Origin of the sequence: Pseudooceanicola aquaeponti (assembly GCF_050897975.1) — a bacterium.
In the GTDB taxonomy this organism is placed as follows: Bacteria; Pseudomonadota; Alphaproteobacteria; order Rhodobacterales; family Rhodobacteraceae; genus Pseudooceanicola.
In genome coordinates, this window is the sequence record NZ_JBPAXY010000005.1 from 278,373 (window position 1) to 390,572 (window position 112,200).

At 67.8% G+C, this 112,200-nt stretch carries 109 protein-coding genes (1 of these 109 cut by a window edge); 47 read left to right on the forward strand and 62 right to left on the reverse strand.

All coding sequences use genetic code 11. The features are described 5' to 3' along the window. The first annotated feature begins 411 nt into the window (after window positions 1-411). From tgt to tpiA, 7 genes are all read left to right on the forward strand, one after another. On the forward strand, window positions 412-1,542 hold the full coding sequence (tgt, locus tag ACRARE_RS13830) for a tRNA guanosine(34) transglycosylase Tgt (protein ID WP_432657032.1): 1,131 nt from the start codon (window positions 412-414) through the stop codon (window positions 1,540-1,542). A 72-nt stretch (window positions 1,543-1,614) separates the two neighbouring features. Next, on the forward strand, window positions 1,615-1,977 hold the full coding sequence (locus ACRARE_RS13835; protein WP_432657033.1) for an SUF system Fe-S cluster assembly protein: 363 nt from the start codon (window positions 1,615-1,617) through the stop codon (window positions 1,975-1,977). 331 nt (window positions 1,978-2,308) lie between these two features. Beyond that, window positions 2,309-2,950, forward strand: a complete 642-nt coding sequence (locus ACRARE_RS13840; RefSeq protein ID WP_432657034.1) for a hypothetical protein — start codon at window positions 2,309-2,311, stop codon at window positions 2,948-2,950. A gap of 281 nt (window positions 2,951-3,231) precedes the next feature. After that, window positions 3,232-4,101 (forward strand): LysR family transcriptional regulator, encoded by an 870-nt coding sequence (locus ACRARE_RS13845; protein ID WP_432657035.1) that lies wholly within the window; start codon window positions 3,232-3,234, stop codon window positions 4,099-4,101. A 103-nt stretch (window positions 4,102-4,204) separates the two neighbouring features. Further along, window positions 4,205-4,555 carry a HesB/IscA family protein gene (locus tag ACRARE_RS13850; RefSeq protein ID WP_432657036.1) on the forward strand — a complete coding sequence of 117 codons (351 nt, stop codon included), beginning with the start codon at window positions 4,205-4,207 and terminating at the stop codon, window positions 4,553-4,555. 85 nt (window positions 4,556-4,640) lie between these two features. After that, window positions 4,641-5,027, forward strand: coding sequence for a TfoX/Sxy family protein (locus tag ACRARE_RS13855; RefSeq protein ID WP_432657037.1), 387 nt, complete (start codon window positions 4,641-4,643; stop codon window positions 5,025-5,027). 193 nt (window positions 5,028-5,220) lie between these two features. Next, window positions 5,221-5,970: a triose-phosphate isomerase gene (gene tpiA / locus ACRARE_RS13860; RefSeq protein WP_432657038.1), complete on the forward strand. Its 750-nt coding sequence runs from the start codon at window positions 5,221-5,223 to the stop codon at window positions 5,968-5,970. 295 nt (window positions 5,971-6,265) lie between these two features. Here the strand turns inward: tpiA and ACRARE_RS13865 are convergent, their stop codons facing one another. From ACRARE_RS13865 to ACRARE_RS13895, 7 genes are all read right to left on the reverse strand, one after another. Beyond that, window positions 6,266-7,660 (reverse strand): TRAP transporter large permease, encoded by a 1,395-nt coding sequence (locus ACRARE_RS13865; RefSeq protein ID WP_432657039.1) that lies wholly within the window; start codon window positions 7,658-7,660, stop codon window positions 6,266-6,268. A gap of 3 nt (window positions 7,661-7,663) precedes the next feature. After that, on the reverse strand, window positions 7,664-8,332 hold the full coding sequence (locus ACRARE_RS13870) for a TRAP transporter small permease (protein ID WP_432657040.1): 669 nt from the start codon (window positions 8,330-8,332) through the stop codon (window positions 7,664-7,666). A 157-nt stretch (window positions 8,333-8,489) separates the two neighbouring features. Beyond that, on the reverse strand, window positions 8,490-9,500 hold the full coding sequence (locus ACRARE_RS13875) for a DctP family TRAP transporter solute-binding subunit (protein WP_432657041.1): 1,011 nt from the start codon (window positions 9,498-9,500) through the stop codon (window positions 8,490-8,492). A 254-nt stretch (window positions 9,501-9,754) separates the two neighbouring features. After that, the gene (locus ACRARE_RS13880; protein ID WP_432657042.1) at window positions 9,755-10,276 is read right to left on the reverse strand and encodes a nucleoside/nucleotide kinase family protein; all 522 of its coding nucleotides are present in this window, start codon (window positions 10,274-10,276) and stop codon (window positions 9,755-9,757) included. A 69-nt stretch (window positions 10,277-10,345) separates the two neighbouring features. Continuing rightward, complete coding sequence (locus ACRARE_RS13885; RefSeq protein ID WP_432657043.1) at window positions 10,346-11,524, reverse strand: MFS transporter; 1,179 nt, start codon at window positions 11,522-11,524, stop codon at window positions 10,346-10,348. 99 nt (window positions 11,525-11,623) lie between these two features. Further along, complete coding sequence (locus tag ACRARE_RS13890; protein ID WP_432657246.1) at window positions 11,624-12,853, reverse strand: sigma-54-dependent transcriptional regulator; 1,230 nt, start codon at window positions 12,851-12,853, stop codon at window positions 11,624-11,626. A 190-nt stretch (window positions 12,854-13,043) separates the two neighbouring features. Continuing rightward, entirely contained in the window at window positions 13,044-14,714 is a 1,671-nt protein-coding gene (locus tag ACRARE_RS13895; RefSeq protein ID WP_432657044.1) for a sensor histidine kinase, read from the reverse strand. Between the two features lie 58 nt (window positions 14,715-14,772). Here ACRARE_RS13895 and ACRARE_RS13900 point away from each other — a divergent pair, with 58 nt between their 5' ends. Continuing rightward, window positions 14,773-15,957, forward strand: a complete 1,185-nt coding sequence (locus ACRARE_RS13900; RefSeq protein WP_432657045.1) for a cytochrome P450 — start codon at window positions 14,773-14,775, stop codon at window positions 15,955-15,957. Window positions 15,958-16,175: 218 nt separating this feature from the next. Here ACRARE_RS13900 and ACRARE_RS13905 read toward each other — a convergent pair whose 3' ends face one another. Further along, complete coding sequence (locus tag ACRARE_RS13905; RefSeq protein WP_432657046.1) at window positions 16,176-16,637, reverse strand: Lrp/AsnC family transcriptional regulator; 462 nt, start codon at window positions 16,635-16,637, stop codon at window positions 16,176-16,178. A 144-nt stretch (window positions 16,638-16,781) separates the two neighbouring features. On the opposite strand from ACRARE_RS13905, the gene ACRARE_RS13910 reads away from it, so the two are divergent. The 7 genes from ACRARE_RS13910 to infC all read left to right on the forward strand — a co-directional run bounded on the left by ACRARE_RS13910 (window position 16,782) and on the right by infC (window position 22,517). Further along, window positions 16,782-17,777, forward strand: a complete 996-nt coding sequence (locus ACRARE_RS13910; protein WP_432657047.1) for a siroheme synthase domain-containing protein — start codon at window positions 16,782-16,784, stop codon at window positions 17,775-17,777. Window position 17,778: 1 nt separating this feature from the next. Then, on the forward strand, window positions 17,779-18,078 hold the full coding sequence (locus ACRARE_RS13915) for a DUF2849 domain-containing protein (protein WP_432657048.1): 300 nt from the start codon (window positions 17,779-17,781) through the stop codon (window positions 18,076-18,078). A 1-nt stretch (window position 18,079) separates the two neighbouring features. Then, on the forward strand, window positions 18,080-19,747 hold the full coding sequence (locus tag ACRARE_RS13920) for a nitrite/sulfite reductase (protein WP_432657049.1): 1,668 nt from the start codon (window positions 18,080-18,082) through the stop codon (window positions 19,745-19,747). Continuing rightward, window positions 19,737-20,501 (forward strand): phosphoadenylyl-sulfate reductase, encoded by a 765-nt coding sequence (locus ACRARE_RS13925; RefSeq protein WP_432657050.1) that lies wholly within the window; start codon window positions 19,737-19,739, stop codon window positions 20,499-20,501. Before ACRARE_RS13920 ends, ACRARE_RS13925 begins: the two co-directional genes overlap by 11 nt. Continuing rightward, complete coding sequence (locus tag ACRARE_RS13930; protein ID WP_432657051.1) at window positions 20,498-20,881, forward strand: DUF934 domain-containing protein; 384 nt, start codon at window positions 20,498-20,500, stop codon at window positions 20,879-20,881. The genes ACRARE_RS13925 and ACRARE_RS13930 overlap by 4 nt, the downstream gene beginning before the upstream one ends. A gap of 61 nt (window positions 20,882-20,942) precedes the next feature. After that, on the forward strand, window positions 20,943-21,791 hold the full coding sequence (locus ACRARE_RS13935) for a ferredoxin--NADP reductase (protein ID WP_432657052.1): 849 nt from the start codon (window positions 20,943-20,945) through the stop codon (window positions 21,789-21,791). Between the two features lie 231 nt (window positions 21,792-22,022). Continuing rightward, window positions 22,023-22,517, forward strand: coding sequence for a translation initiation factor IF-3 (gene infC / locus ACRARE_RS13940; protein ID WP_432657053.1), 495 nt, complete (start codon window positions 22,023-22,025; stop codon window positions 22,515-22,517). Window positions 22,518-22,904: 387 nt separating this feature from the next. On the opposite strand, the gene ACRARE_RS13945 is transcribed toward infC, so the two are convergent. From ACRARE_RS13945 to ACRARE_RS13965, 5 genes are all read right to left on the reverse strand, one after another. After that, the gene (locus tag ACRARE_RS13945) at window positions 22,905-23,369 is read right to left on the reverse strand and encodes a (2Fe-2S)-binding protein (protein WP_432657054.1); all 465 of its coding nucleotides are present in this window, start codon (window positions 23,367-23,369) and stop codon (window positions 22,905-22,907) included. Window positions 23,370-23,461: 92 nt separating this feature from the next. Continuing rightward, window positions 23,462-24,463, reverse strand: a complete 1,002-nt coding sequence (locus ACRARE_RS13950; protein ID WP_432657055.1) for a molybdopterin-binding protein — start codon at window positions 24,461-24,463, stop codon at window positions 23,462-23,464. After that, window positions 24,460-25,431 (reverse strand): XdhC family protein, encoded by a 972-nt coding sequence (locus ACRARE_RS13955; protein WP_432657056.1) that lies wholly within the window; start codon window positions 25,429-25,431, stop codon window positions 24,460-24,462. Before ACRARE_RS13955 ends, ACRARE_RS13950 begins: the two co-directional genes overlap by 4 nt. Before the next feature lie 196 nt (window positions 25,432-25,627). Continuing rightward, on the reverse strand, window positions 25,628-27,370 hold the full coding sequence (locus tag ACRARE_RS13960; protein ID WP_432657057.1) for an OmpA family protein: 1,743 nt from the start codon (window positions 27,368-27,370) through the stop codon (window positions 25,628-25,630). A gap of 110 nt (window positions 27,371-27,480) precedes the next feature. Beyond that, a complete protein-coding gene (locus tag ACRARE_RS13965; protein WP_432657058.1) occupies window positions 27,481-28,749 on the reverse strand; it encodes a vWA domain-containing protein in 1,269 nt (422 codons plus the stop codon). 372 nt (window positions 28,750-29,121) lie between these two features. Here ACRARE_RS13965 and ACRARE_RS13970 point away from each other — a divergent pair, with 372 nt between their 5' ends. Beyond that, window positions 29,122-30,543 (forward strand): hypothetical protein, encoded by a 1,422-nt coding sequence (locus ACRARE_RS13970; protein ID WP_432657059.1) that lies wholly within the window; start codon window positions 29,122-29,124, stop codon window positions 30,541-30,543. 86 nt (window positions 30,544-30,629) lie between these two features. Here the strand turns inward: ACRARE_RS13970 and ACRARE_RS13975 are convergent, their stop codons facing one another. Beyond that, on the reverse strand, window positions 30,630-31,571 hold the full coding sequence (locus ACRARE_RS13975) for an AAA family ATPase (RefSeq protein WP_432657060.1): 942 nt from the start codon (window positions 31,569-31,571) through the stop codon (window positions 30,630-30,632). A gap of 269 nt (window positions 31,572-31,840) precedes the next feature. Here ACRARE_RS13975 and ACRARE_RS13980 point away from each other — a divergent pair, with 269 nt between their 5' ends. The 9 genes from ACRARE_RS13980 to ACRARE_RS14020 all read left to right on the forward strand — a co-directional run bounded on the left by ACRARE_RS13980 (window position 31,841) and on the right by ACRARE_RS14020 (window position 43,022). Next, window positions 31,841-32,869, forward strand: coding sequence for a glycosyltransferase family 2 protein (locus tag ACRARE_RS13980; protein WP_432657061.1), 1,029 nt, complete (start codon window positions 31,841-31,843; stop codon window positions 32,867-32,869). Continuing rightward, window positions 32,869-33,513, forward strand: a complete 645-nt coding sequence (locus tag ACRARE_RS13985) for a sulfotransferase family protein (RefSeq protein ID WP_432657062.1) — start codon at window positions 32,869-32,871, stop codon at window positions 33,511-33,513. Before ACRARE_RS13980 ends, ACRARE_RS13985 begins: the two co-directional genes overlap by 1 nt. Further along, window positions 33,510-35,882 carry a glycosyltransferase family 2 protein gene (locus ACRARE_RS13990; RefSeq protein ID WP_432657063.1) on the forward strand — a complete coding sequence of 791 codons (2,373 nt, stop codon included), beginning with the start codon at window positions 33,510-33,512 and terminating at the stop codon, window positions 35,880-35,882. Before ACRARE_RS13985 ends, ACRARE_RS13990 begins: the two co-directional genes overlap by 4 nt. A gap of 27 nt (window positions 35,883-35,909) precedes the next feature. Continuing rightward, on the forward strand, window positions 35,910-36,998 hold the full coding sequence (locus tag ACRARE_RS13995; protein WP_432657064.1) for a glycosyltransferase family 2 protein: 1,089 nt from the start codon (window positions 35,910-35,912) through the stop codon (window positions 36,996-36,998). Between the two features lie 112 nt (window positions 36,999-37,110). After that, a complete protein-coding gene (locus ACRARE_RS14000) occupies window positions 37,111-38,085 on the forward strand; it encodes a phosphoadenosine phosphosulfate reductase (RefSeq protein WP_432657065.1) in 975 nt (324 codons plus the stop codon). Between the two features lie 40 nt (window positions 38,086-38,125). Next, window positions 38,126-39,178 carry a dihydroorotase gene (pyrC, locus tag ACRARE_RS14005; protein ID WP_432657066.1) on the forward strand — a complete coding sequence of 351 codons (1,053 nt, stop codon included), beginning with the start codon at window positions 38,126-38,128 and terminating at the stop codon, window positions 39,176-39,178. 111 nt (window positions 39,179-39,289) lie between these two features. Continuing rightward, entirely contained in the window at window positions 39,290-39,967 is a 678-nt protein-coding gene (locus tag ACRARE_RS14010; RefSeq protein WP_432657067.1) for an orotate phosphoribosyltransferase, read from the forward strand. A 375-nt stretch (window positions 39,968-40,342) separates the two neighbouring features. Continuing rightward, on the forward strand, window positions 40,343-41,827 hold the full coding sequence (locus ACRARE_RS14015) for a replicative DNA helicase (protein ID WP_432657068.1): 1,485 nt from the start codon (window positions 40,343-40,345) through the stop codon (window positions 41,825-41,827). Between the two features lie 355 nt (window positions 41,828-42,182). Next, window positions 42,183-43,022, forward strand: a complete 840-nt coding sequence (locus tag ACRARE_RS14020) for a DUF1194 domain-containing protein (RefSeq protein ID WP_432657069.1) — start codon at window positions 42,183-42,185, stop codon at window positions 43,020-43,022. Window positions 43,023-43,172: 150 nt separating this feature from the next. Here ACRARE_RS14020 and ACRARE_RS14025 read toward each other — a convergent pair whose 3' ends face one another. From ACRARE_RS14025 to ACRARE_RS14080, 12 genes are all read right to left on the reverse strand, one after another. Further along, window positions 43,173-43,382: a YgaP family membrane protein gene (locus tag ACRARE_RS14025; protein ID WP_432657070.1), complete on the reverse strand. Its 210-nt coding sequence runs from the start codon at window positions 43,380-43,382 to the stop codon at window positions 43,173-43,175. A 97-nt stretch (window positions 43,383-43,479) separates the two neighbouring features. Beyond that, window positions 43,480-44,190, reverse strand: a complete 711-nt coding sequence (locus ACRARE_RS14030; protein ID WP_432657071.1) for a Crp/Fnr family transcriptional regulator — start codon at window positions 44,188-44,190, stop codon at window positions 43,480-43,482. Window positions 44,191-44,197: 7 nt separating this feature from the next. Continuing rightward, the gene (locus tag ACRARE_RS14035; RefSeq protein WP_432657072.1) at window positions 44,198-45,166 is read right to left on the reverse strand and encodes an SLAC1 anion channel family protein; all 969 of its coding nucleotides are present in this window, start codon (window positions 45,164-45,166) and stop codon (window positions 44,198-44,200) included. Further along, window positions 45,163-45,519: a DUF5368 domain-containing protein gene (locus ACRARE_RS14040; RefSeq protein WP_432657073.1), complete on the reverse strand. Its 357-nt coding sequence runs from the start codon at window positions 45,517-45,519 to the stop codon at window positions 45,163-45,165. Before ACRARE_RS14040 ends, ACRARE_RS14035 begins: the two co-directional genes overlap by 4 nt. Window positions 45,520-45,531: 12 nt before the next feature. Continuing rightward, window positions 45,532-46,833: an NAD(P)/FAD-dependent oxidoreductase gene (locus ACRARE_RS14045; RefSeq protein WP_432657074.1), complete on the reverse strand. Its 1,302-nt coding sequence runs from the start codon at window positions 46,831-46,833 to the stop codon at window positions 45,532-45,534. Between the two features lie 117 nt (window positions 46,834-46,950). Next, the gene (gene cydX / locus ACRARE_RS14050) at window positions 46,951-47,079 is read right to left on the reverse strand and encodes a cytochrome bd-I oxidase subunit CydX (protein WP_432657075.1); all 129 of its coding nucleotides are present in this window, start codon (window positions 47,077-47,079) and stop codon (window positions 46,951-46,953) included. Between the two features lie 19 nt (window positions 47,080-47,098). Beyond that, on the reverse strand, window positions 47,099-48,259 hold the full coding sequence (gene cydB, locus ACRARE_RS14055) for a cytochrome d ubiquinol oxidase subunit II (RefSeq protein ID WP_432657076.1): 1,161 nt from the start codon (window positions 48,257-48,259) through the stop codon (window positions 47,099-47,101). Between the two features lie 5 nt (window positions 48,260-48,264). Beyond that, on the reverse strand, window positions 48,265-49,863 hold the full coding sequence (locus ACRARE_RS14060; RefSeq protein WP_432657077.1) for a cytochrome ubiquinol oxidase subunit I: 1,599 nt from the start codon (window positions 49,861-49,863) through the stop codon (window positions 48,265-48,267). Window positions 49,864-50,051: 188 nt separating this feature from the next. Then, window positions 50,052-51,662, reverse strand: coding sequence for an amino acid ABC transporter ATP-binding/permease protein (locus tag ACRARE_RS14065; protein ID WP_432657078.1), 1,611 nt, complete (start codon window positions 51,660-51,662; stop codon window positions 50,052-50,054). Further along, window positions 51,659-53,443, reverse strand: coding sequence for an ABC transporter ATP-binding protein/permease (locus tag ACRARE_RS14070; RefSeq protein ID WP_432657079.1), 1,785 nt, complete (start codon window positions 53,441-53,443; stop codon window positions 51,659-51,661). Before ACRARE_RS14070 ends, ACRARE_RS14065 begins: the two co-directional genes overlap by 4 nt. Before the next feature lie 78 nt (window positions 53,444-53,521). Beyond that, complete coding sequence (locus tag ACRARE_RS14075; protein ID WP_432657080.1) at window positions 53,522-54,298, reverse strand: Crp/Fnr family transcriptional regulator; 777 nt, start codon at window positions 54,296-54,298, stop codon at window positions 53,522-53,524. A gap of 98 nt (window positions 54,299-54,396) precedes the next feature. After that, window positions 54,397-55,608: a TsoY family (seleno)protein gene (locus ACRARE_RS14080; protein ID WP_432657081.1), complete on the reverse strand. Its 1,212-nt coding sequence runs from the start codon at window positions 55,606-55,608 to the stop codon at window positions 54,397-54,399. Between the two features lie 292 nt (window positions 55,609-55,900). On the opposite strand from ACRARE_RS14080, the gene pepT reads away from it, so the two are divergent. Continuing rightward, a complete protein-coding gene (gene pepT / locus ACRARE_RS14085; RefSeq protein ID WP_432657082.1) occupies window positions 55,901-57,139 on the forward strand; it encodes a peptidase T in 1,239 nt (412 codons plus the stop codon). Between the two features lie 107 nt (window positions 57,140-57,246). Here pepT and ACRARE_RS14090 read toward each other — a convergent pair whose 3' ends face one another. Further along, window positions 57,247-58,440, reverse strand: a complete 1,194-nt coding sequence (locus ACRARE_RS14090) for a PQQ-dependent sugar dehydrogenase (RefSeq protein ID WP_432657083.1) — start codon at window positions 58,438-58,440, stop codon at window positions 57,247-57,249. A 241-nt stretch (window positions 58,441-58,681) separates the two neighbouring features. Beyond that, a complete protein-coding gene (locus tag ACRARE_RS14095) occupies window positions 58,682-59,323 on the reverse strand; it encodes a redoxin domain-containing protein (RefSeq protein WP_432657084.1) in 642 nt (213 codons plus the stop codon). Between the two features lie 247 nt (window positions 59,324-59,570). On the opposite strand from ACRARE_RS14095, the gene alr reads away from it, so the two are divergent. The 15 genes from alr (at window position 59,571) to dgt (ending at window position 74,109) form a co-directional block, all read left to right on the forward strand. Next, window positions 59,571-60,620, forward strand: a complete 1,050-nt coding sequence (gene alr, locus ACRARE_RS14100) for an alanine racemase (RefSeq protein WP_432657085.1) — start codon at window positions 59,571-59,573, stop codon at window positions 60,618-60,620. Window positions 60,621-60,693: 73 nt separating this feature from the next. Then, entirely contained in the window at window positions 60,694-61,419 is a 726-nt protein-coding gene (locus ACRARE_RS14105) for an MlaE family ABC transporter permease (RefSeq protein WP_432657247.1), read from the forward strand. Beyond that, complete coding sequence (locus ACRARE_RS14110) at window positions 61,416-62,162, forward strand: ABC transporter ATP-binding protein (RefSeq protein ID WP_432657086.1); 747 nt, start codon at window positions 61,416-61,418, stop codon at window positions 62,160-62,162. Before ACRARE_RS14105 ends, ACRARE_RS14110 begins: the two co-directional genes overlap by 4 nt. Before the next feature lie 92 nt (window positions 62,163-62,254). Further along, complete coding sequence (locus ACRARE_RS14115; protein WP_432657087.1) at window positions 62,255-62,656, forward strand: hypothetical protein; 402 nt, start codon at window positions 62,255-62,257, stop codon at window positions 62,654-62,656. After that, on the forward strand, window positions 62,653-63,135 hold the full coding sequence (locus tag ACRARE_RS14120; RefSeq protein WP_432657088.1) for a paraquat-inducible protein A: 483 nt from the start codon (window positions 62,653-62,655) through the stop codon (window positions 63,133-63,135). Before ACRARE_RS14115 ends, ACRARE_RS14120 begins: the two co-directional genes overlap by 4 nt. A 216-nt stretch (window positions 63,136-63,351) precedes the next feature. Next, window positions 63,352-64,719 carry a DNA repair protein RadA gene (gene radA, locus ACRARE_RS14125; RefSeq protein WP_432657089.1) on the forward strand — a complete coding sequence of 456 codons (1,368 nt, stop codon included), beginning with the start codon at window positions 63,352-63,354 and terminating at the stop codon, window positions 64,717-64,719. Between the two features lie 71 nt (window positions 64,720-64,790). Beyond that, window positions 64,791-65,351 (forward strand): CvpA family protein, encoded by a 561-nt coding sequence (locus ACRARE_RS14130; protein WP_432657090.1) that lies wholly within the window; start codon window positions 64,791-64,793, stop codon window positions 65,349-65,351. Between the two features lie 188 nt (window positions 65,352-65,539). Beyond that, window positions 65,540-67,042, forward strand: coding sequence for an amidophosphoribosyltransferase (gene purF, locus ACRARE_RS14135; protein WP_432657091.1), 1,503 nt, complete (start codon window positions 65,540-65,542; stop codon window positions 67,040-67,042). 602 nt (window positions 67,043-67,644) lie between these two features. Beyond that, on the forward strand, window positions 67,645-68,178 hold the full coding sequence (locus ACRARE_RS14140) for a DUF2199 domain-containing protein (RefSeq protein WP_432657092.1): 534 nt from the start codon (window positions 67,645-67,647) through the stop codon (window positions 68,176-68,178). A 152-nt stretch (window positions 68,179-68,330) separates the two neighbouring features. Then, complete coding sequence (locus tag ACRARE_RS14145; protein ID WP_432657093.1) at window positions 68,331-68,585, forward strand: hypothetical protein; 255 nt, start codon at window positions 68,331-68,333, stop codon at window positions 68,583-68,585. A 90-nt stretch (window positions 68,586-68,675) separates the two neighbouring features. Then, the gene (locus ACRARE_RS14150; RefSeq protein ID WP_432657094.1) at window positions 68,676-69,332 is read left to right on the forward strand and encodes an SDR family NAD(P)-dependent oxidoreductase; all 657 of its coding nucleotides are present in this window, start codon (window positions 68,676-68,678) and stop codon (window positions 69,330-69,332) included. A 421-nt stretch (window positions 69,333-69,753) separates the two neighbouring features. After that, window positions 69,754-70,536 (forward strand): 5'/3'-nucleotidase SurE, encoded by a 783-nt coding sequence (surE, locus tag ACRARE_RS14155; protein ID WP_432657095.1) that lies wholly within the window; start codon window positions 69,754-69,756, stop codon window positions 70,534-70,536. Between the two features lie 100 nt (window positions 70,537-70,636). Beyond that, on the forward strand, window positions 70,637-71,290 hold the full coding sequence (locus ACRARE_RS14160) for a protein-L-isoaspartate(D-aspartate) O-methyltransferase (RefSeq protein WP_432657096.1): 654 nt from the start codon (window positions 70,637-70,639) through the stop codon (window positions 71,288-71,290). Between the two features lie 156 nt (window positions 71,291-71,446). After that, complete coding sequence (locus ACRARE_RS14165; protein WP_432657097.1) at window positions 71,447-72,655, forward strand: peptidoglycan DD-metalloendopeptidase family protein; 1,209 nt, start codon at window positions 71,447-71,449, stop codon at window positions 72,653-72,655. A 101-nt stretch (window positions 72,656-72,756) separates the two neighbouring features. Beyond that, window positions 72,757-74,109, forward strand: a complete 1,353-nt coding sequence (gene dgt, locus ACRARE_RS14170; RefSeq protein WP_432657098.1) for a dGTP triphosphohydrolase — start codon at window positions 72,757-72,759, stop codon at window positions 74,107-74,109. A gap of 4 nt (window positions 74,110-74,113) precedes the next feature. On the opposite strand, the gene ACRARE_RS14175 is transcribed toward dgt, so the two are convergent. The 7 genes from ACRARE_RS14175 to ACRARE_RS14205 form a co-directional block, all read right to left on the reverse strand. Beyond that, window positions 74,114-75,748 carry a caspase family protein gene (locus ACRARE_RS14175; protein WP_432657099.1) on the reverse strand — a complete coding sequence of 545 codons (1,635 nt, stop codon included), beginning with the start codon at window positions 75,746-75,748 and terminating at the stop codon, window positions 74,114-74,116. A gap of 84 nt (window positions 75,749-75,832) precedes the next feature. Beyond that, a complete protein-coding gene (locus ACRARE_RS14180) occupies window positions 75,833-76,672 on the reverse strand; it encodes an ATP-binding protein (RefSeq protein ID WP_432657100.1) in 840 nt (279 codons plus the stop codon). A 21-nt stretch (window positions 76,673-76,693) separates the two neighbouring features. Then, window positions 76,694-77,608 carry a twin-arginine translocase subunit TatC gene (tatC, locus tag ACRARE_RS14185; RefSeq protein ID WP_432657101.1) on the reverse strand — a complete coding sequence of 305 codons (915 nt, stop codon included), beginning with the start codon at window positions 77,606-77,608 and terminating at the stop codon, window positions 76,694-76,696. A 45-nt stretch (window positions 77,609-77,653) separates the two neighbouring features. Next, window positions 77,654-78,331, reverse strand: coding sequence for a Sec-independent protein translocase protein TatB (tatB, locus tag ACRARE_RS14190; protein WP_432657102.1), 678 nt, complete (start codon window positions 78,329-78,331; stop codon window positions 77,654-77,656). Between the two features lie 7 nt (window positions 78,332-78,338). Beyond that, window positions 78,339-78,554 (reverse strand): twin-arginine translocase TatA/TatE family subunit, encoded by a 216-nt coding sequence (gene tatA / locus ACRARE_RS14195; protein WP_432657103.1) that lies wholly within the window; start codon window positions 78,552-78,554, stop codon window positions 78,339-78,341. A 166-nt stretch (window positions 78,555-78,720) separates the two neighbouring features. Further along, a complete protein-coding gene (locus ACRARE_RS14200; RefSeq protein ID WP_432657104.1) occupies window positions 78,721-79,812 on the reverse strand; it encodes an ABC transporter ATP-binding protein in 1,092 nt (363 codons plus the stop codon). Between the two features lie 115 nt (window positions 79,813-79,927). Next, window positions 79,928-80,707, reverse strand: a complete 780-nt coding sequence (locus ACRARE_RS14205) for an SDR family oxidoreductase (protein WP_432657105.1) — start codon at window positions 80,705-80,707, stop codon at window positions 79,928-79,930. Between the two features lie 150 nt (window positions 80,708-80,857). Here ACRARE_RS14205 and ACRARE_RS14210 point away from each other — a divergent pair, with 150 nt between their 5' ends. The 6 genes from ACRARE_RS14210 to ACRARE_RS14235 all read left to right on the forward strand — a co-directional run bounded on the left by ACRARE_RS14210 (window position 80,858) and on the right by ACRARE_RS14235 (window position 88,913). Continuing rightward, window positions 80,858-81,910, forward strand: a complete 1,053-nt coding sequence (locus tag ACRARE_RS14210) for a Hint domain-containing protein (protein WP_432657106.1) — start codon at window positions 80,858-80,860, stop codon at window positions 81,908-81,910. 181 nt (window positions 81,911-82,091) lie between these two features. Beyond that, window positions 82,092-83,699 carry a peptide chain release factor 3 gene (locus ACRARE_RS14215; RefSeq protein WP_432657107.1) on the forward strand — a complete coding sequence of 536 codons (1,608 nt, stop codon included), beginning with the start codon at window positions 82,092-82,094 and terminating at the stop codon, window positions 83,697-83,699. Window positions 83,700-83,735: 36 nt separating this feature from the next. Further along, a complete protein-coding gene (locus ACRARE_RS14220) occupies window positions 83,736-85,487 on the forward strand; it encodes a glycosyltransferase family 2 protein (protein WP_432657108.1) in 1,752 nt (583 codons plus the stop codon). Next, entirely contained in the window at window positions 85,484-86,446 is a 963-nt protein-coding gene (locus tag ACRARE_RS14225; RefSeq protein WP_432657109.1) for a glycosyltransferase family 2 protein, read from the forward strand. The genes ACRARE_RS14220 and ACRARE_RS14225 overlap by 4 nt, the downstream gene beginning before the upstream one ends. A 193-nt stretch (window positions 86,447-86,639) precedes the next feature. Further along, window positions 86,640-88,232, forward strand: a complete 1,593-nt coding sequence (locus tag ACRARE_RS14230; protein WP_432657110.1) for a DEAD/DEAH box helicase — start codon at window positions 86,640-86,642, stop codon at window positions 88,230-88,232. A gap of 186 nt (window positions 88,233-88,418) precedes the next feature. Beyond that, on the forward strand, window positions 88,419-88,913 hold the full coding sequence (locus ACRARE_RS14235; protein ID WP_432657111.1) for a PilZ domain-containing protein: 495 nt from the start codon (window positions 88,419-88,421) through the stop codon (window positions 88,911-88,913). Window positions 88,914-88,964: 51 nt separating this feature from the next. On the opposite strand, the gene ACRARE_RS14240 is transcribed toward ACRARE_RS14235, so the two are convergent. The 27 genes from ACRARE_RS14240 to ACRARE_RS14370 all read right to left on the reverse strand — a co-directional run. Then, entirely contained in the window at window positions 88,965-90,638 is a 1,674-nt protein-coding gene (locus tag ACRARE_RS14240) for a ribonuclease J (RefSeq protein ID WP_432657112.1), read from the reverse strand. After that, window positions 90,635-91,414 carry a type III pantothenate kinase gene (locus ACRARE_RS14245; protein WP_432657113.1) on the reverse strand — a complete coding sequence of 260 codons (780 nt, stop codon included), beginning with the start codon at window positions 91,412-91,414 and terminating at the stop codon, window positions 90,635-90,637. Before ACRARE_RS14245 ends, ACRARE_RS14240 begins: the two co-directional genes overlap by 4 nt. A gap of 15 nt (window positions 91,415-91,429) precedes the next feature. Further along, the gene (locus tag ACRARE_RS14250; RefSeq protein WP_432657114.1) at window positions 91,430-92,209 is read right to left on the reverse strand and encodes a biotin--[acetyl-CoA-carboxylase] ligase; all 780 of its coding nucleotides are present in this window, start codon (window positions 92,207-92,209) and stop codon (window positions 91,430-91,432) included. 7 nt (window positions 92,210-92,216) lie between these two features. Continuing rightward, the gene (gene nuoN / locus ACRARE_RS14255; protein WP_432657115.1) at window positions 92,217-93,653 is read right to left on the reverse strand and encodes an NADH-quinone oxidoreductase subunit NuoN; all 1,437 of its coding nucleotides are present in this window, start codon (window positions 93,651-93,653) and stop codon (window positions 92,217-92,219) included. 17 nt (window positions 93,654-93,670) lie between these two features. Further along, complete coding sequence (locus tag ACRARE_RS14260; RefSeq protein WP_432657116.1) at window positions 93,671-95,227, reverse strand: NADH-quinone oxidoreductase subunit M; 1,557 nt, start codon at window positions 95,225-95,227, stop codon at window positions 93,671-93,673. Then, window positions 95,227-97,335, reverse strand: coding sequence for an NADH-quinone oxidoreductase subunit L (gene nuoL, locus ACRARE_RS14265; RefSeq protein ID WP_432657117.1), 2,109 nt, complete (start codon window positions 97,333-97,335; stop codon window positions 95,227-95,229). The genes ACRARE_RS14260 and nuoL overlap by 1 nt, the downstream gene beginning before the upstream one ends. Window positions 97,336-97,339: 4 nt before the next feature. Continuing rightward, window positions 97,340-97,645 carry an NADH-quinone oxidoreductase subunit NuoK gene (nuoK, locus tag ACRARE_RS14270; protein WP_010141392.1) on the reverse strand — a complete coding sequence of 102 codons (306 nt, stop codon included), beginning with the start codon at window positions 97,643-97,645 and terminating at the stop codon, window positions 97,340-97,342. Between the two features lie 241 nt (window positions 97,646-97,886). Continuing rightward, a complete protein-coding gene (locus ACRARE_RS14275; RefSeq protein ID WP_432657118.1) occupies window positions 97,887-98,495 on the reverse strand; it encodes an NADH-quinone oxidoreductase subunit J in 609 nt (202 codons plus the stop codon). Beyond that, window positions 98,492-98,899, reverse strand: a complete 408-nt coding sequence (locus ACRARE_RS14280; protein WP_432657119.1) for a carboxymuconolactone decarboxylase family protein — start codon at window positions 98,897-98,899, stop codon at window positions 98,492-98,494. The genes ACRARE_RS14275 and ACRARE_RS14280 overlap by 4 nt, the downstream gene beginning before the upstream one ends. Window positions 98,900-98,938: 39 nt before the next feature. After that, complete coding sequence (nuoI, locus tag ACRARE_RS14285) at window positions 98,939-99,433, reverse strand: NADH-quinone oxidoreductase subunit NuoI (RefSeq protein WP_432657120.1); 495 nt, start codon at window positions 99,431-99,433, stop codon at window positions 98,939-98,941. Between the two features lie 2 nt (window positions 99,434-99,435). After that, window positions 99,436-100,476, reverse strand: coding sequence for an NADH-quinone oxidoreductase subunit NuoH (gene nuoH, locus ACRARE_RS14290; protein ID WP_432657121.1), 1,041 nt, complete (start codon window positions 100,474-100,476; stop codon window positions 99,436-99,438). Between the two features lie 6 nt (window positions 100,477-100,482). After that, window positions 100,483-100,803: a YNQ4 family lipoprotein gene (locus ACRARE_RS14295; protein WP_432657248.1), complete on the reverse strand. Its 321-nt coding sequence runs from the start codon at window positions 100,801-100,803 to the stop codon at window positions 100,483-100,485. A 113-nt stretch (window positions 100,804-100,916) separates the two neighbouring features. Beyond that, complete coding sequence (nuoG, locus tag ACRARE_RS14300) at window positions 100,917-102,902, reverse strand: NADH-quinone oxidoreductase subunit NuoG (protein WP_432657122.1); 1,986 nt, start codon at window positions 102,900-102,902, stop codon at window positions 100,917-100,919. A 6-nt stretch (window positions 102,903-102,908) separates the two neighbouring features. After that, window positions 102,909-103,355: a DUF5333 domain-containing protein gene (locus ACRARE_RS14305; protein ID WP_432657123.1), complete on the reverse strand. Its 447-nt coding sequence runs from the start codon at window positions 103,353-103,355 to the stop codon at window positions 102,909-102,911. Between the two features lie 206 nt (window positions 103,356-103,561). Further along, window positions 103,562-103,936 carry a hypothetical protein gene (locus ACRARE_RS14310; RefSeq protein ID WP_432657124.1) on the reverse strand — a complete coding sequence of 125 codons (375 nt, stop codon included), beginning with the start codon at window positions 103,934-103,936 and terminating at the stop codon, window positions 103,562-103,564. A 4-nt stretch (window positions 103,937-103,940) separates the two neighbouring features. Continuing rightward, complete coding sequence (nuoF, locus tag ACRARE_RS14315) at window positions 103,941-105,242, reverse strand: NADH-quinone oxidoreductase subunit NuoF (RefSeq protein ID WP_432657125.1); 1,302 nt, start codon at window positions 105,240-105,242, stop codon at window positions 103,941-103,943. A gap of 3 nt (window positions 105,243-105,245) precedes the next feature. Next, the gene (locus ACRARE_RS14320) at window positions 105,246-105,482 is read right to left on the reverse strand and encodes a DUF5337 domain-containing protein (RefSeq protein WP_432657126.1); all 237 of its coding nucleotides are present in this window, start codon (window positions 105,480-105,482) and stop codon (window positions 105,246-105,248) included. A 3-nt stretch (window positions 105,483-105,485) separates the two neighbouring features. After that, a complete protein-coding gene (locus ACRARE_RS14325) occupies window positions 105,486-106,103 on the reverse strand; it encodes a helix-hairpin-helix domain-containing protein (RefSeq protein ID WP_432657127.1) in 618 nt (205 codons plus the stop codon). Between the two features lie 8 nt (window positions 106,104-106,111). Further along, window positions 106,112-107,281 (reverse strand): NADH-quinone oxidoreductase subunit E, encoded by a 1,170-nt coding sequence (locus ACRARE_RS14330; protein ID WP_432657128.1) that lies wholly within the window; start codon window positions 107,279-107,281, stop codon window positions 106,112-106,114. A gap of 143 nt (window positions 107,282-107,424) precedes the next feature. Next, window positions 107,425-107,715 carry a hypothetical protein gene (locus tag ACRARE_RS14335; protein ID WP_432657129.1) on the reverse strand — a complete coding sequence of 97 codons (291 nt, stop codon included), beginning with the start codon at window positions 107,713-107,715 and terminating at the stop codon, window positions 107,425-107,427. Beyond that, on the reverse strand, window positions 107,715-107,876 hold the full coding sequence (locus ACRARE_RS14340) for a hypothetical protein (protein WP_432657130.1): 162 nt from the start codon (window positions 107,874-107,876) through the stop codon (window positions 107,715-107,717). Before ACRARE_RS14340 ends, ACRARE_RS14335 begins: the two co-directional genes overlap by 1 nt. Beyond that, on the reverse strand, window positions 107,876-109,090 hold the full coding sequence (locus ACRARE_RS14345) for an NADH-quinone oxidoreductase subunit D (RefSeq protein WP_432657131.1): 1,215 nt from the start codon (window positions 109,088-109,090) through the stop codon (window positions 107,876-107,878). Before ACRARE_RS14345 ends, ACRARE_RS14340 begins: the two co-directional genes overlap by 1 nt. Next, on the reverse strand, window positions 109,090-109,701 hold the full coding sequence (locus ACRARE_RS14350) for an NADH-quinone oxidoreductase subunit C (RefSeq protein WP_432657132.1): 612 nt from the start codon (window positions 109,699-109,701) through the stop codon (window positions 109,090-109,092). Before ACRARE_RS14350 ends, ACRARE_RS14345 begins: the two co-directional genes overlap by 1 nt. Before the next feature lie 12 nt (window positions 109,702-109,713). Continuing rightward, window positions 109,714-110,238 (reverse strand): NuoB/complex I 20 kDa subunit family protein, encoded by a 525-nt coding sequence (locus ACRARE_RS14355; RefSeq protein ID WP_432657249.1) that lies wholly within the window; start codon window positions 110,236-110,238, stop codon window positions 109,714-109,716. Beyond that, a complete protein-coding gene (locus ACRARE_RS14360) occupies window positions 110,238-110,603 on the reverse strand; it encodes an NADH-quinone oxidoreductase subunit A (protein WP_432657133.1) in 366 nt (121 codons plus the stop codon). Before ACRARE_RS14360 ends, ACRARE_RS14355 begins: the two co-directional genes overlap by 1 nt. 425 nt (window positions 110,604-111,028) lie before the next feature. Continuing rightward, window positions 111,029-111,814 carry a crotonase/enoyl-CoA hydratase family protein gene (locus ACRARE_RS14365; RefSeq protein WP_432657134.1) on the reverse strand — a complete coding sequence of 262 codons (786 nt, stop codon included), beginning with the start codon at window positions 111,812-111,814 and terminating at the stop codon, window positions 111,029-111,031. Further along, window positions 111,811-112,200: the 3' end of a hydroxymethylglutaryl-CoA lyase gene (locus tag ACRARE_RS14370; RefSeq protein WP_432657135.1), read on the reverse strand. It continues 474 nt past the right edge of the window; only the last 390 of its 864 coding nucleotides appear in the window; the start codon falls outside the window, past its right edge — the gene reads right to left on this strand; it ends in the stop codon at window positions 111,811-111,813. The genes ACRARE_RS14365 and ACRARE_RS14370 overlap by 4 nt, the downstream gene beginning before the upstream one ends.

The window sequence follows — 112,200 nt, forward strand, 5'->3', positions numbered from 1 at the left end:
CGCAGGCCCCGCTTGGCGGCAACCATGGCCTTCTCCGGTTTGCAGTCTGTTAATCTGGGCTGCCTGTGCCCGATCTTCAACCGTTTGCCCCATATCCTGCCCGTGCGGCGAGGGCGCAGCAAGCGCGATATAAGGGGGGTGCGGTGAAAAACGGCCTAAGATCGACCCAATGCCGAGTTGTCCACAGGGCAATGCGCAAAGGGGCGGATCAAGGGGGGCTCTGCCCCCGTCGCGGCAGGCCGCGACTCCCCCGGAGTATTTTCAGCCATCGAATGGGGAAAAGCCGCCCTGCTTCCATTCGACGGCCATAAATACTCACGGCGCGCGGGTGGCCACGGGCAGGAGGCCGGGACGGGGCGCGCCGCCGCGCCCTCTGGTCAAGTCGCGCGGCGCAGGCTATTTGGCCTTGCCATGACCCAGCGATTTTCCTTTTCCCTGACCGCCACCGATGGCCGCGCCCGCACCGGCGTCATCTCGACCCCCCGGGGCGAGATCCGCACCCCTGCCTTCATGCCGGTCGGCACCGCCGCCACGGTAAAGGCGATGATGCCCGAAAGCGTGGCCGCCACCGGGGCCGACATCCTGCTGGGCAATACCTATCACCTGATGCTGCGGCCCACGGCGGAACGCATCGCGCGCCTGGGCGGGCTGCACCAGTTCATGAACTGGCAAAAGCCGATCCTGACGGACTCGGGCGGCTTTCAGGTGATGTCGCTGGCCGAGCTGCGCAAGCTGACCGAAGAGGGGGTGACATTCCGCAGCCATGTGGACGGCTCGAAGCACAAGCTGACCCCGGAACGCTCGATGGAGATCCAGAAACTGCTGGGCTCGGACATCGTCATGTGTTTCGACGAATGCCCCGCCCTGCCGGCCGATCATGACCGCATCGCCGAGAGTATGCGCCTGTCGATGAGATGGGCGCAACGGAGCCGCGATGCCTTCGGCGACCGGCCCGGCCATGCCCTCTTCGGCATCCAGCAGGGCGGCGACGTGGAAGAGCTGCGCGCCGAAAGCGCCGAGGCGCTGAAGGCAATCGAGTTCGACGGCTACGCCATCGGCGGCCTGGCCGTGGGCGAAGGCCAGGAGATCATGTTCCAGGTGCTGGACTATGCGCCGGGGATGCTGCCGGTGGACAAGCCGCGCTATCTGATGGGGGTGGGCAAGCCCGACGACATCGTGGGCGCGGTGAAACGCGGCGTCGACATGATGGACTGCGTGCTGCCCTCGCGATCCGGCCGCACCGGCCAGGCCTGGACCCGGCGCGGACAGGTCAACATCAAGAACGCCCGCCATGCCGACGACCCGCGCCCGCTGGACGCAGACTGCACCTGCCCCGCCTGCCGCAGCTATTCGCGCGCCTACCTGCACCATGTCTTCCGCTCGCATGAGATGATCTCGGGGATGCTGCTGACCTGGCACAACCTGCACTACTTCCAGGAGTTGATGCAGGGGATGCGCGAAGCCATCGCCGCGGGTACCTTCGACGCCTGGGAGGCCGCGTTCCACGCCACCCGCGCCCAGGGCGATATCGAGGCGCTGTAACGCCCCCTGCCCCCACTGGACCTCGCGCCGCGCAATCCTTATATGAGCGGTCAGGATTAGGACGGAGACATCATGACCGAGCCATCAGAGCCCCTTGAAGGCGCCCCGCTGATCGCGCCCTCCTCGACCGACCACCCGCTTTACGACAAGGTGGCCGAGGCCTGCCGCACGGTCTATGACCCGGAAATCCCGGTGAACATCTTCGACCTGGGGCTGATCTACACGATCGACATCAACGACGAGAACGAGGTCAAGGTCATCATGACCCTGACCGCACCGGGCTGCCCGGTGGCCGGCGACATGCCCGGCTGGGTCGCCGATGCGGTCGAGCCGCTGGACGGGGTCAAGCAGGTCGATGTGGATCTCACCTGGGAACCGCCCTGGGGCATGGACATGATGAGCGATGAGGCCCGGCTGGAACTGGGTTTCATGTAAGACCTGAATTATTTGCAGGAATGGGCCCCGGGAAACCGGGGCCTTTTCTTTGCCCGGCGCCCCCTGGCGTCTGGCCCGGGCGGTGCCAAGGGGCGCCCTGCCCGGCGGCATCTGACGCAGTTTGACGTCCCGCAGGCCCGGTTTCCCCCGAAAAATGCCCCATCTGACGCCCATCCATTGCGGCACCCTACCTGGCAAACGCCAAATGTAGCGGACGGGCCACAGATCCTGAGAGGAAGCTTTCGGGCTTCCCAGATCCTGCGAAAGGGGTTAACCTTTCCCCAAAAAATCAAACAGGCAACCAAGATAAAAAAGGGCAAGGTAGAGCAGTATGTCACAGAAAATTACCGTCCTCTCCGGCGCGATCCAGGCCGGGGCGAAGATGGACGAGTCCGCCCTGGCGGAGTGCTATGAGGGTCTGGGCCAGGCGGCCCGGATGATCCGCGGCTGGCAGGACATGCCGGTATGTTTCACCCGCATCGGCCAGACCGGCTGGCAGATGGTGCTGAGCCCGTCGCGCCCGGCGCTGCGCGAGGCGCTGGCGCTGCGCGCGGGCATCCGCCAGAAGGGCCGCCAGTTTGACACTTCCATCGCCATGGTCACCGGCCCCGGCGAGATCCCGGCCAGCCGCGACCTGAGCCAGGCCGAGGGGCTGGCCTTCCTGACCTCGCTGGGCATCCTGGACGGGCTGCGCGGCGCGCGTTTCGGCCATGGCGACGGCTCGGAACTGGCCGCCGTGGCGCGGCTGCTCGACCATGTCTCGGCCCGCTGGACCGCGGCCCAGGCCAAGGCGGTGCTGCCGATGCTGGCCCAGGACGCGCCGACCCATTCCACCGTGGCCGAAAGCCTTGGCATCACCCGCCAGGCGGTGCGTCAGGCCCTGATGGGCGCGGGCTATCCCGCCCTGTCCGAGGCCCTGGCCGAGGTCGAGGGGATCCCGCTGGCGCCGCAGCGCATCGGCGCCGTGGCCTGAACCGAGGGCCCGGGCAGAGATTCAAAGGGGCGGCGCGCAGGCGTCGCCCTTTTTGCTGCGTGGCCCTGGCTGTGGCGCAACCAGAGCCGGAACCATCGCCCCAGGGCCCGCAGGCGGTTGCGCGGACTGGCAGCCCCCAGGGCCCAGATTTCCTCTTCAGTGAAAGCGCGCCCGGGGCGGGGTGGCAGGATCGGGAGCATGGCCTTTCCTTTCCGTTTTCGTAAAAGTACCCTGACCCCACACGCACTTCTGCGCCCAAGACGGCAAAGGGCTTTTCACCTATGAAAGACCTGAACTGGGACGACTTGCATATCTTCTTTCACGTGGCCGAGGCCGGAGGCCTCAGCGCGGCCGCCCGCCGCTCTGGCCTTAGCGCGCCGACCATCGGGCGGCGGATGCTGGCGCTGGAGGAGCAGGCGGGCCAGAGCCTGTTTCGCCGCGGCCCCACGGGCTATACCCTGACCCCGGCGGGCCAGGCGCTGCTGACCCGGGTGCGCGCCATGCAGGCGGCGGCCCAGCCGGTGCAGGCGCTCTTCGCTGATCCCAGGGAACGGCCGGTGCTGCGCCTCTCGGCAGGCACCGCCACGGCGCATTTCCTGGCCGACCGCCTGGCCGAGATCTGCCCGCCCGGCGACGGCATCCGGCTGCATTTCATCACCACCGAGGCGACGCTGGACATCGGCCACCGCGAGATCGACGCAGGCATCCGCAACCGCGCGCCCGAGGCCGGCAACCTCGCCTCGCGCCCCCTGGGCCAGCTGCGCTTTGCCCCCTACCGCAGCCATTCCCTGCCCAGTGCCGAGGGGCTGGGCTGGGTCGCCATGGATCCCGACAGCGCCCGCCACCCGGCCGCCCGCTGGCTGCACGCCCAGGATCTGCCCGTCGCCGTGCTGGCCAATTCCGTGGCCACGGTGCACGAGCTGGTGCGCGCGGGCGCGGGCATCGGCGTCATGCCCTGCATGGCGGGCGACCGCGACCCGGCCCTGACCCGCGCAGGCCCCTTGATCGAGGCGCTGGACGAGACCCAGCACCTGGTCTTTCACGCCGACGACCGCCACCGCCCGCCCCTGCGGCGGCTGATCTCGCGGCTGAGCGCGCTTTATCGCGACAATGCCGACCTGCTGGCGGGCCGCCGCCCCCTGCGCGGCTGAGGCGCGGCCCGCCCCCCAAGGCGCGCCCTTGGAATTCCCCGCCCGGCCCCTTATCTTGGGCCCGACGCGCCCTGCCCCCCTCGCGGCGCACAAGGAGGCATCCATGTTCAGCATTCCCGGCAAACAGGCGGTCACGATGACACCGCGTGCGGCCCAGCAGATCGTCAAGCTGATGCAGAAAGAGGGCCACCAGGGCCTGCGCATCGGCGTCAAGAAGGGCGGCTGCGCGGGCATGGAATACACCATGGACTACGTCGACAGCGTCGATCCGATGGACGAGGTCGTGGAACAGGACGGCGCCCGGGTGATGATCGCGCCGATGGCGCAGATGTTCCTGTTTGGAACCGAGATCGACTATGAGGTCTCGTTGCTGGAATCCGGGTTCAAGTTCAACAACCCCAATGTGACCGAGGCCTGCGGCTGCGGCGAGTCGATCAAGTTCGCGGGCATGTAAGGTTAGGGCCCTGCCCCGCCTGACGCGGCGCCCCTTGCGCGCCGCGCCGGTTCGGCCCAGTCTGCCCCCATCTGCGGAGGGCAATATGGCCGTCGATCCCGATTTCCTGGACCATGTGCGCGACCTTTTAGCAGGCCTTGGGCCGTTGCGCCTGGGCCGGATGTTCTCCGGCGCGGCGCTCTACGTCGAAGAGGATGTGATGATCGCCATGATCTCGCCCTCGGGCACCCTCTACATGAAATCCGACGCCACGACCGAAGCGGCCTTTCGCGCCGCCGGGTCCGAACCATTCGTCTACACCCGCAAGGACGGCAGGCGGCAGGTGACCAGCCTGATGTCCCTGCCCGAGCCCGCCCTGGACGACCCCGAAGAGGCGCTGCACTGGGCAGAGCTGTCCCTGGGCCCGGCGCGGGCGGCAACGCGCGCGAAACGCGCGGCCAAGGCGCGCAAGGCCGCCCGTCGCGCAGGCTAAGCCCCTGCCCGGATCGGCGCCCCCGGACCGCCCGGGGTGGAATGCCCGGCTGTGAGCGCTACCGTCCCCTTGACCTTGCCCGCCCAAGGGCAAAAATGCGGGCAAGGATACCGGGGCGTCATGTCCCGGACCCGCGCGCCCGGGGCTAACCCCCGGCAGAGACGCGGAAATCGCCCGCAAGAAGGGACAGGGAATGCGCAGAAAACTCGCCGCCGGAAACTGGAAAATGAACGGGCTTCGCGCCTCGCTCAAGGAGCTGGAAAAGCTGAAGGACGCGCATCCCGACCCGGGCTGCGACATCCTGATCTGTCCGCCCGCCACCCTGCTGGCCCCGGCCGTGGATATGTGCTGGTCCAGCCCGATCTTCGTCGGCGGCCAGACCTGCCACCACAAGATGGCCGGGCCCCACACCGGCGACATCTCGGCCGAGATGCTGAAGGACGTGGGCGCCACGGCGGTGATCCTGGGCCATTCCGAACGCCGCTTCGATCACAACGAGGCCTCGGAAGACGTGCGCCTGCTGGCCCAGTCGGCGCAAGAGGTGGGGCTGACCACGATCATCTGCGTCGGCGAAAGCGCCTTTCAGCGTGAGGCGACCAACACGCTGGACATCATCGGCGCCCAGCTGTCGCTGTCGATCCCCGACAGTTCCAACGGCGAGAACCTGGTGGTCGCCTACGAGCCGGTCTGGGCCATCGGCACCGGCCAGGTACCCACGGCGGAACAGATCGGCGAGGTGCACGACTTCATGCGCGACCGGCTGGAGACGCGGTTCGGCTATGGCGTGGGGAAATCGGTGCGGCTGCTCTACGGCGGCTCGGTGAAGGCCTCGAACGCCGCTGAGATCTTCTCGATCTCGAATGTCGACGGCGCGCTGGTCGGCGGCGCCTCGCTGAAGGCCGACGATTTCGCCCCGATCATCGCCGCGCTGGAAAAGGCCTGACGCCCCACAGGGGGGCCTTGCCCCCCGCCGCGCGACACGCGCGCCTCCCCCCGGAGTATTTCCGGCTGTCGGAGGAGCATAGGTCGTGCCTGTCCGGGTGGCGGACGTTTGAAAGAGGCGCGTGGCACGTCCCCCATTGCGAATGCCGGTCACCTACCAGGCGCCATCCCGCCTCTTTCACCGGGACGAAAATACTCCCGCCGGAGGCATCGGCCGTCAGGCCGCCCCCCTTTCATGCGAAAACGGCGCCCCCGAAGGAACGCCGTCTTCACACAACAAACCACCGTTCAGAAACTCAATTCGTCACGATCTCCGGCCCCATCACCGCGTTTGGCAGCGCCGTAGACAGGAAGGGCACATAGGTCACCAGGATCAGGAAGACAAAGAGCACCGCCAGGAAGGGCGCAGCGGCCTTGACCACGCGCATCATCGGCATTCCGGCCACGCCCGAGGTGACGAAGAGGTTCAGGCCGACGGGCGGGGTGATCATGCCGATCTCCATGTTGACCACCATGATGATGCCGAGGTGGATCGGGTCCACGCCAAGCTCGATGGCGATCGGGAAGACCAGGGGCGCCACGATGACCAGCAGGCCCGAGGGTTCCATGAACTGGCCGCCGATCAGCAGGATGACGTTGACCACGATCAGGAACATGATCTTGCCGAAACCGGCCGACAGCATCGCCTCGGCCACCATCTGCGGGATCTGCTCATCCGTCAGCACATGCTTCAGGATCAGCGCGTTGGCGATCACGAACATCAGCGTGATGGTCAGCTTGCCCGCCTCGAACAGGGTCTTCTGGGTGTCGCGGTGGAACCAGGCGGTGACCAGGGCCAGGGGTTTTTGCAGCAGGGACTTGTTGCGCCCCTCACCCTCGGTCGCCAGCGGGCCCATGTCGCGGTAGATGAAGTTGGCCGCGATGAAGGCATAGACAGAGGCCACTGCGGCGGCTTCGGTCGGGGTGAAGATCGCGCCGGTGACGCCCGGGATGCCGTAGATGCCCACCATGATGATGACGATCAGCATCAGGCCCCAGAAGGCCTCGCGGAAGGACGACAGCACCTCGCCCATGCCCGCGAACTCGCCCTTGGGCATGTTCTTGATCCGCGCCATGACCCAGATCGCGATCATCAGCATCAGCCCCGCCAGGATCCCCGGGATCACGCCGCCCAGGAACATCCGGCCGACCGAGACATCGGTGGCGGTGGCATAGACCACCATGACGATGGAGGGCGGGATCAGGATGCCCAGGGTGCCCGCGTTACAGATCACACCGGCGGCGAAATCCTTGGAATAGCCCGCCTTGGTCATCGCCCCGATGACGATCGACCCGATGGCCACCACCGTGGCGGGCGAGCTGCCCGAGAGGGCGGCGAAGATCATGCAGGCGAAGACCCCCGCGATGGCCAGCCCCCCCTGAAGGTGGCCGACACAGGCGATGGAGAAGCGGATGATCCGTTTCGCCACCCCCCCCGTCGACATGAAGGACGAGGCCAGGATGAAGAAGGGGATCGCCAGCAGGGTGAAATGGCCGACGAAGGCGCCCATCAGGGTCTGGGCAATCGAGGCCAGCGAGGTGTCACTGTAAAACAGCAGGAACAGCACCGAGGACATGCCCAGCGAGACCGCGATCGGCACACCGATCAGCATGAAGCCCACGACGAGGCCGAAAAGGATGGCAACGGACATGGATCAGAACTCCCCGCGCTGTTCGCGGACTTCCGCGATGTCGTCCTCGACCTCGTGGCTGGCCACGATGCGGTCGAACTTGCCCTTCCAGATGCCGACGGCGACCTGAAGGAAGCGGAACAGAAGAAGGGCCATCGAGACCGGCAGCACCGCATAGGGAATGAAGCGCGGCAGCTTCTCGTAGGCCTCGCCCTCGTTCATCGCCCCTTCGAGGAAGCGCAGGAAATCGGGCATGGGAATGTCGTTGACCTCGTACCAGGATTTCGGGCGGAACTTCTCTTCGAAGCCCAGGGGGAACCAGCGGCCCTCGGTCTGCGGCAGGTTGGCGAAGTTGGCCCAGTAATCCCAGGCGCCCTTCAGCAGCAGGAAGGCGAAGACGATGCTGATCGTCACGGCGAGGATCGCCAGAACCCGGCGCACCGGGGCCGAGACGATGTCGACCACCGCGTCGACGCCCAGGTGGGCGTTCTTCTTCACCGCGTAGGAGGCGCCCAGCAGGACCAGCCAGCCGAACAGGAACACCGTGGCTTCCAGCGCCCAGAGGATGTTCGCATTGAACACATAGCGCGCCACCACATTGGCGAAGGTGATCAGCGTCATGGCGCCGAGGATGACCGCGATCAGCGTCTCCTCGATGCGGTCGATGACACTTTCCCCAGGATTGGGATGCATGGCCTGTCCCTCTCTGTTGTTGTTGGTCTTGACGGTGTGATTGCGACAGCGCGGGCCCAAGGCCCGCAGGACCTGCACAGGGCGCCGCGCCCCCGGGCGGGTGCAGGAAGGGCGCGACCCTCTGGCCGCGCCCTTCCCCGACGGTCCTTGCGGACGATCAGTACTGGGCGTTGATTTCCTGCGCCGCGTCGATGTTGTCCTGGCCGACGTCATTGGTGAACTGGGCCCAGACCGGCTTCATCGCTTCGACCCAGGCCGCGCGCTGCTCGGGGGTCAGTTCGCGGATGGTGCCACCGGCGTCCAGCACACCCTGGCGGGCGGCGGCGTCGACCTCGGCAATCGCCGCGTTCCGCTCGACGGTGACCTCATGCAGGATGGTCAGGAACTGCTCGCGCACGCCCTCGTCCAGGCTGTCCAGCCAGTCGACCGAGGCCACGACCATGTAGTCCAGCACGCCGTGGTTGGTCTCGGTGATGCCGTCCTGCACCTCGTAGTACTTCTGGCCCAGGGTGTTCGACCAGGTGTTTTCCTGACCGTCGACAACGCCCTGTTGCAGCGCGCCGTAGACCTCGGAGAAGGCCATCTTCTGGGGCGAGGCACCGATGGCTTCCATCTGGGCGACCAGCACGTCAGAGGGCTGCACGCGGAACTTCAGGCCCTCGGCATCGGTGGGCAGGACCAGCGGACGGTTGGCCGAGAACTGCTTCAGGCCGTTGTGCCAGAAGGCCAGGCCCGCCAGGCCGCGACGTTCCATCGAGGACATCATGTCCTGACCGTTTTCCGAGTTCTGGAAGGCGTCCACCGCATCCATGTTCTTGAACATGAAGGGCAGGTCGAAGATGCGGAAGACCTTGGTGAAGGTCTCGAATTTCGACAGCGAGGGGGCGCCCAGCTGCACGTCGCCCTGCAACATGGCTTCCAGCAGCTTGTCGTCATCGTAAAGGGTCGAGTTCGGGTAGACCTCCATGCAGGCCACGCCGTCCATCTCGGCGTTGACGCGCGATTTCAGCAGTTCGGCGGCGATCCCCTTGGGGTGCTTGTCGGTATTGGTGACATGGCTGAACTTGATCACCATCTCGCCATCGTCACAGGCGCCGGTATTGGCGGCGGCGGCGGATGCGGTGACGGCCAGGCCCAGGGCCACGGCGGTGCTGGTCAGGAATTTCATCTGGGTCTCCTCCCCGGAGTGAAAGGTCTGTCAGTGGGGCGCTGCGCCCCGGTGCAGAGAAAATCGACAAGCGGACGGGGGCGCTCAAGGAAAACTCGCTGCGTGTGCCTACCTTCGGATTTTCGGATGCACGTCAGAGGGTTAGGAGAAACCCATGCGCCAGGCGCATGGCCGCCATGCGGGAGATGTGCGAAATCCCGCACAGGGAATCCGGGGATTTGTGCGGAAACCCGCACAGACGGCGCCCGGCGGAATCACGCCCCTGTGAGGTCCCCTGCCGAGGCGCACGGGGTTCGGGCGATCAGCCGTATGGCCCAGCTCAACCGCGCGGCACAGGCGGCCTCGTCGCCACTGTCGCTGCGCAGGCAGAGGGTGGCAAAGGGGCGGCGCCCATAGCCCTGGGCGGCCATCTCAGCGCTGCGGGTACGCTCGGCGACGCTCAGCACCCGGGCGCGGGCGGCGATATGGGCGGGCGCGGCGCTTAGCCCCAGGCAATGGACCGCGTGGCCCGCGTCGCCCAGGCGGCGGCGATACCAGATCCAGTTGGTGCAGCGCAGCGGGTAGGCGATGACCACGCCGGGCGCCTCGCGCAGCGCCGCCTCGGCGGCCCCGGCGATGGCTTGGGCGGTGACCCGGCCCGCGCGCAGCCAGCCCTGCCCCGGGGGGCGGTGGTCATCACCGTCGATGAAGGCAAGGCCCAGCTCGGCCGCGGCGCGGCGGCCCAGGGTGGTCTTGCCCACTCCGATGGGTCCGTCGATCAGGATCACAAGGCCCATGGCACCCTCCGCGCGCGCCCCGAGGCGCCCACGCGCCCGTCGCGCGGCCCTGCCCGGGTCCGGCCCGACTTAGCCGCGCCGGGTGACAGGGGCGTGACGCGCCCCCGGCACCCGCAGCACCGGGGCCAGCGCCGCCGAGACCAGCAGGCCCAGGCCGACCAGCACGAAGGCCAGGCGCAGCGAGGCCAGGTCGGCCACCGCCCCCAGCAGGGGCGGGCCAAGCAGCATCGCGCCGTAGCCCAGCGTGGCGACCGAGGCGATGCCCTGCCCGGGCGAGATCTCGGGGTCGGTGGCGGCGCGGCTGAAGACCAGCGGGATGATCGGCGCCAGCCCCAGCCCGATGGCGGCAAAGCCCGCCAGGGCGATCCCCGGCAGCGGCGCCCAGACCACCAGCGCCATTCCCGCAGCCCCCAAAAGGGCCCCCGCCCGCGCCACCGCCACATTGCCGAAGGCGCGGATCACCTGCCCCGCCATGAGCCGCCCGGCAACCATGGTGACCGAGAAGGCGGCATAGCCCAGGGTGGCGCGCCCCTCGCTCAGCCCGGCGCGGTCGATCAGGTAGAGCGCGCTCCAATCCGTCACGGCGCCCTCGCCCAGCCCGGCGGTCAGCGCCACCAGCCCGACCAGCAGCATGACCCCGCGCGGCACGGCAAAGACCGGCGCATCGGCGGCGCGCTCGCGCAGGTCCGACTGCCAGGGGATCAGGGTCAGCGGCAACAGCAGAGCCGCGCCCAGCACCGGCACCACGGTAAAATGCAGCCCCGGCCCGATCCCCGACTCGGCGGCGGCATAGCCCGACAGGGCGCCCGCCCCCGCGCCCAGGCTCCACATGCCGTGAAAGGCGGTCATGGCGGGGCGCTCGATCTGGCGCTCGACCTCCGAGGCCCAGGCGTTCATCGTCACATCGGTGGTGCCATGCAGCGCCCCCATGCAGAAAACCGCGATGCAGAGCAGCGCCAGAGAGGGCGCAAGGCCTGCCGCCGCGACCGAGACCAGCAGCCCCAGCATCGAGATCCGCATCACCGGCAGGGCGCCCCGCCGGTCGGTCAGCCGCCCGGCGGCGGGAAAGGCCAGGATCGCCCCCACCCCCAGGACCAGCAGCAACAGCCCCACCCCCGCCTCGTCCAGATCGAAGCGCGCGGCGATGGCGGGGATGCGCCCCGCCCAGGTGCCCATGACCATCCCGTTCAGAAGAAAGATCGCCGCCGCGCCCCGCCATGGAGTCCGGATCGTCACCCTGCCTGCCATCTGCCGCCCTCACCTGTCCGCGACACGACCTGCCGCCCGGGCCCGCTGTCGGTCAGCGGGCGGCGGATCGCAAGGGGCACGGGCCGCAATTCCGGGATCTCAGCGGAAATCCTCGGGCTTCAGCCCATGTTTTGCCAGCTTGTCGTAGAAGGTCTTGCGCGGCAGCTTCAGCCCTTCGGCGGCGGCGCTGGCGCGGCCCTCGTGGCGGCGCAGGGCGGCCACCAGCAGGCTTTTCTCGATCTGCGCCATCTGTTCGGCCAACCCCAGATCGTTCTGTTCTTCCGCCTCGCCCTCGCCGCCCGACAGGACAAAGCGCATGGCGGCGCTCATCAGGGCCCGGGCATTGCCCGGCCAGTCCCGCGCCATCAGCCAGGCCACATGGTCGGGCGTCACCTCGGGGGCGGCCAGACCGGCCTGTTCGGCGGCCTGGGCGACATATTGGCGGAACATCACCGGGATATCCTCGGGGCGTTCGGACAGGGCCGGGATATGCACCCGCATCACGTCGAGCCGGTAGAAGAGGTCGGGGCTGAACCGCCCCGCCTCCACCGCCTCTTCGGGCAGGGCCGCGCTGCCCGCGATCAGCCGCGCGCCGGGCTGCCGCTCCAGCATCTCGGACAGGGCGAACTGGGTGTCGCCCGGCAGCTGGGTGATCTCGTCGAGGTAAAGAGAGCCGCCAAGCGCCTCCTGAAAGGCGCCTTCCAGCGCGGCCACCGCCAGCCCCGCCGAGGCGCGTTTGACGAAGGGCCGCTGTGCCTGGCGCGAGCTGAGGTGGATCACCTCGGCCACCTTGGAAATGCCCGCCCCCGGCGCCCCGGTCACCAGCACCTCGGCCCCGGTGCCCGCCACCTGGCGCACCCGGCGGCGCAGGGCCTGGCTTTGCTCGGAGCGGCCAAAGATCATCCGCGCCGCCGGGTCGCCGCTTTCCAGCTGCGCCTTCAGGCGGCGGTTTTCCAGCACCAGCGCGCGGGTCTTCAGCGCCCGTTCCAGGACCGGCAGCAGATCGGCGCTGGCACAGGGTTTTTCCAGAAAGCCGAAGGCGCCACGCTTCATCGCATCCACCGCCATGGGGATGTCGCCCTCGCCGGTCAGCAGGATTACCGGCAGCTCGGGATCGGTCTTCAGCGTGTGATCCAGCAGGAAGAAGCCGTCACGCCCGGGCATCCGGATATCCGACAGGACCACGCCCTCTAACCCGGCGCCGATATGATCCTTGGCCTCGATGAAACTGCCCGCCACCAGCGGCTCCAGATCCGCCAGCTCCAGCGTCTGCGCCAGCGCCTCGCGCACGGCGGCGTCGTCATCGACCAGAAGAACCCGGCTTACCATGCCCGTCTCACCCATCATCACCCCGATCCTCCCCGCGAAAACCTAGCGCCCAGGCGTGGCAAAGACCATGCCCCGCAGGCCCCGGTCCCTCCGCCCCCAAAAGGCGCCCCGCCCCACCCATTCTGTGGCTGAAAATACTCCAGGGGGAGGCGCGCCCGCGCGCCGGGGGACAGCGTCCCCCTTCCCGGCCTCACCCCGCCTCCCCGATGCCCTCCAGCTCGACGGTGAACTCGGCGCCCCCCTCGGCACGGTTGCGCCCCCGGATCGCGCCGCCGAAGCTTTGCACCAGCCCGTAAGAGATCGACAGGCCCAGCCCCATCCCCTCCGAGGCGCCCACCTCCTTGGTGGAATAGAAGGGGTCGAAAATCTTCTCGGGGCTGGCAATGCCGGGGCCGGTATCGGCCACCCGGATGCGCGGGCTGCGGCCCCCTTCAAGGGTGACGGTCAACTCGCGCCGCTCGCTGGCGGCCATGGCATCCACCGCATTGGTGATCAGATTGACCAGCACCTGGGCCAGCCGTACCTCGCCGCCGCGCGCGGGCACCGGGCCGGGCGGGCGGCTGACCTGAAGGGTCACCCCCTCCTTGGCGATGCGCGCCTCGGTCATCTCCAGGGCGGTGTCCAGCACCGCGCCCAGTTCGATCCGGCGGGCGGGCTCGGCCTCTTGCCGGGCAAAGGCGCGCAGGTTGCGGATGATGCGGCCCATGCGCCCGGCCAGATCGGCGATCCGCACCAGGTTCTGCGCCGCCCGTTCGGGCTTGCCCTTTTCCAGGAACAGCGCGCCGTTCTCGGCGAATTGCCGGATCGCCATCAGCGGCTGGTTCAGCTCATGGCTCAACCCCGCCGACATCTGCCCCAGGGCCGACAGCTTGCCCGCCTGCACCAGCTCGTCCTGGGCCCGCTTCAGCTCGGCGGTGCGCGCCTCGACCCGGTGTTCCAGCAGCTGGTTGGCCTGGGCCAGCGCCCGGCGCCGGGCGGTCAGGATGGCCAGGGTGCCCCCGGCAACCAGTAGCAGCAGCCCCGCCACCGCCGCCTGCAACAGCGCCAGGCGGCGGACCGGCGCGGCATCCACCAGCGCCTCGGCGCGCAGCCCCACCTGGGGCAGGTCGCGCACCAGATGCAGGGCGCGGCGCGGCAGGTAGGGCCCCCAGTCGATGCGCCAAAGATCCAGCCCCGCCACCTCGCGCCGGGTCATGGCGGGCGCCCCGCCGACCGGGATCAGCCCGCCCCCCGCCCGCCGCTGCCAACCCAGAAGCTCCGACCGGTTCGAGATGAAGACCGCCCCGCCCGCATCGGTGAAATAGACGGCAGGCCGGTCACCCCGCCATTCCCGTTCCAGCAGTTCCACATCGACCAGCACCAGCAGGATCCCCGCCACCGCGCCCCCCGGGGCAAAGCGCGGCGCGGCAAAGACATAGACGCGGATCCCATCCGCCGTGGTGCCGTGCCCGGTGCCCAGGGCACCATCGGCGGCCCGGGCCAGCGCCCGGGTGACATAGTCGGGAAAGGGCCCCTCGGGCAGCGGGCGGGCGGCGGCCTGCACCCGCCCCCCGGGCGTCAGCACCGCCATGTTCAACACGCCGGTCCGGTCGACAGCCCACAAAAGCAGCTCTTCCGCCTCGGCCCGTCCACTGGCGCCAAAGCGCACGGCAGCGACCGAGGGGTGGGCGTTCATCAGCACCGCCAGATCCTGATAGCGCTGCAACTGGCCGCTCAGCCGGTCGGCGGCCAGGCTCAGATCCGCCTCGCCGCGCTCTTCCAGGGCGCGCAGGGACTGGCGATAGGCCACCTCGAAAACCGCCAGCGACAGCACCGCCGCCACCAGCAGCAGCCAGACCAGAACCAACAGACGCCGCGACATGGCCATTCCTCCTCACGCCCCCTCTTGTCTTGGAAAGCGCATCCCGCCACAAGAGCGCATGGTCACGCTCACCCAATCGCCCACCGATCCCGCCTTCGTCCAGAACCCCTACCCCTTCTACGCCCGCGCGCGCGCCGAAGGGCCGCTGATCGACTGGGCCGACTACGGCCTGCCCTGCGCGGTCAGCTATGATCTGGTCAACACGCTGCTGCGCGACCGCCGCTTTGGCCGCCAGTGCCCGCCGGAACTGGCGCCCGAGATCCCGGCCCACCAACGCCCCTTCTACGACATCGAAGACCATTCGATGCTGGAGCTCGACGGCGACGTGCACCGGCGCCTGCGCGGCCTGGTGCTGCGCGCCTTTACCTCGCGCCGGATCAAGGCCCTGGCCCCCGAGATCGAGGAGATCGCCCATAGCCTGGTCGATGCCTTCCCGACCGAGGGACCCTTCGACCTGCTGCCTGCCTTCGCCACCCAGCTGCCGGTGATCGTCATCTGCCGCCTGCTGGGCGTGCCCGAGGACATGGCGCCGCAGCTGCTGGACTGGTCCAACCGCATGGTGGCCATGTACCAGGCGCGCCGCGACCGCGCGATCGAAGACGCCGCCGCAGCCGCCGCGACCGAATTCGCCGACTACATCCGCAGCTACGCCGAGGAACGCCGCAAGACGCCGTCTGACGACCTGATCTCGGAACTGCTGGCCGCCGAAGAGGCGGGCGAGAAACTCTCGACCGACGAGCTGATCACCACCTGCATCCTGCTCTTGAACGCGGGCCATGAGGCGACGGTGCACACCCTGGGCATCGGCACCATGCACCTGCTGCGCCACGGTGACGCCGCGCACTGGCTGGCGCCGGATCGCGTCGAGGGCACGGTGGAAGAGATCTTCCGCCACGACCCGGCGCTGCATATGTTCACCCGCTACGCCCATGAACCCTGCGAGGTGGCGGGTCGCCACTTCGCGCGCGGCGACCGGGTGGCGCTCCTGCTCGGCGCCGCCAACCGCGACCCGGCGGTCTGGCCCGACCCCGACCGCTTCGACCCGAGCCGCCCGCCCCGCACCCATGCGGCCTTCGGCGCGGGGGCGCATTTCTGCATCGGCGCGCCGCTCGCGCGGCTGGAATTGCAGGTGGCCCTGCCCGTCCTTTTCGCCCGCTGCCCCGACCTGGCGCTGGCGGATCAGCCGCAGTTCGCCGACCTCTACCATTTCCACGGGCTGGAACGGCTGATGGTCACGCGCTGAAGGCGGAAAAAGGGGGGGGCTCTGCCCCCCGCGCTGCGCGCTCCCCCCGGAGTGTATCCGGCCCAGTGAAAGAGCGGGACGGCGCCCAGAAAGGTGGCCCACTTTCGCAAGAGGCGCGTGGCAGGTCCGCCAAAATGCGGACGCTGGCCTGATCCGGCCCTGCCTCTGCTCTTTCACCGGGACAAAAATACTCCCGCCGGAGGCGTCCGACCTTTGCCCTAAAGCGGTAGCGCCGTGGTCGACTTGATCTCTTCCATGCTCAGAAGCGCGGTGACGTTGTGCACCTTCACCTCGGAGATCAGCGCCTGGTAGAAGGCGTCATAGGCGCGGGCGTTCTGCACCCGGACCTTGAGGATATAGTCGATGTCGCCCGCCAGCCGGTGCGCCTCCTGCACCTCGGGGCGATCACGCAGGGCTTTCAGGAACTTGGCCTGCCAGTCGGCCTCATGCTCGGAGGTGCGGATCAGCACGAAGAAACAGGCGTCGAAGCCCAGGGCCTCGGCATCCAGCAGGGCGACCTGGGGGCCGATGATTCCGGCCTCCTTCATCTTGCGGATCCGGTTCCATACCGGGGTCTTGGACGAGCCCACCTGACGGGCGATATCGTCCAGCGATTGTGCCGCGTCCTGCTGGAGCTGCAAAAGGATTTTCCGATCCGTCTGATCGAGGCGGACAGCCATTCGCCCTTTCCCCCTGTCTGTGGAACACGGACCACCGGCGCCCGGCGGGATGGAACCGTTTTCCTTATTTCCGCGCCCCCATGGCGCGCCCATAGGACTATTTCCTAAATTAGGGGCAAGTCAACGACAGCCGAAAGCCCCCCGATGCGCCACTTTCCGATCTTCCTCGACATGGACCGCGCCCGCGTGGTGCTTTCGGGTGGGGACGAGGCCGCCATCGCCAAGCTGCGGCTGCTGCTGAAGACCCGGGCCCGGATCACCGTCCACGCCCGGGACGCCGCGCCCGAGATCCGCGCCTGGGCCACCGAGGGCCGCATGACCCTGACCGAGGCCCCCCTGACCCCCGCCGCCCTGGCCGGTGCCGCGCTGGTCTATGCCGCCGATGAGGACGCGCTGACCGACGCCGAAACCGTCGAGATCGCCAAGGCCGCCGGTGTGCTGTGGAACGTGGTGGACGATCTGGCCGCCTCGGCCTTCATCACCCCGGCCATGGTGGACCGTGCGCCGCTGACCGTGGCCATCGGCACCGAGGGCGCGGCCCCCATGCTGGCCCGGGCGGTGAAACGCCACCTGGAAGAGCATCTGCCCGCAGGCACCGCCGATCTGGCCGCCGCCGCCCGGGATTTCCGCGCCGAGGCCGAGGCCCTGGCCCATGGCGCGCCGCGCCGCGCCTTCTGGGCCGAATGGTTCGCCACCGCGGGCCCTGCCGCGCAGGCCGCGGGCCGCGACCTGCAAGAGGCGCTGGCCGCCCTGCGGATCCGCCACCTGGGCCGCGCCGCCCCCGCGGGGCGGCTGACCCTGACCTTTACCGGCTCGGACGACCCGGACCTGCTGACCATGAAGGCGCGCCGCGCCCTGGACCGGGCCGATGTGGTCGTCCATGACGCCGCCATCGCCCCCGCCGTGCTGGAGCTGGCGCGGCGCGAGGCGCGTCTGGTCGCCCTGCCGAAACCGCTCGACGTGCCGCCCCTAGATCAGATCCTGCTGATCGAGGCCGACGGCGGCGCCGATGTCGTCTACCTGGCCGCCGCCCCCCTGCCGCGCAAGCTGATCGACAGCTGTCGCCGCGCCGGCCTTTCCATCGACCTTATTCCCGGCATCGCCGCGCAGGACGCGGCGCAACTGAAGGATACCGCCTGACATGCCCCGTCCCTTCACCCCCAAAGTCGTCACCGCCAATGCCCTGCTGGAGGGCGACGTGGTCTATCTGACCGCCGATGACCGCTGGACCCGCGACCTGGCCGAGGCCGAGCTTCTGACCGACGAGGCCCATGCCGAGCTGCGCCTGATCGAGGCGGGTGCCCGCCAGTCCGAAGTCGTCGGCCCCTATCTGACCGACATGAAAGCGGGCGAGAACGGCCCCGAACCCACCCATTTCCGCGAGGAGTTCCGCCGCACCGGACCCTCCAACTACTTCCACGGCAAGCAAGCGGAGGCCTGAGATGTATCGCTATAACGATTTCGACGACGCCTTCCTGGCCAACCGCAACGACCAGTTCCGCCAGCAGGTGGCGCGCCGCATCGACGGCTCGCTGACCGAGGACGAGTTCAAGCCGCTGCGCCTGATGAACGGCCTGTATCTGCAACTGCACGCCTACATGCTGCGGGTGGCCATCCCCTATGGCACCATGGGCAGCGCCCAGATGCGCCAGCTGGCCGTCATCGCCGACCGCTGGGACAAGGGCTATGGCCATTTCACCACCCGGCAGAACATCCAGTACAACTGGCCGAAGCTGCCCGACATCCCGGACATCCTGGATGCCCTGGCCGAGGTGCAGCTGCACGCGATCCAGACCTCGGGCAACACCATCCGCAACGTGACCGCCGACCATTTCGCCGGCGCCGCCGCCGACGAGGTGGGCGATCCGCGTCCCGTGGCCGAACTGCTGCGCCAGTGGTCCACCGACCACCCGGAATTCCAGTTCCTGCCGCGCAAGTTCAAGTTCGCCGTCACCGGGTCCGAGCATGACCGCGCGGTCATCCGCGCCCATGACATCGGCATCCAGCTGCGCGAAGTGGACGGCCAGCGCGGCTACCGCGTGTTGGTGGGCGGCGGCCTGGGCCGCACGCCCGTCATCGGCAAGGTGATCCGCGACTTCCTGCCCGAGGAAGACCTGCTGCCCTATTCCGAGGCCATCGTGTCGACCTACAACGTGCTGGGCCGCCGCGACAACAAGTACAAGGCCCGGATCAAGATCACCGTCAACGAGAACGGCCTGGACACCTTCCGCGAGCTGACCGAGGCGCGTTTCGCCGAGTTGAAGCCGCTGTTCGACGGTGTCGACCAGGAAATGCTGGCCGCGATCCGCACTCATTTCGCCGCGCCCGCCTTCCGCGCGGCGCCGACCCAGGCCTATGACCAGGCCTATGAGGCCGATCCGGTCTTCCGCTCCTGGGCGGATACCAACCTCAGCGCACACAAGGCGCCGGGCTATGCCATCGTGTCGATCTCGCTGAAGAAACACGGGCAGACCCCGGGCGATGCCACCTCGGCCCAGATGCGCCTGATCGCCGATCTGGCCGAGAAATACGGCCATGATGACATCCGCATCAGCCACGAGCAGAACGTGATCCTGCCCCATGTGCACAAGTCGGACCTGCCGGCCCTGCACGCGGCGCTGAAGACCGAGGGCCTGGCCACCGCCAACATCGGCCTGGTGTCGGACATCATCGCCTGCCCCGGCATGGACTACTGCGCCCTGGCCACGGCCCGGTCGATCCCGGTCGCCCAGGAAATCGCGACCCGCTTCGAAGAGCTGAAGCTCGAACACGAGATCGGCCCGCTGAAGATCAAGATCTCGGGCTGCATCAATGCCTGCGGCCACCACCATGTGGGCCATATCGGCATCCTGGGCCTGGATCGCGCGGGGGTCGAGAACTATCAGATCACCCTGGGCGGCGACGGCACCGAAGACGCCACCATCGGCCAGCGCGTCGGCCCCGGTTTCGCCTATGACGAGATCACCGGCGCCATCGAGACCATCCTGACCACCTATCTTGCGCTGCGCGAAAGCGACGAAGAGACCTTCCTCGACGCCTACCGCCGCACCGGGCCGGGGCCCTTCAAGGCCGCGCTCTACCCGGAGAAAGAAAAAGCCGATGCCGCCTGAAGCCGCAATGGATTTCGGCGCCGCGGACACCTCGCCTTTGCAAGCGGCGAGGATCGCGCGCCTCAATGACCGCTACCGCCATCACGGCGCGACCTCGGTGCTGGAAGCGGCCCTGAAGGATCACGACGTGGGGGACCTGGCCATGGTCTCGTCCTTCGGGGCGGAAAGCGTGGCCCTGCTGCACCTTGTGTCGGTGATCGACAATACGGTGCCGGTGCTGTTCATCGACACCCAGATGCTGTTCGCCGAAACCCTGGAATACCAGCAGGAAGTGGCCGAGCGTCTGCACCTGAAGGACGTGCGCATCATCCGCGCCACCGAGATGGACCTGGCACGCCAGGATCCCGACGACACGTTGCACCAGTTCGACACCGACGCCTGCTGCGCCCTGCGCAAGACGGTGCCGCTGGAACGGGCGCTGTCGGGCTTTGACGGCTGGATCACCGGGCGGAAACGCTTCCAGTCCTCGACCCGCGCGGCGCTGGAATTCTTCGAACCCGACGGGCCGAACCGGATCAAGGTCAACCCGCTGGCCCATTGGCACCCCGAAGACGTGCGCGCCTATATGGAAGAGAACCGCCTGCCGAAACACCCGATGGTGGCCAAGGGCTACCCGTCCATCGGCTGCGCCCCCTGCACCACGCCGGTGGCGCCGGGCGAAGACCCGCGCGCGGGCCGCTGGCGCGGCCAGGACAAGATTGAATGCGGCATCCACGTGGTGGATGGCAAGATCGTAAGAGGACCCCAGGCATGACCGTGATCGTCACCGACCAAGGCTTCGCGGCCACCGACCCCGCCGCTGCCACCCCCGAGGCCCAGGTGCTGACCCTGCCCTCGGACACCAACCCGCGCGAAGTGGACTTCGCCGGGGCCTCGCTGGTGCGGGTGGAGTTCCCCTCCTTTGCCGACGGGCGCGGCTTCACCATCGGCCGCGAGCTGCGCCAGCGCGGCTTCACCGGACACCTGCGCGCCACCGGCCATGTCATCTCCGACCAATATGCCATGGCCCGCCGCTGTGGCTTCGACGATGTCGAGATCAGCGACGAGCTGGCCGCCCGCCAGCCGCAGGAACAGTGGAAATTCCGGGCAGATTGGCAGTCCCACTGCTATCAAAGCCGCCTCCGGCACGCCTGAGTCTTTCCAACTGGTCAAAAATTAGCTAGGGGAAGGATTGTAAAAGATCCTTTGTACACAAATGAACGAGATCGCCGTGACCGATGTAGTAGCCGCACCCAAGGCGCCGACGCTGCCTGACGCCCAGACCGTGACTTTCGTCAAGCACTGGACGGACCGCCTGTTCTCCTTCCGGGTGACGCGCCCGGCCTCGCTGCGCTTCCGCTCGGGCGAATTCGTGATGATCGGCCTGATGGGCGACCCGGACGAGAAGACCGGCCGCCAGAAACCGATCCTGCGCGCCTATTCCATCGCCTCCCCCTCCTGGGACGAGGAACTGGAATTCTACTCGATCAAGGTGCCTGACGGCCCCCTGACCTCGAAGTTGCAGAACATCAAGGTCGGCGACGAGATCATCCTGCGGCCCAAGCCCGTGGGCACCCTGGTCCATGACGCCCTGCTGCCCGGCAAGCGGCTGTGGTTCTTCGCCACCGGCACCGGCTTTGCCCCCTTCGCCTCGCTGCTGCGCGAACCGCAGACCTACGAGGATTACGACGAGGTGGTGATCACCCACACCTGCCGCACCGTGGGCGAACTGACCTATGGCGCCGAGCTGATCGAAAGCCTGAAGACCGACGAACTGCTGAACGAGCTGATCGGCGAAGGCTTCTGGAAGAAGATCCGCTACTACCCCACCACCACCCGCGAAGAGAGCCCCAAGATGGGCCGCATCACCGACCTGATGCGCTCGGGCGAGGTGTTCAAGGACCTGGGCATCGACCCGATCAACCCGGAAACCGATCGTGGCATGGTCTGCGGCAACCTGGCCTTCAACATCGACATCAAGGAACTGCTCGAAGGCTACGGCCTGGAAGAGGGCGCCAATTCCGATCCCAAGCAATATGTGGTCGAAAAGGCCTTTGTGGACTGATCAAGGGCCCCGGGGCGGGCTTTCCGGCCCAAACCCCTGAAAAATTTGCTGCGGGCGGCCGGAACATGGGCCGCCCGTCTTGCGTTTCCCCACAGAGCCGGATCAATTGCCGCTTGAAAGAATCCGGTCCGGCGCTTATTTTGCCGCCTCAATCCGATCAACGATCAAAGGACGAAAACCATAGCTCGCAGACCCCATAACGCGCCGCCGACCCGTGACACCGGCCCCCGCGTGAACGACCGCATCCGCGCCCCCGAAATCCGCCTGATCGGCGCAGAGGGCGAAAACGTTGGCGTTGTCCCGCCCGCCCGGGCGCTCGCCATGGCCGAAGAGGCTGGCCTCGACCTGGTTGAGATCTCTCCCAACGCCACGCCCCCGGTCTGCAAGATCATGGACTTCGGCAAGTTCAAGTACGAACAGCAGAAGCGCGAATCCGAAGCCCGCAAGAAGCAGAAGATCATCGAGGTGAAGGAGGTGAAGTTCCGCCCCGGCACCGATGTTCACGACTACGAAGTCAAGATGAAGAACGTGGTCAAGTTCCTTGAGAAGGGCGACAAGGTGAAGGTCACCCTGCGCTTCCGCGGTCGCGAGATGGCGCACCAGAACCTCGGCCGCGAGCTTCTGGAACGCGTCGCCGAGGACGTGAAAGAGCTTGGCAAGGTCGAGAACATGCCGAAGATGGAAGGCCGCCAGATGGTCATGATGATCGGCCCGCTGGCGCGCTGATCCCGGCCCGATGAGACATCGCAACGCCCCCCGGCCCGGCCGGAGGGCGTTTTTCTTTGCCCGATCGTCCCTGCCCCGCCCTTTGGGCCATACGTAGAGGGGGCGGGGGCTCTGCCCCCCTTGCGCCTGCGGCGCAATTCCCCCCGGGATATTTCTGGCAATGAGAAGACAAGGGGCGTGGCGCAGAAAAGCCCAGGCGGCGCCCCGGCGGAAAAGTTCGCCAACAGGTGCGCCGCGCCTGATTGACCTAAATCGCAGCCGGAGGGCGGTCGGGGCTTTCAAGCGCCACCCACCTTGCTTTTCTCATTGCCCAAAATATCCCCGCCGGAGGCATCGCCCGTCAGGGCGATTTCCACGCGGGGCCTTGGCAACAAGCGCGGGCGCGGATCAGAGCTGATCCGTGGCCGCCAGCGCCGCCTTGACGATATTGTGGTAGCCGGTGCAGCGGCAGATATTGCCCTCGAGATGGTCGCGGATCTGCGCCTCGCTGGGCTTCGGCGTCGTCTCGATCAGCTTGGCCAGCGACATCACCATGCCCGGGGTGCAAAAGCCGCATTGCAGCCCGTGGTGATCCTGGAAGGCCTGTTGCAGCTTGCTGAGCGTGCCATCGGCGGCGGCCATGCCCTCGATCGTGGTCACCTCGGCGCCCTCGGCCTCGAGCGCGAACATGGTACAGCTTTTCACCTGCACCCCGTTCACATGCACCGTGCAGGCGCCGCATTGCGAGGTGTCGCAGCCCACATGGGTGCCGGTCAGCCCCAGCCCCTCGCGCAGAAGATCCACCAGAAGGGTGCGACCCTCGACCTCTGCGGTGCGGGTTTTACCGTTCACTTTCAAGCTGATGCTGGGCATATTGCGTCCTTGCTGCCTGGGGTCTCGCGCCGTGCGGGCTCAGCAAAGCATGGCGCCGCACGGGGTGCAAGGGGCGCCCTGGGGCAGCCCCCTCATTTCGGGTCGCGCGGTTGCGGACGGGTGGGGATTTCCTTCAAAAGCCCGCCCACCCCCATGGCCGCCACATCGGCATCGGTCACCGGCACGTCGCACAGGATCCTCTCTAGCACCCAGTCGGCACCGTTCAGCGCCGGACTGCGCGCGCAGCCCGGCAGGCCGATCACCGGCAGCCCGTCCAGATCGCCGAAGAACAGCAGGTTGCCGGGGTCGACCGGCATCCCAAAGCGTTCCACATGGCCGCCCGCATGGCGCAGGGCGGCGGGGGCGACGTCGTCGGGGTCCGAGGTGGCCGAGCCGGTGAGGATCAGGATCACATCGCTGCGCGCCGCATCCCGGGCCGCGGCCAGGGCCAGCGACAGGTCTTCCTCAGCATGGGGCACATTGGCCTCGGCCACCAGACCTGCGCCCATGCGGCCCAGCCGCCGGGCCACCGCCTCGGGGCCCTTGCCCTGCACCTCTTCGCCGACGAAGGTCTGGATCAGCGTCGCCCGCCGCCGGGTGACGGGCCGCAGCCGCAGCGCCCCCTGCCCGGCCGCGCAGGCCGCCTCCAGCGCCGCGCCGGGCACCGCGTAAGAGATCATCTTGACCGTGGCCACCATGCCCCGTTCCGCCATCCGCTGCCAGGGAGGCACGGTGGCCAGGGTGATCATCGGGTGCAGGGCGTTGACCGCATGGACCTTGGCCGCGTCGATCTCGGCCACGCCGGGGCAATCGGCGAAGACATTGACCCGCCCCGTGCCCGGCACCCCCAGGCGCAGCCCGTCCAGCTCCGGCACCAGGGCGCGGGCCAGGGCCTCGGCGGCGGCATCCTCGTGCACGTCGCCCGCCTCCAGCCGGGCGGCCACCACCTCGTCGATGCCGTACCACTTCAGCCGGTCCATCTCGGGCCGGCCCAGGCGCAGCCCCTTGCGCAGGCGCGTGCCGTCCGGCAGGTCCAGCGAATGGGCCAGGATGGCGCCTTCGGCGGCGCTGACCGCGAGGGGCCCGAACTTCATGCGCCCTGCCTCAGCACCTGCACCATCTGGGCCAGGATCGACACGGCGATCTCGGCGGGATTGGCCGCCCCGATGTCGAGGCCCACGGGGCCATGGATCCGGGCCAGGGCGGCGGCGTCGAAGCCCTTCGCGCCCATCCTCTCCAGCCGTTTGGCATGGGTCCGGGTCGAGCCGAGGGCACCGATATAGAAACACTCTGCCGCCAGCGCGGCCTCCAGCGCCGGATCGTCCAGCTTGGGGTCATGGGTCAGCAGCACCAGCGCGGTGCGCGCGTCCAGGCCGATCTGGGCCACCGCCTCGTCCGGCCAGTCGGACAGAAGGCGGGTCTCGGGAAAGCGCGCCGGGCTGGCGAAACTGTCGCGCGGGTCGATCACCACCGGGTCAAAGCCGGTGGCCCGGGCCATGGGCACCAGGGTCTGGGCGATATGCACCGCCCCCACGACCACCAGGCGCAGCGGCGGGTTGTGGATGGCAACGAAACGCCCGTCCTCTTCCACCCCCGAGCGGTCCAGGCGAAAGCGCGTCTCGAAGCCCGCGCGCGCCAGCTTCGTCACCTGCCCCTTGGCGTCCGAGACCACGGCCACCGGCGCGCGGGCTGCGCGGGCCGCGACCAGGTCGCGCAGCAGGTCCTCGGGAAATGCGGTGCCCACGGGCTGCACCAGCACCCGGATCCGGCCACCGCAGGCCAGGCCCACGGCGAAGGCATCGCCATCGCTGACGCCGAACTCCAGCATCCGGGGCGCGCCATCGCCCGCCTCCAGGGCCTCCAGCGCCTCGACCACCACCGCCCCTTCGACGCAGCCGCCCGAGACCGAGCCCGCCATCTCACCCGTGCCCGACACCGCCAGCTGGCTGCCCACCCGGCGCGGCGCGCTGCCCCAGGTTTCCACCACCGTGGCCAGGGCGGCGCCCTGCCCGGCCTGATGCCAGGCCAGCGCCTGTTCGGGGATGCTGTCGAAGCTGTCCATCGGGGGCCTCCGTTGCTGCCGCCTCCAGTTAGGGGCAAGCGGCGGCGGGATACAAGCAAAGCCCGGGCGGGGTTGAGGAAATGTGACGGCCCGCGCCCGCGACGCAAAGACGACGCAAAGACGAGGCCCCTCGTCCGAGAGGCCCCGCCCGCTGTCTTGCCTTGCCCGGCCCCGCGAAGGGCCGCGCCCGGCGCCCTTACTGCCCTTGCAGCAGCGGCGTGATGCGGCGCACGGCGGCGCGGCGGTTGTCGCGTTCGGCATATTGCGTCGCCACCTTCAGGTCGCTTTCGCCATAGCCCTGCACGATCATGTTTTCCGGCGGCACGCCGAAATACTCGGTCAGCGCCAGGGCCAGGCTTTCCGCCCGACGGTCCGACAGGGCCAGGTTATAGCTGGCCTGGCCAACCGCGTCGGTGTGCCCTTCGACCAGGAAGACCTCGCCGGGGTTCTCTTCGATCATGTCGGCCATCAGCTGGCCCAGCTCAGCCAGGTCACGCGCCTCTTCGGGGCGGATGACCGCGCTGCCGGTCTCGAAGTTGACGTTCTCGACCGCGATCTCGGGCACCAGGTTGCGCACCGCGCGGATGTCGCGGATCTGACCCAGCGAGAAGCTGCGGTCGACCTCGGGCCGGTAGGACGCCAGGGCGCGTTCCAGCTCATCCGCGTTGCGATCCTCGACCGAGAACTCGCGGCGCGGCGCCTGCGGCAGCTCTTCGACATCGACCCGGTCAAACTGGCGGGTGTCGTCGAACAGCTGCACTTCCTGACCATTGGGCAGGATCCGGGTGCGGCGCAGCACGGTGCCGTCGGCGGCGCGGATGGTCACCACCTGGCTGCCATCGGCGCGGTCCACGGTGGTGCGGGTCGAGCCGTCGTTGAAGGTTTCGGTGCGCACGTCATTGCCCGGCTGGCGCAGCAGGGTGTCATCGTTCTTCAGCACCACGTAGCGGCCATCGCGTTCCACCACGACCCGGTCGCCCGAGTTGGTGACCACCTTGTCGCCGTTGTTCATGATCGTGCCGACCGCATAGGCGCCCAGACCGACCAGGGCGGCCTTGCCAAGCGCATCCAGCAGGTCGTTGCCATCGTCGCTGTCGCGATCAGCGCGGTCGTTGACGCGGTTGCGGAACTCTTCCGAGGACGAGCGGCTGTTGCCCTCGGTCACGCGCTGCGTGTCGACGTCGCGAGCCTGGGCGCCCTGCTGGGCGGCGGCGGATTGCTGGCGCTCGCGCTCACGCTCGGCCTGTTGGCGGGCCTGCTGGCGTTCCTGCTCGGCCCGGCGCTGCTCTTCGGCGCGGCGGTCCTCTTCGGCGCGGCGTTCGTCTTCGGCCCGGCGGTCCTCTTCGGCACGGCGCTGCTCCTCGGCGCGGCGCTGCTCCTCGGCGCGGCGATCCTCTTCAGCCCGGCGGTCCTCTTCGGCCTGGCGCTGCTCCTCCGCGCGGCGCTCCTCGGCCCGGCGCTCTTCCGCGCGACGCTCTTCGGCTTCGGCGCGCTGCTGCTCTTCCAGGCGGCGCTGGATCTCGGCGGCGCGGTCCTCTTCCTGTTGCTGGCGCTGCTGGTCGGCGCGCTGCTGCTCTTCGGCACGGCGCTCTTGCTCGGCCTTGCGCTGCTCTTCGGCACGACGCTGTTCTTCCGCGCGGCGCTCCTGCTCGGCCTGGCGCTGCTCTTCGGCATTCTGGCGCCACTCCTCCGCCTGGCGCTGCAACAGCAACTCGCCGTTCCGCTCGGCGGTGCCCTGACCGCGATCCACGCCGTTCTCGCGCGCCCCTTGCAGCCCGCGCTGCAATTCGTTGCGCAGGCATTCCTGCATCGCGTTGCCTTCAAGCTGGCGGCAGGCCTCGATCCCCTCGCGCGAGGGTTGGGCCACAAGCCCCGCAGGCAAAGCCAGGCTGAGGCTCAGCGCCAGGGCGGTTCCGTTGCGAAAAACGCGCATCGTCATCGGGTCATCCTTCTGTCGTCCTGGGGTCGCGACTCGCGGCCCTCTCTCGCAAACACAACACGCAGAGGCGGGTTGCGGTTCAATGTCAGGGCGACGCTATTCGATAACAATCAGCGCAAGAGCCTGATCAGACGGTCTTTTTCCCCGGTATCCTCGGGGCGCGAAAGGGCCTCGGCCAGGTCGGAAAGCGAGGCGACGGAGTGGCCCGCGCGCAGGCTGTCCACATGGGGCAGCATGGCGGCGATGCCCTGGGCGCGCGGCGCGAACCCCTGCCAGCGCAGCAGCGGGTTCAGCCAGATCAGCTGCCGCGACATCAGGCGCAGACGCTGGGTTTCGCGTCCCAGATCGGCGCCGGTGCCCGCCGCCCCCGCGCCCCGGTCCAGCCCGTCGGTGATCAGCAGCACCACCGCACCCCGCGCCAGCACCCGGCGCGCCCAGTCGCGGTTGAAGGCGTGCAGGCAATCGGCGATCCGCGTGCCCCCTTCCCAGTCCCGCGCCTGGGCGGCGGCGGCGCCCAGGGCCGCGTCGACATCGCGCTGGCGCAGCTGGCGGGTGATATTGGTCAATCGGGTGCCAAAGGTGAAGGCATGGACCTGCGCCCAGCCCTGCCCCTGGCGATTGGCCACCGCGTGCAGGAAATGCAGCACCATCCGGCTGTAGCCGCTCATCGAGCCCGAGATGTCGCAGAGCACCACCAGATCGGGCCAGCGGGTCCGCGGCGCGGCCCGCGGCAGCCGGGGCAGCTCTCCGCCCCGCCGCCCGACCTCGCGCAGAAGCCGCGCCCGGTCGATGCGCGCGCCCGTGGGCTCTGCGCCCAGGCGCCGGGTACGGATCGGTGCCACCGGCAGCGACAGCGCCGCCAGCATCCGCCGGGCGCGGGCCATTTCCTCGGCGCTCATCTGTTCGAAATCCAGCTGCCGCAGGCGTTCCTCGTCCGAGGCGGTGGTGCGCGCGTCGATCTGCACCTCGGCCTCGTCCTCCGCCTGGGGCGGGGGCGGCAGATCGCGGTTGGCATCCCCCAGAAGCGCCTCGGAGGCGCGGCGTTCGGCGGCCTGGGGCGCGCGCTCTTCGGCGACGCCGCGCAGGCTGGGCAGCATCATCGCCATCATGTGTTCCATGTAGCGCGGATCGCGCCAGAACAGGCGGAAGACCTGGGCGAAGGTGCGGCTTTGCTCGGGCCGGGTGACGAAAGAGGCGTGCAGCGCCCAGTAGAAATCCGACCGCTCGCCAAAGCCCGTGGCAGCGATGGCGCGCACCGCCTCGATCAGCTGGCCCGGCCCCACGGGCAGACCCGCGCGGCGCAGGGCGCGGGCGAAATGAGCCAGGTTCTCGACCAGGCGCGGATGCTCGGGCAGATCCAGGGGGGCGGCCTCGCTCATCGCGCCCCCTGTGGCCGCGCCCGGCCTCCTGTCGCTTTCTGCCGCATGGCCTCCTCCGCCGCCGACACGCTGTTGCGGGCAGCTTAGGTGGCGCCGGGGCAGAGGTCAAAGCGGCGCACGGCGTGCCCGGAAAAGCCGCAGGCAGGCAAAAGCACTTGTCCGCCCCCTGCGAAAGGTCGCCTGCGGGGGGAAACCAGCGCAATTGACGGTCGCCGGGGCCGGGCCTTTCTGGCAAAATTCGTGCAGAAACGGGGCGTTGCGTCAGGTCGCGCGCCCCTTCGGCTGATGAGCTTGGTGAATGTCGTGAACGGGACAGGCAGGCAGACAGGACAGCGGACCCGCCGCAGGCCCGGGCGGGGACTGGCTCCGGCCATGCTGCTGGCCGCGCTGGCCCTGCCCGGCAACGGGCAGGAGGCGCCGCAGGGTCAGCCCGCGCCAATGCCTGCCCCCGATCCCGAGACGGCCCGCCCCGGCCCGGCCTTTGTCGATACCGCCGACCCGGCGGTGCCCGGCGCGCAAGAGCTGGTGCTGGACCTGCCCAATGCCCTGCACTGGTCGCGCCAGCAACGCGGCCAGCTGGGGCCCTGGCGTTATGTCCTTTTCCCCGATGGCAGCGCCACGATCCGGCGCGCCGAAGCCGCGCAAACGGTGGCGGCGGCGTGGCTGACCTGTCAGGCCGGGGTGGGCTGCCGGGTCGATCTGGCGGCGGGGGGCGGCTTTGACGTGCCCGTGGGCCGGGGCCTGCGCCCCGCGCTGCCCGCGCAGAGGGATCTGGCCAGTGTGGCGCGTTACCTGGCCGCCTGGATGCTGACCGGCACCGCGCCGCCTGCCCCGCCTGCACCCGCGCCCCAGGCCCCCGGTCCCGCCTCTAGCGACAGCGCCCCCGAGGTCCCCCGGGCCGAGGCCCAGACCACCGGACCGCGCAGCGCGCCGCAAGGGCCGCAGGACAGCGGCGCCGGGCAGGCCCGCGCGTCCGCCGATCCCCTCTGCGCTGCCGCCGATCCCTTCCAGCCCGACCGCTGCGCCGTCACCGCCCGCCCGGCGTCGGTCGCCGTGGCGCAGCCCGCCCCCCTGCCCGCCGCGCCGCAGCCGTCCACAGCCGAACCCGAGGCCCCCCAGGGCTTTATCGAGCGCTATCGGATCGCCTGTTCGATCACCGCCAGCGCCGGGCTGGCCGGGCTGGGCGGCGGCGCGGGGGGCGACAGCCGGGGCAATGCCAAGCCGCGCGCCAGCCTGGGCTGCTCGGCCCGGCTGAACGAGCAGCTGTCCCTGCGCCTGACCCTGATCGGCTATGCCCAGCCCGACAAGGTGCAGGACTGGGATCCCGACTATACCTATGCCCTGACCTATCGCGTCAACGACACCATCAGCCTGACCTACAGCAACTACTCCGCCCGCTTCGGCGATGAAGACGGGGTGCTGGCCGGGCTGCTGGAAGGGTCCCTGCGCCTGAGCTACCGCCTGCCCGCGATCCCGCTTGGCGCCGAGGCCAGCCTGCCCTGCACCGCCGGCATCGGCCTGCCCCGCCCCGACCGGGCCAGCCTGTCGCTGTCCTGCGGCTATGCCCTGAGCGAGAAGCTGCGGCTGAGCGCCGCGACCTATCTTTACGCCCCCGGCGCCCAGGACACCTATCAACCCGACTACAGCTATACCGCCAGCTACCGGATCAACGAGGACTGGCTGGTCAGCTATCAGAACTACAGCAACAACCGCTTTCCCTGGAACCGGGGCGAGGCGCCGGGGCCGGGTTTCACCGGCGGCAGCGTTTCGGTGACCTATCAGATGGCCTTCTGACGGGCCCGGTGGCGCGGCGGGGGATTTTGCATCTCCCGCACCCCCGGCAGAGTATTTTCAGCCGTCGATTGGAACAGCCGCGCAGATCAGGCCCCGGCGGGCGGCAGGGCGGCGCGGACCTCTTCCAGCAGGCGCTTGGCCTCCGAGCCTTCGAGGCGCGCGATGTCGTCCTGGTATTTCAGGATCGCGCCGATGGTATCGGCGATGACCTCGGGCGTCAGGCTGATCACATCCAGCGCCAGCAGGCACTTGGCCCAGTCGATGGTCTCGGCCACCCCGGGTTTCTTGAACAGATCCTCGGTGCGCAGCCGCTGCACGAAGCCCACGATCTCGCGCGACAGCTGCGCCGAGGCCTCGGGCACCCGGGCGGCCAGGATCGCCAGTTCGCGCTCCAGCGCCGGGTAGTCGACCCAGTGATACAGGCAGCGGCGCTTCAGCGCATCATGCACCTCGCGCGTGCGGTTCGAAGTCAGGATGACAATGGGCGGCTCCGGGGCGCGGATCGTGCCCAGTTCGGGGATCGTGACCTGATAGTCCGACAGGATCTCCAGCAGGAAGGCCTCGAAGGGGGCATCGGTGCGGTCCAGCTCGTCGATCAGCAGCACCGGCGGGCCTTCGGGCGTCGGGCGCAGGGCCTGCAACAGCGGCCGTTCCAGCAGGAAATCGGGGCCGAAGAGCTCATCTTGCAGCGCGGTCCGATCCAGGGTGCCGCCCGCCTCGCCCGCCGCCTCGGCGGTGCGGATGGCGATCATCTGGGCGGGAAAGTTCCAGTCGCACAGCGCCTGGGTCGCATCCAGCCCCTCGTAGCATTGCAGGCGGATCAGGCGGCGACCCAGCCCGCTGGCCAGGGCGCGGGCGATCTCGGTCTTGCCGGTGCCCGGCTCGCCCTCCAGCAGCAGCGGGCGGCCCAGGCGCAGGGCCAGGAAGGCCACCGTGGCCAGCGGGCGGCCCGCCACGTAGTCCTGCCCCGCCAGAAGCGCGGCCAGCGCGTCGATATCGGCGGGCAGCGCGATACGGTCTTCGGCCATGCGGGCCTCCTCCCTCTCTCCTCTGCCCCAGCCTGCATTCGCCGCGCCCCGCGTCAAGCCCGGCCTGCGCGCCACCCCGCCGCATGACGCCGGGCCGCAATTGACGCAAAGGCCGGAAATTGCGATCTTTCCGCCCAAGAAGAACCACATTCGACCGGCAGGTCGGGGGCCGCAGCCGGATCCCCGGCGCAGGCAGCGGTGAAGGGCAGAATGCAGATGATCGGACAGCCTTGCGACCCCATGGGCCCGGCCAGCGCGGGGGCCCGCCCATGCGCGTGACCGCCGTGACCTGTGTGAAGAACGAAGGCCCCTTCCTGCTGGAATGGATCGCCTACAACCGGGTCATCGGGGTGACCGATTTCCTGTTCTATTCCAACGACTGCACCGATGCGACCGACCGGCTGCTGGACTGTCTGCAAGGGCATGACCTGCTGTGGCACCTGCCCAACCCCGCCCAGGGGCGCAACTATCAGATGGAGGCGCTGAAGGACGCGGCGAAACAGACCCTGGTCACCGGCGCCGACTGGGTCTGGATCGCCGATGTGGACGAGTTCCTGAACATCCATGTGGGTGATCACACGATCCCCGCGCTGGTCGACGCCTGCGGCGATCCGCAGGCGATTTCCGTGACCTTCCAGTTCTTCGGTAATGACGGGATCGAGGGGTTCGAGGACCGCCCTGTCATCGAGCAGTTCACCCGCTCCCACAACCCCGACATCTGGTGCGGCGAAACGGCGATCGAGGTGAAAACCCTTGTGCGCCAGGACTTTCCCCTGCGCTATTACGGCGCGCACCGGCCCTTCTTCGGCAAGCATCTGGCGCCTGCGAAGCGGCCCCGCTGGACCGATGGCGCGGGGCGTGCGGTGCCGGAAAAGTTCCTGCTGGCCGACAACCCCCGCCGCATCCGCAAGTTTCCCGCGCGTGGCGCGCGCGCCTTCGCCACGCTGAACCACTACGCCCTGCGCTCGCTCGACAGCTATCTGGTGAAGAACGACCGGGGCGACGTGAACCGCGAACACCGCGCCTTTGATGACAGCTATTGGCGCGAGCGGGCGGATGTGGCCTGGCAAGACCTGTCCATCGCCCGCTACCTGCCCGCCCTCAACGCCGAGATGGACCGGCTGAAAGCGCTGCCCGGAGTGGCCGATCTGCACGACGAGGCCTGCGCCCTGCACCGCGCCCGCCGCGACGAACTGCTGGCCCAGCCCGACTATCGCGCCATGCGCGACCAGTTGCGCGCCACGCCGACCCTGCCGCCGATGGAAGAGGCCCTGCTGGCCGAGCTGGGGAGGCTGTGATGGCCCAGCACCGGATGCGCGTCATCAACCTTGGACTGCCGAAATCGGGCACCACCAGCTTTGCCGAGGCGATGACCGCCGCCGGGCTGAACGTTGCCGATCACCGCATCCGGCGCGGTCAGGCCAGCGACCCGGGGCTGACGCGGAATTTCGTCGGTCAGGTGCTCTATCGCGGCTTCTACGGTTCGGGCGACCCGCTGGCCGAGCTGGCCGAGTTCGACGCCGTGGCCGAGGCCTCTTTCCTGCATGGCGGGCGGCAGGCCTGGCCGCAGATGGATCATGCCCTGCTGATGGCGATCCGCGACCGGCACCCCCATGTGAAATTCACCGCCACCCGCCGCGATGCCGCCAAGCTGGCCAATTCGATGATGCGCTGGACAAACATGGCCGCCCGGCTGGAGGGCAACGCCCTGCCCGGCCTGCCCGTGGGTTTTGGCGGCGACGAGGGACAGCTGGCGCGCTGGATCGACGGCCATTACGCCCATCTAGAGGCAATCTTTGCCGGCGACCCGGGGTTCCTGCAATTCGACGTGGCCGACCCAGAGGCGCAGACCAGGTTGCAGGATTTCCTGGGCTTCGACCTGCCCTGGTGGGGCCGCGCCAATGAAAACACCGACCGCCCGGCCGAGGAAGACACGGAATGAAGATCGTCCTGCATATCGGCACCGAGGCCACCGGCGCCCTGGCCCTGCAAAGCGCGCTGCACGACAAGCGCGAACAGCTGGCGGCCAAGGGCATTCTTTATGCCCGCTCGGTCGGCAAGAAGAACCATGCGCGCCTCTTCATGGCCGTCACCGACCCCGACCAGGTGGACCCGCTGCGCTTCAACCGCGGCTTCATCCTGGAGGACAAGCAACGCGCCCTGCGCGAGGAAGTGGCCAGCGATCTGGCGCGCGAGGCCCAGGCGGCGGGGGCCGAAACGCTGGTCCTGTCGATGACCCAGGCCGCCAGCGCCCTGACCCGGGTGTCCGAGCTGGAAACCCTGCGCGACCTGCTGCGCCCGATCTCGGATGACATCTCGTTGCTGATGCATGTGGGCGATCAGGCCTCGACCATGGCGCGGGCCTATGCGGCGCAGGTGATGGAGGGGCGGGCCACCTCGCTGGCCGTGGAACAGGGGATCGGGGCCGAGGCGGACTGGTGGCAGACCTGCATGGACCAGACGCCCGAGGCCGACCCGCTGCGTGGCTCTTTCCCCGCCATCCAGCGCCCGCTCTTCTGGCTCGACTATGCCGCCCTTCAGACCCATTGGGAGAGCGTCTTTGGCGCAGGCGCCCTGACCCTGCGGCCTTACGTGCCGGAGGTCTTCCATTCCGAGGCGATCACGGACGAGATCCGCGCCGCTTTCGGCATCGAGGATCAGATCGGGCGCGGCCCGGTGACCCCGGCCCCGGGGCAAGAGCCCGCCGCGACCCTGACCCGCGCACGGCAGATGAACGACCTGCTGCTGGCCTATCTGGGCAAGCATGATGCCATCCTGCCCCGGCAGCTGTGGATGCGGTTTCTGCGCGAGATCGCGGTGGACGGCCCCGTCACCGATCCCGCCACCCTGTCCGGCCTCTGCACCCGCTTCGCGGCGGGCAATGCCGCGCTGGTCGCGGCCCATCCGGCGCTGGAGGCAAAGCACCTGGCCCTGCCCGCCCCCGCGGGCGACTGGACCGAGGCCGATCCCCTCTTCGGCTACCGCGCCTCGCAATACCTGCTGTCCTTCCGCTGGCGGATCGCCAAAGCCACGAAGGAGGAGCGCGACGGCAAGATCGCCGAGGCCAAGGCGGTAACCGGCGAGGCCCCCGCGCCCAAGACCGACGCCGCGCCCACAGGCACCGGGCTGTCGCCCGCCGCCCGCGCCATCCTGCCGCCCGAGGCCGTGGCCCGTTTCGACGCGCTGAAAGGCGGGGCCTTTGCACCGCACAACCGGCTGGGACAGGTGGACGAAGAGGCGGAACTGCCGCCCTATGATCCCATCACCCCCCGCGACCTGCCCCCGGGCAACTCGGGCCGCGTGGTGCTGGGCTGCATGAAGAACGAGGCGCCCTATATCCTGGAATGGGTCGCCTATCACCGCGCCGTGGGGTTCGACAATTTCCTGATCTACACCAACGACTGTTCCGACGGCACCTCCGAGATCCTGGACCGCTTGCAGGAGTTGGGCGTGGTCCAGCACCGCAACAACGACAACTGGAAGGGCAACTCGCCCCAGCAATGGGCGCTGGACAGCGCGCTGGAAGAGCCGGTGATCCAGAATTCCGAATGGATCGCCCATTTCGACGTGGATGAGTTCGTCAACATCCGCTGCGGCAATGGCACGCTGGATGATTTCTTTGCCCGGGTGCCGGATGCCACCAACGTTGCCATGACCTGGCGCCTCTTCGGCCACAACGGGGTGACCACCCTGAAGGACGATCTGGTCATCGCCCAGTTCGACCACGCGGCGCCGAAATACTGCCCGAAACCGCATACGGTCTGGGGCTTCAAGACCATGTTCCGCAACATGGGCGCCTATCAGAAAATTTCCTGCCACCGCCCCAACAAGCTGAGCGAGGGGGCCGAGGGGCAGGTGCATTGGGTCAATGGCTCGGGCCGCCCGATGACCAAGGACGTGCTGAAGAACGGCTGGCGCTCGTCGAAGAAAAACGTGGGCTATGACCTGCTGCAACTGAACCACTACGCGCTGCGCTCGGCCGAAAGTTACCTGGTAAAGCGGCAGCGGGGCCGGGCCCTGCATGTGGATCGCTCGATCGGGCTGAACTACTGGGTGCGCATGGACTGGTCCGACAACCGCGACGTGACGATCCAGCGCAATATCCCCCGCGTGCGCGAGGAACTGGCGCGGCTACTGGCTGACGACCGGCTACGCGCCCTGCACGAAAGCGGCTTCGCCTGGCACCGCGCTAAGGCCGCCGAACTGCACGGCATGGCCGAGTTCGAAGAGCTTTACACCCAGGCCCTGCAACTGAAACTGACCGAAACGGAGCGCGTGGCCTACGCGCTGGCGCTCGATGTGGAGAGCTGACGCCCTCTGCCCAGAGGGGCGCGGCTGATGCGCTTTCTCGCCATCCTCTGCCTGCGCAACGAGGCGGCCTTTCTGCTGGAATGGCTGGCCCATCACCGCGCCGTGGGGTTCACCGACTTCCTGGTCTTCTCGAACGACTGCCAGGACGGCACCGATGCGATGCTGGACCGGCTGGCGGAACAGGGCGAGCTGACCCATATCCGCAACGATGGCCCCTATGATGCGCGCGGCATCCAGTTCACGGCGCTGAAACGCTGCGAAAAGCTGGACATCGTGCGGCAGGCGGACTGGATCCTGCCCTTCGACATCGACGAGTTTGTCAATATCCATGTGGGCGACGGCACCCTGCCCGCCCTGCTGGCGGCCCTGCCCGAGGCCACGGCGATCACCCTGACCTGGCGGCTGTTCGGCAATGGCGGCGTAGTGCATTACGAGGACCGGCCGGTCACCCAGACCTTCACCCGCGCCGCCCCCGAGGTGCTGCACTGGCCCTGGCGGGCGGCGATGTTCAAGACGCTTTACCGCAACGACGGCACCTATCGGAAGGTCGGCGTGCATCGCCCCCGCTCACCCGTGGCCGAGCGGCTGGAGGGCGCGCGCTGGTACGACAGCCACGGCCGCGCCCTGCCCGAGCAGTTCCGCACCGAACGCATCTTCTCGCCCTTCGGACGCCCCAACTACGGTCTGGCGCAGCTGAACCACTACGCCCTGGGCGCGATGGAAAGCTATGTGCTGAAGGCTGACCGGGGGCGCGCGGTTCATGCCGATCACATGCTGGATCTCGACTATTGGGTCGAACGCAATTTCGCCAGCGACGAGGACCGGACGATCCTGCGCCTGGCCCCGGCGATGGAGGCCGAGCGCGCCCGGCTGATGCAGGACGCGGCGCTGGCCGAGCTGCACGCCGGCGCCGTCGCCTGGCGCAAGGCGCGGCTGCACCAGTTGATGCTGGAAGAGCCCTTCCGCGCCCTGATGGGGCGGCTTCTGCTGACGCCGCCGACCCGCCCCCTGCCCCTGGCCGCGGCGCGCTATCTCAGCCGCTTCGCCACCCAGGCGCGGCGCCTGCAAGGGCAGGCCACGCCCCCCGGCGGCGGCGACCGGCCCGAGGACGGCTGAGCCCCGGCGCCCCCCTTCCCCTCGGGGCCAAAATATCTCAATTTCGCCCGAATCCCCGCCTAGAATCGGATCCCAGACGCGGCCCCGTTCGCCGCCGAGTGTCAGAGGTTTCATGTCCGCCCAGATCACCGCCGTAAAGACCGAAGGTCTCTCGGTCTCCCTTCAGGGGCTGGGCAAGGCCGACTGGCTGAGCCGGCTGGCCGGCATCGCCACCTCGCGCGGCGGCTTTCGCCAGCTTGGCAAGCGCCACTTTGCCGCCTTCATCTCGGCCGGGCCGACCCTGCTGGTCACCTTCGAGACCCAGGCGGGCATCCAGGGTTTGACCGAAGAGGCTCAGCCCCTGGGCTGGCGACTGGTGCGCGAGGCGGGCTGGTCGAACCTGTGCCTGGCCTCGGACGGCGACACCTGGTTCCGCGACGCAGACGTCTATGCCTATTTCGACGACCTGGTCGACCGGGGCTTTTTCGAAGAGTTCGACCGGGTGATTTTCTACGGCGCCGGGCCCTGCGCCTATGCCGCCTGCGCCTTTTCGGTGGCTGCACCGGGCGCGCGGGTGCTGGCGGTGCAGCCCCAGGCGACGCTGGACCCGGCGATGACGGAATGGGACGAGCGGTTCCGCGAGATGCGGCGGCTGGATTTCACCTCGCGCTATGGCTATGCGCCCGACATGCTGGACGCCGCCGACCGCGCCTTTGTCCTTTACGACCCGATGGACCGGCTGGACGGGATGCACGCCGCCCTCTTCGCCCGGCCCAATGTCACCCTGCTGCGGCTGCGCAACATGGGCGGCGCGCTGCAAGGGGCGCTGCTGCGCATGGGAATGCTGCACACGCTGCTGCGCCTGGTGGGCACCGACCGGCTGGACCGACAAAGCTTTGCCACGCTCTATCGTCGCCGCCGCCGCTATCCGCCCTATCTGCGCAATCTGCTGAACCTGCTCGAGATCGAAGAGCGCGAGCCGCTGATCCAGGCGCTGTGCCGCAACGTGACCGAGCGGATGAACCTGCCGCGCTTCCGCCGCCGGTTGCGGCGCGTGCCCGGGCAAACGGGCGAGAGGCCCGAGCAGGCCAGCTGGGCCGACGACTAACATCTGGCGCCAGCGCCCGGCATGTCGTAAAGCCGGGGCCATGACCCAGAGCCTTACGATCCGCCGCCCCGACGACTGGCACCTGCATCTGCGCGACGGCGAGATGCTGAAGGCCGTCCTGCCAGAGACCGCGCGCCACTTCGGCCGCGCCATCATCATGCCGAACCTGGTGCCCCCGGTGGTCACCGGCGCCAAGGCCGCCGCCTATCGCGACCGGATCCTGGCCGCCCTGCCCGAGGGCATGAGTTTCGAGCCGCTGATGACCCTCTACCTGACCGAGGATACCGACCCCGAGGACGTGGCCGCCGCGGCCTCCTCTGGCCTGGTGAAGGCGGTGAAACTGTATCCGGCGGGGGCCACGACCAACTCGGCCTCGGGCGTGACCGATTTCCGCAAGGTGGTGCCGGTGCTGGAACGCATGGCCGAGATCGGCCTGCCCCTTTGCACCCATGGCGAGGTGACCACCCCCGAGGTCGACATCTTCGACCGCGAGGCGGTGTTCATCGAGACCATGCTGGACCCGCTGCGGAAAGAGATCCCGGAACTGCGCGTGGTGATGGAACATATCACCACCTCCGAGGCCGCCGATTACGTGCGCTCTGCCGAGGCGGGCCTGGGCGCCACGATCACCACGCATCACCTGGTGATCAACCGCAACCACATCCTGGTGGGCGGCATCAAGCCGCATTACTACTGCCTGCCGGTGGCCAAACGCGCCACCCATCAGCAGGCGCTGCGCGTCGCCGCCACCTCCGGTGATCCGCGCTTTTTCCTGGGCACCGACAGCGCGCCCCATGTGGATCCGGCCAAGGAATGCGGCTGCGGCTGCGCGGGCTGTTTCACCGCCACCAACACCATGGCGATCCTGGCCCATGTCTTCGAGGAGGAAGACGCGCTGGACAAGCTGGAGGGCTTCACCTCGCTGAACGGTCCGGCCTTCTACCGCCTGGCGCCGAACCCCGGCACCCTGACGCTGGAGCGTTCGCCCATTGACTATCCCGCCAAGATCGAGACCAAGGCCGGCGGCCCGGTCACCGTCTTCGATCCCGGTTTCACCCCCGCTTGGCACGTCAGCGCGGTCAGCGCCGAGTAGCGGGCAAAGGCCCTGATCCTTTTCGGGACGCCCTGCGGGCGCGTCCCGAGCCTCCGGCGGGAGTATTTTTGGCTGCCGGATGAACATGAGCGCAACGAGAGGACCCCGACGATGATCCCCAGTTCCTACCCGTCGAAAGAAGAGATCGCGCGCCTGACGGCCGGAATGCTTCTGGATATCAAGGCGGTGGATTTCAACACCGAGACGCCCTTCACCCTGGCATCGGGCCTACCCTCGCCCTCCTACGTGGATTGCCGCAAGCTGATTTCTTTCCCGCGCATCCGCTCGGCCCTGATGGATTTCATGGCCTGCACGGTGATGCGCAACGCGGGTCTTGAGGCCTTCGACAATATCGCGGGCGGTGAAACGGCGGGCATCCCCTTCTCGGCCCTGGTGGCCGAACGCCTGGCCCTGCCGATGACCTATGTGCGCAAGAAGCCCAAGGGCTATGGCCGGAACGCCCGCATCGAGGGGGTGATGACCGAGGGTCAGCGGGTGCTGCTGGTCGAGGATCTGACCACCGACGGCGGATCGAAGCTGTCCTTCGTGGATGCGATCCGCGAGACCGGCGCCAGCTGTGCCCATACGGCGGTGATCTTCTACTACGACATCTTCGAGGGCACGACCGAACGTCTGGCCGAGCATGGCGTGACCCTGCATCACCTGTGCACCTGGTGGGACGTGCTGGCCGAGGCCCGCGCGCGCGGGGCCTTTGACGCCGCCACCCTGGACGAGGTCGAAGAGTTCCTGAAGGCGCCGCGCGCCTGGCAGGAGGCCCGCAAGGGCTGAGCCGCGACTCGGCCCGGTGCGGCGCGAAAGCCATCAGCGGCCCCTGCGGGGGCCGTTGCCGTTTTTGCGGGCGGTTTCCCGCCACCCGCCCGGGGGCTGCGCGCGCTACGCACAAGGCCTTTCGCGAAATGAGGTGGGGATGGATGCAAGCAACCACCGCATGTGGTAGGCTTGGATCATGCACAGCTTATCCACAGGATATCCCGATTGTCTCGGACCGGCCGATGCGGCTAAGACCCCTGTCCACGGGGGACGATCCGGCGGCACAGTCCGGACGGCCGAGGCAGGTCCGTCCCGCGGCTGGCGCCGGGGCGATCCCGAGGGTGGCCGCGGGATCGCGCAGATCCCGAACACTGGGCAGATCCGGGGACAGGCATGAACGAGATCACCACTTTCAACGCGACCGGCGAGGATGCCGAACTGTCCAAGGCCCTGCCCCATTCGGTGGAGGCCGAACAGCAGCTTCTGGGCGCGATCCTGACCAACAACGATGTCTACGACCGCGTGGCGCAGATCATCAACGCCACCCATTTCTACGACCCGGTCCATGCCCGCATCTACGAGATCGCGGCAGCGCGGATCGCCAAGAACCAGCTGGCCTCGCCGGTGACGCTGAAGGCCTTTCTGGGCGATGACGAGGGGCTCAAGGAACTGGGCGGCCCGGCCTATCTGGCCAAACTCGCAGGCGCGGCCGTCTCGTCCTACGCGGTGCGCGACTATGCGCAGATGATCTATGACCTGGCGATCCGGCGCGAGCTGATCCGCCTGGGCCGCGACATTTCCGACGGCGCCGCCAAGGTCGATGTGGACAACGATCCGAAGGAACAGATCGTTCAGGCGGAACAGAAGCTTTACAAGCTGTCGGAACAGGGCACCTCGGAATCGGGCTTTGTCTCCTTCCTGAAGGCGGTGACCGATGCGGTGAACGTGGCCAATGCCGCCTATCAGCGCGAGGGCGGTCTGGCCGGTGTCTCGACCGGGCTGATCGACATGGACCGCAAGCTGGGCGGCCTGCACCCCTCTGACCTGCTGATCCTGGCCGGGCGCCCCTCGATGGGGAAAACCTCGCTGGCGACCAACATCGCCTTCAACGTCGCCAAGGCCTACAAGCGCGGCCAGCGCCACGATGGCACCATCGGCGCGGTCGAAGGCGGTGTGGTCGGCTTCTACTCTCTGGAGATGTCGGCGGAACAGCTGGCGGCGCGGATCCTGTCGGAAGCCGCCGAAGTGCCCTCGGAACAGATCCGCAAGGGCGACATGACCGAGGAAGAGTTCCGCCGTTTCGTCGAGGCCGCCAAGTCGCTGGAGGCCTGCCCGCTTTATATCGACGACACCCCCGCCCTGCCGATCGCCCAGCTGGCGGCGCGGGCGCGGCGCCTGAAGCGGACCCATGGCCTGGACCTCTTGATCATCGACTACCTGCAACTGTGTCGCGGCACCGCCGACAACCGGGTGCAGGAGATCGCCGAGATCTCGATGGGCATGAAGGCCATCGCGAAAGAGCTGAACATCCCCGTCATCGCCCTGTCGCAGCTGAGCCGGACGGTGGAAAGCCGCGACGACAAGCGGCCGCAGCTGTCGGACCTGCGGGAATCGGGCTCGATCGAACAGGACGCCGACGTGGTGATGTTCGTGTTCCGCGAGGAATATTACGTCGAACGCGAGAAGCCTTCGGATGACCGGCTGGACGAAATGGCCGCCTGGCAAGAGCGGATGGAGCGCCTGCACGGCAAGGCCGAGGTGATCATCGGCAAGCAGCGTCACGGGCCGATCGGCACGGTCGAGCTGTCCTTCGAGGGCCGCTTCACCCGCTTCGGCAACCTGGTGAAACCCTGGCAGAACGACCAGGGCGGCTACTGATCACTGATCCGGGCCGCGCCACCGCGCGCCCAAAGGTTTGATCTTCGGGACAAAGACCGGCTTTCGGGCGGCGCCTTCGGGCGCGCGCCCAGGCCGGGCCCAGCCCCTCGCGCGGCACCACGCCCGCGGGGCGATTTCGCACGCGCAGCATTCAGATATAACTTGATTGTTCAAGGAATGTGATTTGAGTCGCGCCCGAAAATATGGACAATTGTCGAAAGACCGCAGGGCACAAGCTATCGTTAAGGCCCATTAGCTAGTTTCTTGCGCATCTCACGCGGCAGTTACCGTTCACACATGCTGCAACGCAGCACTGACGCTGGACAGGACGGCCAAAGCCACCGGACAGTTTGTCATGCGCCTGTTACATCTCCTCTCCCTCCTTCTTCTTCCCGCCCCGGCGCTGGCCGACGGCGCCGATCTTTTCGCCTATGACCCCACCCTGGTAGAGGTCGACGTGGAACTGGCGCTGATGGTCGACGTGTCGCGCTCGATGACCGCGAACGAGCTGGACATCCAGCGGCGCGGCTATGCGGCGGCGCTGACCTCGGAGGCGGTGCTGGGGGTGATCGGCGACGGGTTCCTGGGGCGGATCGCGGTGACCTATGTGGAATGGGCCGGGCCCGGCTCGCACCGGGTGGTGGTCGACTGGACCACGATCGGTGATGCCGAGGAGGCCGCCTGGGTGGCCGGTCTGCTGATGCAGGCGCGCCCCGTGGGGATGCAGCGCACCTCGATCTCCTCGGCGCTGGATTACGCCGCCGACACGCTGCACACCAATGGCTTTCAGGGGCTGCGCCGGGTGGTCGACATCTCGGGCGACGGGCCGAACAATTCGGGCGATCCGGTGGTGCCCGCCCGCGACCGGCTGCTGGCGCGGGGGGTGACGATCAACGGCCTGCCGCTGATGACCGCCGAAGGGGTCGGCTCGCGCTGGTCGATGGACGATCTGGACGCCTATTACCGCGACTGCGTGATCGGCGGCCAGGGCGCCTTCATGATCCCGGTGCGCAGCTGGGACGAGTTCGCCGATGCGGTGCGCCGCAAGATCGTGCTGGAGATCGCCGCCGCCCGGCCCCGGGTGATCCCCGCCAGCACCGTCTTGACCCGCCCCGCCGCCGGGCGCAGCCCCGCCGCCGATTGCCTGGCGGGCGAAAAGACCTGGGAACGCTTCCGCAATCAGTGGGAGCCGTGATCCCAGCCCCCCTTCCTCTTCTCCCAACCTGGCCGCCCTTCGGGGCGGCCTTTTCTGTGCCCGGGTCGGATACGACGAAGGGCCGGACATGACGTCCGGCCCTTTTCGTCTTTTGCGGCGCGGCCCCAGGCTGGGGCCAGGGCCGATCCCTTAGCAGTCCTTGCAGGTCTTCAGGCCGACAAGGCTGTAAAGCGGGCAGTTGCCGACCAGGGCGGTCACCACCATGACGACGGCCACGATCAGCGCCAGCCAGTGCAGCAGGCCAGCGGCGGCCACGGCGCTGCCGAAGGCCAGGTAGACCAGCACCGCGGCGATCACCAGACGCAGGATGCGGTCGAGTTTTCCCATGTTCACGGACATATCGAACTCCTTTCCGGAATGTCTAAGGCGCCAGAGTGCCACAAATGCCGCCCCGCGCACGGTGACAAGGTCACCAAACACAGGGCAAAGGCGGCCCCTAGCGCTCGCCGCCGCGCGCCAGCCGGTCCAGGGCCTCGCGGTCCAGCAGACAGACCGCGCCGCGCGCCTGTTTCACCAGGCCGCGTTTCTGGAAATCCGACAACAGGCGGCTGATCACCTCGCGCGCGGTGCCCAGTTCGGTGCCCAGCACCTGGTGGGTGGCATGGACCACCCCGTCGGCATCGGCCAGTTCGATCAGCCGCCCCGCCAGGCGCACATCCAGCCGCTGAAAGACGATGTCGTCGATCAGGGTGAACAGGTCGGTGATGCGGCGCGCATAGGCGCGAAAGACAAACTCGCGGAAGACCTTGCTTTCGGCCACCAGCGTGTCGAAGGTGCCGCGCGGGATCTCGGCGGCCAGAACCGGCGTCTCGGCCACGCCGGTGGTGGCGTAATCCTCGAAGGCCAGCATACAGGCGGTGGTCAGCACGCAGCTTTCGCCCGCGTTGACCCGGTAAAGGAAGACCTCGCGCCCCTGGTCCGAGCTTTGCTGCACCCGCACCGTGCCCGACAGCAGCAAAAGCAGGCGGTCGGCCTCCTGCCCCGGTTCGAACAGCACCGCGCCCTCGGGAAAGCGGCGGACGCGGCTGCCGCGCGACAGGCGGGTGCGGGTCTCTTCGGGCAGGGATTTCAGCCCGTTGAACCGGTCGATCCAATTGGTCAGGCTGGCCTCGTCGGCCTCGGCGTCGGGATTGGCTATCTGGCTCATCTCCGTCTTACTCCGGTACACAGATCTGATGGGCGGCGGCGGCCCGCGCGGTGCGCAGGATCAGCGCCAGGATCGTCACCACCAGCGCTGCCAGCAGGACATAGCCCAGCCCCTGATGGAAGCCCGAGCCGGTCAGCGCGGCAAAGCGGAAACTGGCCGTGGTGATCGCCGCCAGCGGGAAGGACAGCGCCCAGAAGCTGAGCGCGAAGGGCAGTTTCAGCAGCGCGGGGATCTGGATCGCCACCAGGGCGGCGAAGAAATAGCCCGCGTTCAGCAGGATCCGCGCCATGGCGTCCAACTGGCCGCCGTGCAGTTGCACCCAGGCCAGAAAGCCCACGGCGGGCGGAGCCACCAGGATCACCAGCGTCGGGCGCAGCTTGCCCGGCAGCGGGTCGTGAAAGATCAGCCGGTTGAAGACCAGCGTCAGCAGCACGACCCAAAAGAGGATCCCCACGGCGAAGAAATACCAGCTGAGTTCCACATAGCCGAGCGGCACCCCCGCCAGCGGCGCGATGACATTGCCCACGGCCGGAATGAACCAGGCGGGCGACAGCTGGCCGGGGCCAAAGGCCCGGGCCGAGATCCAGGCCGAGATGACCACCAGCGTCAGCACCGCCTGCACCGCCACGCCGACCAGCCAGACGCCCTCTGCCGCGCCGGGCGAGACCTCGCGCAGGAAGGTGGCCAGCAGGATCAGCGAGATCGAGGTGGCCGGAAAGAAGGCCAGCCGCACCGGGTGGTGCCATTCGGCCTTCAGCGCGTCCCAGTGCAGCAGGGCCTTGGCCGCCAGGGCCAGGGCCAGCGCGGCAAAGACCACCAGCGCCCCCAGGCCCACCCAATGGGCGGGGGCGGCAAAGCCGCCTGCGTGCAGGGCCAGGGCCAGACCGAACAGGCCCATGGACATACCGAAGAAGGAGATCGGGAAATGCTCCAGCCGCGAGTGTTGCGGCGCGGGGCTGCTGGTGGTCTCGCTCATTCCTCGTCCCTCCGTCCGGTCAGCAGGGATTGCGCGGTATAGACCAGGATCGCCATGCCGATGGCGCCCAGAACGGCCACACCCAGCAGGACGATCAGGTCGATCGGCCCGCCGATATCCTCGAACCCGGAATGGGTCATCGCCTGGACGAAGATCACCGCCGCCACGGCGCCCACGGGCATGGACAGCTGCGCCAGCAGGAACTTGCGCCAGCTGACCGCGCGGTCGCGGATCAGCACGTAGAGATAGGCCAGCGTCACCACGGCGGCGACGGCGACCATGACCCAGAAAAGCCCGCGTCCGAAGATCTCTTCGAAGACGGCGATCAGGGTGCTGAACGTCATATCCTTCATGTCGTGTCCTCCTCAGGCGCGGCCGCGCAGCATGGCGTTATAGGTGGCCTTCAACGCGACTTCCTTCATCAGCCAGCTGATCCACAGCTCTTCCAGGGGTGCGATGACACCGGGGAAGCTGGGGGTCAGGTTGTTGTGATAGTCGAACTCGACCAGCATGGCCCGACCGACGCGGGTGATCATCGGGCAAGAGGTGTAGCCGTCGTAGTAACCGGTGCCCTCCTTGCCTTCGATGGCGGCGACCAGGTGATCCTCGACCACCGGCACCTGCCATTTGACGCTCGCCGCCGTCTTGCCCTTGGGCACGCCCGCCACATCGCCCAGGGCGAAGATATCGGGGTAACGCAGGTGGCGCAGGTTATGCATGTCGACCTCGGCCCAGCCCTGATCAACCCATTTGTCAGCCCAGGCGAGGCCCGATTGCACCACGAAATCCGGCGCGCGTTGCGGCGGGATGACGTGCAGATAGTCGTAATCGCGTTCCTCCAGCCCGGTTTCGGTGCGGAAGGTGGCGCGTTTGGCGCCCGGCTCGACCGAGACCAGCGTCGATTGCATCATCGTGTCGATGCCGCGATCCTCGAAGAGCATCCGCACCTTCTCGGCCACGATCGGCACGCCAAAGAGGCTGCCCTGGGGCGCGGCATAGACCACCTCGCGGCCGGTGCCGTTGCGCTTGGCGATGTCGTCGATCAGGAAGGTGTGCTTCAGCGGCGCACCGGCGCATTTCATCTCGGTCGCGGGGCGGGTGAAGATCCCCACGCCGCCTTCCTCGGTGAACCGGCCCGCGGCCTGCCAGGTCTTGGCGGCGTATTCGGGCCCGGCGTAGAGGGCGCCGATGCCGTCGCGGCCCACCAGATCCAGCGAGAAGCCCTCGATCGCGTCATGGTCCAGCACCAGGCCCGGCGCCACGACCAGCCAGTCGTACTCCAGAACCTCGCCGCGTTCGGTGGCCACGGTCTTGGCCTCGGGATCGACGGCGGCGACCCGGTCGGGCACCAGCTCGACCCCGTCGGGCAGCCAGTCGGTGGTCTTCGACACCACGTAGTCGGCCGGTTTCAGACCCGTCGCCACCAGCGACAGGCCGGGCTGGTACAGGTGGTCGCGGCGCGGGTCGATCAGGGTGATCTTCGCGCCTTCCAGCCGTCGCACCAGGCGGTTGGCCAGGGCGGTGCCGGCGGCCCCTGCCCCGATGATGACGATCCGGGCATTGGTCGACACCGGATCGGGCTGCGGCGCGGCGCTTGCGGCCTGGGCCCCCAGCCCGGCGGTCGCCCCAAGCGCCGCCAGTTTCAGGAAATCTCTGCGGTCTACCATACCGACCCCTCCTCCTTCCAAAAGGGACAGGGCCGTCTGCGCGGCCCCCGTCCAGTCAATGAGATGTGCCCCGGCCGACCCCGTCCCCACGGGGGATGCCGGCCGGGGCGGTTCGCGTCAGCGGCCCGCGGCCTCGTCATGTTCGTCGGCCAGACGGCGGTCGCGCTGCATTTCCAGCCACATGGCGTTCATCACGGCGAAGATGGCGGCCAGCGGAAGGCCCAGAAGCCAGGCAAAATACCACATTTGATCTGTTCCTTTCGTGTCAGTAGCTGTGCGACGGGCCGGTCACGTCATCTTCGGTCACCTTGCCCCAGAGGACTTTGTAGACCCAGGCGGTATAGGCCAGGATCAGCGGCATGAAGATCAGCGCGCAGACCAGCATGATGAACAGCGTGCGGTGCGAGGACGAGGCGTCCCAGACGGTCAGCGACGAGTTCGGATCCACCGTGGACGGCAGGATGAAGGGGAACATCGTCAGCCCGACCGAGCTGATGACACCCAGGATCCCCAGCTTCGAGAAGAGCAGGGTCGAGACCTCGCGCTGCGACCGCAGGCCCAGCACCGCCAGCACCATGCCAAGGAAGCCAAGCGCGGGCGCGATGGCGATCCAGGGCCGCTCGGCATAGGCCGAAAGCCAGGAACCGCCGCGCGCGACCTCGCTGTAAAGCGGGTTCGACGGGCCATTGGCCGCCACCTCGGAGGTGATGGTAAACCCGTCCACCCCGAAGGCCAGCCAGACACCGGCCAGGGCATAGGCCACGATGGCGACGATCCCCGCGACAGACCCCATGCGACGGGCCCGGGCGTTGATCTCGCCTTCGGTCTTCAGGGCCAGCCAGGCGGCGCCATGCATCATCAGCATGGCGAAGCTGACCACGCCCGACAGGATCGCGAAGGGCCGCAGCAGACCCAGGAACTTGCCGTAGAAGGTGCCGTCATACATCGGCATCAGCAGGTCGTTCAGGTGGAAGGGCACGCCCAGCATGGCATTGCCCACGGCCACCCCGAAGAGCAGCGCCGGACCGGCCCCGCCGACGAACAGCGCCCAGTCCCAGCCCGAGCGCCAGCGCGCGCTTTCGCGTTTCGAGCGGTACTTGAACCCCACGGGCCGCAGGATGAAACAGGCCAGCACGGCGAACATCGCCAGGTAGAAGCCCGAGAAGCTGACCGCGTAAAGCGGCGGCCAGGCGGCGAAGATGGCGCCGCCGCCCAGGATGAACCACACCTGGTTGCCTTCCCAGACCGGGCCGACGGTGTTGATCACCACCCGGCGTTCCACATCGGTCTTGGCCACGAAGGGCAGCAGCGCGCCGACCCCCATGTCGAAACCGTCGGTCAGGGCAAAGCCGATCAGAAGGACGCCCAGAAGCACCCACCAGATCACCCGCAGCACGTCATAGCTGATAAGTTCGAAAAGGATCATGGTTCTTACTCCGCGGCAGCGATGGCGGGGTCGGCCTGAAGCCGGGCCGCGTGCCGCTCTTCCCAGATTTCGGTTTCCTCGACATCCTCGGTCGGGCCCTTGCGGATGTATTTGATCATCAGACCCATCTCGATGATGAAGAGGACGCTGTAGAAGGTGACGAAGCCGGCAAGCGTCAGCAGCAGGTCACCGACCGACAGGTGGCTGACCGACAGCGCGGTCGGCAGAACCCCGTCCACGGTCCAGGGCTGACGCCCGAACTCGGCCACGAACCAGCCCAGCTCGGCGGCGATCCAGGGCGCCGGGATCAGCCAGACGGCCGCGTGCAGCGCCCAGCGGGGGTAGCTTTGCCCGTAGAAGCTCGACCGGATGAAGAAGTAGGCCATCATGCCGATGAAGCCGAAGCCGAGCGCCACCATGATGCGGAAGGCCCAGAACAGCGGGAAGACGCCGGGGATGGTGTCATTGGCCGCCTGGGTGATCATCTCGGGCGTGGCGGTGCGCGGATCGTCGGTGTAGCGCATCAGGAGCATGGCAAAGCCGAGGTCCTCGGAATGCTGCTCGAAGGTGGCGCGGACATCGGCGGGGGTGGCGTCACGCTGCTCGCGGATGGTCATCAGCGCGTCATAGGCGATGATGCCGTTCTCGATGCGATCATGCGCCTCGTCGACCAGCTGGTCGATGCCGGGGATTTCCTGGGTCAGGCTGCGGGTGCCGATCAGGCCCATCACCCAGGGGATTTCCACCGCGTAATGGGTTTCACGCGCTTCCTTGTCGGGGATGCCGACCAAGGTGAAATGCGCAGGCGCTTCCTGGGTTTCCCACATGGCCTCAATGGCGGCCAGTTTCATCTTCTGGGTGTGGCTGGCGGAATAACCCGACTCGTCACCCAGCACCACGACCGACAGCGCGGCGGCCAGGCCGAAGCTGGCGGCGACGGTGATCGAGCGTTTGGCCAGGCGCGTGTGGCGCCCGCGCAGCATGTAGAAGGCCGAGACCCCCAGCACGAAGACCGAGGCGGTGACGTAACCGGCCGAGACGGTGTGCACGAACTTGGCCTGGGCCACCTCGTTGAACAGCACGTCGAAGAAGCTGGTCATCTCCATGCGCATGGTGTCGGGGTTGAACTCTGCCCCCACCGGGTTCTGCATCCAGCCGTTGGCGATCAGGATCCACAGCGCCGAGAAGTTCGAGCCCAGGGCCACCAGCCAGGCCACCACCAGGTGGGCCACCTTGCTCAGCTTGTCCCAGCCGAAGAAGAACAGACCCACGAAGGTGGCTTCCAGGAAGAAGGCCATCAGCCCTTCGATCGCCAGGGGCGCGCCGAAGATGTCACCGACGTAGTGGCTGTAATAGCTCCAGTTCATGCCGAACTGGAATTCCATGGTGATGCCGGTGGCAACACCGAGGACGAAGTTGATGCCGAACAACGTCCCCCAGAACTTGGTCATCTGGCGCCATATCGGGCGTCCGGTCATGACATAAACCGTCTCCATGATCGCGACGAGGATCGACAGACCCAGCGTCAGCGGCACGAAGAGGAAGTGGTACATGGCTGTCATCGCGAATTGCAGACGTGACAGCTCAACGATGTCGAGCTCCATTTCTGGCCTCCTTGCCTGGGAGAGCGCCGCAGGGGAGAAAATACGACTCGGCCACTCTCCAATTGCCCCGGGGATAAACCCGTCGGCGTAAACTTCTGTGTGACATCATCACCAAGGGCGGTGACTTCGTCACAATACCTACTGAAATCTCGGGTTCAGTTGTTTGACCTGAGGCAAGGAACAGGGCCTCAGGGGCGAGAAATGGTGAGTCGCCGGGTAAAGATTACGTGATCTCCGCCACGGTGCAACGTTGCCAATACGGCAGCGTCGGGAACGGCGGCGCGCAGGTTGTCCAGAACGCGGGTCGCGGTCTCCGGGTCCAGGCCCTCGGTCGGTTCGTCCAAGAGCAGCAGATCGGGCGCGCGCAGCACGCAGCGCGCCAGGGCCAGGCGGCGCGATTGCCCCCCCGACAGGCCCGCGCCCCCCTCGCCCAGCCGGGCATCCAGGCCGCCGCGCTCGCGGATCACCTGGTCCAGCGCCACCACCTCCAGCGCCTGCCACAGCGCGGCGTCGCTGGCCTCGGGGGCGGCCAGGGCCAGGTTGTCGCGGATCGTCCCGGCGATCAGGGCGCTACGCTGCGGCAGCATGGCGACCCGGGCGCGCAGGGCGTCTTCGGTCCAGTCGGCGGGGGCATGGCCCGCGATGGCGATCCCCTCGCCCGCCATCAGCCCCGCGATGCGCAGCAGCAGGGTGGTCTTGCCGACGCCCGAGGGCCCCTCCAGCGCCAGCGCCTCGCCGCGCCCCAGGGTGAACCGCGCCTCGGGCCGGTCGACGGACAAGAGCGGCGCCCCCGCCCGGCCCTCCTCGTGCCTTTCGGTTGCCGCCTCGGGCGCCTCGGCGCCGGGATCGACGCGCGAAGCGGCGTCGACCATCCGGCCCAGCTCGGCAAAGCCCCGGCGCAGGGGCAGCAGGGTTTCGGCCAGGGCCAGGGCCACGAAGATGCCGATGGCCGCGCGGGCCGGATCCAGCCCGCCCGCCTGGGCCAGCCAGCCGCCCGCCACCAGTGCCCCCGCCACCGCCAGCGCCACCAGCGCCGACAGATGGGCCCCGGCGCGCCGCTCGGCCCGGTCCAGCGTGCCCGAGGCCGCACGGGCGCGCGCGTCGCCCGCCCGCAGGCGGTCTTCGCGCGCCGCCAGCTGGCCGCCCAGGATCAGCGCCTCGCGGTCGCGGATCATGTCGATCATGCCGCGCCGCAGGGCCTGGGCCTCGCGTTCGCCGTCGCGGGACGGGGCCATGCCTGCTCGGGCCAGCCGCACCAGCACCAGCGCCGCCAGCGGCAGGTAGATCGCGGCCACGGTCAGCGCCACGGGCCAGCCCGCCAGCCAGCCCAGCATGAGGAAGACCACCGCATGGGTCACAAGCCCGGCAAAGACCGGCAGCGCCAGGCGCAGCACCAGACCGTCCAGCGCATCCACATCCGCCAGGATCCGGGTCAGCGTGGCCTCGCTGCGCAGCCGCGCCAGCGCCCGCCCCCCGGCCCGCGCCTGACGGCGCAGCAGGTCCACCCGCAGCGCCGCCAGGGCCCGCAGCGTGGCGTCATGGGTCAGCAGCCGTTCGCCATAACGCGCCGCCGTGCGGCCAAGCGCCAGAAGGCGCACCCCGGCCGAGGGTTGAAAGACGTTGAAGGCGATGCCGATCCCCGCCAGCCCGGCCATACCGGTGGCGGTGATGAACCAGCCCGAGAGGCCCAGCAGGGCCACGCCCATCAGCAGCACCGTCACCGCCAGCGCGGCACCCCGCGCCATGGCCCGGGGGCTGGCGCCCAGCAGCAGTTTCAGAACCCGCCAGATCGGTGTCATGCCGCGCCCTCCGTCAGGATCACCTGGGTCTGCATCGCCTCGGCCAGGGCCGGGTCATGGGTCGCCACGATCAGCGCCGCCCCCTGCCCCTGCAACCGTCGCAGCGCCCGGGTCACCCGGTCGGCGGTCAGCGCGTCCAGATCCGCCGTCGGCTCGTCCGCCAGCACCAGATCGGCGCCCTGTACCACCGCGCGGGCGATCATCAGCCGCCGCGCCTCGCCGCCCGAGACGCCGCCGCCGCTTTCCCCCAGCCGGGTTTGCAGACCCTCGGGCAGGCGCTCGACCACGGCGCGGGCCTCGGCCAGCTCCAGCGCGTCCCACAGCGCGACCTCATCCCGGGGTTGGCCGGCCGACAGCCAGTCGCCCAGGGCGGCATCGGGGAAATGCACCCGCTGCGGCACCAGCACCAGCCGGGCGCGCCAGGCATCGGCGCTGGCGGCGTTCAGCTCTTGCCCGCAGACCGTGATCCGGCCCTCGACCAGCGGCACCAGACCCGCCAGGGCGGCCAGGGCGGTGGATTTGCCCACCCCCGACGGCCCGACCAGCGCCAGGCTTTGCCCCGCCGCCAGATCCAGATCCGGCAGCGCCAGCGCGCGGCCCGGCAGCCCCGCCACGGCACCGCGCATCGTCACCGACAGCGGCCCCGGCAGCGGGCTTGCGGCCAGGCCCTCGCCCAGCAGGGCGAGGCGCGGGGCGGCATCCATCGCCTCCAGCTCTTCCACCACCGAGGCGCCCGAAGCCCGGTCGTGCCAGGCGGCGGCCAGGTCGCGCAGCGGCTGGAAGAACTCGGGCGCGATCAGCAGCAGAAAGATCCCCTCGTAAAGGGTCAGCCCATTGCCCCAACTGCCCCAACCGACCTCGCCCAGCAGGGTGAAGCCCACGAAAACCGCCACCATGGCCACGCCGATGGCGGCAAAGAGCTCCAGCACGGTGGAGCTGAGGAAGGCGATGCGCAGAACCGCCATGGTCTTTTCGCGCAACCGGTCGGCGCGGGTCTCGAAATCCTCAGCCGCGCGGCTGCGGGCGCCCAGCAGACGAATGTCCAGCAGGGCCGACAGCCGGTCCATCAGCATGGAGTTCATGCTGCCGATCTCATCCATCTGGCGGCGGCTGGCATCCTCGGCGGCCATGCCGACCAAGGCCATGAAGACCGGGATCAGCGGCCCGGCGACCAGCAGGACCACGCCAATGGCCCAGGAGAACCAGAAGGCCACCGCCAGATAGACCAGCGGGATGATCGAGGTGCGCAGCATGGCGACGTGGTAGCGGGTGATCCAGGGGTGCAGCAGCGGCAGCTTCTGCACCGCCAGCGCCGCGACGGCGGCAGAGCCTGCCCCACCGGGGCGGCGCGCCTCGCGTCCGATCAGCAGATCGCGTTCGCGGGCGATGGTCTGGTCCGCGGCGCGGTACAGCATCCCCCCCGCCACACGGTCAAGGCCCGCGCGGATCAGCCCGCAGGCCAGATAGATGGCGGCGGCCCAGAGGCTGCGTTCCAGCGCCAGGGCGCCGGTGGCCCAGCCCGAGACGGCCCAGGCGATGGCGGCGGCCTGCACCGGCCAGATCAGCCCCGAGGCAATGCTGAGCATCCCCGCCCGGCGCAGCAGCGGTTTCACCGGGGCGATGATCCGGGCCTGCATGGCCGCCCGGGCGGCGCGCCGGTCGGGGCGGACCTCGGGGGCGGTGTCAGCGCTGGTTTCGGCACCAGCCCCGGGCGCCCCGGCCCGCGCGGTCAGACCCTCGGCGGCGGTGTCGCGGCCCTCGATCGCTGCGCTGTCCTGCATCCGGCCTTGCCTCTTCTGCCTTGCCGGGGCACGGGGCCCCGGTCCTGCTGCTGTTGGCGCTGGCCTCCCGCTGGCGCGTCACGTCGTGCGGGCGGGCGCCTCGGCGCCGGCCCAGGCGGCCTCTCCTCGGGCCACCCGGCTCAGGGCGGCAGCGCCGGTTACCCGGATGCGCCCACGCCCCTGTTCGATCCAGCCCCGCGCCGCGAAATCCCGCAGCCGCCGCGAGATCACCTCGCGCGCGGTCACCAGATCGGCGGCCATGGCCTGATGTGTGGTCTCTACCGCATCTTTTCGCATATGTGCCAGCAGCCATTCGGCCACACGTTGATCCATGCTGCGGGTGACCGGCCCCGCGACGCGCTGGAAGAAATAGGGCAAACGCCGTGCATGTTGGGCGAAAAGGGCCTGGCGAAAGGTGGCATCCTCGGCCACGAGGCGACGGAACGCCGCAGGATCCAGCTCCAGCCAGCGGGTCCGTTCAAGGCAATGGGCGGTGACCGACAGCCCGGTGTCCGACAGGATGGCGGCGGTGACCGGCATACAGTCCTGCCCTGCGCTGGCCCGGCATTCGGCCATCGGCACCAGGCGGTTGCGGGTGCGGAAACGCACCGAGATCCGCCCCGAGATCAGCAGCACGAAGGCCCGCGGCGCCCCGTGCCAGCGGAAGGCCTGCGCCCCCGCCCCGGCGCTGCGCTGGCGCCCGCCCGCCCGGCGCACGGCGCGCACCAGCCGCTCGGCCACGGCACGGGCGGCTTCGGGGCAGTCCGGCCGGGGTGCGGGCGGGCCGGTCAACACCGGCACGGGCATATCGGACCTGGGATGGGGGGCTCCGGGCAGGTCGGGACCAAACGGCATCGGATCAACTCCTCTGGGCGGGATCGCAACGGGAAAGCCCCGCCCGGGGCGCAAGGCCCGGACGGGGTCGTCTTTTCAGGCAGGGCGCGGGCCGCCCCTCATTCCGCGGGCACCTGCGCCGGGGTCTGCCGGATCAGAAAGTGGCGGCGGTTCAGCACCACCAGCAGCACGATCATCGACAGCTGCAAGGCCAGGGCCACGGCGCTCAGCGCCCAGTAGGCAGTGCCGAACTTGGCAATCATCCCGGCGGCGACCAGCCCCTTGTTGATCCAGAAGTGCATCAGCACCGACAGGGCCACACCGGGGCAGATCAGCGCGTAGGAGCCGACCGAGGTCTCGGACCCGGTGATGAAGCGGCGGATATAGCCGGTGGCCGACAGGATCGTCAGGCCGAAGAGGGTGAAGCCCACCTGCACCGACAGCGCCCGGGTCAGGAAGACCAGCATGTCCGCCGGGGTCGAATGGCCGCCGAAATGGACGTGCAGGGCATGATCCAGACGCACCAGCAGGATCGACAGGACGGTCACCATGGGCACCACGATCAGCAGCGTCGGCGCCTGTTCCACGGCCACCCCATGTTCCAGCATCGAGCGCACACCCAGCACCAGCTTCACCGCCGCGTAGATCACCGCAATCACCAGGAAGAAGCTGGCCAGCACCAGCGCGATCCCGGCGGTGGCCTTGGACGTGCTCATCGCGGCCGGGGCGGCCAGACCGACGCCCACCATCGACAGGGCAAAGGCCGGCAGCAGTTGCGACAGCGAGTTGTTGGCCTTCCAGTCAAAGCCGCCATGGCCGATCACCCGCACCACGTAACGCCCAACCTGGCGCAGCGCCAGCACGCCCACGGCGGCAAAGGCGATCAGGGCCAGCGGGAAGAGATACTCGACCACGCCCCAGAGGCCGGGCACGAAAACCAGACCCAGGATGAACAGACCGTTGATCGACATGGCCAGCGCCAGCGGCAGCGCGGTCATCTGGGTCTGCCCCTGCCCGGCGGCCAGCGCCGCGCCCCCCTCGGAGCGCAGGAAGGGGCCGGTGCGCCGCAGGTTCCAGACCAGCAGGTAAAGGTTCATCGCGGCAAAGACGGCGATCCCGGCCAGCGCCAGGTAGATCGTCGCCGAGAACAGCGGGCTTGCGGTGGCCAGAGCCGCCTGGATGTCCTCAAAGACGGGCACCGGTTGGCCCGGGTGTTTCACCCAGAACATCAGATACATGAAAAAGGTCACGGCCAGACCACCGGCCCCGACCGAAGCCAGGAAATACAGCGGCGACCAGCGATCTGCGGGACGGGTCACTTGCGGTTTCATCGGATCCTCCATTGGATATCTGATCCAACGATACGCCCCTTTCGCGCGCCCCTCAGTGACATGGTCACCAAGGCGGGATTATCCCGCAACCCCCTGAAATATTGAATACTTCAGATCGAAACCCCGCCCGCGCATCCGGGCGCCCCACCCCTTGCTCCATTCGATGGCCAAAAATACTCCGGGGGGAGTCGCCCCTGGCGACGGGGGGCAGCGCCCTCCCCTTGCCGCCCTCTGCCGCCTTGACACTCCGGCGCCGCCGCCCAACCCTTCGCGCGAACCGAAGGAGTCCCCCATGTCGCCCAAATTCGCCCCCGATCTGGAAACCCGCCTGACCCGCTACTGCGCCGTCGACAGCCAGTCCGACGCCAGCTCGCCCTCCTCGCCCAGCACCGAGATCCAGTGGGACATGATCCGCCTGCTGGAGGCCGAGCTGCGCGAGATCGGCGCCGAGGATGTCGAGGTGACCGATTACGGCGCCGTTCTGGCCACCGTGCCCGGCACCGTGCCCGGACCGACCGTGGGCTTCTGCGCCCATTTCGACACCGCGCCGCAGTACAATGCGACGAACGTCAAACCCCGCGTCATCCGGGGCTACAACGGCGGCGACATCACCTACCCCGATGCGCCCGAGCTGGTGCTGTCGCCCAGGGATTTCCCCTATCTCGGCGAAAAGCAGGGCCATGACATCGTCACCGCCTCGGGCCTGACGCTTCTGGGGGGCGACGACAAGGCGGGCATCGCCATCATCATGACGGCGGCCAAGCACCTGATCGACCATCCCGAGATCGCCCGCCCCAGGCTGCGCATCGCCTTCACCCCGGACGAAGAGATCGGCCGCGGCGTGGACCAACGCCTGCCCAAGGATTTCGCCTGCGACTTCGCCTATACCTATGACGGCGCCGAGGTCGGCGAGGTGATCTACGAGACCTTCTCGGCCGACATCGCCCATGTCACGGTCACCGGCGTGTCGATCCACCCCGGCCATGCCACCGGCAAGCTGGTCTCGGCGATCCAGCTGGCGTCGAAGATCATCTCGGCCCTGCCCGCCCATACGATGACCCCCGACACCACCTCGGGGCGCGAGGGGTTCATCCACTGCACCGACATGGTGGGCGACGCCGCCGAGATGAAACTGACCTTCATCCTGCGCGATTTCGAACGCGACGGGCTGGCGCAGAAGGGCGAGATCCTGAGCCAGATCTGCGCGGCCATCGGCGCCTCGGAACCCCGCGCCCGGATCACCTGCGAGATCACCGAGCAGTACCGCAACATGCGCTACTGGCTGGAAAACGACATGACCCCGGTCGAGCTGGCCCGCGATGCGGCAAGCGACCTGGGGGTCGAGGTGATCTCGACCCCGATCCGCGGCGGCACCGACGGCTCGCGGCTGACCGAAATGGGGGTGCCGACGCCGAACCTCTTTACCGGGATGCAATGCATCCACGGGCCGCTGGAATGGATCTCGGTCCAGGACATGGAGGTGGCGACCCAGCTGATGCTGCAAATCGCCGCAAAGGCCGCGTCGAAATAAGCGCCGCGCGCAGGTCCGAAGCCATTCGGCCCAGGGAAAACGGAAAGCCGGGCGGGACAGGTTCCGCCCGGCTTTCGCGTCAGTTTACCCGCCTCAATCAGCCCGCCTCAATCTGCCGGTGTCAGGCGCAGCAGCGCGCCGTTGGCGGCATCGGTCAGGATCATCACCGCGCCATCGGCGGCCACATCCACGTCGCGCACCCGTCCCTGGCCCATCAGATAGCGGGCCTCGCCGATGACCCGGGTGCCCTCCAGTTCCAGCCGCACCAGGGCCTGCCCCGCCAGGGCGCCCACCAGCAGGCTGTCCTGCCAGTCGGCAAACATGTCGCCCTCGTAGAAGGCCATGCCCGAGGGCGAAATCACCGGATCCCAATAGTACAGCGGCTGCTGCATCTCGGGCGAGGCCGTCTCGCCGTTGCCGATGGGACGGCCGCTGTAGTCGAGGCCATAGGTGATCACCGGCCAGCCATAGTTGCCGCCCGGCTCGGGCCGGTTCAGCTCGTCACCGCCGCGCGGCCCGTGTTCGATCGTCCAAAGCGCCCCGTTGGGCCCCATGGCGGCGGCCTGGATGTTGCGGTGGCCCAGCGACCAGACCTCGGGCGCCCCGCCCTTGATCCGCGGATTGCCGGGCATGGCGCCACCCATGGGGTCGATCCGCAGCACCTTGCCCAGATGGGTCGCGGGGTCCTGCGCCAACTGGCGCGGCTCTGGCAGGGACCGTTCGCCGGTGGTGACGAAAAGCGCGCCCGAGCCGTCAAAGACCAGGCGAGAGCCATAGTGCAGGGTCGAGGCCCAGCCGGGCATCTGGCGGAAGATCACCTCGACCTCCTCCATCGTGCCGTCATCGCCCGACAGCACCCCGGTGGCGACGGCGGTCCCGGTCTCGCCCCCCTCGCGCGGCTCGGCATAGCTCCACCAGACGCGGCGGGTTTCGGCGAAATCGTCCCGCACCTGGACGTCCAGCAGCCCCCCCTGACGGCGGGCATCGACCGCAGGCAGCCCCGCAACAGGCGGCGAAACCGCGCCCTCGGGGGTGACGATGCGCAGCCGCCCCGGGCGTTCGGTCACCAGCCAGCGGCCATCGGGCAGCTGATCCATGCCCCAGGGATGTTCCAGCCCGTCGAGGATGACTTCCCGATCCAGGGTCAGATCCTCTTCCAGCACCGGCGCGCGGGTCTGGCCCTCGAAGGCAGGTTGCTGGTCGGGGGCATTGGGGGGCGCCGCGTTGAAATCCTGCGCGGCGGCAGGGGTCGCCAGGGCCAGGCTCAGCAGGGCGGCGACGGAGGGGCGGGACAGGCTCATGGCGGGCTCCTCAAAGGGTCTGACGGGGCGGGCTCGGGTGTGGCGCGCCTATCGCTTTCCCCCAGAGACCTAACCCCCACCGCCCCCTTGTCGAGGCGCAGGGCCCGGGCGCACGCCCTCGTGTCCGGCCGTGATCCGGCCGCACGGCGACGCGCAACTCTTCGACACGGCCCGGCGCGGAAAAGGAGCCGACGGATCTCCAACGGCCCCGACAGGCAATGTTTTCAGGATCTCCGGCGCCTCAATACCCGCCGGCGGCCTTCGCATCCTGCTCTTCGTAGAAGCCGCGCGCCGCATCCAGAGTGCGCAAAAGCTCTTCGCTCGACCGGGTGATATAGAGGGGATATTCGAACAACATGCTGACCCGCAGCTTGGGGTCGATGATGATCGTCTTGCGGATGGCCGAGTTTTCGATCTCCAGCGGGTGGATCATGCCGAAGGTCGAGGTCAGCACGCCCTCGGGGTCGGACATGATCGGCACGCCCACCTTGTAGCCCATGCGCAGCGAGGTTTCATGGCGCCAGCGGTTCAACTCTTCCACCGTGTTGCGCGCCAGGCCCAGGATCCGCACCCCCTCGCGGCGCAGATCGTCCTGCATGGCCGCCAGCCCGCCCAACTCGCGGGTGCAGGTTTCCGAGAAGGCATCGGCGATACTGAAGAAGATCGTCCAGTGGCCGCTGGTATAGGGGTGAAAGGTGATCCGCCCTTCGGTCGACAGGCCCGAGAAATTGGGGAAATACTCGCCGATCCGGGGGGTCCATTTCGCCGCCGCCGTATAGGCCCTCGGCACCTCGACCCAGGTGTCGGATTTCTGCGGCATTTGCTGTGGCACGATTCGTCTGGGCCGTACCTCGGCCACGGGCTTTCTGAAATTCTTTAACATTCTGTCTCTTTACGATTCTGACGACCGTTTCCCGGCCACACGTTCCCTAATTGATACGCTTACTGATCATGGGAGGCTGAATTTGGGGTAAATTGTGGTGACTTGTGGGCCAGTCCCCTGTCCGCACCGTCAGGGCGGCCCCGGGCGCGCGCCCGGTCCGGATCGGGCCGCGCCTGGCACGGGCCGCACCTGGCCTGCGCCGCTTTTCCCCCTTGCCTCCGCCCGCGCGGAGGCCCAAGAAAAGGGCATGACCACCTCTCGCCTTCATATTGATCTCGACGCGCTCCGGGCCAACTGGCGCGCGCTGGACGCCCTGTCGGGGCCGGATGTCGAATCCGGCGCCGTGGTAAAAGCCAACGGATACGGCCTTGGCGCCGCGCCCGTTTCCCGTGCCCTGGCCGAGGCCGGCGCCCGGACCTTCTTTGTCGCCGCCGCCGAGGAAGGCCTGGCCGTGCGCGAGGCCCTGGGCCCCGGCCCGGCGATCCACGTCTTTTCCGGCCATATGGAGGGCGACACCGATCTGCTGGCCCAGGCCGGGCTGACGCCGATGCTGAACTCGGTCGAGCAATACCGCCGCCACCGCCAGGCCCTGCCCGAGGCGCCCTTCGGGATCCAGCTGGACAGCGGCATGAACCGGCTGGGGCTGGAGCCCGCCGACTGGGCCGCCCTGCGCGACGAGGTGCTGCCCCTGGGGCCTGCGCTGGTCATGTCGCACCTGGCCTGCGCCGATGAGCCCGACCACCCGATGAACCGCCAACAGCTGAGCGCCTTCCGCGAGATGACGGCGGGCGTCGAGGCGCCCAAGTCCCTGTCGGCCACCGGCGGGATCCTGCTGGGCCCCGACTATCACTTCCAGGTCACCCGCCCCGGCTGCGGCATGTATGGCGGCCTGCCCTATGCCGAGGCCCAGCCGGTGGTGCATCTGGACCTGCCGGTGATCCAGACCCGGCAGATCGAAACCGGCGAGTCGGTGGGCTATGGCAATGCCTGGGTCGCCGCGCGCCCCTCTACCATCGCCACCGTGGCCGCCGGTTACGCCGACGGGCTGCACCGTCTGATGGCCCCGGGCACCCAGCTTTACGCCGGAGAGACCGCCTGCCCGCTGGTCGGTCGCATCTCGATGGACCTGATCACCGTCGACGTCACCGACCTGGCCGAGGTGCCCGACTATCTGGCGCTGCTGAACGCGGTGCAGGGGGTCGACGCGCTGGCCGCCAACGAGGGCACCATCGGCTACGAGATCCTGACCTCGCTCGGCGGGCGCTATGCGCGCAGCTTCACCGGGGCCACGGCCTGAGATGAGCGCCCGCGCCTCCCTTCCCGCGCGCCTTCTGGGCGGCATCGGCGGCGCCGTGCTGGGCCTTCTGGCGATGCTCGGGCGGCTGACGCTGTTTGCGCTGTCCTTTTTCCGCCACCTGGCCACCCCGCCCTTCTACGGGCGCGAGTTCCTGGTGGCCCTTGGCAATATCGGCTGGCTGTCGCTGCCGGTGGTGGGCATGACCGCCTTCTTCACCGGCGGCGCGCTAGCACTTCAGATCTACGCCGGCGGCTCGCGTTTCGACGCCCAGGCGGTGGTGCCGCAGATCGTGGCGCTCGGCATGGTGCGCGAATTGGGCCCGGTGCTTGTGGGCCTGATGATCGCGGCGCGGGTCACCTCCTCGATCGCCGCCGAGATCGCCACCATGAAGGTGACCGAGCAGATCGACGCCCTGGTCACCCTCTCGACCCACCCGATGAAATACCTGACCGTGCCGCGGGTGCTGGCCGGGCTGATCGTGGTGCCGCTTCTGGTGGGGCTGGGGGATGTGATCGGCATCCTGGGCGGCTTTACCGTGGGGGTCAAATCCCTGGGCTTCAACCCGGCGGTCTATATCCGCAACACCTGGGATTTCCTGGAACCGCTCGACGTGATCTCCTCGCTGGTCAAGGGCGTGGCCTTCGGCTTCATCGCCACCCTGATGGGCTGCTACGCGGGGATGCGGTCGGGGCGCGGCGCCCAGGGCGTGGGCCAGGCCACCAAATCCTCGGTCGAAAGCGCCTCGGTGCTGATCCTGACGGCCAACTTCATCCTGACGGGGGTCTTCTTCTCGGTATGATCCAGCTGGAAAACCTTCAGAAAAGCTTTGGCCCCCACCAGGTTCTGGCCGGTGTCGACCTGGCCGTGCCGCGCGGGCGCTCGATGGTGATCATCGGCGGATCGGGCAGCGGCAAGTCGGTGCTGCTGAAATGCATCCTGGGGCTGGAGACGCCCGACGGCGGCCGGATCCTGGTGGATGGGCAGGACGCCACGAAGGGCGACCGCGACGCCTTCCTGGCGCGCTTCGGGATGCTGTTTCAGGGCGCGGCCCTCTTCGACAGCCTGCCGGTCTGGCAGAACGTGGCCTTCCGCCTGCTGCGCGGCGCGCTGAAACGCCCCCGGGCCGAGGCGCGCGAGATCGCCATCGAGAAACTGCGCCGCGTCGGCCTGTCGCCCGATGTCGCCGACAAGTTCCCGGCCGAACTGTCCGGCGGGATGCAGAAACGCGTCGGCCTGGCCCGTGCCATCGCCGCCGAGCCGCAGATCATCTTCTTCGACGAGCCGACCACCGGGCTGGACCCGATCATGGCGGGCGTCATCGACGACCTGATCCGCCAGATCACCGCCGAGATGGGCGCCACGGCACTGACCATCACCCATGACATGGGCTCGGTCCGCGCCATCGCCGACGAGGTGGCGATGCTGCACGGGGGCAAGATCCGCTGGACCGGGCCGGTGGCGGATCTGGATGCCTCGGGCGATCCTTACGTCGAGCAATTCATCACCGGCTCGGCCACCGGCCCGATCGCCGCACTACGCTAGGCGCGCAGGCGGGTCTGCGTCTTTGGCGGCTTTCCCCCGCCCCGGCCCGGCGCTACCTATGGCGCCATCGGCAAGAATAGGAGCGTGATCCGATGCATCTTCCCGGTCTCACCGAAGGCGCCATCCACGGCTGGGCCTGGGCCGCGGCCCTGCTGATCTGGACGATCCCGATCCTGGCCTCGATCTCTCTCTGGCAGCGGCTGCACGCCCATGAGGCGGGCGAGGGCTTTCGCCTCGGGCTGATCGCCGGGGTCCTGTGGGTGATCTGGGCGCTGATCTGGACCCTGGGTCTGCGCCCTGCGGTGCTGCACCCGCCGCTTGGCACGCTGATCACGCTGGGGCTGGCGGTCTCGGTGCTGTGGGACTGGGCGCGCAACCTGCCCCATGCGCGCTGGCGCGCGGCGGACGGGATGACCATCGTGCTGCTAGTGGCGCTGCTGGCGGTGCTGCTCTGGGGCTGGGCCTTCGGCCCCACGCCCAGGCCCGCCGCATGACACCTCCGCCCACGCCCCGGACGCTAATCGCGGCCAACCTGGCGCTGCTGATCCTCTTTCCCCTGTCCTGGGCCGCACCACTGCTGCGTGCGGGCCTGCTGCCCCTCTTCGGCCTGTCGGAAATCTCGGTCCTGTCGGGGCTGGCCTCGCTCTGGCGCGACACGCCCCTGCTGGCGCTGGTGGTGGCGCTGTTTGCGCTGATCTTTCCGCTGGCCAAGACCCTGGGACTGGCGGCGATCCAGCTGGGCTGGCTGGCGCCGCGACACCTGGGGCTGATCACGGGGCTGGGCAAGCTGGCCATGGCCGATGTCTTTCTGATCGCGCTTTACGTGACCCTGGCCAAGGGGATCGGCGTCGGTCGGGTGGAAACCGCCTGGGGGCTCTGGCTTTTCACCGCCTGCGTGTTGGCCTCGCTGGGGCTGTCGCATCTGACCGCGCGGCGGCTGAAAGCGCAGGCGGGGGGCGCTGCCCCCCTTTGAGCCCTCGCGGGCTCAATTCCCCCCCGGGATATTTCTGGCAATGAGAAGCACAAGGGCCGGGGCTTTCAGGTGTCCCCCCTACCTTTCTCATTGCCAAAAATATCCCCACCGGAGGCATCGGTCGTCAGGCCGATACCCCCTCACCGCAAACGCGACGATCCCCTTTTGTTCACATCGCCCCTTGCCCGGGCGCGCCGCCTCGGGCAGAACTTGCCCATGGCAAAACCGATGACCACCTTCTCCTGCTCCGAATGCGGCGCCACCTCGTCCAAATGGTCGGGGCGCTGCGAAGCCTGCGGCGCCTGGAACTCGATCACCGAGGATGTCCCCCTGTCCACCGGTCCCAAGGGCAAGGGGCTGGGAGCGATGCGCGGCAAGAAGGTCGCGCTGAGCGATCTGTCGGCGCGCGAGACACCGCCACCGCGCACCTCGTCGGGGCTGGATGAGCTGGACCGGGTGCTGGGTGGCGGCCTGGTGCCCGCCTCGGCCGTTCTGGTGGGGGGCGATCCGGGCATCGGCAAATCCACCCTGCTGTTGCAGGCCGCCGCCGCCTTCGCGGGCCAGGGACTGAAGACCTTCTATATCTCGGGCGAAGAGGCCTCGGCCCAGGTGCGGATGCGCGCCGCCCGGCTGGGGCTGGAAAACGCGCCGGTGAAACTGGGCGCCGATACGTCGCTGCGCGACATCCTGACCACCCTGGACGACGAACGCCCCGACCTGGTGATCATCGACTCGATCCAGACCATGTGGTCCGACACCGTCGACAGCGCCCCCGGTTCCGTCAGCCAGGTCCGCGCCGCCGCCCATGAGCTGACCACCTTCGCCAAGCGCCGCGGCGCCGCCGTGATCCTGGTGGGCCATGTCACCAAGGAGGGCCAGATCGCCGGCCCCCGCGTGGTCGAGCATATGGTCGACACGGTGCTTTATTTCGAGGGCGAGCGCGGCCACCAGTTCCGCATCCTGCGGGCGGTGAAGAACCGTTTCGGCCCCGCCGATGAGATCGGCGTCTTCGAGATGACCGGCGGCGGCCTGTCGGAAGTGTCGAACCCCTCGGCCCTGTTCATGGGCGAGCGCGGCCAGCCCAGCCCCGGATCGGTGGTTTTTGCGGGCATCGAGGGCACCCGCCCCGTGCTGGTCGAGATCCAGGCCCTGGTCGCCCCCTCGCCGCACAGCCAGGCGCGGCGCGCCACCGTGGGCTGGGACGGCGGGCGCCTGGCCACCATCCTTGCCGTGCTCGAGGCGCGCTGCGGCATCCCCTTTGCCGGGCTCGACGTCTATCTGAACGTCGCGGGCGGCATGAAGGTCAGCGAACCCGCCGCCGATCTGGCCGTCGCCGCCGCCCTGCTGTCGGCCCGCGAAGACAGCGCCCTGCCCGCCGATTGCGTCGTCTTCGGAGAGATTTCGCTGTCGGGTGCCCTGCGACCCGTGGGCCAGACCGAAAACAGGTTGAAAGAGGCGGCGAAACTTGGTTTCTCGTCCGCGATCGCCCCCTCGGGGGGTAAACCCGGTGGCGATCAGGGGCTGCGTCTGATGCAAATGGGCGATCTGACCAGCTTCGTCGGAGAGGTTTTCGGCGCCGGTTGAGGCGCTAACACCCTGGGATCGTTCGCCAAAGGCGGTCCTGCGCAGAAATAGCAAGGCGGGGACGCAGGCGTATGGAAGGTTTCACTCTGATCGACGGAATCGTCGCGGCGGTCATCCTGCTGTCGGCCATCCTGGCCTATGCGCGCGGGTTCGTGCGCGAGGGCCTGGCCATTCTGGGCTGGATCGTCGCCGCCGTCGTGGCCTTCGTCTTTGCGCCGCAGCTGCAGCCGCTGATGAAGGAAATCCCGGTGATCGGGGAATACCTGGGCGACAGCTGCGAGTTGACCATCATCGCGGCCTTCGGGGTGATCTTCGCCCTGGCGCTGGCGGTGGCCTCGCTCTTCACCCCGGCCTTCGCCTCTGTGGTGCAACGCAGCTTCCTCGGCGGCATCGACCAGGCGGCCGGGTTCCTGTTCGGCGTCGCGCGCGGCGTGCTGCTGGTGGCTCTGGCCTTCTTCGTCTATCAGACCATGCTGACCAGCCAGGCGGTGCCGATGGTCGACGACTCGCGCTCGGCCGTTGTCTTCGACAAGCTGACCAACAAGATCGAAAGCGAAGACCCCGAGCGCGCCCTGGGCTGGATCACCGCGAAATACGAAGAACTGGCCTCGACCTGCACCGCCGCAGAGTGAGGCGCCGGGCGCGGCCTGGCCGCGCCATTTCCCCCTCGGGGCCGGCCCGCCATGGACTGACACAAGATTCCATGTGATCCTTTCGTGACACTTCGCGCCGCCCGGCGTAAGAGGGGCGCGACGGAATGACCGGATTCGGAGCATCTCCCTTGCAGCCCAAGCCCTCAGCCCAGGACGTCGCTTATCAGATGACCAAGGCCCGCAACGCCCCCCCCGCCTCGCTTGCCGCCCAGAAACGGTTCCTTGCCCACCCCTTCGACGACGACAAGCTGAAGGAGGAATGCGGCATCTTCGGCGTCACCGGCGTGACCGATGCGGCCAACTTCGTCGCCCTCGGCCTGCACGCCCTGCAACACCGGGGCCAGGAGGCGGGCGGCATCGTCTGCCACCATCCCGAACACGGGTTCAACTCTGCCCGCCGCTTCGGCTATGTGCGCGACAACTTCACCAGCCAGGACGTGATGCAGACCCTGCCGGGGCCGCTGGCCATCGGCCATGTGCGCTATTCCACCGCTGGCAAGAAGGCCGCGGTGATCCGCGACGTGCAGCCGTTTTTCGGCGAGTTTTCAAGGGGTGGCGCGGCGATTGCCCATAACGGCAACATCACCAATGCCGACGCCCTGCGCCGCGAGCTGATCGAGCGCGGCTCGATCTTCCAAAGCTCCAGCGACAGCGAATGCATCATCCACCTGATGGCGCGCTCGCTGCAAAAGGACATCCCGTCGCGCATGGAAGATGCCCTGCGCCGGGTCGAAGGGGCCTTCTCGGTCATCGCCATGACCCGGACCAAGCTGATCGGGGTGCGCGACCCGCTGGGGGTGCGTCCGCTGGTGCTGGGCAAGGTGGCCGACGGCTATTGCCTCAGTTCGGAAACCTGTGCGCTCGACATCATCGGCGCCGAACTGGTGCGCGAGGTGAAGCCGGGCGAGATGGTGATCATCACCGAAGATGGCCAGCTGGAAAGCCGGATGCCCTTCCGCCCGCAACCGTCGAAGTTCTGCATCTTCGAACATGTCTATTTCTCGCGCCCCGATTCGATCATCGGCGGGCGCTCGGTCTATGAAACCCGCCGCCAGATCGGCGTGGAACTGGCCAAGGAAAGCCCGGTCGAGGCCGATATCGTCTGCCCGGTGCCCGACAGCGGCACCCCGGCGGCCATCGGCTTCAGCCAGGAAAGCGGCATCCCCTATGCCATGGGGATCATCCGCAACCAGTACATGGGCCGGACCTTCATCGAACCGACCGAGCAGATCCGCAACATGGGCGTGCGGCTGAAGCTGAACGTGAACCGCGCGCTGATCAAGGGCAAGCGGGTGATCCTGGTGGACGACAGCGTGGTGCGCGGCACCACCTCGCGCAAGATCAAGGAGATGATCCTGGATGCGGGCGCCGCCGAGGTGCACTTCCGTATCGCCTCTCCGCCCACGGCCTGGCCCTGCTTCTACGGGGTCGACACGCCCGAGCGCGAGAAGCTGCTGGCGGCCACCATGTCCGAGGATGAGATGCGCGAGCATCTGGCGGTGGACAGCCTGAAGTTCATCTCGCTGGACGGTCTTTACCGCGCGGCGGGCGAAGCGGCGGGCCGCGACAACAGCTGCCCGCAGTATTGCGACGCCTGTTTCTCGGGCGAATACCCGGTGGCGCCCTCGGACCAGATCGAGAAGGGCTTCCAGCTGAAGGCGGCCGAGTAACACCGGCCCGGCCTTGGATCTCAAGAGGCAGCCCCCGGGCTGCCTTTTTTCATGCCCGCGCCTTGCCCGGACCAAGCCGCCGACATCGCCCCGTAAGGCGGGGTTCACCCCCACGCGCCCAGGGTCAAACCGCACCAAACCTTCGCCATTCCCCCTTAGGGCGGGGATCCCCCCGCCAAACGTCCCACCCCCACAAAGACAGCTGCGCGCGCAGCTGTCTTCCCGCACCACCGTCCCCGCTACCCCGCCCGGGGCGCAAAGCGGCCCGGGCCGCGCCCGTCCGCCCCCTCGGGCGGGCGCGATGCGCCCTCCCGCGGACGGGCCCGCCCCTCAGCGCAGCGCGCCACGTCACCTGCCTGTTGCCGAAACCCGGCCCAGGGCATCTGCGTTTTGCCCAGCTCCCGCGGGGCTCCGCCCGTTCGCCCCTGAAACGCTCTCCCAGAGCGTTTCCATGCCGGGGCTCTCCCCCTGAAACGCTCTCCCAGAGCGTTTCCATGCCGGGGCTCACCCCCTGAAACGCTCCCCCGGACCGTTTCCAAACCGGGGCTCTCCCCCTCCCCGCCCCGACCTGCTACACCTGCGGCAACAGAAAGGACCCGCTCATGTCTCTGCTCGCCCTTGATGCCCGCTGGCGCCGCCTCCAGGACAAGTTCGGCGGGGTCTTCGACATCGGCTTCGACATGCCCGACGCCTGGCCCCATGCGGAACCGGACGACGAGACCCCCGAGGTGGTGGCAGGCCCCGACCGCCTGGCGCCCGAGCTGTGCCGCCTGGGCGACAGCCGCTTCCTGCATGTGATCCTGCCCCTGCCCATCCGGGGCGCGGAAGAGACGCTGTTCCTCGCCCCCTGGGCCGAGGTGGCGGCGGCCACCTTCTATGGCTACCTCGACCATATCGCCGATGGCGCCCCCTTCGTGGCCGCCGAGGGCAAGCTGGCCAATGACCTGCCGCTCTTCCCGGGCAGCCTCTCCGCGCCTGTGTCCCTGCAACCGGGCGGCGACGGGGCGCGGCCGCTGCTGCTGGCCAGCGACGGCCCCCTGGCCGAGGCCCAGGACGCGGGGATTTCCTTCGATCAGCTTCTGGATCTCTACACCGCCACCGGCCACGACATCCGCCCGCAGCTTTCCGCCGACTAGGCGGCCCGGCGCCTGCCCCTCGGCGGCGCCCCGCACGGGCCCAGACCGCCGCCCGGCACCGGGCCGCCGATGGCGCGCCGGGTCGCTGCCCCCTCTTTGCCGGACCCCGCCCGCCGTGGCAAAGGCGCGCCCGTCCCGCAAGGAGAGGATCCATGACCGACGCCCCCCAAAGCCCGGCCGCTGCCGCCACCCAGCCCGACCGCCTGCCGCTGCGCGAACTGACCCTGATCGGCACCAGGACCGGTGGCCCCACGCCCGAGGCCCTGCTGCGCCTGCCCGGCGGCAAGATCACCCGCGCGCGGCCCGGCGACGAGGTCGCGGGCCTGCGCATCGCCGCCATCGCCCCGGGCGAGGTGCATGTGCTGCAACGCGGAGAAAGCTACCGCCTGCTGCTGCCCGGCAGCTGACCCCGCCGCGCCCGCCCGCGCGATCCGCCGCAGCCCAGGCCCACCCGTGCCCCCTTGACCGGCGCCCGCAAAAGCCCCACACCCCCGCCCATGGAACAGACCGAAAAGACCTCCGTCGCGCTGGTGACCGGCGCCTCCCGTGGCCTTGGCGCGGCGCTCGCGCTGGAACTGGCGCGCGACCACCATGTGGTCGCTGTGGCCCGCACCGTGGGCGGGCTGGAAGAGCTCGACGACCGGATCAAGGCCATCGGCGGCTCGGCCACCCTGGCGCCCATGGACATCTGCCTGCCCGAGGCGATGGCCCAGCTCTGCCGCTCGATCTACGACCGCTGGGGATCCGTGGCGGTCTGGGCCCATGCGGCGATCCATGCCGCGCCCCTGACGCCCGCCTCGCATGTGGACGCCAAGGACTGGTCCAAGTCGGTGGCCACCAATGTCAGCGCCATGGGCCACCTGGTGCCCTATATCGCGCCGCTTCTGGGCCAGACCGGCCGGGCGCTGTTCTTCGATGACCCGCAGGCGCCCGCGGCCAAGTTCTTTGCCTCCTACGGCGCCACCAAGGCCGCGCAGATCGCCATGGCGCGCTCCTGGGCGGCGGAGACGGTCAACACCGGCCCCCAGGTCCATGTGCTGACACCGAACCCCATGCCCACGGCCACCCGGGCACGCTTCTTCCCCGGCGAAGACCGCGCGCCCCTGGCCGACCCCGGCGCCGAGGCCCGCCGCCTGCTGGCCGAAATCGCCTGAGCGGATATCGCCCTGCCGGGCGATGCCTCCGGCGGGGATTTTTTTGGCAATGAGAAAGGCAAGGGGCCGGCACCTGAAAGCCCCAACGTTCCCCGGCTGCCAACGTCGGCCAACCGGGCGCCGCGCTCTTGCTGGCGGACTTTTCAACCGGGGTGCCGCCTGGACTTTTCTGCACTCGCCCCTCTCTTCTCATTGCCAGAAATATCCCGGGGGGAATTGAGCCACAGGCGAAAGGGGGGCAGAGCCCCCTCCCTTTCTATTTGTCGCCATAGCGCGAGCGGAGGGAAACAGAGCCCCCGCCCCGCTCTCCCTGTCGCCCCCGGGCGACGGCCCGGCGCTGCCGCCTCGCGACGGCTTGCCCCTCTGTCCCCCCTCCCCTATGCAGGGCGCAATCCAGGCGGCCAGGGGGCGGACGAACGACATGCGCATTCTCATCACCAATGACGACGGTATCAACGCACCGGGGCTGAAGGTCCTGGAGGGCATCGCCGCCGAACTGGCAGGCCCCGAAGGCGAGGTCTGGGTCGTGGCGCCTGCCTTCGAGCAGTCGGGCGTGGCTCATTGCATCTCTTACGCCCATCCCACGATGATCTCGGAGATGGGCCCGCGCCGCTTCGCCGCCGAGGGCTCGCCCGCCGACTGCGTGCTGGCCGGCGTCCATGACGTGCTGGCGGGCCAGACCATCGACCTGGTGCTTTCGGGGGTGAACCGGGGCAACAACTCGGGCGAGAACGCGGTCTATTCCGGCACCCTGGGCGGCGCCATGGAAGGCGCCTTGCAGGGGCTGACCGCCATGGCCCTGTCGCAGTACTACGGCCCCGCCAACTATCAGCTCGACAACCCCTTCGAGGCCGCCGCCCAGCATGGCGCCGAGGTGGTGCGCAAGGTGCTGACCCGGCACCAGCCCGTCTCGGGCAGCTACAACACCTTCTACAACATCAACTTCCCCGCCCAGCCCGCCTCGGGCGTGAAGGGTGTGCGGGTCGTGCCCCAGGGCTACCGCCCCGAGACGCGCTTTTCCGTCACTCCGCAGACCTCGCCCTCGGGGCGGCGCTTCCTCTGGGCCAAGGGCGGCGATCAGCACAGCCCCGCCACCCCCGGCGGTGACGTGGATGCCAACATGGCAGGCTATATCTCGGTGACGCCGATGCGGGCGGATCTGACGGCCCATGACCTGCTGGAGGGCCTTCGCGCCATCGAATAGGCGCTGCCCCCTTCCCCTACGGCCCGGTTTGGGCAATCCTCTGCCGACCCCGTGCCCCACGCCGACCAGAGGAGAGCGCCGGACGGACCGGCCGACCCGCATGAGCGATAACGACATTTCCATCGCGGAAAGAAAGATGCAGTTCCTCTTCGCGCTCCGCTCCCGCGGGGTGACCGACAAACGCGTGCTGGAAGCCATGGAGAAGGTCGATCGCGGCGCCTTCATCCGGGGCATCTTCGCCGATCGCGCCTATGAAGACATGCCGCTGCCCATTGCCTGCGGTCAGACCATCTCGCAGCCGTCTGTGGTGGCTCTGATGACCCAGGCGCTGAACGTGCAGCCGCGCGACAAGGTGCTGGAGGTCGGCACCGGATCCGGCTACCAGGCGGCGGTGCTGTCGCATCTGGCGCGCCGGGTCTACACGGTCGACCGCCACCCGCGCCTGGTGCGCGAGGCCAAGCAGGTGATCGACGCCCTGGGCCTGGTCAATGTGACCACTTTCGCCGCCGACGGCTCTTTCGGGCTGCCCGATCAGGCGCCCTTTGATCGCATTCTCGTGACCGCCGCCGCCGAAGACCCGCCGGGGCCGCTCTTGGCTCAGCTGAAACCGGGGGGTATCATGGTGCTGCCCGTGGGCCAGTCGGACCACGTGCAAAGCCTGATCCGGGTGCGCAAGACCGAGACGGGCCTGGACTACGACGAACTGCGCCCCGTCCGCTTCGTGCCGCTGGTCGAGGGGATGGGCAAGGACTGAACCGACTGAAGACCCGGGGACCGCGCCAGGCGCGCCCCCCCGACACCGCCGCCGGAGCCAGCCGGCGCCATGGGCCCCCAAGGGTCCGCGCGATACTCCGGCCGCAGACCGGAGGGGACAGGCCCCGCCAGGGGCGCACGGATGAGGATCGAACAGATGACCGGACAGAAACGCAGCCCGGCCCGCCTTCTCGCGGCCACCTGCCTGCTGGCCGTTGCGGCCGGATGCACCTTTGACAGCGACCTGCGCAGCGGGTTCGACACCTTCTCGACCCGCGATGCGGCGCTGAACGCCTCGGCGCCCCGGCCCGCGCCGGACAATCGCGGCATCATCTCCTACCCCAACTACCAGGTCGCCGTGGCGCGCCGCGACGATCGGGTGGGCGACGTGGCCCTGCGCATCGGCACCGACCCGGCAGAACTGGCCCGCTACAACGGGCTGGAGGTGGACAGCCGCCTGCGCGAGGGCGAGATCCTGGCCCTGCCCACCCGGGTGGCCGAACCCTCGCCCGCCACCGGTGCGGCAGGCACCGGCCCGATCCTGCCTCCGGGCGCCGTGGACATCACCGCCATGGCGGGCTCTGCCATCGACCGCGCCTCGGGCAACGAGATCGCGGTGGCCACCCTTCCCCCCAGCACCCCTGGCGAGCCCGCCCGCCAGGTCGGCAACGAGCCGGTCCGCCACCGCGTCCAGCGCGGCGAGACGGCCTATACCATCGCCCGCCTCTACGGCGTCTCGGTGCGCGCCCTGTCGGACTGGAACGGGCTGGACAGCCAGTTCACCATCCGCGAGGGCCAGTATCTGCTGATCCCGCTGGTGGCCGCCGACGGCAGCCTGTCGAACCGCAGCGCCGTGGTCGAGGAACCGGGCGCCGGATCGGCCACGCCCGTGCCGCCCTCGGCCTCGCAGCCCCTGCCCGAGGAACGCCCCGTATCGCAGGAAGAGGCGCGCCAGCAGGCCGCCCAGGCCCGCGAGGATCTGGCGCCCGACCTCTCGTCCGAGCAGGCCGCCGCCACGACCACCTTCGACTATCCCCTGCGCGGGCGCATCATCCGCGATTACGAGAAGGGCCGCAGCGACGGCATCGACCTGGCCGCCGATCCCGGCAGCGCGGTCAAGGCGGCGGGCTCTGGCTCTGTCGCGGCGATCATCGAGGATACCGACAAGCGCTCGGTCATCGTGATCAAGCATGACGACAACCTGCTGACCCTCTATTCCAACGTCGCGGGCATTGCCGTGGCCAAGGGCGACAGCGTCAGCCGGGGCCAGCGCATCGCCAGCCTGCCCAGCGGATCGGATGCCTATCTGCACTTCGAGGTGCGGCGCGGGCTCGAGACGGTGGACCCGAAAGACTACCTGCCCTGATCCAGGCCCCTCCGGCCCATCGGAGGGATCAGCGGGCCCGGGTCCTGCCCGGGCCCGGCGGCAGGCCCCATCATGCAAGCGATCCAGGAAGGCGGCAGGCGATGAAGTGGACGGAGCTTCTGTCGGAAGAACGGCTGGGCGACAGCGCCTATCGCGCGCCCCCGGGGCGCCCGGCGGCGGTGCAGGATTACGACCGGATCGTCTTTTCCGAACCCTTCCGGCGGCTGGCCAACAAGACCCAGGTGCACCCGCTATACCATCACGACCATATCCATCACCGGCTGATCCATTCCATCGAGGTGGCCAGCGTCGGCCGGTCGCTGTCGATGGGTATCGGCGCCCGGCTGGTGGCGCGGGGCGAACTGCCGCCCGGGGGCGAATACGCCCTGTCCAACGTGGTGCAGGCGGCCTGCGTCGCCCATGACATCGGCAACCCGCCCTTCGGCCATTCCGGCGAGGAAAGCATCGGCAACTGGTTCGGCGAACGCTTTGCCCAAGGGCGCGGCCTTTTCGGCGATCTGGACCCGGCGCTGCAACAGCAGTTCATCGACTTCGAGGGCAATGCCCAGGGCTTTCGCATCCTGACCCGGCTGGAAATGTATCGCGGGCGCGGCGGGATGCGGCTGTCAAAGGCGGTTCTGGGGGCCTTCAGCAAGTACCCCGTCACCGCCGCCACCCGCGCCGCCCTGCCCGAGGCCACCCGCAAAAGCTATGCCGGGTTGAAGAAATTCGGGGTCTTCGCCGCCGAGGCCGCCTATTTCGCCGAGGCCGCCGAGGCCCTGGGCCTGCCCCGCGAAGGGCTGCCTCATGCCCCCTGGTGGCGCCGCCACCCGCTGGTGCTGGTGGTCGAGGCCGCCGATGACATCTGCTACAACATCGTCGATCTGGAAGACGGCTTTACCACCGGCGATCTGCGCTATGACGAGGTGCGCGTGCCGCTGGAGGCGCTGATCGGCGGCGACCCGAAGCCGCGCCGCGAGGGGCAAAGCGAGGCCGAACATGTGGCCACCCTGCGCGCCGTGGCCATCGGTCAGGCACTGGAGGCCTGCACCCAGGCCTTCGACAGCCACTATGACGCGATCATGGCGGGCAGCTTCTCTGACGCGCTGATCGACGCCTCGGACCGGGCGGCAGAGTTTGCCGCGATCAAGGATCTGGCGCGCAGTCGCCTGTTCACCTCGCCCCGCAAGACGGAACTGGAGGTGTCGGGCCGACGCATCGTGCAGAACGTCATGTCGGGCGTCTGGCCGGTCTACGAGGCGTTGGCGGCGGCGGGCTGGCAGGCCGAGGGGCTGCCGGGGCCGATGCAGCAGCTGTGCCGGGCGCTGGACCTGGACCTGCGCGAGGTGACCGACGCCGAGAGCGCCCTGCACGGGCTGGCCGATTTCACCTCTGGCATGACCGACCGCTACGCGCTGCGCATCGCGCAGATGCTGTCGGGCACGGGCAGCTAGGGCCTCAGCAGCGGATCCAGCGCGCCACCTTCCAGCTGACCCAGCCGGTGCCATATTGCGTGCGCACCTGATGCCAGTCGCCCTGCACCGGGCCCAGCATCTCCATCGCCGTGCCAGAGGGCATATTGGCAATCGTCTGCCCCCGGGTCGGCGCCGTGCGCAGCGACAGCCAGGCATCCGGCGGGCGCACGTCATCCACGTAGCAGACGCGATAGCGCGGGGTCAGCGCCTCGATCCGCTGCTGTGCGGCGGCGCGGAAACTGCCCTGGGGATAGGCCCCCAGGTAATCGCGATAGGCCTCGGCCGTGCCGATCCGCTGCGCCGCGTCCCAGGCGCTGGCATCGGCGGCCCGCGACAGCTCGGCCTCGCGCAGGGTGATGAACTGCGCCGCCAGCCGCGCCTCGGCGGTGCCCGGATAGCGGGCGGCGAAATCGCGGTAGGCGTCGATACTGTCGATCTGCTGGACCACCTGCCAGTCCCCCAGCATGGCGGCGCTGGCCGCCTCGGCCTCCAGCTGGGCGATCAGCGTCCGCGCCTCGGCGGCATGGGCGCCCTGGGGATAGCTTTGCAGGTACTGGCGGTAGTGGAAGGGGGTGTGACGGGCGCGCATCTCGGCCCAGAAGGCCCCTTCGACATCGGGGATCACCACCGGGGCCGGGGCAGCGGCGGGCGCCGAGGCCACGGGCTGCGCCTCTGGCCCGGTGCAGACCGCCTCGCCGCCGCGCAGGACCGAGGCCAGACAGAATTCACGCCGGGGGGCGCGGGAATAGTCCAGCTCCTGCTCCATCGAGGGATCCTGGCTGCGGCTGCCATTGGTGCCCTCGCGCGCCAGGGCCGCCACGCGACCGTTCAACAGGGGATGCAGGTCGCGCAGGCGGATGGCGGGATTGGCCGACAGCTCGCTGACCAGGACGCGGGTGTAAAGCGACAGGTTCACCTCGTCCCCGTCCGAGGCCAGCCGCGCGATGCTTTCCTGCCCGCGCTTGGCGGAATAGAAGATCGCCGTGCCATCGACCCGGGCGGGCACGAAACTGTCGGCGCCGCCCACGCTTTTGCGCGCGTCGGGATCGACGGCGAAGGGGGCATTGCGGCAGGCGTCGTAGAAGACCACGATCCCCGCCGGATCGACCGATTTCAGGATGTCCAGCACCGCGCTTTCCAGCGGCAGCGCGCGGCGCTTGAATATCTGCTGGCGCAGGGCCACGGCGGTGGTGCCGACGTTGGGATCCATGTCCACCGGCACCAGGTAGTTCTGCGGGTCGCCCTCGAAGGTCAGCCCGTGACCCGAGTAATAGACCACCACCGTGGCGTCCGGGCGCAGCCGGCCCGCGAAGAGCAGCACCTCTTCCTCCAGCCGGTCGCGGTCGAGGTTCTCCAGCAGCGCCACATTGCCCTGCGGATAACCCATACCCAGGAACAGCCGCTGCATGGCGCGGGCGTCGTTGGCGGTGACCGCCAGATCGCTGATCGCCTCGGCGTCATAGGCGGAATTGGCGATGATCAGGGCATAGGAATTGGCGCTGGCCTCGGGCGCCACCTCGCCGCGCACGGCGACCTCGGCGAAGTTCTTCATCAGCGGTTGCGCCAGGGCGGGCGCGGCCAGCAGGCCAAGGCAAAGGGCGGTAAGCAGGCGCAGCATGAGGATCCCCCGGATCGGCCCCATAGAGGGCTGTCGGGGCAAGCCTGCCGTGCGGCCCGGGCTGCGTCAACCGGGGCGCGCGGGTCAGCCCAGGGAAAGCCCGTGCCGACCGGCCAGATCCAGGAAGAACTGCCAGGCCACCCGGCCCGAGCGTGCCCCGCGTGTCGCCTGCCATTCGATGGCCTCGGCGCGCAGCGTCTCCGGGTCGACGGACAGGCCATGAGCGGCGCAATAGCCGTCGATCATCGCCAGATACTCGTCCTGGTCGCAGGGGTGGAAGCCCAGCCAGAGGCCGAAGCGATCCGACAGCGACACTTTCTCTTCGACCGCCTCGCCCGGGTTGATGGCCGAGCTACGCTCGTTCTCGATCATGTCGCGGGGCATCAGGTGGCGGCGGTTCGAGGTAGCGTAGAACAGCACGTTCTCGGGGCGCCCGGCGATGCCGCCGTCCAGCACGGCCTTCAGCGACTTGTAATGCTGGTCGTCATGGGAAAACGACAGGTCGTCGCAGAACAGCAGGAAGCGATGGCCGCTACCCGCCAACAGAGACAGCAGGCGGCTGACCGAGGGCAGATCCTCGCGTTGCAGCTCGATGATCTTCAGGGGCAGGCCCTGGCGCAGCACCTCGGCATGAACCGCCTTCACCAGCGAGGATTTCCCCATCCCGCGAGAGCCCCAGAGAAGCGCGTTGTTGGCGCCGAAGCCGCGGGCGAATTGCAGGGTGTTGGCCAGCAGGGTGTCGCGCGACCGGTCAATGCCGACCAGCAGCGACAGATCCACCCGAGAGACGCGGGCAATGGGTTCCAGCCGTTCCGGGGCGGTGTGCCAGACAAAGGCATCGGCACTGTCCAGATCCGGGGCCTCCAGCGGCGCGGGCGCCATGCGTTCCAGCGCCGCGGCGATGCGCGGCAGGTCTTCGGTCATGCTCTCCCCCCCAGGGTCGTCTTACTTCTGCTCTTCGGCCTCGGCCTCGTCCTCGGCGCCCTTGCCGTGGAGATCCTCATCCCACAGGCCCTCGGCCTTCAGATAGGCCTCGCGCTTTTTCTCGACCCGCTGCACCAGCCAGATGGAAATCTCATAAAGGCCGTAAACCACCACGAATAGCACCACCTGGGTGACCACATCGGGCGGGGTGACCAGGGCGGCCAGGACCAAGATGCCGACGATGGCGTATTTGCGCACGTCCTTCAGCCCCTCGGCGCTGACCAGACCGGCCTTGCCCATCAGGGTCAGCAGCACCGGCAGCTGGAAGCACAGGCCGAAGGCCACGATCATCTTCAGGGTGATGTCCAGGCTTTCGTTGACCTTGCCGTTGAAGACGATGTCGATGCCCGAGCTTTGCACCGCATCGCCGACGCTGTCGGCCCCGGTGGCCAGCGCGGCCACCAGCGAGGGCACATCGGCGAAGCCCAGGAAGAAGGTCATCGCCATCGGCACCACGACATATTGCGCGAAGGCCGCGCCCATCAGGAACAGCACCGGCGAGGCGATGAGGAAGGGCAGGAAGGCGGATTTCTCGTTCTTGTAAAGGCCCGGGGCGACGAAGCGCCACATCTGGTGGCCGATCACCGGGAAGGACAGGACCAGCCCGCCCACCATCGAGATCCGCACCAGGGTAAAGAAGTATTCCTGCGGCGCGGTGTACTGCATCACCGGGTTCGGGTTGCCAAGCGCGCGCATGGTCTTTTCGATCGGCACCAGCAGGAAATCCAGGACCTGCCCGCCGATGGAGAAGCAGATCATCATGGCCACGACAAAGGCCAGGACGCAGCGGATCAACCGCGTGCGCAACTCGGCCAGGTGTTCGATCAGCGGCGCAGAGCTGTCTTCAAGCTCGTCCTGCTCGATCTGGTCAGCCATGGATGCGGTTCCTCGTCAATGAGATGCGCGCGCCCTGCCCCGGCCTTATCCCTTGCGGGTCGGACGGCGGCGGGCGGCGGCGGTGGCGGCCTTGGGGTTGCGGCGCTGCGGGCCCGGCGCGGGCTTGCGCGCGGCGCCTGCGGCGCGCTGGCCGGCGGTCTGGCGCAGGCCCTCGGGCTGCGGCGCCGCCGGGGCGGGCTCGGGCTCGATGCGCAGCGCCTTGGGCGCGGGCACCGGGGCCTTGGGCAGTTCCGGCACCGCCAGGCCCTGGCCGGTGGTCACCTTGGCGGTCTCGCCCGCCGCGGCGGCCTCGGCGTCCAGCCGCGTCTGGGCGGCCTTGGCGGTGGCGGAATGGATCTTCTTGGCGGCCTCGGCGCGCTCTGCCGCCAGCTTGGCGGTTTCGCTGCCCTCTTCCCACTTCAGCGGGTTGGCCGCATCCTTCAGCGGGTTGGCCGCGTCGCGGACCTTGTCGAGCCCGTACTTCGTCGGGTTCGACAGGCCTTTCATCGCGTTGGTGGCGCTTTTCAGGCCGCTGGTGGCCTCTTTGACGCCACTTTCAGCCGCCGCATCCTCCATGGCGCGGGAAAACTCGCGCGCCATGCCACGGGCCTTGCCGACGAATTGCCCGACGGAGCGGAAAAGCCCCGGCAATTCCTTCGGCCCGACCACGATCAGGGCCACGATCCCGACCAGCAGGATCTCGGTGCCACCCATTCCGAACATGGCGCGATCAGGCCTTGTCCTTGGACTCTTCCGGCGTCACGTCGCGCGCCTCGGCGGCCTTCTGCTCTTCGATCTCTTCGGTGCTGTCGTTCACGCCCTTCTTGAAGGCGGTGATCCCCTTGCCGACTTCGCCCATCAGGGACGAAATCTTGCCGCGCCCGAACAGGACCAGCACGACGACGGCGATGAGCAGCAGGCCCATGGGGCCGATGTTGTTCAGCATTTTCAGCTCTCCCCTGGTACGGAGGCCGCGCCCCCTTCAGTGCTAGACTATCTAATCTGTCGCGGGCGGGGTTGAAAGAACCAAAGCACAGGCTGCGGGTATTTTTGCGGCTGCGTGCAGTTTCCGGTCAGGAAATGCCCTGGCCAACCCTCCGGCCCCGGCGGCGTCAGTCGCCGCGCGCAGGAAAGACAAAGCAGCGGTCGCGGCGGATGGCCAGCCACAGGGCCTTGCCGGGCTTGGGCAGAAAGACATTGGGCACCGTGGCCTTCAGGATCGAGCCGTCGTGATCCATGCGGAATTCCACCAGGGATTCGTTGCCCATGAAACGGGCACGTTCCACCACGCCGCGCGCGGGCACCCCGTGTTCCGCCGTGGGCAGGGGCCCGTGGCCGTTGCGGTCAAAGTCGATGCGCAGGTGTTGCGGGCGGATGATGATCTCGACCTCGGCCCCATCGGGCACCCCGGGGGCCAGGAACTGGCCGAAGGGGGTATCGGTCAGCGCCCCTTGAACTTTGCCGCGTATGACGTTGATGTCACTGAAGAAAGCCACCGCTGCCTTGTCGCGCGGCGCGTTGTAGATATTGTAGGGCGCCCCCTGTTGGACGATCCGGCCGCCGCGCATCAGGGCGATCTCGTCGGCCATGCGCATGGCCTCTTCCGGTTCGTGGGTGACCAGCAGGACCGCCGCCCCCTCTTCCTTCAGCACGTCCAGGGTCTGGTCGCGGATCTCGTCGCGCAGGCGGTTGTCGAGGCCCGAGAAGGGCTCGTCCATCAGCATCACCTTGGGGCGCGGCGCCAGGGCGCGGGCCAGGGCGACGCGCTGCTGCTCGCCCCCCGACAGGTGATGCGGATAGCTGTCGATGTGGCGCATCAGATCGACGCGGGTCAGAAGCTCCTCGACCCGGGCGCGCTGTGCGCCCTTGGGTCCGTCCAGACCGAAGGCCACGTTCTGCGCCACGGTCAGATGGGGGAACAGGGCGAAATCCTGGAACATCAGGCCGATGCGGCGGCGTTCGGGCGGGATGCGGAACTGGGTATCGCAGATCAGGCTGCCATCCACGTGGATGGTGCCACTGTCCTGCATCTCGACCCCCGCGATCATCCGCAGCGTGGTGGACTTGCCGCAGCCCGAGGGGCCCAGCAGGCAGGTCACCTGCCCCGGCAGCACCGACAGCGAGACATCCTGCACCACCGCGCGCCCCTCGTAGGACCGGCACAGGTTGCGGATCTCCAGGCGCGGGGTCTGCTGCTCGGGCACTTTGGCTCTTTTCCGATGGATTACGTCAGGTTCCGTCCCGCATAGCAGCCCGCCCCGCCCCGCGCAATCGCGGGCGGGGCGGGCCGTGAGGGGCGGATTGCCTCAGGCGCCGGGCTCAGAAGGTCGAGTTGAAGGCGCCGCCGTCCAGCAGCACGTTCTGACCGATCATGAAGGCCGCATGGGTCGAGCACATGAAGGCGCAGGTCTGGCCGAAGGCCTCGGCGGTGCCATAGGCGCGGGCGGGGATGCCCGCCATGCGGGCCTCGCGCGCCTCTTCCAGGGTGATGCCCTGCTGTTTCACCACGCCCGCATCCAGCGAGGCGGCGCGGTCGGTGTCATGGATCCCGGGCAGCAGGTTGTTGATCACCACCCCATGTGGCGCCACCTGGCGCGCGGTGCCCGCCACATAGCCCGTCAGGCCCGCCCGGGCCGAGTTCGACAGGCCCAGAACGCCAATGGGCGACTTGACCGACTGCGAGGTGATATTGACCACCCGTCCCCAGCCCTGGGTGATCATGCCGGGCAGCTGCGCCTTCATCAGCGCGATCGGCGTCAGCATGTTGGCATCCAGCGCCTTGATGAAATCCTCACGATCCCAATCCGTCCACATGCCGGGGGGCGGGCCGCCCGCGTTGGTCACCAGGATGTCGACCTGGCCCGCCGCCTCCAGCACCTGGGCGCGGCCCTCTTCACTGACGATGTCGGCGGCAATGGCCGTGACCTCGACCCCGTAGGAGGTGCGGATCTCTTCCGCCGTCGCCTCCAGCGCCTCGGCGCCGCGGGCGTTCAGCACCAGATCCACGCCGGCCTCGGCCAGCGCCAGGGCGCAGCCACGCCCCAGCCCCTTGGACGAGGCGGTGACCAGCGCGCGTTTTCCCTTGATTCCCAGATCCATGACGTCGTCCTCCTGTGCTGCGGCAGCGGCTCCATATGTGGTTAACCAACTGGAAACTTTCCGCGAAATGATCCGTTACTTGCCCGTATCCCGCCACAATCGCCGCTTAGGCCTTTCAGCAGGATACAGACCGGAGGTAACCTGAACGCCATGACCCACGTCCCCAGCCAACCGGCTACCGCCATCCCGGTGTTTCTATCCTCCGCGCTTGAAGTCGTCCATGGCGTCAACGAGGGCGACGCCCTGTCCTTTGCCGACGACCTGGTGCCGGATGACATCTACTGGTTCGACGGGCGCGCCGTTCAGGCGCGGATGATGGTCGAGATGCGCACCGATGGCGCCATGCGGGTGGCCGCGGGTTCGCCCACGGGCGAGGCGGGCATGGCGCTGCACCTGGACAGCTGCCTGATCTTCATGTCCCCGGCGGGCGAAACCACCGAGGTGCTGGTGCTGGTCGCCGTGGACGCCGAAGGTGACGTGGACGAGGTCTATGCCCTGCCCCTGGCGCCGCTGGAGCCGCGCCACGACTACCGGCTGGTCGGCATCGACCGCCAGGGCGCGCCGCGCAAGTTCGCCGAAGTGGGCTGCGTCTCTTTCACCCGGGGCACGATGATCACCCTGGCCTCGGGCGCGCAGCGCGCCATCGAGGATCTGCGGGTCGGTGACCGGGTGCTGACCCGCGACGACGGCCCCCAGGAGATCCGCTGGATCGGCCATCAGACCCACCGGGCCACGGGCGAATTCGCCCCCATCGTCATCAAGGCGGGCGTGCTGTCGAACACCGACGACCTGGTGGTCAGCCCCGAACACCGCCTGTTCATCTATCAGCGCCAGGACCGCCTGGGCCTGGGCCATAAGGAGGTGCTGGTGCGTGCCCGCCACCTGGTCAATGGCGAGACGATCTATCGCCAGGACGGCGGCTTCGTGGACTATTTCCAGCTGCTGTTCGACCGCCACGAGATCATCTATGCGGAAGGCATCGCCGCCGAGACCCTGTTGCTGGACACCCGCACCATGGCCGCCCTGCCGCCCGAGCTGGACCCGGAACTGGGCCGAGTGCTGCAAAACGCCCTGCCCCATCATGCCGACCAGGCGCGGCTGCGCTACGAGGTGACGCCCAAGGCGCTTGACCGGCCCGATGCGCTGGAGCTGCTGCGCGACGCGCTGCGCGGGGTGACGCCCGCGTCTGACCGGCGGCACTGATCGCAGCGTCGGTGGGGCGGCTCTGCCCCCCTTGAGCCTGCGGCTCAATTCCCCCCCGGGATATTTCTGGCCAGCAAATAGGGCTAAGGGGGCGTGCGCCCTTTGTCCGCCGGGCGCGCGAGAGGCCCCGGGGGTGTGCTGCGCGCTTGCCCTTTTGCCGATCCCTGATATACGCCGCCTCATGCTGGATACCGCTTCGAACCGCCCCCAATTGCCGCCCGAGATCGCCCGGCGCCGGACCTTCGCCATCATCTCTCACCCGGATGCCGGGAAGACGACCCTGACGGAAAAGTTCCTGCTGTACGGCGGTGCCATTCAGATGGCCGGTCAGGTGCGCGCCAAGGGCGAGGCGCGGCGCACGCGGTCGGACTTCATGCAGATGGAAAAGGACCGGGGCATTTCCGTTTCCGCCTCGGCCATGTCGTTTGATTTCAAGACCTTCCGCTTTAACCTGGTGGATACCCCCGGCCACAGCGACTTTTCCGAGGACACCTATCGCACCCTGACGGCGGTGGATGCGGCGATCATGGTGATCGACGGGGCCAAGGGGGTGGAAAGCCAGACCCAGAAGCTGTTCGAGGTCTGCCGGCTGCGCGATCTGCCGATCCTGACCTTCTGCAACAAGATGGACCGCGAAAGCCGCGAGGTCTTCGACATCATCGACGAGATCCAGGAGAACCTGGCGATCGACGTGACGCCGGCCAGCTGGCCCATCGGCATGGGGCGCGAGTTCCTGGGCTGTTACGACATGCTGAACGACCGGCTGGAGCTGATGGACCGGGCCGACCGCAACAAGGTGGCCGAGTCGATCCAGATCAACGGGCTGGACGATCCGAAACTGGCAGACCATGTGCCCGCCGCCCTGCTGGAGAAGCTGCGCGAAGAGGTCGAGATGGCGCGCGAGCTGCTGCCGCCGCTGGACCGCCAGGCACTGCTGGAAGGGACGCTGACCCCGATCTGGTTCGGCTCCGCCATCAACTCCTTCGGGGTGAAGGAACTGATGGAGGGCATCGGCACCTATGGCCCCGAGCCGCAGATCCAGGCGGCCGAGCCGCGCCAGATCGCGCCCGAGGAAACCAAGGTCACGGGCTTTGTCTTCAAGGTGCAGGCCAATATGGACCCCAAGCACCGCGACCGGGTGGCCTTCGTGCGCATGGCGTCGGGCCATTTCAAGCGCGGGATGAAGCTGACCCATGTGCGCACCAAGAAACCCATGGCGATTTCCAACCCCGTGCTCTTCCTGGCCTCGGACCGGGAACTGGCCGAGGAGGCCTGGGCGGGGGACATCATCGGCATTCCCAACCACGGCCAGCTGCGCATCGGCGACACGCTGACCGAGGGCGAGGCGCTGCGCGTCAGCGGCATTCCGTCCTTCGCGCCCGAGCTGCTGCAAGGGGTGCGCGCGGGTGACCCGCTGAAGGCCAAGCACCTGGAAAAGGCGCTGATGCAGTTCGCCGAAGAAGGCGCGGCAAAGGTCTTCAAACCGGCCATCGGCTCTGGCTTTATCGTGGGCGTCGTGGGGGCGCTGCAATTCGAGGTGCTGGGCAGCCGGATCGAGCTGGAATACGGCCTGCCGGTGCGCTTCGAGCCGTCGCAGTTCACCTCGGCCCGCTGGGTTAAGGGTGACCGCCAAGCCATTGACAAGTTTGTTAATACCAACAAACAGCACATCTCTTACGACCATGACGGCGACGTGGTGTACCTGACCCGTCTGCAATGGGATATCGACCGCGTCGAACGCGATTATCCCGACATCACCCTGACGGCGACGAAAGAGATGATGGTCTGACTTGCGGCGGAGCCGCCCAATGGGCATTGTCGCCCCATGAGCGGCTCCTCGACATATGGCGGTTTTCGCCGGGTTCTGACCCAGATGGAGGGCCGCCGCGCCCCCATGACCTTTGGCCCCGGCGAGGCGCTGCCGCCTGCCGACCTGAATTTCAAGCCCCTGAAAACCCGGCTGGTGCGCCCGATCGAAGAGCCCTTCCGCTCGTCCGACAGCACCTTTGCCTACAAGCTGCGCGAGCTGTCGGCCCAGTTCGAGGGCCAGCCAGAGCTGCTGGCCCTGCACGGGCTGTTGATCGCCAACCTGCGGCGCCGCGACCAGCCGCCGCAGACCGCGCCGCTGTTCCTGAGGATGTGGCGCGAAGAGCCTGAATTCCTTCTGGAAAACCTGGATGCGCGCTGGCTGGTTTCGGCCATCACCACCTTTGCCGACCATGGCGAGACAGAGGTGCAGCGGCGGCTTGGCCATGCCCTGATGGTGCTGTTTTCTACCATCAAGCTGTATGAAACCGAACGGCTGCATTCCGGCGCCGAACCCTGGGAAGCCTTCACCGAGATCCGCAAGCGGCCCCGCCGCCTGGCCTTGGAGATGGACCCCTATGCGATCCATTCCGGCGGGCTGGACGTCAACATGCTGGGGCGGCTGTGGCAGGACGCCTCGCAGGATGCGGTGATCTGGCCCCTGGCACAGCGCCTGTTGCTGCTGCTGGACGCCGACGACCGCTCGGTCTTTCGCCGCTTCAAGCTGATGCGCGAGGCGCGACAGACGAAGGCGGCGCGCGAGGGCAAGAAGCTGTTCGAGATCAAGCGCGCCCAGGATCCCGACCGCGCCGCGCCAACCACCGGGCTGCGCATCGAACACGACCCGCACAGGATCCGCTGGGGCATCGTGGCCACGGTGAAGGCGCCGCTGGCGCAGATCGCCCGCTTCGTCGCCTATCACCTGGAAGAGGGGGCGGCGCGGATCGACCTCTACCTCGATGCGCCGGACCCCGCCGTGGCGGCCTTTTTCGCCGCCGAGCCGCGGGTCGAGGTCATCCAATGCGACGAGGCCTATTGGCAGTCCACCGGCAAGCCCCGCCCCGAGACGCACCAGCAACGCCAGGCCCATAACGCCACCCGCGCCTACCGCGCGTCACAGCTGGATTTCCTGGCCCATATCGACGTCGATGAATTCCTGATGCCGCCGCAGCCCATGCAAACGGTGCTGGCTCATCTGCCCGACAAGGTCGCCGTGCTGAAGATCCGCCCGGCCGAGCTGTTGGCCGGGTCCGAACGGCATTTCAAGCTGACCGACCGCGAGGCGGGGCACGAGAAATACGCCCTGGCCGCCGTCTATCCGACCTTCGGCGCCCATCTGAAGGGCGGCTTCATCAGTCATGTCAGCGGCAAGTCGATCGCCCGCACCGGCCTGGCCGACGTGCGCCTGGGGATCCATCACCTGACCCTGAACGGCAACCAGGTGCAGAACCGCGCCATCCTTCTGGGCGGCTATGTGGGCCATGCCCATGTGCGGTCCTGGGCCGAGTTCCGCGACAAGCTGGATTTCCGCCTGACCCAAGGCTCCTACCGCAAGAAGGACGACAAGTTCGGCCTCTATGACGTGGTGGAATTCCTGCGCGACAGCGAGGGCGAGACCGGGTTGCACCAGCTTTTCGAAGAGGTCTGCGCCGATACGCCCGAGCTGCGCGAGCGGCTGACCCAATACGGGATGCTGTTGACCCGCGATCTGGATCTGGACGCCTGCTGTCGCCGGGTCTTCGGCCAGTTGCCCGAGGAGCTGCCCGCATGAGCGACAGCTGGGCCGTGGTCGCCACCGTCAAGGCGCCGGTCGTCGAGGTGCTGAACTTTGCCGCCTGGCACCTGGAGCTGGGGGCGAAACAGCTGCACATCTACCTCGATGACCCAGAGGATCCGGCCTATCCTCTGCTGAAGGCCCACCCGAGGATCCGCGCGGTGCAATGCGACAGCCGCTATTGGCGCCGCCGCGCCCGCGAGGGCCGGCCCGACAAGCACCAGATGCGCCAGACCCTGAACGCCAGCCATTGCTACAACGCCAAGAACCGCCACGCCTGGCTGGCCCATATCGACGTGGATGAATTCCTGCTGCCCGAGGGGGATCTGGGCCAGATCCTGGCCGCCCTGCCCACCACGGCCCTGTCGGCCCGGATGCGCCCGATGGAGGTTCTGGCGCCCCCCGACGGCGCCCCCGCCAGCGCCCTGGTGCGGCTGCGGGCCTTTGCCCTGCCCCTAGAACAGCGGCACGCGGAAACCGAAGCCGTCTATCCCGAATTCGGCCCCTATCTGAACGGCGGGATGCTGTCGCATGTGGCGGGAAAGCTTTTCGTGCGAAAGGGTTTGCCCGATGTGCGCTTTCGCATTCACCGGGTGCTAAGCGCGGGAGAGGCCGATCCCGGCCAGCAGGAACTCCCCCAGGTGCCGGTGGCGCATTTCCATGCCACCTCCTGGGCCGACTGGCTGAGCCATTACCGCTTTCGCCTGGCCCGGGGCGCCTATCGGTCGGAACTGAAACCCATGCGCCCGGCCTTTTCCGACTCGGTCAACCTGCACACGCTGCTGTCGACCCTGGAGGACAGCGAGGGAGAGCGCGGGCTGCGCCGCTTCTTCGACGAGGTCTGCGCCGATACCCCCGCCCTGCGCCAGCGGCTGATGACGGCGGGCCTGCTGCGCGAGGCGGTGATGGATTTCCCTCGCCTGCGGGCGGCGCATTTCCCCAAGGCGGGCCTCTGAACCGGGCCAGAGCGCAGCTGAAACCCTTTGTTTCGTGTCAGAGCCCGCCGCAAGGCCCCACGCTCGTTGACGTTTTGGCCATTCTGAGGTATGCCCCGCCTCGTAAATCGCGCCTTTGTGAGGGGCGGGGGGCTTTCGCCCCTGTGACGTTAGACGCTGCGGGCCGGGACGTGTCCGTATAGATCGGATACAAATGACCAAGTTCTCTGACCTCGACCTGGACCCGAAGGTCCTGAAAGCCATTGCTGATGCGGGCTATGAAACCCCCACGCCGATCCAGGCCGGGGCGATTCCCCATGCGCTGAAAGGCAAGGACGTGCTGGGCATCGCCCAGACCGGCACCGGCAAGACCGCCTCTTTCACCCTGCCGATGATCACCCGCCTGGCCAAGGGCCGTGCCCGGGCCCGGATGCCGCGCTCGCTGGTGCTGTGCCCGACGCGGGAACTGGCCGCCCAGGTGGCCGAGAACTTCGACCAGTACACCAAGTACATGAAGCTGACCAAGGCGCTGCTGATCGGCGGCGTCTCGTTCAAGGAGCAGGACGCGCTGATCGACCGGGGTGTCGACGTGCTGATCGCCACCCCCGGCCGCCTGCTGGACCATTTCGAACGTGGCAAGCTGCTGCTGACCGGCGTCGAGGTGATGGTGGTGGACGAAGCCGACCGGATGCTCGACATGGGCTTCATCCCCGACATCGAACGCATCTTCTCGCTGACGCCCTTCACCCGGCAGACGCTGTTCTTCTCGGCCACCATGGCCCCCGAGATCGAACGCATTACCAACACCTTCCTCTCCGCGCCCGAGCGGATCGAGGTTGCCCGCCAGGCCACCACCGGCGAGAACATCGAGCAATCGGTGGTGATGTACAAACCCAGCCGCAAGGACCGCGAGGGCAGCGAGAAGCGCCGCATCCTGCGCCAGCTGATCGACATGGAAGGCGACAGCCTGACCAACGCCATCATCTTCTGCAACCGCAAGACCGATGTCGACGTCACCGCCAAGTCACTGAAGAAATACGGCTATGACGCCGCGCCGATCCATGGCGACCTGGACCAGTCGCAGCGGATGCGCACCCTGGACGGTTTCCGCGATGGCTCGCTGAAGATCCTGGTGGCCTCGGATGTGGCCGCGCGCGGTCTGGACGTGCCCTCGGTGTCGCACGTCTTCAACTTCGACGTGCCGTCCCATTCCGAGGACTATGTGCACCGCATCGGCCGCACCGGCCGCGCCGGGCGCAAGGGCAAGGCGGTGATGATCTGCGTGCCCCGCGACGAGAAGAACCTGGCGGATATCGAGGCCCTGGTGGCCCGCGAAATCCCGCGCCTGGAGCTGCCCGGCGTGAAGGCGGCCCCGGCGGCCAAACCCGAGGCCCCGGAGGCGGCCAGTGACGAGGCGAAAGAGGCCAAGTCCTCGTCGCGGTCGCGCTCGCGCACCCGGTCGCGCAAGCCCAAGGAAGATCAGGCCCCCGAGGCCGTGGCAGAGACTGCCGCCGTGGCGCCGAAGGCGGCCGAGAAGGCCCCCGCCCCCGCCCGCGCCGAGAAGCCCGAGAGCCGCGCCGAGGCCAAGCCCGAACAACGGGCCGAGCGTAATGACAGCCGCAGCGACAGCCGCAGCAACGACCGGAACGACAACCGGGGCGACAGCAACAAGGGCGGCTCGGACCGCTCGCGCAGCTCCTCCTCGCGCAGCGGCAAGGGCCGTGGCAACGAAAAGGTCGTGGTCGGCATGGGCGATCACCTGCCCAGCTTCATCGCCCTGTCCTTCGACGAGCGCCGCGCGGGCTGATCCCCGCCGCAGCCGGACAGACAGATCAAGGGCCGCCCCCAGGGGCGGCCCTTTTCCGTGGGGCCTGCCCCCTGCCCGCCTTGTCCACGGGTCCGGCGAATTGCAGCGGCTTTACGCCCCGCTCTTCAGGGAAAGGTAACCCCTGCCCCCAATGCTGCGGCCCGGGGGATTGGGAAAGGCCATGGGATGAGCATTGTCGTTGCACCACAGAACCTGCTGACCCGGCGGCGGCATCCGCGCTATCCGCTGCGCCGCCCCTGCGTGCTGACGCTGGGCGATCAGACCGTCTCGGCCATGCTGGTGGATATTTCGCTGGGCGGCGCCGGGGTCTGCCTGCCCATGCATGTGGCCAACTACGGCAGCGCCCAGGGCCGGTTCGACCGTATGCGCTTTCGGTTGGAGGATGTGGGCCATTTCCGCGCCGCCCTGCGCTGGTCCTCGGACCGGCGTCTGGGGGTCGAGTTCGCCCCGACCGCGCATCGCGCCCCCGGCCTGCTGGCCCTGCTGACCCGGCTGGAGGCCGTCCATGCGGGCGAGCCCCCCCTGGAAACCGCTGGCGATGATCCAGATTTCGGCCGCGTTCTGGCGCGCGGCCGTGGCAGCACCGGGGCCGCCGAGGCGGCGCAGCTGGCCCGCGCCGCATTGCTGCGGCGAGAGCTGCCCAGGCTGCCCGCCCCCTGAACCCCAGGCCGCCGCAGGCGACCCGAGCCGTCAGGGAAGCGCAGCCGTCGCTCAGGCCGTCAGGCGCGAGACGACGACGGTCACTTCGGGCTTCTTGCCGATCTCGTCATTGGCCGAGTTGCGCACGATGCGGCGCAGGGCCTCTTCCAGCTTGTCATCGTCGCGCAGGGTCTTGGCATCTGCGCGGCCCAGGAACTGACTGAGGTCATGTTCCAGGATGTCCGACAGGGGCGACTTGGACTTGCCCACTTCCGGCAGACCCATCAGGTCGCACCAGGGATCGCCCAGGGGCTCGTCCTGCTCGTCCAGCACGGCGGTAACGGTGACATGGCCGTTCAGGGCCATGCGGATCCGGTCGCGCACGATCCCGTCGAGGAAGCCGATCTGCACCGAGCCGTCCAGATAGGTGCGGCCCGTCTCGATATGCTCGACCACCTTCGGCGCATTGCCCGACAGGTCCAGCATCATGCCGTTCACACAGACCTCGGCCCCACGACCGGCGGCCATGGCGATCTTGGCGTGCTCGCGCAGGTGACGGTGCTCGCCGTGCATCGGGATCACCATCTGCGGATTGGTCACGCGGTGCATCGTCTCCAGGTCCGGGCGGTTGGCGTGGCCCGAAACGTGGTAGCGGCCCGAGCTGTCATCGACGATGTCGACGCCAATCTCGCTGAGCTGGTTCATGATGGCGATGACGCCCTTCTCGTTGCCCGGGATAGTCTTGGACGAGAAGAGGAACAGATCGCCCTCTTTCAGCGTCAGACCATGGTGCTTGCCCCGGGCCAGCTGGGCCGAGGCGGCGCGGCGTTCGCCCTGGCTGCCGGTGACCAGCAGCATCAGGTTCTCGCGCGGGATGTCGCGGGCCTCTTCCGGGCTGACCACGGTGGGGAAGCGCGACAGCACGCCGGTTTCCAGCCCGGCCTCGACCATGCGGCGCATGGCGCGGCCCATCAGGCAGATCGAGCGACCGGCGCGTTCGGCGGCCTCGGCCAAGGTCTTCACCCGTGCCACGTTAGAGGCAAAGGTGGTGGCGATGACCATATACTTGGCCTCGGCGATCAGCTTTTCGACCTCGGGGCCGACCTCGGCCTCGGAGCGGCCGGGGTTGGGGCTGAAGACGTTCGTGCTGTCGCAGACCAGCGCCTTGACGCCGCCCTTGGCGACCTCACCCCAAAGATCGGGATCCCAGGCCTCGCCGACCAGCGGGTTCGGGTCCAGCTTGAAATCGCCGGTGTGCAGCACGCGGCCCTCGTTGGTGTCGATCACCAGGCCCGAGCTTTCGGGGATGGAATGCGAGATCGGCAGGAAGCCCACGGTGAAGGGACCCAGCTTCACCTGCTCGGGCCAGGCCGAGACGGTGGTGACGGCCTCGGGGCCGACGCCGTATTCCGACAGCTTGCCCCGGGCGATATTGGCGGTGAAGGCACGGGCGAAGATCCGGGGCTGGCCCAGGCGCTCGTACAGGTGGCCAACGGCGCCCACGTGGTCTTCGTGGGCATGGGTGATGAACACCCCTTCCAGGCGGTCGCGGTTCTGTTCCAGCCAGGTGACATCGGCAAAGATCAGATCCACCCCCGGCGTGGTGTCCATGTCCGGAAAGGCGACGCCCATGTCGACCAGGATCAGCCGTTCCTGCCCGGGTTCGCCGTAGCCGTAGACATAGGCGTTCATGCCGATTTCGCCGGCGCCGCCCAGAGGCAGGTAGATCAGCCGTTCGTTGCTCATGCGGTCCCCAATGACTGGTTATGATCGTGGATGATCCTGAGGCCGTGGATGGTCAGGAACTCATCAAAATGGTCGAACAGCGTATCGCCCTGCTGGAACAGGGGTGCAAGCCCCCCGGTCGAGATAATCCGCATGGGCCGGTCATATTCGCCCTTGATCCGGTCGCAAATGCCCCGAACCAGGCCCACATAGCCCCAGAACACCCCGCTTTGCATACAGGCCACGGTGTTGGTGCCGATCACCTTCTGCGGCTTGGTCACGTCCACATGGGGCAGCGCGGCGGCGGCCTCGTGCAGGGCCTGAAGCGACAGGTTGACGCCGGGCGCGATGACGCCGCCCACATAGGCGCCGTCCTGGCTGACCACGTCAAAGGTGGTGGCGGTGCCGAAGTCCACCACGATCAGGTCGCCGCCGTAGCGGTCATAGGCGCCCGCCGCATTGACCAGACGGTCGGGGCCGACCTGGGTGCCCTCGTCCACGCGCGGTTCCACCGGCAGGGCGCATTCGGGCTTGCCCACCACCAGCGGACGGCAGTTGAAATAGCGATCCGCCAGGACGCGCAGGTTGAAGACCACGCGCGGCACGGTGGACGAGATGATCACCGCGTTGATGTCCATCGGGATCTTGTTGTGCGCCAGCAGGGTGGACAGCCAGACGTAATACTGGTCCGCCGTGCGCTGATGTTCGGTGGACGTGCGCAGCGTGCAGAGGAACTCGGTCCCATTCCAGATGGAAAAGACGGTGTTCGTATTGCCGCAGTCGATAGCCAGAAGCATGGGTTTCCTCCCCCCTCAGCCGGTGCTGCCAGGGCCGAAATGGATATCGGCCGCGGCCACCGCATGGCGTTTGCCGCCGGTGGAAAGCACAAGTTGCCCCTGCGCGTCCACTGTTTCGAAGATGCCGGTCAGGTCGTGGGTGCCGAAACGTGCCGTCACCTCTTCCCCCAGACGGGCGGCCCGGGCCAGCCAGGCGTCGCGCACCGGCGCGAAACCCCGGGTGGTCAGCACCGCTTCCCAATGGGCATGGGCGGGGGCCAGGGCCTCCAGCATCTCTTCCGGGTTCACCAGGGCGCCCAGTTCGCCCGCCAGCGAGACGGGCCGCAGGGCGCGCGCCTCGACCTCGCCCGCGTCAGGGGCCTGGGCCAGGTTGATCCCGATGCCGATGTTCAGCGCCGCCGGGCGATTGCCCCGGCTCAGCGTCTCCAGCAGGATCCCGGCCAGCTTGCCGCCATGCAGCAGCACGTCATTGGGCCATTTCAGCGCAAAGGCCTCGGCCCGGCCGGTCAGGGTGACCAGCGCGTCATGCAGGGCCAGGGATGTGGTGAAGCTGCGCAGGGCCATGTCCTGCGGCCCGGCCTGAAGCGGCAGCACCAGCGAGGCGGCGAAATTGCCCTTGGGGTGCACCCAGGGCCGCCCCCGTCGCCCGCGCGCCGCCGTCTGATCCAGCGCCAGGATCCAAAGCGGAGAGGCCAGACCCGCGGCAAAGCGGGTTCTGGCCTCGTCCAAAGTCGATGTGGTCTGGGCCAGGACCACCCGGTCGATGCCGGATGGCCAGCCGTTCTGCGCCGTCACGTTAGGCTCAGTTCACCAGGGCGAGCGAGGCGGCCTGGGCCATGCCCTCGATCCCGAAGAGGTTCACCACGCCCAGAAGCATGATCGCGGCAGAGGCCATGAGGAAGCCCCAGAGGATGGCGCCCTTGGGCTTGTCCAGCGGCTCTTCCGCCTCGCCGAAGTACATGAAGTAGACGATGCGCAGATAGTAGAAGGCACCGATGACCGAGGCGACCACGCCCAGCACCGCCAGCCACACCAGGCCCGCGTCATAGGCGGCGCGCAGCACGTAGAACTTACCGAAGAAGCCAACCAGCGGCGGCACGCCTGCCAGGCTGAACATCAGGATCAGCAGCGCCAGGGCGCGGGCCGGATAGGCGGTCGAATACATCTTCAGCGAAGAGATGTCGGTGACGGGCTGACCGTCGCGTTCCATGGTCAGGATGAAGGCGAAGACGCCGATGTTCATCACGATGTAAATCGCCATGTAGATCAGCATCGCCTGCACGCCAAAGGCGGTGCCCGCGGCCAGGCCCATCAGGGCAAAGCCCATGTGGGTGATCGAGGAATAGGCCATCAGACGCTTGATGTTGGTCTGGCCGATGGCGGCGATCGAGCCCAGGAACATGGACAGCACGGCGATCAGCGCGATGACCTGCTGCCAGTCGGCGACGATGCCGCCGAAGGCCGAATGGGTCACCCGGGCAAACAGCGCCATGGCGGCCACCTTCGGCGCAGTGGCGAAGAAGGCCGTGATCGGGGTCGGCGCGCCCTCGTAGACGTCCGGCGTCCACATGTGGAAGGGCACGGCCGAGACCTTGAAGGACAGACCGGCGATCATGAAGACCAGACCGAAGAGCAGGCCCAGGGGCGCGCGGCCCTCGCCTGCGGCCTGGATGATGCCCGAAAACAGCGTGGTGCCCGAGAAGCCGTAGACCAGCGAGGCGCCGTACAGCAGCATCCCCGAGCTGAGCGAGCCCAGCACGAAGTACTTCAGGCCGGATTCCGTCGACTTCACGCTGTCACGGCGCAGCGAGGCCACGACGTACAGCGCCAGCGACATCAGTTCGAGGCCCATGTAGAGCACGATCAGGTCGCCGGCCGAGACCATGACCATCATGCCGAGGACCGCCAGGGCCACCAGCACGGGGTATTCGAAGTTGGTCACCTTGCGGCGTGCCAGGTAGTCCTGCCCCATCACCAGCACCGCGGCGGCGGAGAAGAGCACCGCCACCTTGGCGAACTTGGCGAAACCATCGGCGTGGAACGAGCCGCCGAAGGCCAGCTCGGACACGTCGCGGGCCGCGATCCACAGACCCAGCAGGACGAAGACCAGCGCGGTCAGCCAGGTCAGCGGCGCCGTCAGCTTGTCCTTGCCGGTGTAGACCACCCCGACAAGCGCCAGCATCGCGTAGAGTGCCAGAAGGATCTCCGGCAGGATGACGTTCAGATCAGCCTGAAGCATTGTCTCTTGGCCTCCGGTTAGTGCGATGCGGCCACGGTAGCGCCGTGATCGCCCAGGCGATCCGCCGCTGCCAGCGCGGTTTCATGATTGTCGACGAGCAGCTCGACCGAGGGGCCGATGATGTCCGTCACGAGGCTGGGGTAGATCCCCAGCAGGATGGTCATGGCGACCAGCGGAGCAAAGATCCACTTCTCGCGCGCCTTCATGTCGGTGATCGACTTCAGGCTTTCCTTGATCAGGTCGCCCATGACGACCCGACGGTAGAGATACAGCGCATAGGCCGCCGAGAAGATCACGCCGGTCGCGGCGATCAGGGCGATCCAGGTATTGGCCTGGAAGGCGCCCATCAGGGTCAGGAATTCACCCACGAAGCCCGAGGTGCCCGGCAGGCCGACGTTGGCCATGGTGAAGAACATGAAGATCAGCGCATAGGCCGGCATCCGGTTCACCAGGCCGCCGTAGGCGTCGATGTCGCGGGTGTGCATCCGATCGTAGATCACGCCCACGCAGAGGAACAGCGCGCCCGAGATGAAGCCGTGCGACAGCATCTGGAAGATGGCGCCGTCCAGGCCCTGCTGGTTGACCGAGAAGATCCCCATGGTCACGTACCCCATGTGCGCGACCGAGGAATAGGCGATCAGCTTCTTCATGTCTTCCTGCACCAGCGCCACCAGCGAGGTGTAGACGATCGCGATGGCCGAGATCGCCAGGATGAAGGTGCCCATCACATCGGCGCCCACCGGGAACATCGGCAGCGAGAAGCGCAGGAAGCCGTAGCCGCCCATCTTCAGCAGAATGGCCGCCAGGATGACCGAGCCTGCGGTCGGCGCCTGAACGTGGGCGTCGGGCAGCCAGGTATGCACCGGCCACATGGGCATTTTCACCGCGAAGCTGGCGAAGAAGGCCAGGAACAGCAGCGTCTGCATCCCGCCGGTGATGGTCATGCCCAGCACGGTGACCGGCGACGAGCTGAACTCGTGCGTCATCAGCGTCGGGATGTCGGTGGTGCCCGCGTCGGCGAACATCGCCACCATCGCGACCAGCATCAGGACCGAGCCCAGGAAGGTGTAGAGGAAGAACTTGAACGAGGCATAGATGCGGTTCTTGCCGCCCCAGATGCCGATGATCAGGAACATCGGGATCAGCGAGGCCTCGAAGAAGAGGTAGAACAGCACCAGGTCCAGCGCCATGAAGACGCCCAGCATCAGCGTCTCAAGCAGCAGGAAGGCGATCATGTATTCCTTGACGCGCTTGTCCACTTCCCAGGACGACCAGATGGTCAGCGGCATGACGAAGGTCGTCAGCAGCACGAAGAGGACCGAGATCCCGTCGACGCCCATCTTGTATTTCAGGCCCAGAAGCCAGTCGCGTTCCTCGACGAACTGCATTCCGGTGTCCGCCGGATCGAAGCCCGCCAAGATGAAGAGCGACACCAGGAAGGTCAGCGTGGTGGCGATCAGCGCCACCCATTTGGCATTGCGCTGAGCCGCCTTGTCCTCACCCCGCAGGAACACGCCCAGGATCACCGCGGCGATCGCGGGCATGAAGGTGACGATGGAGAGAAGATTGCTCATTATTCGGCCCCTCCGGTCATCGTCATCCAGGTCACGAAGACCGCGATGCCAATGACCATGGCAAATGCGTAGGTGAAGATGTAGCCGGACTGCGCGCGACCAGCGAGGCGGGTGAAGAAGGGGATGATCCCCATGGCCAGCCCGTTGATCCCGCCGTCGACGATCTTGCCGTCACCGCCCTTCCAGAACAGGCGACCGATCCACAGGGCCGGACGCACGAAGATAAAGTTGTAGATCTCGTCAAAGTACCACTTGTTCAGCAGGAACAGGTACAGCGGCCGGTTCACCTCGGCCACGCGGGCCGGCAGGCTCGGCTGCTTGATGTACATGACCCAGGCGGTGACGAAACCGATCAGCATCGCGACGAAGGGGCTGACCTTGACCCAGGTGGGGGCATGGTGCGCCTCGTCCATGACGTGGTTGTCGGCCGAGATGTAGATCGCGCCCTGGGGCGCCGTGCCCGTGGCGACCGCGTGGTCGCCTTCGGCGGCGGCGCCGTGGCCCGCATCGGCGGTGGCGTGCTCTTCGGTCGCGACCGCGCCCTCTTCGCTATGGCCTTCCGCGCTGGCTTCGGCGTGGTGCGGCATCCCGAAGAACTCGGTCACCTTGTCATGGTCGCCGAAGAACGGCGCGTACCACAGCATCCCGGCAAAGATCGCGCCCAGGGACAGGACCCCCAGCGGGATCAGCATGACGGTCGGGCTTTCATGGGCGTGTTCGTGGGTATGCTTGTCGCCCTTCTGCGGACCGTAGAAGGTCATGAACATCAGGCGCCAGGAATAGAACGAGGTGAACAGCGCGGCGATGACCAGCATCCAGAAGGCATAGCCGCCCTGGGTGCCCGCCCAGGCGCTTTCGATGATCGCATCCTTCGACAGGAAGCCCGCAAAGCCGATGTGGGTCAGCGGAATACCGACGCCGGTGATGGCCAGGGTGCCGATCATCATCGCCCAGAAGGTATAGGGGATCTTCTTGCGCAGGGCGCCGTAGTTCCGCATGTCCTGTTCGTGGTGCATCGCGTGGATGACCGAACCGGCGCCGAGGAACAGCATCGCCTTGAAGAAGGCGTGGGTCAGCAGGTGGAACATGGCGGCGGAATAGACGCCGACGCCCGCGGCCACGAACATGTAGCCCAGCTGGGAACAGGTCGAATAGGCGATGACGCGCTTGATGTCGTTCTGCACCAGGCCGACGGTGGCGGCGAAGAAGGCGGTGGTGGCGCCGATGAAGGTGATCAGCGCCATGGTGTCGGGCGCATATTCCATCAGCGGCGACATGCGGCAGATCATGAAGACACCGGCGGTCACCATGGTGGCGGCGTGGATCAGCGCCGACACCGGGGTCGGGCCTTCCATCGCGTCCGGCAGCCAGGTGTGCAGGAACAGCTGCGCCGATTTACCCGCCGCGCCGATGAACAGCAGGAAGGCAATCAGGTTGGCCGCGTTCCAGTCGCGCCACAGGAAATGCAGGGTCGTCTCGCCCAGGGTCGCGCCCGAGGCAAAGATCACGTCCAGCGAGATGCTGTCGGTGAGGAAGAACAGCGCCATGATGCCGAGGATGAAACCGAAGTCACCGACCCGGTTCACCACGAAGGCCTTCATGGCGGCGGCACCGGCCGAGGGTTTCTTGTAGTAGAAACCGATCAGCAGGTAAGAGGCCACGCCCACGCCTTCCCAGCCGAAGAACATCTGCACCAGGTTGTCCGAGGTCACCAGCGACAGCATCGCGAAGGTGAAGAAGGACAGGTAGGCGAAGAAGCGGGGGCGGTATTCCTCGCCCTCTTTGAAGTTCTCGTCATGCGCCATGTAGCCGAAGCTGTAGAGGTGCACGAGGGCCGAAACCGTGGTGACCACGATCAGCATGATGGTGGTCAGACGGTCGACGCGCACCCCCCAGGAGGTGAACAGCGAGCCGCTTTCGATCCAGCGCAGGATCTCGACGTGCTGGGTCTCGGCGGGGGTGTTGAAGAAGGTGATCCAGCTGAGCAGGCAGACCAGGAACAGAACGCCGGTCGTGAGGATCTGCGCGCCCTTCACGCCGATCAACCGCCAGCCGAAGCCGGCGATGATGGCGCTGGCAAGCGGCGCAAGAAGAATGATGGGGACCATGGGCTCAGCCTTTCATCACGTTGACGTCTTCCACGGCGATGGTGCCGCGGTTGCGGAAGAAACAGACGAGAATGGCAAGCCCGATCGCCGCCTCCGCCGCGGCCACCGTCAGAACGAAGAGCGTGAAGACCTGACCGGCGAGGTCGCCCAGGAAGCTGGAGAAGGCCACCAGGTTGATGTTCACCGACAGCAGGATAAGCTCGATGCTCATCAGCAGGATGATCACGTTCTTCCGGTTCAGGAAGATCCCGAAGATCCCGATGACGAACAGCGCCGCCGCCACCGTGAGGTAATGTTCGATTCCGATCATCCGCGGTCTCCTTTTGCTTTCGGTCCCGCCTTGCAGCCCTTGGCGAGGCCAACGGTGACGGGCAGGAAGACGCCCGCAAAAATGATGGCTATCCAGCTGGCAATGCTCATCGCTGTCCCGTTTCCCTCCCCCGGATCGGTCCGGGGTCGCTTTTCAATTTCTTTGAAGCCGGCCGCGCGGCCCGCTCCGGGTTTGTTTCGCCCCGGGCGCACCCGGGGCCAATCTGACACCGGTCAGAGGCCTAAAGCCCCTGCCCCGGTTTCACATCTTTCAGTTCCATCGCCTTGGCCGGGTCGCGCCACATCTGCGCCAGCACGTTCTGGCGCTTGATGTCCTGGCGGTGCCGCAGGGTCAGGACGATGGCCCCGATCATCGCCACCAGCAGGACCATGCCCGCCAGCTGGAAGACCAGGAAGTATTGTTCGTAGATCAGCAGGCCCAGGGCCGCGGTGTTCTGCACCCCCTCGGGGGCCACGGCCAGACGCGCGGCCTCGGCGGTTTCCGCCTCGGTCCAGCTGCCATAGGCTAGGGCGAATTGCATCAGCAGGATCACCCCGATCAGCAGAGCCAGCGGCATGTAGCGCGCCATTTCCGCCTTCAGCTCGGCAAAGTCGACATCCAGCATCATCACCACGAAGAGGAACAGCACGGCGACCGCCCCCACGTAGACGATGACCAGCAGCATGGCGACGAATTCCGCACCCAGCAGGACAAACAGGCCCGCCGCGCTGAGGAAGGAGAGGATCAGCCAGAGCACCGAATGCACCGGGTTCCGCGAGATCACGGTGAACAGGCCCCCGGCCAGCACGCAGATCGCGAAAAGGTAAAAGGAGAAGGCGGCGACGCTCATGTCTCATCATCCTCTTGTTCGTCCATGACCTCTTTCGCCAGTTGGGCGGCCTTGGTCATGGCGGGAATACCGGCGAACATCGACATCTGTGCGATGGCCTCGGCGATTTCTTGTTTCTTCGCGCCCGCCTCCAGAAGGTGGCGCACGGTGATACGCAGCTGGCTTTCGGCCTGTGCGCCCTGCATGGTCAGACCCGCGAGGGTCAGGAAAAGGCGGGTCTTGGCGTCCAGCCCTTCCGTGTTGACGGTGTTGCCAAAGGCAAGCTCCATCCATTCCTTCGGCATCGTCGGCCAAAGCGCCTCGAACCCCTTGGGGGTGAAGCTCTCCAGCGCCGGGTTCATGGACTTGGCCATGTCCTGGGCGTGCCGGATGAACATCTCGAACGGGTTTTGGGCATCAGCCATGGGCGGCCCCCTTTCCCGGCTTATGTTCAACGGAACGGATCATCGGTAGGGCGCATCCAGTTCCAGGTTGCGGGCGATCTCGGCTTCCCAGCGGGCCCCGTTATCCAGCAGCTTTTCCTTGTCGTAGAACAGCTCTTCGCGGGTCTCGGTGGCAAACTCGAAGTTCGGCCCCTCGACGATGGCATCCACCGGGCAGGCTTCCTGGCAGAAGCCGCAGTAGATGCATTTCGTCATGTCGATGTCGTAACGCGTGGTCCGGCGAGAGCCGTCTTCGCGCGGTTCGGCATCAATGGTGATGGCCTGGGCCGGGCAGATCGCCTCGCACAGCTTGCAGGCGATGCAGCGCTCTTCCCCGTTGGGATAGCGGCGCAGCGCATGTTCACCGCGGAAGCGGGGCGACAGCGGCCCCTTTTCATGCGGGTAGTTCAGCGTGGCCTTCGGCTTCATGAGGTATTTGAACCCCATCTTGAAGCCTTTGAAGATGTCCATCAGCAGGAAGTACTTGGCGGCGCGGGTATAGTCGACGCTTGCCATGATCAGCCTCCAATCATCCAGCGGGCATAGGCGCCGCCGAAGAGTTCGAATTTCGCCAGGAATGCCACCAGCACGACCCAGCCCAGCGACAGCGGCAGGAAGACCTTCCAGCCGATGCGCATCAGCTGGTCGTAGCGGTAGCGCGGCACGACCGATTTCGTCATCGCGAAGATGAAGAAGACCAGGATGCACTTGCCGAAGAACCACAGGAAGCCGTCGGGCAGACCCGGGATCGGAGACAGCCAGCCGCCGAAGAACAGCGTGGTGGTCAGGGCGCACATCAGCACGATGGCGACATATTCACCGATCATGAACAGCAGGAAGGGGGTCGAGCTGTATTCCACCTGATAGCCGGCCACCAGTTCCGATTCCGCTTCCGGAAGATCGAAGGGCGGGCGGTTGGTCTCGGCGTGGGCCGAGATCAGGAAGAGGAACAGCATCGGGAAGTGCGGCAGCCAGTACCAGCTGAAGATGCCATAGCCCGTGTCCTGCGCCGCGACGATGTCGCCGAAGTTCATCGAGCCGGTCGAGATGACGATGCCGATGATGATCAGACCCAGAGACACCTCGTAGGAAATCATCTGCGCGGCAGAGCGCAGCGAGCCCAGGAAGGGATATTTCGAGTTGGACGCCCAGCCCCCCATGATCACGCCGTAAACCTCAAGCGAGGAAACGGCGAAGACATAAAGGATGGCCACGTTGATGTCCGACAGGACCCAGCCGTCGTTGAACGGGATCACCGCCCAGGCGATCATCGCCAGAACGAAGCTCATCATCGGAGCGAGGAAGAAGACGAACTTGTCGGCGCCCGCCGGCACCACGACCTCCTTCAGGATATACTTGCCGAAGTCGGCGAAGCTCTGCAGCAGACCGAAGACGCCGACCACGTTGGGTCCGCGCCGCAGCTGGACCGCGGCCCAGATCTTGCGGTCCGCGTATAGCAGAAAGGCGAGGCACACCAGCAGGGGCACCACGATCAAAAGCACCTGTCCAACAATCGTCAGTAGGATGCCTAGCGGGTTAGAGGTGAAAAACTCAGCCATGTGTCCTCACACCGTCGGTATTCCGTTTTCCGCGCAATGCGCAGCGACAACTTCCGCATCGATCGTGCGCAAACCCTCGGGCAGGGCTGCCGAGACGGTATAAACCGCATCTGCTTCCCAGTGACCAGAGACCTCGGCGACATTTGTGCGCAGATGTCTTGCAAATCCGTAGCCGCGGATCAGCGCATATTGCGCCGCCGCACATTCCGCGTAGTCCGAGAGATCCTCGGGCCCGCGCGCCCCCCGCATGGAGACATGGAAATTCACCAGGTCCCCATCCAGAAGGCGGGTCTCAATCCCGTCATAGGCCAGCGATGCGGCAGGCATCTGCGCAGCACGGGTGGCGGGCTGCGGGGTGCAGCCGCCCTCCGGTCCGGCGCAGGTCATCCCGCAGCCGCTGAGGGCCGCCAGGGCCCCGGATCCTATGATCGCGACAGCTTTCATTCGGCCGCCAGGGGCGCCGCGGCGCGTTCGGCGGCCATGCGCGACAGATCCGCCATGACCTCGGAAGCCCGGGCAATCGGGTTGGTCAGGTAGAAGTCGCGAATGACAAGGCGGAAGTCCGCGTCGCCCAGGGGCGCAGCAGGCAGCGCCACCCAGTCGTTGGCGGGCACCTGGTCGATCATCGCCAGATGCGGCACCTCGGCCACCAGGGCCTGACGCAACTGTGCCAGGCTGTCCCAGGGCTGGGTCGCGCCCAGCTCTGCCGACAGCGCCCGCAGGATCGCCCAGTTTTCCTTGGCCTCGCCGGGGGCAAAGCCCGCGCGCATGGCCAGCTGGGGGCGGCCTTCGGTGTTCACGAAGAGACCGTTTTCTTCCGTATAGGCGGCGGCGGGCAGGATGACATCGGCGCGCATCGCACCCCGGTCCCCATGGCTGCCCTGATAGATCACGAAGGGCCCTTCGCCGATCTCGACCTCATCCGCGCCGAGGTTGAAGATCACGTCGGCGCCTTCCATGGCGTCCAGACCTTTCTCGGTCACCGCGCCCACGTCCAGCGCGCCGACGCGCGAGGCGGCGGTGTGCAGCACAAGCAGCTTGCCCGTCAGGGCCTGGGCGGCGGCCAGGACGGCGGCGCCGTCGGCCTCGTTCAGCGCGCCCTGGCCGACGATCACGATGGCGTCTTCGCCCACCTTCAGATCGGCCAGCGCGGCGCGGCCGGTGCCCGCATGGGTGTAGTCATAGGTCAGATCGACGGCGGGGCCGACGAGGGTAACATTGGCGCCCTTGCTCCAGGCCTTGCGGATGCGCGCGTTCAGCACCGCCGCCTCGACCCGGGGGTTGGTGCCGATCAGCACGATTTCCTTGGCGCTGTCGATCTCCTCGATCGCCACGTTACCCACATAGGCCGAGCGGTTGTCGGCGGGCAGACGGGCGCGGTCGGTGCGGCATTCGATGACACCGCCCTGCCCTTCGATCAGCTGCTTCAGCGCGAAGACCGCCTCGACCGGGGCCAGATCGCCAACCAGCGCGGCCAGGCTTTGCGCGCCCTTCACTGCACCGGCCACGGCGGCCAGCGCCTCGGGCCAGGTGGCGGGGGTCAGCTTGCCGTCCTTGCGCACATAGGGGCGGTCCAGACGCTGGCGGCGCAGACCGTCCCAGATGAAGCGCGTCTTGTCCGAGATCCATTCCTCGTTCACGCCGTCATGGTTGCGCGGCATGATCCGCATCACTTCGCGGCCCTTGGTATCGACCCGGATGTTGGAGCCGAGGGCATCCATCACATCCACGGTTTCGGTCTTCGTCAGCTCCCACGGGCGGGCGGTGAAGCTGTAGGGTTTCGACACCAGCGCGCCCACGGGGCACAGGTCGATGATGTTGCCCTGCAGGTTCGAATCCAGCGTCTTGTTCAGATACGAGGTGATTTCCGCATCCTCGCCCCGGCCGGTCTGGCCCATCTGGGTGATCCCCGCCACCTCGGTGGTGAAGCGCACGCAGCGGGTGCAGCTGATGCAGCGGGTCATGTGGGTATCGACCAGCGGGCCCAGATCAAGATCATCGGTGGCGCGCTTCGCCTCGCGATAGCGCGAGAAGTCGACGCCATAGGCCATCGCCTGGTCTTGCAGGTCGCATTCGCCGCCCTGGTCGCAGATCGGGCAATCCAGCGGGTGGTTGATCAGCAGGAATTCCATGACCCCTTCGCGGGCCTTCTTGACCATCGGCGAGGTGGTCTTGATCACCGGCGGCGCGCCATCGGGACCGGGGCGCATGTCCTTGACCTGCATCGCGCAAGAGGCGGCGGGCTTCGGCGGGCCGCCGACGACCTCGACCAGGCACATGCGGCAGTTGCCGGCGATCGACAGACGCTCGTGATAGCAGAACCGCGGCACCTCGACACCGGCCTGTTCACAGGCCTGGATCAGCGTCAGGGCCGGATCGACCTCGATCTCCTGGTCGTCGATGATGATCTTGCGAAGGTCAGACATGGGTGCTCACTTTGCTTTCAAGAGGGCGCCGATGCGGCTATTCCGAGCGATCTCGGCCGCGCCGAGGCTGCACAGATCCGCCGGGACATCGGGGTCCAGTCCTTGGGATTTCACGTATTGCTCGCCCAGCTGGCGCATCCGCGCCTTTTCCGCGTCGCTGGTGGCGTAGTCCTCGATTTCCGCGTTGGAATAGCCCAGATCGCGGGCCCGGGCGCGCAGATCGTTCAGCACCAGCAGCCCTTTCAGGTTGCGCGGGGCGATCTGGTCGCAATGGTCGCTGATCTCGATCGCCAGGGCGACCCAGAGCATGTTGCGGTCGATCTCCTCGACCTCGCGCAGGGGCGGAAGGTCGCCGCCGGTGCTGGCCTGGGCGGCCAGGGGCATCAGCGGCAACAGCGCCGTCAGCGCGGCGGCCAGGACGGGACGAAGACGAAGGGAGGAAACGGGGCGCATGGCATATCCTTTCTGCGGGGTTTCACCCCGCAGATCGGCGCCCGCCGAACTGTTATTCAATAGCATCGCCCGCGCGCCAGGGGCACGCGGCGAAACATCGCCCAGGGTCGGGCGACGGCGCGCAGATCCCGCCCATGCCACCGCCCGCCGCCGGGCAGAGGCCCGGCGATGCGCGGCCCGCAGGCCGAAGGGATATGCGCGCAGGGTTACCATCCGCGGCAGCTCCCGCTCATGATCAGGGTGCCGTCCTGGATCATCAGGGCGGTATCCTCGGCATCGGGGTTCGAGGCGTCCCATTCGATCTGGCTGCTGCCGAAATAGGTGATGCAGTGGGTGTTGGCCTCAAGCCGGCCCGCCTCGCGCGCCCCTGCCAGGGTCTTGCCCGCATCCCGCACCGCGACGGTGAAGACCTCGGGGGTCTCCTTGTCGAACTCGACCTTGGCGCGGAAATACTCCCCGTCGAAGACCGGGCGCGCACCGTTGGCCCAGGGGGTCAGCCGGGAACAGGCGGTCACGGAAAGGCCGACGCAGGCCAGAAGGGCCAGGCGGGTCGCGATCTTGGGGGCGGACAGGGACATCATGGACTTACTCCGCAGCGGTCAGGATGGTGGTGGACCGGCCGGTCTTCTGGCGCTTGATCCGGTCCTCGATCTCGTCGCGGAAGTGACGGATCAGGCCCTGGATCGGCCAGGCCGCCGCATCGCCCAGGGCACAGATGGTGTGACCCTCGACCTGCTTGGTCACGTCCAGCAGCATGTCGATCTCTTCCGGCTCGGCCTCGCCGGTCACCAGACGATCCATGACACGCATCATCCAGCCGGTGCCTTCGCGGCAGGGCGTGCACTGGCCGCAGCTTTCATGCTTGAAGAACTTCGACAGGCGCCAGACGGCCTTCACCACGTCGACCGAGTTGTCCATGACGATCATGCAGCCGGTGCCGAAGCTGGACTGGTTCTGACGCATCCAGTCGAAATCGAAGATCGCGTCTTCCAGCTTGTCCTTGGGCAGCACCGGGCAGGAGGCGCCGCCGGGGATGATGGCCTTCAGGTTGTCCCAGCCGCCGCGAATGCCGCCGCCGTGATGCTCGATGATCTCGCGCACCGACAGGGACATCTGCTCTTCGAAGACGCAAGGGGTGTTCACATGGCCGGTCAGCGCCATCAGCTTGGTGCCGGCGTTGTTCGGGCGGCCGAAGCTGCTGAACCATTCGGGGCCGCGGCGCAGGATGGTCGGCACGACGGCGATCGACTCGACGTTGTTCACCGTGGTCGGGCAGCCGTAAAGGCCCGCGCCCGCCGGGAACGGCGGCTTCATCCGGGGCATCCCCTTCTTGCCTTCCAGGCTTTCGATCAGCGCCGTTTCCTCGCCGCAGATATAGGCCCCTGCCCCGTGGTGCAGGAAGACGTCGAAGTTGTAGCCGGACTTGCAGGCGTTCTTGCCGATCAGACCGGCATCATAGGCCTCGTCGATGGCCGCTTGCAGGGCCTCTTTCTCGCGGATGTATTCGCCGCGGATGTAGATATAGGCGGCGACCGCGTTCATGGCGAAACCGGCGATCAGCGCCCCTTCGACCAGCGTATGCGGGTCGTGGCGCATGATCTCGCGGTCCTTGCAGGTCGCGGGTTCGGATTCGTCCGCGTTGATCACCAGATAGGCGGGGCGCCCGTCGCTTTCCTTCGGCATGAAGGACCACTTGAGACCGGTGGGGAAGCCCGCACCGCCCCGACCGCGAAGGCCACTGTCTTTCACCTGCTGGATGATCCAGTCGCGCCCGTTGGCAAGGATGCCCGCGGTGCCGTCCCAATGGCCACGTGCCTGCGCGCCTTTCAGCGAGCGGTCGTTCATGCCGTAGAGATTGGTAAAGATACGATCCTGATCCTTGAGCATGTCTTACCCTTTGTCATCCCGGCGCGCACGCCAGATCTGCGCCACCACCACCAGCGCCCAGACGAAGGCGGCGATGGCGGCAAAATCGAACAGGAAGACGTAGCGCTGCGGCAGGCCGATCTGGCCGCCCGCGAACTGAAGGGCCATCCAAAGCACCATGGTCACCGCAATCACGATGCCCACCAGGCGCCCCTTGCGGGCCAGTTCCAGCTCTTTCGCGTGGTCTTCCGTCATCTCCATTCCTCAGCCCGCCGCATTGTCGGCGGACATCTCGCGGGCCTGGGCGATCCAGCCGTCACGGCTGGCCCGCCCCCGGGCCCCTTTCACGTTCTCGTCGACCCAGGCCAGATCGGCCTCGGTCCAGGCGGCGATCTGGTCGAAGCGGGTGATCCCCGCCGCCGCCAGCGCCCCGGCCAGTTTCGGGCCGACGCCCTTCAGCCGTTGCAGGTCATCCGGTTCGACCGGGGCCTGCGCCATCTCTGTCTCTGCCACCGGCGTGGCGGTCGCTTCGGCGCTCGCCTCAGCCGGGGCCTCTTCGGCAGGCGCGGCCTGCGGCGCGGCGATGCCCTCGGCCAGGGGGGCTGCGCGTTCCACGCTGCGGCCCGGCTGCACTTCGCCGTCCGGCGCGCGGACGGCCTCGGCGGCCTGATGGGCGACGCCGGTCACCGGCCCCTGCCCCGCCTGCCCCTGGCAGACGAACCGTTGCAGCCCGACCACCAGACCCGCCCCGGCCAGAACGGCCAGAACCAGCGCGCCCAGAAACCCCAGGGGCCCGGTCAGACCGATGAGCAGCGCAAGCGCCAGAGCGGCGCCAAGCGCCTGCCCCGTCATCCTGCAAAGGTTGCTGCTCATCATCGCCATGGCCTAGATCACTTGTCCTCGTAGACGTCGCCGTCTTTCACGCGTTTCGAGAAATCGGTCTGTTCGCCCGACGCCAGTTTCTGCGCCTGACCGACCCAGTCGTCGCGGCTGACACGGCCCTTGAAGCCGACCAGGTTCTGGTCCGCCCAGGCAACCTGCGCCGCGTCCCAGGACGCGATCTGGTCGAAGTGGAAGATGCCGATCTCGTTCAGCACGCTTTCCAGCTTCGGACCGACGCCCGAGATCTCTTTCAGATTGTCGGCCTTGCCGTCGCGCGGGCCCTCCAGGGCCTCGGGCTTGGCACCCTCGCCCGCGGCGGCCACGGCCTCTGCCGAGACGGCGGGGGTGGGCTTGGCGGTGGCCTCGGCAGGGGCGGCCTGCTTGGTCACGCCGGTGTCGTCGGCGGGTTTGTCGGCGGCGGGCTTGGCCTCGGCCTCGACCACCGGGGTTTCGGCGGGGCCTGCGGGCTTGGCATCGCGCCAGGGGGTCAGGATCGGCACTTCGGTGCCGTCGATGCGTTTCACCGTATCGCCGATCTCGACCGCGCGGGCGACCGAACCGTTATGGGCAACCTTGCTTTCTTCCCACTGCGACAGCGCCTTGGCGCCGCCCGCGGGTTCGGAAGAGAAGCGGCCGTTCTGCGGCCCCGGCACCGGCACCTCGCCCGCCGCCAGCTTGTCCAGCAGCGCGGCCAGGCCTTCGGCGGTCAGGTCTTCGTAGTAGTCCTTGCCGATCTGGGCCATCGGTGCGTTGGCGCAGGCGCCCAGGCATTCGACTTCTTCCCAGGAAAACTTGCCGTCCGCCGACAGGGCATGGGCCTTGGGCGCGATCTTTTCCTTGCAGACCGAGATCAGATCCTCGGCGCCGCAGATCATGCAGGTCGTGGTGCCGCAGATCTGGATATGGGCGACCGAGCCGGTCGGTTGCAGCTGGAACATGAAGTAGAAGGTCGCAACCTCCAGCGCACGGATATAGGCCATGCCCAGCAGGTCAGCCACATATTCGATGGCCGGCTGGCTTAGCCAGCCTTCCTGTTCCTGGGCCCGCCAGAGCAGCGGAATGATGGCAGAGGCCTGACGGCCTTCCGGGTACTTGGAAATCTGGCCCTCGGCCCATTTCATGTTCGCCTCGGTGAAGGCGAAGCTCTCCGGCTGTTCGTGGTGCAGGCGTCTCAGCATCGGCTCAGGTCCCGTCCTTTACTCTGTCGTTGGCGCGGGGTTGGCCCCGCTCCGGCCCACTGGGGCCCGTTCTGTTGCGACGGTCGCCCGCCTCTGTCGTCTGTCGGCGGCAGGGCCGCCTGTCGTCATCGGTGCGGCGCGCCTCAGACGGCGCAGTCCCCGACCGTCAGCTGAACCGCCCCGTCGGGCAGCGAGATCGCCTCGCCGCTGACGATCTTGTACTGCGCCAGCGCGATGGCCTGTTCCCGGGTCATCCCGGTTTGCAGTTCCACCGGCAGGTAGTCCCGTTCGGTGCGCAGCACACAGCCCACCGAGGCCACGGCGTCGTTGAAATTCTCGGCCGCCCCGGGGGGCAGGTCGCTGGGGGGCATGGTACAGGCCGCCAGGGCCAGGCCACCGGCCCCCAGGGCCACGCGCAGTGCCAGCATCCGCATCAGAAGTACCCCCGTCCGATATCCATCAGCACGGCCACCGCCGCACCCACGATCGCCCCGATCAGCAGACGCGAGCCGCCCCGCGCCGCCAGCACGGCCACAAGGCCGCAGACGGCGCCGACCAGCAGCTGCCACAGGGAAATCGTGACGTCGCCCAGCATCAACGGTCGACCTCGCCGAACACGATGTCCATCGTGCCGATGATCGCCGCCACGTCGGCCAGCTGGTGGCCCGAGGCCACGTAGTCCATGGATTGCAGATGCAGGAAGCCCGGGGCGCGCAGCTTGGCGCGGTAGGGCTTGTTGGTGCCATCTGCCACCAGGTAGACGCCGAACTCGCCCTTGGGCGCCTCGACGGCGGCATAGACCTCGCCAGCCGGGACGTGGAAGCCCTCGGTATAAAGCTTGAAGTGGTGGATGAGCGCCTCCATCGAGGTCTTCATCTCGCCGCGCTTCGGCGGGGTCAGCTTGCCGCGCGCCAGAACGTCGCCGGGGGTTTCCCGCAGCTTGACGATGGCCTGGCGCATGATCTTCACGCTTTCGCGCATCTCGGCCATGCGGCAAAGGTAGCGGTCATAGCAGTCGCCGTTCTTGCCGACGGGGATCTGGAAGTCGAACTCGTCGTAGCATTCATAGGGCTGCGCACGACGCAGGTCCCAGGCCAGGCCCGACCCGCGCACCATGACGCCGGAATAGCCCCAGTCCTGGATGTCCTGCTCGGTGATGACACCGATGTCGACGTTCCGTTGCTTGAAGATCCGGTTCTCGGTCAGCAGGCTGTCGATGTCATCCAGCTTGGCCGGGAACTCGATCGCCCATTCCTCGATATCATCCAGCAGCTTGTCGCTGAGATCCTGGTGCACGCCACCGGGGCGGAAATAGGCGGCGTGGAAGCGCGCGCCCGAGGCCCGTTCGTAGAAGATGCACAGATCTTCGCGCGGCTCGAAGCCCCACAGCGGCGGTGTCAGCGCGCCCACGTCCATGGCCTGGGTCGTCACGTTCAGCAGGTGGTTCTGAATGCGCCCGATCTCGCAGAACAGCACGCGGATCAGCGAGGCGCGTTTCGGGATTTCGACCCCGGTCAGCTTTTCGATGGCCAGGCACCAGGCGTGTTCCTGGTTCATCGGCGCCACGTAATCCAGCCGGTCCATATAGGGCAGGTTCTGGAGGTAGGTGCGGCTTTCCATCAGCTTTTCGGTGCCACGGTGCAGAAGGCCGATATGCGGGTCCGCCCGCTCGACGATCTCACCGTCCAGCTCCAGCACCATGCGCAGCACGCCGTGGGCCGCCGGGTGCTGGGGCCCGAAGTTGATGTTGAAGTTGCGGATCTGCTGTTCGCCCGTCTGGGCGTCGTCGAAACCTTTGGATCCGTCCATCACTTCGCCCCCTCTTCGGTCTTCTCGTCACCGGGAAGAATATACTCGGCCCCCTCCCAGGGGGACATGAAATCGAACTGGCGGTATTCCTGCACCAGGCTGACGGGTTCGTAGACGACGCGTTTCTGCACCTCGTCGTAACGCACCTCGGTATAGCCGGTGGTGGGGAAGTCCTTGCGCAGCGGGTGACCGCGGAAGCCGTAGTCGGTCAGGATGCGGCGCAGGTCCGGGTGGCCCGAGAAGACGATGCCGAACATGTCGAACACCTCACGCTCGAACCAGTCGGCCGATTTGTGCACGCTGGTGATCGAGGGCACCATCTCGTCGTCGCGCACGGCGACGCGCAGGCGGATGCGCTGGTTCTGGTACATCGACAGGAAGTGATAGACCACGTCGAACCGCTTCGGCCGTTCGGGGTAATCCACCGCCGTGATGTCGACCAGCGACGAGAACTTGCAGGAGCTGTCGGTCCGCAGGAACTCGACAAAGCCCACGATGTTCGAGGGGGTCACGTCGATGTTCAGCTCACCGAAGGACACATCCCAGGCGGCGACGCAATCGGGGCGCTTGGCCTCGATATGGGCGCCCAGTTCGTTCAGAGCTTCGCTCATGATCTTGCCCCCTCAGCGCGTCAGAGTGCCGGTGCGACGGATCTTCCGCGCCAGCTGCAAAATGCCGTAAACCAGCGCCTCGGCGGTCGGCGGGCAGCCGGGGACGTAGATGTCCACGGGCACAATGCGGTCGCAACCGCGCACCACCGAGTAGCTGTAGTGATAGTAGCCGCCGCCATTGGCGCAGCTGCCCATCGAGATGACGTAACGCGGTTCGGGCATCTGGTCGTAGACCTTGCGCAGCGCCGGGGCCATCTTGTTGGTCAGGGTGCCCGCGACGATCATCACGTCGGACTGGCGCGGGGAGGCCCGCGGCGCGGTGCCGAAACGTTCGATGTCGTAGCGCGGCATCGAGCTGTGCATCATCTCGACGGCGCAGCAGGCCAGGCCAAAGGTCATCCAGTGCAGAGAGCCGGTCCGCGCCCAGGTGATCAGGTCTTCGGTCGAGGTCAGCAGGAACCCCTTGTCCTGAAGTTCCCGGTTCAGCGCCTGGGTGGCGACTTCCTTGTCGGCCTGCGCGGTATTGGCAGAGGTCATCACTCCCATTCCAGGGCTCCCTTCTTCCATTCATAGGCGAAGCCGATGGTCAGGACGGCCAGGAAGACCATCATCGACCAGAAGCCCACCATCGAGATGTCCTTGAAGGCCACGGCCCAGGGGAACAGCATGGCGATTTCCAGGTCGAAGATGATGAACAGGATCGACACCAGATAGAACCGGACGTCGAATTTCATCCGCGCATCGTCGAAAGCGTTGAAGCCGCATTCGTAGGCGCTGACTTTTTCGGGATCGGGGTTGCGCACGGCGAGGATCAGCGCGGCGAGGATCAAGACCAGGCCAAGGGCGATCGCGACCGCGAGAAAGATGAGGATGGGAAGGTATTCCCGCAGCATCTCTTCCACGAATGGCTCCTTTCATGGGCGGCGGGGGTCCGCGCGTCCGGACCCTCAAGGCTGTGTCGGGTTTTACGCTCGCCCCCCGGCAGGGTCAACCGAGGGCGCGCGTTTTACACGGTTACGATGTGTCCTGAACTTCCTTTGTAAACAATTGAATACCAAGGAATTGATCTCGGCCACGACGGTTAACGCCGCATTGCCGCGTCGCCAGCAGTACCCAACGGAATCAGTCGGAAATACATGACGGAATCACTCAGTTTTGCCGTCGCCCCCTCTGCGGCGCGGCATGGGCGCGGGAAAGTGCCCTGATCTCAGCACCCTGCGCGGCAGCGGCCCAGGTGCCGCAATGCAGCACCGTATGGCTGCGCGGGCCCTGCCCCCCTCCGCCGATCCGGCGCGGCGCGGCCCGGGGCCCGCGCCGCCCCCCGGTTTCAGCCCTGCCAGGGCGGGGTCGTCTTGGCGAAGAAGGCCGCGATCCCGGCCTGGGCCTCGCTGCCTTCCCAACAGGCAACCAGCTCCTCGACCGAATGGGCCACCTCGGCCTCGCTGGGCGCGCCGCCCAGACGCCGGGCCAGGCGCTTGGCCCGGGCCACGGCCTCGGGCGCGGTCTCCAGGATCGGGGCCAGCTCGGCCTCGATGGCCGCGTCCAGCCCCTCGGCGGGCACCACCCGGGCCAGCAGATCCAGCTCTTGCGCCAGGGCGGCGTCAAAGCGGTTGCCCTGGAAAAAGATGCGCCGGGCGCCCGCCGGGCCGGTGCGGGCGATGACATAGGGGCCGATGGTGGCGGGGATCAGGCCCAGTCGGGTCTCGGTCAGGGCCATCTTCACCACATCGGCGCCAATGGCCACGTCACAGACCGCCGCCAGCCCGACGCCGCCGCCAAAGCAATTGCCCTGCACCCGCCCGATCAGCGGCTTGGGCAGCGCGTCGAGCGCGCCCAGCATGTCGGCCAGCTTGCGCGCCTCCACCCGCCGCGTGGCGCTGTTGGCGCGCATCTGGTCCTGCATCCAGCCCAGATCGCCCCCGGCGCAGAAGCTGCGGCCCTCGGCGCCCAGCACCACGACGCGCACCGACGGGTCATCGCCCAGCTGGGCCGCCGCCGCCGTCAACTCGTCGATCATCACCGCGTTCATCGCATTGTGTTTCTCGGCACGGGCCAGCCACAGATGGGCCACGCCGCGCGCGTCCTGTTCGATACGGATCGTCTGGTAGCTCATGCCGTCTCTCCCTGCCGCATCCTGCGGGCCATCGCCGCCGCCTCTTCCAGAACCGCCGGGTCCAGCCCGGTGGCAAAGCCGCGCGCCTCGACGCGGGCGCGCACGGCCTCTGTGGCCACATTGCCCGCCGCCCCCGGCGCATAGGGGCAGCCGCCCAGCCCGCCGACGGCGGCATCGAAAATCCGCAGCCCGAGGTCCAGCGCCACATCTATATTGTCCAGCGCCCGGCCCCCGGTGTCGTGGAAATGCCCCGCCACCCGTTCGGCGGGGATCTGGTGCAGCACCGCGCGCAGCATCGGCGCCACCTCCTCCGGGGTGGCGCGGCCCAGGGTCTCGCCCAGCGAGATCTCGGTGCAGCCCATGTCGAACAGCTCTGCCGCCACATC

Coding starts and splice junctions, on each gene's coding strand:
- ACRARE_RS14120 (WP_432657088.1), top strand. CDS start 62,653: ATGACACCTCCGCCCACGCCCCGGACGCTAATCGCGGCCAACCTGGCG.
- ACRARE_RS13840 (WP_432657034.1), top strand. CDS start 2,309: ATGTCACAGAAAATTACCGTCCTCTCCGGCGCGATCCAGGCCGGGGCG.
- ACRARE_RS14030 (WP_432657071.1), bottom strand. CDS start 44,190: ATGAGCCAGATAGCCAATCCCGACGCCGAGGCCGACGAGGCCAGCCTG.
- ACRARE_RS13935 (WP_432657052.1), top strand. CDS start 20,943: ATGAACGAGATCGCCGTGACCGATGTAGTAGCCGCACCCAAGGCGCCG.
- nuoL (WP_432657117.1), bottom strand. CDS start 97,335: ATGGTCCCCATCATTCTTCTTGCGCCGCTTGCCAGCGCCATCATCGCC.
- ACRARE_RS13925 (WP_432657050.1), top strand. CDS start 19,737: ATGCCGCCTGAAGCCGCAATGGATTTCGGCGCCGCGGACACCTCGCCT.
- ACRARE_RS14245 (WP_432657113.1), bottom strand. CDS start 91,414: ATGCTTCTGGCTATCGACTGCGGCAATACGAACACCGTCTTTTCCATC.
- radA (WP_432657089.1), top strand. CDS start 63,352: ATGGCAAAACCGATGACCACCTTCTCCTGCTCCGAATGCGGCGCCACC.
- ACRARE_RS13890 (WP_432657246.1), bottom strand. CDS start 12,853: ATGGTAAGCCGGGTTCTTCTGGTCGATGACGACGCCGCCGTGCGCGAG.
- tatC (WP_432657101.1), bottom strand. CDS start 77,608: ATGGCTGACCAGATCGAGCAGGACGAGCTTGAAGACAGCTCTGCGCCG.
- ACRARE_RS13895 (WP_432657044.1), bottom strand. CDS start 14,714: ATGTCGCGGCGTCTGTTGGTTCTGGTCTGGCTGCTGCTGGTGGCGGCG.
- ACRARE_RS13915 (WP_432657048.1), top strand. CDS start 17,779: ATGCCCCGTCCCTTCACCCCCAAAGTCGTCACCGCCAATGCCCTGCTG.
- ACRARE_RS14070 (WP_432657079.1), bottom strand. CDS start 53,443: ATGCAGGACAGCGCAGCGATCGAGGGCCGCGACACCGCCGCCGAGGGT.
- nuoG (WP_432657122.1), bottom strand. CDS start 102,902: ATGTCTGACCTTCGCAAGATCATCATCGACGACCAGGAGATCGAGGTC.
- ACRARE_RS14165 (WP_432657097.1), top strand. CDS start 71,447: ATGACCGGACAGAAACGCAGCCCGGCCCGCCTTCTCGCGGCCACCTGC.
- ACRARE_RS13955 (WP_432657056.1), bottom strand. CDS start 25,431: ATGGACAGCTTCGACAGCATCCCCGAACAGGCGCTGGCCTGGCATCAG.
- ACRARE_RS14015 (WP_432657068.1), top strand. CDS start 40,343: ATGAACGAGATCACCACTTTCAACGCGACCGGCGAGGATGCCGAACTG.
- ACRARE_RS14160 (WP_432657096.1), top strand. CDS start 70,637: ATGAGCGATAACGACATTTCCATCGCGGAAAGAAAGATGCAGTTCCTC.
- ACRARE_RS14210 (WP_432657106.1), top strand. CDS start 80,858: ATGACCCACGTCCCCAGCCAACCGGCTACCGCCATCCCGGTGTTTCTA.
- pyrC (WP_432657066.1), top strand. CDS start 38,126: ATGACCCAGAGCCTTACGATCCGCCGCCCCGACGACTGGCACCTGCAT.
- ACRARE_RS14320 (WP_432657126.1), bottom strand. CDS start 105,482: ATGGAGATGACGGAAGACCACGCGAAAGAGCTGGAACTGGCCCGCAAG.
- ACRARE_RS13960 (WP_432657057.1), bottom strand. CDS start 27,370: ATGACGATGCGCGTTTTTCGCAACGGAACCGCCCTGGCGCTGAGCCTC.
- ACRARE_RS14045 (WP_432657074.1), bottom strand. CDS start 46,833: ATGGTAGACCGCAGAGATTTCCTGAAACTGGCGGCGCTTGGGGCGACC.
- ACRARE_RS14010 (WP_432657067.1), top strand. CDS start 39,290: ATGATCCCCAGTTCCTACCCGTCGAAAGAAGAGATCGCGCGCCTGACG.
- ACRARE_RS13880 (WP_432657042.1), bottom strand. CDS start 10,276: ATGGGCCTTGTGATCCTGATCGACGGACCCATCGGAGTGGGCAAGACC.
- ACRARE_RS14350 (WP_432657132.1), bottom strand. CDS start 109,701: ATGAGCGAAGCTCTGAACGAACTGGGCGCCCATATCGAGGCCAAGCGC.
- dgt (WP_432657098.1), top strand. CDS start 72,757: ATGAAGTGGACGGAGCTTCTGTCGGAAGAACGGCTGGGCGACAGCGCC.
- ACRARE_RS13920 (WP_432657049.1), top strand. CDS start 18,080: ATGTATCGCTATAACGATTTCGACGACGCCTTCCTGGCCAACCGCAAC.
- ACRARE_RS13950 (WP_432657055.1), bottom strand. CDS start 24,463: ATGAAGTTCGGGCCCCTCGCGGTCAGCGCCGCCGAAGGCGCCATCCTG.
- ACRARE_RS13900 (WP_432657045.1), top strand. CDS start 14,773: ATGGTCACGCTCACCCAATCGCCCACCGATCCCGCCTTCGTCCAGAAC.
- tgt (WP_432657032.1), top strand. CDS start 412: ATGACCCAGCGATTTTCCTTTTCCCTGACCGCCACCGATGGCCGCGCC.
- ACRARE_RS14340 (WP_432657130.1), bottom strand. CDS start 107,876: ATGCTGGGCGACGTCACGATTTCCCTGTGGCAGCTGCTGGTCGGCGCC.
- ACRARE_RS14150 (WP_432657094.1), top strand. CDS start 68,676: ATGGAACAGACCGAAAAGACCTCCGTCGCGCTGGTGACCGGCGCCTCC.
- ACRARE_RS13945 (WP_432657054.1), bottom strand. CDS start 23,369: ATGCCCAGCATCAGCTTGAAAGTGAACGGTAAAACCCGCACCGCAGAG.
- ACRARE_RS14025 (WP_432657070.1), bottom strand. CDS start 43,382: ATGTCCGTGAACATGGGAAAACTCGACCGCATCCTGCGTCTGGTGATC.
- ACRARE_RS14345 (WP_432657131.1), bottom strand. CDS start 109,090: ATGGACGGATCCAAAGGTTTCGACGACGCCCAGACGGGCGAACAGCAG.
- ACRARE_RS13875 (WP_432657041.1), bottom strand. CDS start 9,500: ATGAAATTCCTGACCAGCACCGCCGTGGCCCTGGGCCTGGCCGTCACC.
- ACRARE_RS14325 (WP_432657127.1), bottom strand. CDS start 106,103: ATGGCGATGATGAGCAGCAACCTTTGCAGGATGACGGGGCAGGCGCTT.
- ACRARE_RS13985 (WP_432657062.1), top strand. CDS start 32,869: ATGGCCCAGCACCGGATGCGCGTCATCAACCTTGGACTGCCGAAATCG.
- ACRARE_RS13865 (WP_432657039.1), bottom strand. CDS start 7,660: ATGTCCGTTGCCATCCTTTTCGGCCTCGTCGTGGGCTTCATGCTGATC.
- ACRARE_RS13835 (WP_432657033.1), top strand. CDS start 1,615: ATGACCGAGCCATCAGAGCCCCTTGAAGGCGCCCCGCTGATCGCGCCC.
- cydB (WP_432657076.1), bottom strand. CDS start 48,259: ATGATCCTTTTCGAACTTATCAGCTATGACGTGCTGCGGGTGATCTGG.
- pepT (WP_432657082.1), top strand. CDS start 55,901: ATGTCGCCCAAATTCGCCCCCGATCTGGAAACCCGCCTGACCCGCTAC.
- ACRARE_RS13930 (WP_432657051.1), top strand. CDS start 20,498: ATGACCGTGATCGTCACCGACCAAGGCTTCGCGGCCACCGACCCCGCC.
- ACRARE_RS14235 (WP_432657111.1), top strand. CDS start 88,419: ATGAGCATTGTCGTTGCACCACAGAACCTGCTGACCCGGCGGCGGCAT.
- ACRARE_RS14260 (WP_432657116.1), bottom strand. CDS start 95,227: ATGAGCAATCTTCTCTCCATCGTCACCTTCATGCCCGCGATCGCCGCG.
- nuoF (WP_432657125.1), bottom strand. CDS start 105,242: ATGCTCAAGGATCAGGATCGTATCTTTACCAATCTCTACGGCATGAAC.
- ACRARE_RS14105 (WP_432657247.1), top strand. CDS start 60,694: ATGCTCGGGCGGCTGACGCTGTTTGCGCTGTCCTTTTTCCGCCACCTG.
- ACRARE_RS14060 (WP_432657077.1), bottom strand. CDS start 49,863: ATGGAGCTCGACATCGTTGAGCTGTCACGTCTGCAATTCGCGATGACA.
- nuoN (WP_432657115.1), bottom strand. CDS start 93,653: ATGCTTCAGGCTGATCTGAACGTCATCCTGCCGGAGATCCTTCTGGCA.
- ACRARE_RS14020 (WP_432657069.1), top strand. CDS start 42,183: ATGCGCCTGTTACATCTCCTCTCCCTCCTTCTTCTTCCCGCCCCGGCG.
- ACRARE_RS14075 (WP_432657080.1), bottom strand. CDS start 54,298: ATGCCGTTTGGTCCCGACCTGCCCGGAGCCCCCCATCCCAGGTCCGAT.
- ACRARE_RS13975 (WP_432657060.1), bottom strand. CDS start 31,571: ATGGCCGAAGACCGTATCGCGCTGCCCGCCGATATCGACGCGCTGGCC.
- ACRARE_RS14130 (WP_432657090.1), top strand. CDS start 64,791: ATGGAAGGTTTCACTCTGATCGACGGAATCGTCGCGGCGGTCATCCTG.
- ACRARE_RS14275 (WP_432657118.1), bottom strand. CDS start 98,495: ATGAGCGTCGCCGCCTTCTCCTTTTACCTTTTCGCGATCTGCGTGCTG.
- ACRARE_RS14035 (WP_432657072.1), bottom strand. CDS start 45,166: ATGAGCGAGACCACCAGCAGCCCCGCGCCGCAACACTCGCGGCTGGAG.
- ACRARE_RS14000 (WP_432657065.1), top strand. CDS start 37,111: ATGTCCGCCCAGATCACCGCCGTAAAGACCGAAGGTCTCTCGGTCTCC.
- ACRARE_RS13850 (WP_432657036.1), top strand. CDS start 4,205: ATGTTCAGCATTCCCGGCAAACAGGCGGTCACGATGACACCGCGTGCG.
- ACRARE_RS14180 (WP_432657100.1), bottom strand. CDS start 76,672: ATGACCGAAGACCTGCCGCGCATCGCCGCGGCGCTGGAACGCATGGCG.
- ACRARE_RS14110 (WP_432657086.1), top strand. CDS start 61,416: ATGATCCAGCTGGAAAACCTTCAGAAAAGCTTTGGCCCCCACCAGGTT.
- ACRARE_RS14365 (WP_432657134.1), bottom strand. CDS start 111,814: ATGAGCTACCAGACGATCCGTATCGAACAGGACGCGCGCGGCGTGGCC.
- tatB (WP_432657102.1), bottom strand. CDS start 78,331: ATGTTCGGAATGGGTGGCACCGAGATCCTGCTGGTCGGGATCGTGGCC.
- ACRARE_RS14220 (WP_432657108.1), top strand. CDS start 83,736: ATGAGCGGCTCCTCGACATATGGCGGTTTTCGCCGGGTTCTGACCCAG.
- ACRARE_RS13980 (WP_432657061.1), top strand. CDS start 31,841: ATGCGCGTGACCGCCGTGACCTGTGTGAAGAACGAAGGCCCCTTCCTG.
- ACRARE_RS14175 (WP_432657099.1), bottom strand. CDS start 75,748: ATGCTGCGCCTGCTTACCGCCCTTTGCCTTGGCCTGCTGGCCGCGCCC.
- ACRARE_RS13885 (WP_432657043.1), bottom strand. CDS start 11,524: ATGGCAGGCAGGGTGACGATCCGGACTCCATGGCGGGGCGCGGCGGCG.
- cydX (WP_432657075.1), bottom strand. CDS start 47,079: ATGTGGTATTTTGCCTGGCTTCTGGGCCTTCCGCTGGCCGCCATCTTC.
- tpiA (WP_432657038.1), top strand. CDS start 5,221: ATGCGCAGAAAACTCGCCGCCGGAAACTGGAAAATGAACGGGCTTCGC.
- ACRARE_RS14310 (WP_432657124.1), bottom strand. CDS start 103,936: ATGATGTCCCTGTCCGCCCCCAAGATCGCGACCCGCCTGGCCCTTCTG.
- ACRARE_RS13845 (WP_432657035.1), top strand. CDS start 3,232: ATGAAAGACCTGAACTGGGACGACTTGCATATCTTCTTTCACGTGGCC.
- surE (WP_432657095.1), top strand. CDS start 69,754: ATGCGCATTCTCATCACCAATGACGACGGTATCAACGCACCGGGGCTG.
- ACRARE_RS13855 (WP_432657037.1), top strand. CDS start 4,641: ATGGCCGTCGATCCCGATTTCCTGGACCATGTGCGCGACCTTTTAGCA.
- ACRARE_RS14280 (WP_432657119.1), bottom strand. CDS start 98,899: ATGGCTGATGCCCAAAACCCGTTCGAGATGTTCATCCGGCACGCCCAG.
- ACRARE_RS13995 (WP_432657064.1), top strand. CDS start 35,910: ATGCGCTTTCTCGCCATCCTCTGCCTGCGCAACGAGGCGGCCTTTCTG.
- ACRARE_RS14355 (WP_432657249.1), bottom strand. CDS start 110,238: ATGACCTCTGCCAATACCGCGCAGGCCGACAAGGAAGTCGCCACCCAG.
- ACRARE_RS14330 (WP_432657128.1), bottom strand. CDS start 107,281: ATGCTGAGACGCCTGCACCACGAACAGCCGGAGAGCTTCGCCTTCACC.
- ACRARE_RS14225 (WP_432657109.1), top strand. CDS start 85,484: ATGAGCGACAGCTGGGCCGTGGTCGCCACCGTCAAGGCGCCGGTCGTC.
- ACRARE_RS14305 (WP_432657123.1), bottom strand. CDS start 103,355: ATGCGCCCCGTTTCCTCCCTTCGTCTTCGTCCCGTCCTGGCCGCCGCG.
- ACRARE_RS13905 (WP_432657046.1), bottom strand. CDS start 16,637: ATGGCTGTCCGCCTCGATCAGACGGATCGGAAAATCCTTTTGCAGCTC.
- ACRARE_RS14230 (WP_432657110.1), top strand. CDS start 86,640: ATGACCAAGTTCTCTGACCTCGACCTGGACCCGAAGGTCCTGAAAGCC.
- ACRARE_RS14335 (WP_432657129.1), bottom strand. CDS start 107,715: ATGCGGATGCTGGCACTGCGCGTGGCCCTGGGGGCCGGTGGCCTGGCC.
- ACRARE_RS14065 (WP_432657078.1), bottom strand. CDS start 51,662: ATGACACCGATCTGGCGGGTTCTGAAACTGCTGCTGGGCGCCAGCCCC.
- alr (WP_432657085.1), top strand. CDS start 59,571: ATGACCACCTCTCGCCTTCATATTGATCTCGACGCGCTCCGGGCCAAC.
- ACRARE_RS14145 (WP_432657093.1), top strand. CDS start 68,331: ATGACCGACGCCCCCCAAAGCCCGGCCGCTGCCGCCACCCAGCCCGAC.
- ACRARE_RS13965 (WP_432657058.1), bottom strand. CDS start 28,749: ATGAGCGAGGCCGCCCCCCTGGATCTGCCCGAGCATCCGCGCCTGGTC.
- nuoH (WP_432657121.1), bottom strand. CDS start 100,476: ATGGCTGAGTTTTTCACCTCTAACCCGCTAGGCATCCTACTGACGATT.
- purF (WP_432657091.1), top strand. CDS start 65,540: ATGACCAAGGCCCGCAACGCCCCCCCCGCCTCGCTTGCCGCCCAGAAA.
- ACRARE_RS13970 (WP_432657059.1), top strand. CDS start 29,122: ATGCTGCTGGCCGCGCTGGCCCTGCCCGGCAACGGGCAGGAGGCGCCG.
- ACRARE_RS13990 (WP_432657063.1), top strand. CDS start 33,510: ATGAAGATCGTCCTGCATATCGGCACCGAGGCCACCGGCGCCCTGGCC.
- ACRARE_RS14205 (WP_432657105.1), bottom strand. CDS start 80,707: ATGGATCTGGGAATCAAGGGAAAACGCGCGCTGGTCACCGCCTCGTCC.
- ACRARE_RS14095 (WP_432657084.1), bottom strand. CDS start 59,323: ATGTTAAAGAATTTCAGAAAGCCCGTGGCCGAGGTACGGCCCAGACGA.
- ACRARE_RS14240 (WP_432657112.1), bottom strand. CDS start 90,638: ATGAGCAACGAACGGCTGATCTACCTGCCTCTGGGCGGCGCCGGCGAA.
- ACRARE_RS14115 (WP_432657087.1), top strand. CDS start 62,255: ATGCATCTTCCCGGTCTCACCGAAGGCGCCATCCACGGCTGGGCCTGG.
- ACRARE_RS14090 (WP_432657083.1), bottom strand. CDS start 58,440: ATGAGCCTGTCCCGCCCCTCCGTCGCCGCCCTGCTGAGCCTGGCCCTG.
- ACRARE_RS14140 (WP_432657092.1), top strand. CDS start 67,645: ATGTCTCTGCTCGCCCTTGATGCCCGCTGGCGCCGCCTCCAGGACAAG.
- ACRARE_RS13910 (WP_432657047.1), top strand. CDS start 16,782: ATGCGCCACTTTCCGATCTTCCTCGACATGGACCGCGCCCGCGTGGTG.
- nuoI (WP_432657120.1), bottom strand. CDS start 99,433: ATGGCAAGCGTCGACTATACCCGCGCCGCCAAGTACTTCCTGCTGATG.
- nuoK (WP_010141392.1), bottom strand. CDS start 97,645: ATGATCGGAATCGAACATTACCTCACGGTGGCGGCGGCGCTGTTCGTC.
- ACRARE_RS14040 (WP_432657073.1), bottom strand. CDS start 45,519: ATGAAGGATATGACGTTCAGCACCCTGATCGCCGTCTTCGAAGAGATC.
- ACRARE_RS14080 (WP_432657081.1), bottom strand. CDS start 55,608: ATGAAACCGCAAGTGACCCGTCCCGCAGATCGCTGGTCGCCGCTGTAT.
- ACRARE_RS14295 (WP_432657248.1), bottom strand. CDS start 100,803: ATGCCTGCCGCATCGCTGGCCTATGACGGGATTGAGACCCGCCTTCTG.
- ACRARE_RS14215 (WP_432657107.1), top strand. CDS start 82,092: ATGCTGGATACCGCTTCGAACCGCCCCCAATTGCCGCCCGAGATCGCC.
- ACRARE_RS13870 (WP_432657040.1), bottom strand. CDS start 8,332: ATGCATCCCAATCCTGGGGAAAGTGTCATCGACCGCATCGAGGAGACG.
- tatA (WP_432657103.1), bottom strand. CDS start 78,554: ATGCTGAACAACATCGGCCCCATGGGCCTGCTGCTCATCGCCGTCGTC.